The following is a 115,343-nucleotide window of genomic DNA, read 5'->3' on the forward strand; positions in this document are numbered from 1 at the left end:
GATGGGGAAGAACAGCCAGTAAAAATACAGGAAGAAAAAGAAGAGGTATCGGAAAAACAAAATCAAGATGTTCTGTTGAAACAAAAAAAGGGACAAGAAACATCGAAAAAAGAGGTTGTTTCAAAAGTACAAACTACTGTGAAAGAAACAAATGAAAAGATTGCACAAGAAAAAAGCGTAAAACAGGAAGAAAAACAACTTGTGGAAAAAATAGAAAAACCTCTGGAGAAGAAACAAAAACAAACAATTGAAACAGTAGAAACAGAAGAGCAAGAGGAAAAACCGAAAGTGAAATTATTTATTGTAGAAGCATTCACATCGTTATTTTCTAAATAAGTACTATTTTGGAATCCTTTCTCATATATAGAAATGAGGGGGGATTTGTTGTGAAAAAGACTTATTTTGCTACAAGCGCTGATGTTGAGAGATTACATTCTTTTTTCGGACAAGCTAATAAAAAAGATGATAAAATAAATGAGTTATACGAGCAATTTATGATATTGGAAGATGACGGAGAGATACAAGCTGTAATTGGTTATGAACAAAAAGGAGAAAATGCACTCATTCGTTCTTGTTTGTTCACACCCATTGTGGATAACAAGACTTTCTTATATTTTTTTGAAATGTTTTTGCAGTATATGAAAGAGAAAAGTATCGGGCAAGTATATTTACTCACAAATCATCCACAATCTGTGACGATCTTTCAGTTTTTCAACTTTATAACTGTGGAAAAACATAAAGTTCCAGAGGGTATTCAGCAGTTAGAACATTTTTGTGAAAATATAAAACAGCAGAATGTAATAATACTAAATTGTCAGCTATTCACAAAGTTATCCACTGATTAATCAGGTTTATCCACATTTTGTGGATAAACCTTGTTTGTCTTTTGGATAAATCTCATAGTAAACTAAATATAACAAGTATTTCATGGGAAAAAAGGACGTGGGAAAAAATGCATACAAATATGTGGACTGTGGATAATGTTGTGGAAATAAAAAAAGATTATCCACAATTACAAAAAGCGGCAAAATTACTAAGGGAAAATGAAGCGATTGCTTTTCCGACAGAGACGGTATACGGGCTAGGAGCAAATGCGATGAATGATGAAGCAATTGCGAAAATTTTTGAAGCGAAAGGCAGACCGAGTGATAATCCGCTGATTGTCCATATTGGTTCTAAATCGCAGTTAAAAGGAATTGTTAGAGAAATACCAGAGGTTGCAGAAGTCTTAATGAAGCACTTTTGGCCGGGACCATTAACAATTATTTTACCGAAAAAAGAGGGGATTTCTGAAAAGGTTACGGCTGGTTTAGATACAGTTGGAGTTAGAATGCCGGATCATCCAGTGGCGCTAGCTCTTATTGAAGAGGCGAATGTACCTGTTGCAGCACCCAGTGCCAATCGTTCTGGGCGTCCGAGTCCAACACTAGCATCTCACGTATATGAAGATTTAAATGGAAAGATTGCTGGTATTGTTGATGGTGGTGCGACTGGCGTTGGGGTTGAATCAACGGTAATTGATTGTACAAGTGAAGTACCGACGATTTTACGTCCAGGTGGGATTACGAAGGAACAGCTGGAAGAAGTGATCGGAACTGTTTCGTTAGATCCTGCGCTAAAAGATGAGAAAGAAAAACCGAAGGCACCAGGGATGAAATATACACATTATGCACCGAAAGCACCACTTAGTATTGTTGAAGGGTCTCGTGATTTTATTCAACAGCTTGTAGATCAGAAGAAAGACGAAGGGTATACGGTAGGTGTATTAACGACAGAAGAATATCAACATGAATATAAAGCGGATGTTGTATTGTCTTGCGGAGTGCGAAGTGATTTAGCAAGCGTTGCAACTAAATTATACGATGTACTGAGAACATTTGATGCCAGCAAAGTAGATGTGATTTTTAGCGAATCATTTCCGAATGAAGGAATTGGAAATGCGATCATGAACCGTTTAACGAAAGCGGCAGGGCATCATATTATTATTGAAGAGTAGGCGAGTTGAAAAATTAAAGCCTATTTTTTAGGGTGGAAGAGAGGATCCGCTCATGCATAGAAGCGGTCAGTGACTTTTTTGGCCCCATGCCGAGTGAAACCAGAAGGAGAGAACGAGTGTGGGTTACCTTTTGTTTTCATGGCCCTAATGTGAGTGTTGGATAATGAAAATGGGAGTAGGCGGTGAAGGTTTTAGTTTGTGTAAATACAAATTGAAAAACGAGGTATTCCATTTTTTAAGTTGGAAGAGAGGATCCGTTCATGCATAGAAGCGGTCAGTGATTTTTTTGGCCCCATGCCGAGTGAAACCAGAAGGAGAAAACGAGTGTGGGTTACCTTTTGTTTTCATGGCCCTAATGTGAATGTTGGATAATTGAAATGGATGTATCCTGTAAAAGCCCGATTAGTGGGGCTAATAATCAGTCGGGGATGAAGAAAACCCCCACTGATTAAAGTTTCATTTTATATAGAAAAATTTCGTAGATTCTATTTCTCCTCGGATGAGCATATTGTGAAGTAGCAAGTCCGAGGAGGGACATGGATGACGGTTGAACAACTAGTACCTTTGATTATAATGGCATTTGCCTTAGGGATGGATGCATTTTCTGTAAGCCTCGGCATGGGTATGGTAACGCTCAGAATGCGACAAATCATTTATATCGGTATGACAATAGGACTATTTCATATTGTTATGCCGTTTCTCGGTATGATACTAGGTCGTTTTTTATCAGAGAAATTTGGGCATATTGCGACTGTTGCTGGGGCTATTCTGTTAATTGGATTAGGATTTTATATTGTGTACTCTTCCATCTTAGAAAGCGAAGAAACTAGGTCTGCTCCGGTAGGAATTAGCTTATTGGTATTTGCATTTAGTGTAAGTATAGATAGCTTTTCAGTTGGGCTCAGCCTCGGGATTTACGGAGCACAAATGGTTGTAACAATATTGCTGTTTGGATTAGTCAGTATGATATTAGCGTGGGGTGGTTTACTTATTGGAAGACATGCAAAGCATATGCTCGGTACATATGGTGAAGTACTCGGTGGTATCATTCTTGTCGGGTTTGGACTCAGCCTGCTCTTTTCGATATAATCTTGTTATCATGTAAGGAAATGGAAGGCTGGAGAAATGATATATTCGGTTTTTAATGTTTTTTCTAAGATGGTTACGCCGGCTTATTGTTTGGAGAATTATTTTACAAATAGCGGTACTTGACTGGCTGAAGTTAATTCGAGAATGGTAACGGAAGACTCTTTCCTGTACAACCTTACTGTTTCTATCATTGCTTGTCGTACTAAAAACAACTCTAACTCTTATACATAGAAGGGATGGTACAAGTGACAAGAGTAAAACAAATTTTTGGTATTATTATTAGCTTTTTCGTATTTTGGTTTAGTATGCTCGGTGTACAAATGTTTGCTGAGTTTTTAGATATAAGTTCTTTAAAATTTATTGAGGGAAAAACAGAGGCGGCTCGTATGTTTTATTCACCGTATCCATTTTTTATCGTTTTTCTTATTACATTGCTCTCTTTATATTTCTTTGTTGTGAAACTTGGAAAGACGAAGAAGGAAAAGGCGCCTACGCTAGAAGAAAAGCGTGAGGAAATATAAAAAATCCCCCGCTTATAATGGCGGGGGATTTTTTGTTGTGGAATGAACGAGCCGCTTTCGCTTTTGAATATATCCAGCTCCAGCGGCAAGAATGGTCGGTGGCTTCGCATCTTCCTGCAAGGCAAAGAGCGCCTCTACGTCAGAAGCTCCATCCTCCTCCCATTCTGAACGAGCCGCTTCCGCTTTTAGTTGTATCTAGCTCTGCCTCCTAGGCCCTAGAGTCTAAGAACCTTCCCCACAAGAAGGTAAAAAGCACCTTCTGTGGGAAGCACCTTAGCCACCGGGCCTGAACAGTCGGCTCCGCTTTTAAATAGGCCTTACAAGCTCAAATTGTTCGCCTAATTTCGCGTAGTTGTGCCCTGCTAATCGGCTTACTGGTTTTAGTTCTTCTGCATGAATTCGTCCGTTTTCATATAAATGTTCTGCGACGTGGAACCGGACAACGCGGCCGATTAGTAGGTCACATGCTGGAGAGTCTTCTGTTCCACCTAGTGGAATGGCACGTTCTAATATGCACTCCATTCGAATATTCGCTTCTTTTACGCCTGGTACGGAGATGACATCACTTTCGATCGGGGTTAGTTTCGCTAATTCAATTTCACTTTGATTTGGAGGAAGGTTTGCGGCAGTTTCATTGATGGCCTCCACATAGGATTCATCGGAAATATGTACAACAAATTCACCTTTTTCAATGGCGTTTCGAGAAGTATCTTTTCTTTCTCCTCCTTTACGTTGTACGGAAACAGAAATGAGCGGCGGATTAGCAGCAACGATATTAAAATAGCTATATGGAGCCCCGTTTAAAACACCATCTTTTGTTACAGAAGTTACAAATGCTACAGGGCGCGGAATGATACTCCCTGTTAATAATTTGTAATTATCTTTTTCTGTTTGTTCATTTGGATTGATTGAAAGCATATTTGTAATCTCCCTTCCTCTATATGAATACTTCCTTGTTTGTTTACAAGATAATGGAGAGAAACTCCTGCTAAAAAAATATTTTTTTGACGCTTTTTGTAAATGAGAAAAAAGAATAGGAGTAGATTCCAGCTTGGAATCTACTCCTATCACTAATAAATATATAAATACATTTTGATTTTTCAACATATAAGTCGCGGCTATGAAGAATAAAAGATGATCTGCACTCATTTTCTCGCTTTGTTTTCACCTGGCATGGGGCAGGAAAAAGATCTGACCGCTGCTATGCATGGCCGGATGCTCTCTCCCACCTAAAAAAGTTTTTTTCAATTTGCACTTATATATCTTGGAATTGAGATAACTGATTAAAGTAAAACGTAAGCGCCAGGTCCAGTTAATGCAACACCAACTGCAATAGCGATTAAGATCATGTTATATTCAAACCCGTTTTGTGTTACCCAGTAGCCATTTTTTCCGTGTACAGTAAAGATTGCAACTAGCATTGTACCAACGATAAATAATGAGCCAACCCAAGTGAAGATACCTGCAGCGAATAAGAAACCACCTAATAGCTCAGTTGCGCCAGCCATAAATGCCATGAATACGCCAGGGCGTAAGCCGATTGATTCCATCCAGCCGCCTGTTCCTTTCAGGCCGTGACCACCAAACCAGCCAAATAATTTTTGAGTACCGTGACCCATGAATGTAATTCCGATAATAAGACGAATAAGAAGAAGACCGATGTTCATCATTTATAAAACCCCCAAAAAGTTATTTACTTACCTTATGTAAGTTATAATAAATGAGTTACTTACTTTAGTCAAGTAACTTTCTTGTGAAATTTGAAGAAAATTTTACAAATCAATAATAAAAAATAAATATGTAGTAAAGACCTTTAGACGAGTGGGAGAAAAAAAGAGAAAATACAAGTAAGAAGTTAATTCTCATTATTGTTATTCAGACAATCTGAATTGACTGGAATTTTGCAAAGCGATACAATAAGGGTCTATTGGTAATAACGTAATTCTTTTCGAAAGCGTTTTTACAATATAATATTTGAAGTATGAAGTCTTACATGTAGATTAGTTATTACTAGGGATTGCCCTATACATTTTCACCCTAATTATGAGGAGGATATCCTATGTTTAAAAAATTATTTGGCCTTGGCTCAAAAACAAATGCAGAAACAATCTTAGCTCCATTAACTGGAGAAGTGAAAAATATTGAAGAAGTACCAGATCCAGTATTCGCTGGTCGTATGATGGGTAACGGTGTTGCAATCGTTCCAACTGAAGGTGTAGTTGTATCACCAGTAGACGGTGAAATCGTACAATTATTCCATACAAAACACGCTGTTGGAATTAAAGCGAAAAACGGTACAGAAATTTTAATCCACATTGGTTTAGAAACTGTAAAAATGGGAGGCGAAGGTTTCGAAGCTCACGTATCTGAAGGACAAGCTGTGAAAGCTGGCGATAAATTAATTTCTTTCGATTTAGAATTAATTCGCGAAAAAGCAAAAAGTACAATTACTCCAATTGTTATTACAAATACAGATGCAGCTGAATCTATTAATACAACTGTAGGTGTTTCAGCTACAAAAGGTTCAACAGAAGTAATGAAAGTTACAATGAAATAATGATTTTTTGTAAGGAATCCATTTTATATGAAATGGATTCCTTATTTTATTTAGTCGTAAGTTTTTTTCGTGGGATGTTTTAGTGATGTATGATGTTATATTGAAGGTACTTGGGACTAGGGTTTTACATATATGTGGATAAGGCGTATTTCTCTTAGAAAAAATAAAAGGGAAATGCGCCTTTTGTATGTTCACATTTCTTTTGTTCCATTGTAATGTACGTTATGATGAATGTAAGACATTCACCATAAGGAGTGGATTTGGATGAAGCGAGTGTTGTTTGTTTGCACTGGAAATACATGTCGTAGCCCAATGGCAGAAGCGTTGCTTCGTCACTATGGAGAAGGGAAATTTGAGGCGAAGTCTGCGGGTGTTTTTGCCAGTTTTGGAAGTGATGCATCTTTACATGCAAAAGATGCATTAGCAGAAAAGGGGATTAAAGTAGAGCATGCTTCGCAGCAAATAACGGATGGATTACTTGAGTGGGCTGATATGGTACTCACGATGACGGAAAGCCATAAACAACTTGTGGTTGGATATCACCCGAGTGCTAGGGAGAAAGTGCATACATTCTATGAATTTGTAGAGGGTACAAGTAAAGATATTTCAGACCCGTTTGGCGGTTCTCTTTCCATTTATCAATCAACATTAGTAGAGATGGAAAAACTTGTACAAACTTTATTGGAAAAATATTCAGAGGGTTAATGTTTCGTGTATAATACGATATTGGAGATGATCTTGCTTGGAATGAGCAAGTGAGTATCAAACTTTTGCAATCATTCATCAGTGGGGATAAGTAATCCTACTTGATAGAAGTTTCACTAAAATTTTGGAGGGGTCAAAATGAAAGTAGTAGTAGCATCTGATCACGGTGGAATGAATATCCGCAAAGAAATCGTAAGTTTATTAGAAGAATTGAATATTGAATATGTTGATTTAGGATGTGAATGTGAAGCAGGTTCTGTTGATTATCCTGATTTTGCATTTCCAGCGGCAGAAATGGTTGCAAATGGTGAAGTAGACCGTGGTATTTTAATTTGTGGAACAGGCATTGGTATGTCAATTGCAGCAAATAAAGTACACGGTATTCGCTGTGCGTTAGTACATGATACATTTAGTGCAAGAGCAACAAGAGAACATAATGATACGAATATGTTAGCGATGGGTGAGCGTGTAATTGGTGCTGGTTTAGCGCGTGATATCGCAAAAATTTGGCTAACAACTGATTATGAAGGCGGACGTCACGAAAATCGCGTAGGGAAAATTAAAACATACGAAGCGAAGTAATCTTCTATTAGGACATACTATAATTTGTTGAACCAATCTGTGAAAGGAAGAGGCGTCATGACGGAAATAGTAAAAATGAAAGAGCAGCTACAAATATCGCTTTCTGATTTTCAAGAGCAAGCTTCTTTACAAAGCGGGCAAATTTTTGTAGTGGGCTGTAGCACGAGCGAGGTGCTCGGAGAGAGAATTGGGACATCAGGAACGATGGAAGTGGCGGAAGCGATTTTTTTTGAGCTAAAACAATTTCAAGAGCAAACTGGTATAGAGTTGGCATTCCAATGTTGTGAGCATTTAAATCGTGCTTTAGTAGTAGAGAGAGAAGTAGCAATGAAGTATCAATTTGAAATTGTAACTGTTACGCCTGTTAGATCAGCCGGTGGTGCATTAGCAACATATGCCTATCACAATCTAAAGGATCCTGTAGTCGTAGAATTTATAAAAGCAGATGCGGGCATGGATATCGGTGATACATTTATTGGTATGCATCTAAAACATGTTGCGGTTCCAATTCGTACACGTGTAAAAGAGATTGGAAGTGCACACGTAACGATGGCTAAAACACGTGCGAAACTTATTGGTGGGGCACGTGCTGTATATGCGGCAGTAGAAGAAACAGTTACTTGTAGCTAAAAATAAAGAAGAAACAGAAATACTGTATCCTTTATATAACATGTAAAGAGGTATGTAGTCTGACTTCGCAAAGGATAAAAGAAAAGACCGAACGCGGTCTTTTTTTCTTTTATGATATAGAAAGTCATGTTAGAATGTAGTTGAAAACATGAAGGTTCTAAAGAATTACAACTTGAATTTTCGTTTTTTCTCAACAAATAAGAAAAAACTATCGGGAATCAGTGTAATTCGTTCAGAAAAGGGGGATTTTGGTGGATCATTTAAAACGTCAAGATGAAAAGGTATTTGCTGCAATTGAAGCAGAACTAGGAAGACAACGTTCAAAAATTGAATTAATTGCTTCAGAAAACTTCGTAAGTGAAGCTGTAATGGAAGCACAAGGTTCTGTTTTAACAAACAAGTATGCAGAAGGATATCCTGGTAAACGTTACTATGGCGGTTGTGAGCATGTAGACGTAGCAGAGGATATTGCACGTGATCGCGCAAAAGAAATCTTTGGCGCAGAGCATGTGAACGTTCAACCACACTCTGGTGCACAAGCGAACATGGCTGTATACTTCACGATTTTAGAGCAAGGCGATACAGTACTTGGTATGAATTTATCCCACGGTGGTCACTTAACACACGGAAGCCCTGTTAACTTCAGTGGGGTACAATATAATTTCGTAGAATATGGCGTTGATGCTGAATCACACCGCATCAATTATGATGATGTGTTAGCGAAAGCAAAAGAACATAAGCCAAAATTAATCGTTGCAGGTGCAAGTGCGTACCCTCGTGTTATCGATTTCAAGAGATTTCGTGAAATCGCAGACGAAGTTGGTGCATACTTAATGGTGGATATGGCACATATCGCAGGTTTAGTTGCAGCAGGTTTACATCCAAACCCAGTACCACATGCACATTTCGTTACAACAACAACACATAAAACATTACGTGGCCCACGTGGCGGTATGATTTTATGTGAAGAAAAATTTGCAAAGCAAATTGATAAATCAATCTTCCCTGGTATTCAAGGTGGACCACTAATGCACGTAATTGCTGCAAAAGCTGTTGCATTTGGTGAGGCACTTCAAGAAGACTTTAAAACATATGCACAAAATATCATTAATAATGCACAGCGCTTAGCAGAAGGTCTTCAAAAAGAAGGACTTACACTTGTTTCTGGTGGAACAGACAACCATCTTATCTTAATCGATGTTCGTAACCTAGATATTACAGGTAAAGTTGCAGAGCATGTATTAGATGAAGTTGGTATTACTGTAAACAAGAACACAATCCCATTTGAAACAGCAAGCCCATTTGTAACAAGCGGCGTACGTATTGGTACAGCGGCGGTAACATCTCGTGGCTTCGGATTAGAAGAAATGGATGAAATTGCAGCAATTATTGCTCATACGTTAAAAAATCATGAGGATGAAGTTGCATTAGAAGAAGCACGTAAGCGTGTAGAAGCATTAACAGATAAGTTCCCAATGTATACAGATCTATAATAAATTAGATGAAGACTGCTGAAGCATATATTGTTTCAGCAGTCTTTTTATTTCTAAAAGTATTTTTTAATATATAGTTTTTTAGAATATTGTTTATTTAATATTTTAAAGGAAGAATTATTTCTATTGAAGAAGGAAACACTGAAAATATTGGTTCTTGGTCTGTTATTCATATAATGGATGATGATGGACAGTCTTATCAAATTATTATGTTGAAATCAGCCGGAGAAAATGTTTCTGGTGGAACAATAAATGTACAATTCTTTGTTGGTTCTCACGTAGAAAAGTTATAATTTTATATTTTAAAAACTAGAGAGAAAGCAGCCTAAGTAAAAAATGGCTGCTTTTTTTATAAAAAATAATAACAGTGGTTTATAAGGGCACATATCACTTCTTAAGTATGTATACAAATCATGAATAAATTTTGGATATATAATGAAGGATATGACTTCCATAATTGGTAAAGGTATTAGGTGGGTTCATAATGAAATTGAAACTTTTCCAAATTTGCCCTTGAATATTAGTAGCGTTTTCTTTACAATCGTAAATAGTGTAAAACGGCGTGTACGCACGCATGAATATCATCTGAAGGAGAGATTCACATGGGAAAACTGTATGTATTTGATCACCCGTTAATTCAACATAAGATTACATATATTCGCGATAAAAATACAGGCACAAAAGAATTTCGTGAATTAGTGGATGAAGTAGCAAGCTTAATGGCATTTGAAATTACACGCGATCTTCCACTTGAAGAAATCGAAATTGAAACACCTGTAAGCAAAGCGAAAACAAAAGTGATCGCTGGTAAAAAGCTTGGTCTAATTCCGATTTTACGTGCAGGTTTAGGGATGGTAGATGGAATTCTAAAATTAATTCCAGCAGCAAAAGTAGGACACGTTGGTTTATATCGTGACCCGAAAACATTGCAACCGGTAGAATACTATGTGAAACTTCCAACGGATGTAGAAGAACGTGACTTTATCGTACTTGATCCGATGCTAGCAACAGGTGGTTCGGCAGCTGAAGCAATTAACTCTCTGAAAAAACGCGGTGCGAAGCAAATTAAATTAATGTGTATCGTAGCTGCACCAGAAGGAGTAAAAGTAGTACAAGAAGAACATCCTGATGTTGATATTTATGTAGCGGCATTAGATGAGAAATTAAATGACCATGGTTATGTTGTTCCAGGTCTTGGCGATGCTGGTGACCGTTTATTTGGAACGAAGTAAGACAACAGACGAGAGGGAATTCCCCACTCGTCTTTTTTGTGTAAATATTGAGGGTAGGGGAGGAGTGTGGTATTTTTTGTATATGCAACATAACTTGCATATTTTTCACATATAATATAGAAGTCAAACGTCTAATAAGTCCTATATTATAGAAGAAAAACGTTATATCGTAAAAATATAATCGTGACAAACTTGTGAACTTTTTCTTCTATTATAAGGAGAAAACTTGAAGGAATCAGATATCTTTGACCAGTATTTAGAAGGGGAACGTTTTCATTTTTGGCAAGAAATTACTAATACTCAAATTTTTTGATTTTTTACGATTTCTCGTTGACAGTGCTAATACCCTATTGTATGCTAACTACGGGGATGGATGGTAGGGCTTTCAGTGACAAATTTGCATCTATTCCGTGACGAAAAAGTAAACTTTTTATTTTGTATAGAATTTATGCAAGAAAATGAGTTATTATTAACACATCGTGAATGAGGGTTACATATTGGAGGGATGAATCCTTGCAAAAAAACGATCGCAACCCGGTAAAAGCTTATGCTTTAATGTCAGGTATTCTTGCTCAGTTAGTTGGTTCGATTCTTGTTGGAATCTTTGGTGGGCAATGGATTGATAGTAAGGTTGGAACGTTTCCGTTGTTTCTTATTGTAGGCTTATTGCTTGGATTAGGAACAGGGATTTACGCAATGATTCGACTCATTCGACATTACTATTCGGGAGAGCAATGATGATAGACGTACATGGACTTGTCCAAAGACAAAAGAAATATATGTACTACTTGCTTGCGCTTCTTGTGCTAGGATGGGGATTTACCTCTTACAAGGATGTATTTCTTGGGCTGATTATCGGAACGATTTTCAGTTTTCTTAGTTTGCGCATCATTGCACGTAGAACAGACAAGCTATTAGATCGCGTTACAAATGGAGAAAACGTGAAATTTAAAGCAACGGCTGTAAGTACATATTCGAGATTTGCTACGATTGGGTTATTAATTTTATTTGCAGCGAAATATCAGCATTTAATTGCGATGTGGAGCTTAGGTGTGGGATTGCTGACAGGATATCTTGTCATGATCATAGATTATCTTTATTTAGAGTATAAGAGCAGGGAAGAGAGGTGAATTACTAGTGGAACACGGTAAATTAGTTGAATTTCTAGGTTTAACGTTCGATTTATCCTCAGTCATGATGGTTACTGTGGCAGCAGTTATTGTTTTCTTAATCGCTGTTATCGGGACTCGCAGCTTAGCTCTTCGTCCGACAGGAATGCAAAACTTCCTTGAATGGGTGTTAGACTTTGCGAAAGGGATTATTAACAGTACGATGGACTGGAAAACAGGTGGACGCTTCTTAACATTGGGCGTGACACTTATGATGTTTATTTTCGTATCAAACATGCTCGGTCTACCATTCATGTACTCAACAACTGAGGCTGGCGAACACATTGCATGGTGGAGATCACCAACGTCTGACCCAGCAGTTACATTAACATTAGCCGTGATGGTAGTTACCCTCACCCATTATTATGGAATTAAAATGAAGGGTACGAAAGAATACTTAAAAGGGTTTTTCCAACCTATGAAATTCTTGTTTCCTTTAAAGGTTATTGAGGAATTTGCGAACACATTAACGTTAGGTCTTCGTTTATTCGGTAACATTTATGCAGGTGAGATTTTATTAGGATTACTTGCTAAATTAGGCGGAAGTACAGTACTTGGAGCATTCGGTGCTATTGTACCAATGTTAGCATGGATGGGATTCAGTGTGTTCGTTGGTTCAATCCAAGCATTTATCTTTACAATGTTAACGATGGTTTATATGGCTCATAAAGTAAGTCATGACCATTAATATACTTTAATAAGTAAGTAAAAAAATCTATTTTTTTATAATACAAAGGAGGACAAATTAAATGAGTTTAGGTGTAATCGCAGCTGCAATTGCAATTGGTTTATCAGCATTAGGTGCAGGTATTGGTAACGGTCTTATCGTATCACGTACAATCGAAGGTGTTGCTCGTCAACCAGAATTAAAAGGCGCACTTCAAACAATTATGTTCATCGGGGTTGCATTAGTTGAGGCACTTCCAATCATCGGTGTAGTTATTGCATTCATCGTAATGAACAAATAAGGGAGACTCCCCTTACATAGATGGCGAAGAGTGTTTTTGGACTTTCTTCGCCATTGCTTTATGAACGAAATGGTTGTCTTTTTTTTTCATATAGTAAATTTAGATATCACGAAGGGAGTGAATCCTTGTGCCAACTTTAATTTTAGGAGCTGCCATTCCATTTGGAACGATTGCTTATACATTGTTAGTTTTCCTAATTTTATTAATCATGCTACGTAAATTTGCTTGGGGTCCTTTGATGGGAATTATGAAGGAACGTGAAGAGCATGTTGCTAGTGAAATCGACGCTGCAGAAAAGAACAACGTAGAGGCGAAAAAATTAGTGGAAGAACAACGTGAAATGTTAAAACAATCACGTGTTGAAGCACAAGAGTTAATCGAAAGAGCGAAAAAGCAAGCAGAAGATCAAAAAGATGTTATTGTTGCTGCTGCAAAAGAAGAAGCAGAATCTATTAAAGCATCTGCTGTACAAGAAATTCAACGCGAAAAAGAGCATGCGATTGCTGCTCTGCAAGAACAAGTTGCTTCTTTATCTGTTCAAATTGCTTCTAAAGTAATTGAGAAAGAATTAAAAGAAGAAGACCAAGTGAAGTTAATTCGCGAGTATATTAAAGAAGTAGGAGAAGCGCGATGAGCAATGAGATTGTAGCAAAACGTTATGCTGTCGCTCTTTTTCAAATTGCAAAAGAAAAACACGTATTAGAAATGTTTGAAGAGGAATTACGCCTTGTACAAAACGTTTTTGTAAAGAACGGAGAACTACATAGCTTTTTAACACAACCAAACATTTCAAAGGAACAGAAAAAAACGTTTCTTTCTAACGTGTTTGCTTCTGTTTCTGAATCAATTTTAAATACGCTATATATTTTAGTTGATAACAAACGTATTGAAATTCTACCTGAAATTGCAAATGAATATGTTGTTCTTGCTAATGAAGAACGCAACGTTGCTGATGCGACTGTATATTCAGTTCGTCCTCTATCAGAAGATGAAAAGCTTAGCATTGCAGAGTCATTTGCAAAGAGAACAGGAAAAGATGCAATTCGTATTAAAAATGTTGTAGATGAAGATTTACTAGGCGGCATTAAAGTACGCATTGGAAATCGCATTTATGATGGCAGTTTACAAGGAAAGTTAGCACGTATTCAGCGTGAACTTATGAAGAATAGATAGGGGTGAAGCACATGAGCATCAGAGCTGAAGAAATTAGCGCACTGATAAAGCAACAAATCGAGAACTATCAGTCTGAAATCGAAGTTAGTGATGTTGGTACAGTTATCCAAGTTGGTGATGGTATCGCACGTGCTCATGGTCTTGATAGCGTTATGGCTGGTGAACTTGTAGAGTTCTCTAACGGCGTTATGGGGCTAGCACAAAACTTAGAGGAAAACAACGTAGGTATCATTATTTTAGGACCTTACACAGAAATCCGTGAAGGTGACGAAGTTCGTCGTACTGGCCGCATCATGCAAGTACCAGTAGGGAAAGAACTAATCGGTCGTGTTGTAAACCCATTAGGTCAACCAGTAGATGGTTTAGGCCCAATTAATACAACAAACACTCGTCCAATCGAAAGTCCAGCACCAGGTGTAATGGATCGTAAATCTGTTCATGAACCACTTCAAACAGGTATTAAAGCGATCGATGCGCTTGTACCAATTGGCCGTGGTCAACGTGAGTTAATCATTGGTGACCGCCAAACTGGTAAAACAGCAGTTGCACTTGATACAATCTTGAATCAAAAAGATGAAGATATGATTTGTATCTACGTTGCAATTGGACAAAAAGAATCTACAGTACGTAACGTAGTAGAAACACTACGTAAGCATGGTGCATTAGAATACACAATCGTTGTAACAGCATCAGCTTCTCAACCAGCTCCATTATTATACTTAGCTGCTTACGCTGGTGTAACAATGGGTGAAGAGTTCATGTACAACGGAAAACACGTATTAGTAGTATATGATGACTTATCAAAACAAGCAGCTGCTTACCGTGAGCTGTCATTACTATTACGTCGTCCTCCAGGTCGTGAAGCATATCCAGGGGATGTATTCTACTTACATTCTCGTTTACTAGAACGTGCAGCAAAATTAAGCGATGCAAAAGGCGGCGGTTCTTTAACAGCTCTACCTTTCATCGAAACACAAGCAGGGGACGTATCAGCTTACATCCCAACAAACGTAATCTCTATCACAGATGGACAAATCTTCTTACAATCTGATTTATTCTTCTCTGGCGTACGTCCAGCAATCGATGCAGGTACTTCAGTATCTCGTGTTGGTGGATCTGCTCAGATTAAAGCGATGAGTAAAGTATCAGGTACACTTCGTCTTGACCTTGCATCTTATCGTGAGTTAGAAGCGTTCGCTCAGTTCGGTTCTGACCTTGATAAAGCAACACAAGCGAAATTAAACCGTGGTGCTCGCACAGTTGAAGTATTAAAACAAGGATTACACAAACCGTTACGAGTAGAGAAGCAAGTTATCATTCTTTACGCTCTAACACGTGGATTCCTAGATGATATCCCAGTAGCAGATATCACTCGTTTTGAAGAAGAATTCCATGCTTGGTTAGATTCAAATGCAGCTGAATTATTAAGCGAAATTCGCACAACAAAGAAACTTGCGGATGACGACAAATTTGCAGCAGCAATCAACGGATTCAAAAAAGTATTCGTAGCTTCTGAATAATAAAAAGCGGAGCCGATTGTTTAGCCCCGCCGGCTAAGGTTCTTTCCCACAGAAGGTGCTTTTCACCTTCTTGTGGGGAAGGTTCTTAGACGAAATGGGCTAGGAGGCAGAGCTAGATTATATAAAAAGGCAACTCTTACAGGAATTGCTGACGGTTATGTAGAGGAAAAGAGTAGGTGCACCTATTCTTTTCCTTCAATCATGAGCAAGAATATCTTGCAACGTAGATTAGGAAGATGAATCAAAAGGATTCTTACTAATCGTGCCAACTTCCGGAAAAAAGGTGGTGAAAACCTGTGGCATCTTTACGCGATATAAAAGCGAAAATTAACTCGACAAAGAAAACGAGTCAAATTACGAAAGCGATGGAGATGGTATCTGCATCGAAGTTAAGTCGTGCAGAGCAAAATGCTAAATCTTTCGTTCCGTATATGGAAAAGATTCAAGAAGTGGTAGCGAGCATTGCGCAAGGTAGCAAAGGGATCAATCATCCAATGCTAACAGCGCGTCCTGTAAAACGTACAGGATACATCGTTATTACATCTGATCGCGGACTAGCAGGTGGTTATAACAGTAACGTATTACGTACGGTAAGTAATGTAATTCGTGAACGTCATAATATGGATTCAAACCAATATTCAATTATTGTGCTTGGACGACTAGGACGTGATTATTTAAAACGTCGCGGCTTTAACATTATTGATGAAGTAGTTGGATTATCTGATCACCCATCATTTACAGATGTTAAAGACCTTGCTTCTCGAGCAATTGCGATGTTCGCAGATGGTGCTTATGATGAGTTGTATATTTACTACAACCATTTTGTAAGTAAAATTTCACAAGAAGTAACGGAAAATAAAATTTTACCGCTTACGGAAGTGACGTCGGACAAACCGACGACAGCTTATGAATTCGAACCTTCTGAAGAAGATATCTTAAAAGTATTATTGCCACAATACGCAGAAAGCTTAGTGTACGGTGCATTACTAGATGGTAAAGCAAGTGAACACGCAGCGCGTATGACAGCAATGAAAAGTGCTACAGACAACGCAATGGAAGTTATCGATTCACTTACACTTTCATTCAACCGTGCTCGTCAAGCAGCGATTACGCAAGAAATTACGGAAATCGTTGGTGGCGCAGCAGCGTTAGAATAGTAATAAAAGGCGGAAGCGGTTTGTTCAGAATGAGAGGGGGATGGAGCTTTTGACGTAGAGGCGTTTTGTGCCTCGCAGGAAAAAGCGAAGCCACCGATCCTTCTAGCCGCTGCAGCTAGAGTAATAAAAGGCGGAAGCGGCTCTTTCGGAAGAGTCGCTCAAGCTACACTAATAAAAAATGAAAGCCGACTCTCATAGAAAGTTGGCTAATTTAAAGAAAGCTAGGAGGGAACCCGATGAATAAAGGGCGCGTTACGCAAATCATGGGTCCGGTTGTAGACGTTAAGTTTGACGGCGGAAAGCTACCTGAAATCTACAATGCCCTTAGAATTAAACAAGACGCAGTTAACTTAACTTTAGAAGTTGCGCTTCACTTAGGTGATGATACAGTTCGTACAGTTGCGATGTCTTCCACAGACGGACTTGTTCGTGGTACAGAAGTAGAAGATACTGGTAAACCAATCTCTGTTCCGGTTGGTGATGCAACACTTGGTCGTGTATTTAACGTATTAGGTGATGCAATTGACTTAGATGGTGAAGTTGCAGCGGATGTACGCCGTGATCCAATTCACCGTCAAGCACCTGCATTCGAAGAGTTATCTACGAAAGTAGAAATTCTTGAAACTGGTATTAAAGTAGTAGACTTACTTGCACCATACATTAAAGGTGGTAAAATCGGTCTATTTGGTGGTGCCGGTGTAGGTAAAACAGTATTAATTCAGGAATTAATTAACAACATCGCACAAGAGCACGGTGGTATCTCTGTATTCGCTGGTGTAGGTGAGCGTACTCGTGAAGGTAACGACTTATACCATGAAATGAGCGATTCTGGCGTAATCAAGAAAACTGCGATGGTATTCGGACAAATGAACGAGCCACCTGGTGCACGTCAACGTGTTGCATTAACAGGTTTAACAATGGCTGAACATTTCCGTGATGAGCAAGGACAAGACGTACTATTGTTCATCGATAACATCTTCCGTTTCACGCAAGCGGGTTCTGAAGTATCTGCCCTTCTTGGTCGTATGCCATCTGCGGTAGGTTACCAGCCAACACTTGCAACAGAAATGGGTCAATTACAAGAGCGTATTACATCTACAAATAAAGGGTCTATCACGTCTATCCAAGCGGTATATGTACCAGCCGATGACTATACTGACCCAGCACCAGCTACAACGTTCGCTCACTTAGATGCAACAACAAACTTAGAGCGTCGTTTAACACAAATGGGTATTTACCCAGCGGTAGATCCATTAGCATCTACATCTCGTGCACTTTCTCCAGAAATCGTAGGAGAAGAGCATTATGAAGTAGCTCGTAAAGTACAGCAAACTCTTCAACGTTATAAAGAGCTTCAAGATATCATCGCTATCTTAGGTATGGATGAGATCTCTGAAGAAGATAAGTTAGTTGTACAACGTGCCCGTCGCATTCAGTTCTTCTTATCACAGAACTTCCACGTAGCAGAGCAATTTACAGGTCAAAAAGGTTCTTACGTACCTGTAAAAGAAACAGTTCGTGGTTTCAAAGAAATTCTAGAAGGAAAATATGATGACCTTCCAGAAGATGCATTCCGTCTTGTTGGTAGTATCGAAGAAGTTATTGAAAACGCGAAGAAAATGATGGCGTAAGGCCTTAGGAGGGACGAATTATGAAGACATTTCCAGTCAGTATTGTAACTCCTGATGGACCGGTTTACGAAAAAGAAGTAGAAATGGTAAGTGTAAAAGCAGAGAGCGGGGAAATGGGGATCTTACCAGGTCACATTCCAACTGTTGCACCGCTGAAAATTAGTGCGATTCGTTTGAAGAATGGCGGTCACACTGATTATATAGCAGTAAGCGGTGGCTTTATCGAAGTTCGTCCAGATAAAGTAACAGTATTAGCACCATCTGCTGAAGAAGCAAACCATATCGATATTCATCGTGCAAACGAATCGAAGCGCCGTGCTGAGCAACGTATGCAAGATAAACAAGTACATGTTGACTTCAAGCGTGCAGAACTGGCGCTGCAGCGTGCAGTAAACCGTTTGAACGTTTCCGATATGAAATAAGAAAATCCGTAAAGGTTCATTCCTTTACGGATTTTTTTGTTTTATAACTTATGGGTAACAACACTTTCTTTTTTTAGACATTGTTGATTCGTTGTATAATTATATAACGAAAAAATATTTCCAAAAATGGTATAATTATTCTGATTCTATCTAGGAAAAAGCTTTACAAGTTTGATTAGAAAAGGAGATGAGAAAGTGATTAGTGAAATGAAACGAGAAGCTTTACAATCATTAAGGGGAAAATGGGGGCTTGGCGTAGGTTCAACACTCTTATATGTTATTTTAAGTTATATTATATCAACAGTTGCAACTCTTATTGTCATTATTCCTTTTGTTCTTTTATTTATGTCACTTGGTAGTTCTATCGATTTATTTGAAGTGGAAACGGCGACAATCGGTTTTATTGTTACTTTCGTTATTTTGTATGGGCTTATAATGGTTATGAATCTTGGAACATATGGTATTACAGCGTATGGTTACACGAATGTGTTTTTAAATATTAGCAGGAGAAAAGGTGCTACAATAGATGCTTTATTTGAAGGTTTTCGTGGTTTTAGAAGAATGATGAATGCTGCAAAGGCGATGCTTTTAATCTTTTTATATTCTGGAATATGGATTCCCTTCGTGCTAATGATTATTGTTGGTTTGTTAGGAGATGAGACAGGGGGTGCTGGGGAAGGGTCAGCAATCGCATTTTTTGTTTTATTACTTGTTTCATTTATTGTCATTATTATTGCGTACTTTTCATATACGATGACTTATTATGTTATGATAGACAATCCGGAATATGGTGTTTTACAAGCGATGAAAGAAAGTAAAAAAATAATGAAAGGACATAAAATGGATTTATTCCTTTTATGGCTTAGTTTCATTGGTTGGGGAATATTAGCGATGATTCCTTTCGGGTTTGGGTTGCTTTGGCTCTGTCCATATATTAGTACAACGACTGCTCATTTTTATCAGTATGTATCAGAGAAAGCATAGCATCTTTATTTAGGAATTGGTTTTCTATGGTTAGCTCCATATTTTTACACGACATTTGCTGCGTTTTATAAGGAAATTTCAAAGAAATATTATAAAAAAGAAGATACTACTTTTTAAAAAACCGACTAGCATGAAATTAATCATTCATGCTAGTTTTTTTATGAGAATGAAATTAGTTACAATTGCTGTACACCAAGTAACATAGGGGGGGAAGTCATCCTCTAGTTACTTGGTTTTTCTTTTTCCCAATATATCGACATAGGAATTTGAAGTTTGTTATAATGAGAATAATAGTCTCATTATTTAGAAAAATTTAAAAATAATAAATAATGCAGGTTAGACATATTGTTTACTAAGTGAACTTGTTCTTAATTTAGGGGGGAGGGTTTCAGGGTGGCGAATGTATATGAAAATAGTTATATGATTGTTGGGATCTTTTTACTATTGGGCATATTACTACCGGTGGTGGCCCTTACATTAGGCAAGCTGCTGCGCCCACATAAACCAAGTGCAGCAAAGGCAACGACGTACGAAAGCGGAATTGAACCCTATCATGATGCAAATGTTCGTTTTCATGCTCGTTATTATATTTTTGCATTATTGTTTGTCATTTTTGATGTGGAAACTGTATTTTTATATCCGTGGGCTGTCGCATATGACAAGCTTGGTTTGTTCGCGCTTATTGAAATGTTGATCTTTGTCATTATGTTGCTCATTGGTTTGGCCTATGCTTGGAAAAAGAAGGTGTTACAATGGTTATAAATTTTGAAGATTTACATCCAGGGGAACGAGCGGAATTAGAGAGAAATATCTTTTTTACAACACTTGAACAGATAAAAGGATGGGCGCGTAGTAATTCTTTATGGCCGATGACATTTGGACTTGCATGCTGCGCGATTGAAATGATGGGAGTTGGCTCATCGCATTATGATCTAGACCGGTTTGGGTCATTTTTCCGGACATCGCCGAGGCAATCAGATGTCATGATTGTTTCAGGAACAGTAACAAAGAAAATGGCCCCAATTGTGCGTCGCTTATACGATCAAATGCCAGAACCGAAATGGGTTATTGCAATGGGTTCTTGTGCAACAGCTGGTGGCCCGTATGTGAACTCGTATGCTGTTGTGAAAGGGGTAGACCAAATCGTACCGGTAGATGTGTACATTCCAGGATGTCCCCCGAACCCAGCTGCTTTAATTTATGGGATTAATAAATTAAAAGAGAAGATTCGTTACGAAGCAAAGACTGGAAAGCAGGTGACGAATAGATGAGCGATCCGAATAAAGAGATAGAGGACATGAAAAAAGAGGCGGCAAGACATGCGAAAGAAGAAGCGCGGAAACGGCTTGCTGCAAGGCATGAGGCGGAAATGTCTAAGGATGAGGTACAAGGAGAAGAAAAAGAGAAAGCGCTACCAAAAGATGCGGAGATAAATATAGAGGAAGCAAAACGACTTGCCGCGGCAGCAGCAAAAGCAAAGGCGGCAGCGTTAGCGAAGCAGAAAGAAACAGAAGGCAAAGCGATATCGGAAGAGGAAAGGGCAAAAGCGGCAGCGCTAGCAAAGCAGAAAGGAGCAGAAGGCGAAGCGATATCGGAAGAGGAAAAAGCAAAAGCGGCAGCGTTAGCAAAACAGAAAGCGACAGAAGGCGGAGCGATATCGGAAGAGGAAAAAGCAAAAGCGAAGGCGAAAGCCGCGGCGGCAGCAAAGGCAAAAGCGGCAGCGCTAGCAAAACAGAAAGCGACAGAAGGCGGAGCGATATCGGAAGAGGAAAAAGCAAAAGCGAAGGCGAAAGCCGCGGCAGCAGCAAAGGCAAAAGCGGCAGCGTTAGCAAAACAGAAAGCGACAGAAGGCGGAGCGATATCGGAAGAGGAAAAAGCAAAAGCGAAGGCGAAAGCCGCGGCGGCAGCAAAGGCAAAAGCGGCAGCGCTAGCAAAGCAGAAAGGAGCAAAAGGCGGAGCGCCATCTAACGATGAAAAGGCAAAGGCAATTGCAGTGGCGAAAGCAAAGGCAGCAGCTGCTGCCAAGGCAAAAGGTGCTGCGGGTAAGAAGGAAGAAGAGCCGAAGCAGGAAGAACCATCACCGAATCAGCCATATTTAGATGCTTATGTAAAGATTATTAAGGAGAAGACAGGCGAACATTCATTAGTAGACTACTATATTAATAAACTTTCAAAAGATGTACCAACGCTTGTTGTTGAGCTGAAGAATTACTATGAAGTGATGGAATTATTAAAGTGTCATGAAGGACTTGCCTTTGATTATATGTCGGAGTTACATGCGACGGATTTCGTTACACATATGGAAGTGTATGTCCATTTGTTTTCATATGGAAAGCGTCAATCTGTAGCAGTGAAGGTGAAGGTAGATAGGGGGGCGCCGCGGGTAGCATCGATTGCGCCGCTATGGCACGGGGCGAACTGGCCAGAGCGAGAAGCGTATGATTTGCTTGGTGTTATCTTTGAAGGTCATCCCAATTTAACGCGTATTTTAATGCCGGATGATTGGGCGGGTTATCCGCTTCGAAAAGATTATGAGCCTTTGGATGTGGAGGTGTAGCAGTATGATCCGTACAGAAGAAATGCTTTTAAATGTAGGACCGCAGCACCCAAGTACGCACGGTGTATTTAGGCTTGTTATTAAAATTGATGGGGAAATTATTAAGGAGGCTACACCTGTCATTGGGTATTTACACCGTGGAACAGAGAAAATCGCAGAGAGCTTGCAGTATACACAAATTATTCCTTATACAGATCGAATGGACTATTTATCAGCGATGACGAATAACTATGTGATTTGTCACGCTGTTGAGACAATGATGGGCCTTGAAATTCCAGAGCGTGCAGAATATTTGCGAGTACTTGCAATGGAGCTTGGCCGCGTTGCGAGTCACCTCGTTTGGTGGGGAACAAACCTTCTTGATATTGGAGCGGTTAGTCCGTTTCTATATGCATTCCGGGAGAGGGAGATGATTATTAATCTCTTAAATGAACTCTGTGGTGCGCGGCTAACGTTTAATTACATGCGAGTGGGCGGTGTAAAATGGGATGCTCCAGATGGCTGGACCCGAAAGGTTCGCGAGTTTGTTCCATATATGAGGGAGCAATTGAAAGGCTATCACGACCTTGTGAGCGGAAACGAAATTTTCTTGAATCGTGTGAAGGGCGTTGGAATATATAGTGCGGAAGATGCGCTTTCTTATTCGCTTAGCGGGGCAAATTTACGCTGCACAGGTGTGAAGTGGGATCTTCGCAAGGATGAACCGTACTCTATTTATGATCGCTTTGATTTTGATATTCCGGTAGGAAACGTTGGGGATGCTTGGGATCGTTACGTTTGTCGGATGGAGGAGATTGAGGAGTCTCTCAAAATTATTGAGCAGGCAGCTGAGCAATTCCCATCAGAAGGGCCAGTGTTGGCGAAAGTGCCGAAAATTATTAAGGCACCAAAGGGCGAGGCATTTGTCCGGATCGAGTCACCGCGCGGAGAAATTGGCTGTTATATTGCTAGTGAAGGAAAGAAAGAGCCGTATCGCTTAAAGTTCCGCAGGCCCTCTTTCTACAACCTTCAAATTTTACCGAAGCTTTTGAAGGGCGAAAATATCGCGAACTTAATTACGATTTTAGGTGGCGTTGATATTGTGCTTGGGGAGGTTGATGGGTGATGATAGAGCGCCTCTTAGAGTCATCGGCAAGCTGGACAAATTTTTTCATCTTTTTTGGGTTAGCGGTGCTTCTTTTATTTGCTGTCCTTGGATTTGTTACATATGGGATTTTAGCAGAGCGAAAAGTGATGGGATTTATGCAAGGGCGGATTGGTCCGAACCAGGTCGGCGGCAGATTCGGTTTACTGCAAACAGTTGCTGACGTTTTAAAGCTTTTATTAAAAGAAGATAGCATTCCGAAAGCCGCAGATAAGCCGCTGTTTATATTGGCACCTGTTATTGCATTTGCACCAGCTTTTATGGTGCTTGCAGTCATTCCATTTACGGATAAATTTCAGTTTGCAGATATTGGAGTCGGGCTTCTTTACTATATCGCTGTATCAGGGATTACAACGATTGGTGTTGTGACCGGGGGATGGGCATCAAACAATAAATATTCACTTTTAGGCGGGATGCGTGCGGCGGCGCAAATGATTTCCTATGAAATTCCGCTTGTAATGAGCGTCATTGGTGTTGTCTTATTAGCTGGCAGTCTTAATTTAAATGAAATTGTAGCGGCGCAGGAGAAGGTTTGGTACATTTTCGCACAGCCAATCGGTTTTGTAATTTTCTTAATCGCAGCGGTTGCAGAGTTGAACCGGACGCCGTTTGACTTACCAGAGGCGGAATCGGAACTTGTTTCTGGATATCATACAGAGTATTCGGGGTTTCGCTGGGCATTCTTTATGCTTTCTGAATATGTATACTTCTTTGGAATGGCTTCGCTCATTACGGTGCTCTTCCTAGGAGGATGGAATCCAATTATGTTCCTTGGTTTTATTCCTGGAGCTGTATGGTTTGCCTTAAAGTTTAGCGCGGTGGTCTTTCTCTTAATTTGGTTCCGCGTTACGTTTCCACGTATCAGGGGCGATCAATTAATGGAGTTTGGCTGGAAGGTATTATTGCCAATCGCACTTGCGAACATTTTCTTAACGGCATTGATTAAGGAGTTGTTCTTCTAATCCATGAGGGGGGTGCCACTAAGATATGAAAGGACTATTTAAAGGATTAAAGTATACGCTTAGCAATTTAAGTAAGAAAAAAGTAACGTACGATTATCCCAATCAACCATTGCCACTACCAGATCGCTTTCGAGGGATTCAAAAATTTTATCCAGAAAAGTGTATTGTTTGTAACCAATGTGCCAACATCTGCCCAACTGACTGTATTCAACTAACAGGGAAGAAGCATCCGGATCCGGCGAAAAAAGGAAAAATCATTGATACGTACGATATTAACTTTGAAATTTGTATTCTGTGCGATTTATGTACAGAGGTTTGTCCAACAGAGGCAATCGTTATGACAAACAATTTTGAGCTAGCGGAGTATACGCGTGATGATTTGTTTAAAAATTTGCAGTGGCTAGATGAAAATGATGAGAACGTCAGAAAGGAGAATAAAGCATGAACGGCGAGTTGATAGCGTTTTTTTTACTATCCTTAACGGCGATTATCGGTGGTATTCTTATGCTGAACTTAACGAAAGTCATGCATATGATGCTCGCCCTTGTGTTTACGTTTCTTAGCATTGCGGGATTGTATTTTCTATTATCGGCAGAGTTTGTTGGAGTAGCGCAAATTTTAATTTATTCCGGGGCGATTACGATTATTATGATTTTCGGCATTATGTTAACGAAACATGACGCTGAAAATGAATCTAGTTTTAGTTTTCGTAAATGGCTCATCTTCTTCGCAGTAGTAGTGTTTGGCGGGGTGATGTATTTCGCTGTTAATAATATAGATTTTACAAATCGAAGTGTACAAGGAAGTGTACCACTTCATGAACAAAACACACTTCAAATTGGCACACTCTTATATTCGAAATATGTCATTCCATTTGAATTAACGTCGGTTATTTTACTTGTTGCACTTGTTGGGGCAATTGTACTTGCGAAGAAGGATGAGAAAGAGGGGGATTCCAATGAGTAGTGTTCCAGCTTCCGCCTACTTAGCTCTTGCCATTATTCTGTTTTGCATCGGTTTATTCGGGGCTTTAACAAAGCGGAATACGGTCATTGTTTTAGTTTGTATTGAACTGATGTTAAATGCGGCGAATTTAAACCTAGTCGCCTTTAGTAAATTAGGTTTTTTTCCGAACTTAACAGGACAAATCTTTTCACTGTTTACGATGTCTGTTGCCGCAGCTGAGGCAGCAGTTGGACTTGCAATATTAATTGCGTTATATCGTAAACATGCAACAGTTAACGTAGATGAAATGGATTCGCTTAAGGGTTAGCATTGTGACCGAAAAGGGGGAAGGAAACAATGATCGATTATGCATGGCTCATACCGCTTTTCCCACTTACCTCGTTTTTTTTGCTCGTTATGTTTGGGGGAAAATTGAGAGAAGGAAGCAGCTTACTTGGTATCTTTCTCACATTTCTTTCCTTTGTGGGTGCGGCGACTGTATTAATAGAACGGTTTTCATCAGAAACAGTAAAGCATCAGTGGTTATGGCTCCGAATTGGTGATGTGGATCTTTCGTTTGGTTTTGAGATTAACGCATTAAATGCTTTGATGCTTTTTATTGTGACACTCGTTAGCTTCCTTGTACATGTGTATTCAAAAGGGTATATGCATGGTGATGAGAGGTTGCCCGTATTTTATGCGTATTTAGGGCTCTTTACATTTGCGATGCTCGGGCTTGTTATCTCGACGAATTTACTACAGCTTTATATATTTTGGGAATTAGTTGGACTTGGCTCGTTTTTACTAATTGGTTTCTATTTCTTTAAAGAGGAAGCGAAGGCTGCTGCGAAAAAAGCATTTATTATGACGCGTATTGGAGATGTAGGCTTATTTATCGGGATGATTTTACTCTTCTGGCAGGCTGGTAGCTTTGAATATGAAGTAATCTTTAAAGCGATGAAAATGGGGGACATATCACCTACTATGATAACGCTCACGGCAATCTTGATCTTTATTGGTGCCATGGGGAAATCAGGTCAGTTTCCGCTTCATACGTGGCTACCAGATGCGATGGAAGGGCCAACGCCTGTATCTGCACTCATTCACGCGGCAACGATGGTTGCAGCAGGTGTGTACTTAGTGGCAACGATGTTTCCGCTATTCTCTGCAAGTCCTGCAGCGATGCAAACAGTCGCGGTCGTTGGCGCCTTTACTGCAATCTTTGCTGCGTCCATTGGCCTCGTACAAACGGATATAAAAAGAGTCCTCGCATATTCAACAGTGAGCCAGCTCGGCTATATGATGCTCGCGCTTGGCTCGGCAGGATACGTTGCTGGAGTCTTTCATTTAACGACACATGCTTTCTTTAAAGCATTGCTTTTCTTAGCGGCAGGAAGCGTCATTCATGCGGTGCATACGCAAAACATTAATGAAATGGGCGGATTGCAGAAGAAAATGAAAGTGACGGGGCTGCTCTTCTTAATCGGCACGCTAGCAATTAGTGGTGTCCCGCTCTTCTCAGGTTTTTTTAGTAAGGATGAAATTTTGGCGGCGACGTGGATGCACGGCAATTATGTTTTGTTTGTCCTTGCGGTTCTCGCAGCATTTTTAACGGCGTTTTACATGTTCCGGTTATACTTTCTCGTTTTTACAGGAGAGGCGAAGAAAGAAGAGGGTGTGCATGAATCTCCGCGCGTCATGACATTTCCGATGATTGTCCTTGGTATTCTTGCAGTTTTGGCAGGGTATATCAATACGCCTTGGTTTGGCACGTTTCTTGGGGACTGGCTTACAAAGAATGTCCCGTTCCAAGTAGAGCAAAGTCATGGTCCGGTGTGGATTATGATTGTTGCGACATTCGTTTCGTTCGCGGGCATTCTCGCGGCATATCTCATCTATGGGAAACGATCCATTTCTAGAGATCGGGATGGCGGAAAAGAGACAGTTCTATATAGCCTCCTTAAGGAAAAATATTATGTAGATGAAATGTATAGTGTGACTGTGCTCCCGCTCGTAAAAGGAATCGCTTATGTGCTTCACTTATGTGAGGTCTATATTGTGGAAGGAATCGCCCAGTTAATCAGAGGTATTGTGAGAGGAGCAAGCATTGTTGGTTCTAAACTTCAAAACGGAAACGTACAAGTATACGGAACCGCAGTGGCTGTTTCCGTGGCGACATTAGTTGTCATTCTGTTATATACGGGGGGGTATTGGCAATGAATGCATTATTATTATCATTCTTCATTTTCTCCCCGCTTCTAGGGATTCTTTTACTTATGTTAACACCGAAAACGGAAGTGCGTGCAGTGCGAGGTCTCGGTTTGTTCGGAACAATTCTTCCGCTTGGCATCGCGATTGTTCTGGCTAGTACATATGCTTCCGGAAAGAGCTTAACGATGTTTGCTGAAAAGGTGAAATGGATTCAATTCGGACATTTCCCGGGCGTAGATGAAAAGTTGTTTTCTATTTACTATGAGCTTGGTATCGATGGCTTTTCGCTTGTGATGATGATACTCACGGCGCTTTTAGCGACACTTGCGGCGATTACTGCCTTTTCCATTCAAAAAAATATAAAAGGTTTTTACATGCTTTTATTAACACTTGAAATTGGAATGCTCGGTGTCTTTGCAGCAGAAAATTTACTTCTATTCTTTGTCTTCTTTGAAATTACATTACCACCGATGTTTTTGCTTATTGGAAAGTGGGGGAAATTGAACAGTGAAAAAGCTGCCTATAGTTATTTGATTTATAACGGAATTGGATCGGCGATTCTACTCATTGTGTTTTCTATCCTCTTTGCAAAAACGGGTACAACAAATATTACAGAGTTAAAAGATATTTTGACTGGGGCGGACACGGCGCTCCTAGGCGATATTTCAAATGCATTGCAGCTCAACTTATTCATTGCTCTTATGATTGCCTTTGCCATTAAGCTGCCGGTATTTCCTTTGCATCGCTGGATGGTGAATGTGCATGTCGAGGCCCATCCTGCTGCGGTGATGCTCCATGCGGGTGTTCTGCTCAAGATTGGAGCATACGGCATCGTTCGCTTTGGGAAGGGGCTATTCCCGGAGCAGTTTCAAGACTTTGCGATGCTACTGGCGATTTTAGGGGTAATCAACTTGCTATACGGTGCTTTTCTAGCGATCATTCAAACAGATTTTCGAAAGGTACTCGCTTATTCCAGTATTTCGCATATGGGAATCGTTTTAATGGGACTTGGGGCACTGAATGCAGCCGGTATGAAGGGAGCACTATTTCAAGTCGTATCTCACGGTTTAATTGCAGCGCTACTATTTTGCTTGCTCGGCATGATTGAGGGGCGTTTTGGCACGTCTGACATTACGAAGCTTGGTGGCCTCGCAAAACAAGTTCCTGTGTTAAGTGGTTTCTTATTAGCAGGAAGCATGGCTTCGCTTGGCCTTCCGGGCATGTCTGGGTTTGTTAGTGAGTTTCTTGCATTCCTCGGGCTATTTCAAGGGAAGCCAATGCTCGCGGCGATCGGTGCGCTTGGCATCATTTTAACAGCGGTATATGTACTAAGGGCTACGCTTCAAGTGACATTTGGAAAGAAGGAATTAGCAGCGAGGCCGGATGTCCGCGGCTGGGAATACGTTCCGATTGTACTCTTGCTCACTTGTATTCTTGCAATTGGTGTTATGCCAGAACTGTTAGGAACGCCGCTGCAATACACAGTGAAAATATTGGGGGTGAGGTAGGATGGATATGAATACATTACTTAGCTTATCTTGGCATTTAATGGTACCGGAGTTCATCATTCTTGGAGCGGCCATCCTTCTCTCGCTTCTTGACTTATTTCTAAAGTTTGATCGTAAGTATTTAGGGCTTGGGGCGATTGGAGCGGCAGTGCTATCGCTAATCGCATTAATTACATTGTATGGTGAACCGGCTGGAGACATTTTAAGTGGTTCGTTTGTACTAGATGGATTTTCAAAAGGGTTTAAAACGTTACTATTAATTGCAGCCATCCTCGTTTTATGTATGGCGATGAGCGATGATAAAAAAGAGCCGATTCAAGATAAAGGGGAATACTATTATTTATTTTTAATGGCAGTTCTCGGGGCGATGTTTATGGCGTCTAGCGTCGACTTTATTACGCTCTTTATTGGCCTAGAATTGTTATCACTGTCTTCGTACATTTTAGTTGGGATTCGAAAGACAAATCGTGCTTCGAATGAAGCGGCGATGAAATATGTTATTAATGGCGGAATTGGGACGGCTATTACGCTCTTTGGAATGAGTTACTTATACGGCATTACGGGGGCTACTAATATTATTGGTATGCAGGAAGTTCTCATGCAAGGTGTGGATGGCAGCATCGGGCTTTTGTTATCGCTTGCTTTCTTGCTTCTGTTTGTTGGGCTGTCCTTTAAAATTGCGACGGTGCCGTTTCATATGTGGGCACCAGACGTATATGAAGGGGCCGTGACACCTGTTACAACTTTCCTCGGGACAATTTCTAAAATCGCCGGCTTTATTATGATGATAAGATTGTTCCTTATGGTATTCGGTGCTATACCTGTTCATGGAAGTGAGCAAACAGTATTTGCTAATATGAGCGTATATATTGCCGTGCTCGCTATTATTACAATGATCATTGGTAACGTCGTGGCACTCAAGCAATACAGCGTAAAGCGTCTATTCGCCTATTCTGGCATAGCGCACGCTGGATATTTACTCGTTCCGCTTGTAGCGTTATCACCATTTACAATGGATAGTATGTGGTTTTATATGTTGGCATACGTGTTAATGAATATAGGAGCTTTTGCAGTCATCCATGGATTAATCTTACAAAGCGGAAAGGGAAATTTAACAATTTTCTCTGGTTTACACAAACGCTCTCCGTTTGCCTCTGCAGCGATGACCATTTTCATTCTGTCTTTGGCAGGAATTCCAGGAACAGCTGGTTTTATCGGAAAGGTTAATATTTTCTTAAGTGCCTTCACTGCTAGTCCAGCCCATTACGTGCTGGCATCAGTCATGATGGGCACAACGGTTATCTCGTTTGTATATTATTTCCGTATTTTGCAGCAAATGTTCTTTCGAAAGAGTGATGAAGAAGAGCCGGTACACTTACCGATCAATTTGAAAGTCGTCATTAGTTTTTGTGCAATTGCAACTGTATTACTCGGGATTCTGCCGGCAATTGGCTACAATTTCTTTTATGAATATTTTCCATTGATGAAAGATTTCTTCTTCACAGGGAACGTGGTACAATAGTGAAAACAAAAAGTGTAGAGTCATCGCTCTACGCTTTTTATTGTGGAGCAATGAGAGGGGTAAAGTGAAACTTTCGTTAGCGTGAGACCTTATCCTTCACGAATGTGATGCTCGAACAAAGTGAACTCTAATAGGTAGTGCCCCTTCTTTCGGAGGGATACTTTATACTGCCTGTTTGGGCGGGAAAAAGTGTGGTTTCCATTTATATGGGATTGTTTTGTATCCTAGGTGATGGTAAGCCAAACAAAAGGAGTCGATTTTTTTGGCGCAACTTTTAGGGCAACAAGCACTGATTGCGATTGTTTCGCATTTATTGTTTATTACCATTACGTGGTGGGCCTTACAAGGTATCCATATCGAACGCCTGATGAAATCTGGAAAGGTATTGCAGACGAGGATTTTACTCATTCTTGTTACGATTGCCATTGGGACATCTGTCAGCAACTTTTTTCTTGATTATTTAGGGTATTCGAAGAGTTTAACGTATTTAGTCAAGTAAGTGTATAGAACCTCATATCTCCGTTAACAATGGGGATAGGAGGGGATGAAACTTGAAAAGCTTAAAAACAATTCTTATTGTTGTCGTAAGTATTGTCGTATTCTTGGTCGGGTATAAAGAGATAAAGCCCGTAAGTGACGAAGAGAAAATGGGGAGTATGATCGCAGCTCTTGAAAAAAATGGAGCAGAAGTAGAGCGGTGGTCATGGTTAGCACGGGAAACCAAAACCATTTCTAATATACATACGTTTCAAAAATTGTTAAATGAAGTGAAAGAAAAAGCGAATATTCAAAAATGGGAATTGGAAACATCTCATGATGGATATAAAGCAACAGCATACAAAAAATTTTCTTCTTATGAAGAACGAATAGTAGTAACTTGGAGTAAGGAAAATACTAAAGAAAACACTTTCATTATCTTTGAAGTAAGCGGGTCAAAATGGGACCCTGGAAACATTCGGGAAATGGATAAAATTTTTAGTACAAAACCTACAATTTACACTTGTGTTCAAGGTGTACTGAATGATAAGATTGAAGGTGTTTTGCAAAATAAAACCAATCAGGTTTTGAAAGATCTTTCAGCAAGAGCGATCGAGAAGATAGAAGAAAGAGCATTTGTGTCAGTCTCCGCATATAATAAAAAGTGGAATGACGCTCTTTCAACAAATAGAGAGAAAATCAATGTGCAAATAGCAATACGTTCTACAGACAACAAAGATACAATTGTGGTTGGCACACCGATCATAACTTCTGAGTATTGAATAGATATTGAAAAAAGGACACGGAGGGGAATAAATTGGAAAAAATCATCGTCCGTGGCGGAAAGCGGTTGAATGGCACAGTGCGTGTTGAGGGCGCAAAAAATGCTGTATTACCTATAATCGCTGCAGCCCTATTAGCAAGTGACGGAAAGAATGTACTATCTGAAGTACCAGTTTTGTCTGATGTATACACAATTAATGAGGTATTACGTCATTTAAATGCTGAAGTTGTATTTGAAAATAACCAAGTAACAATTGATGCTTCAAAGGAGTTAAATATTGAAGCACCATTTGAATATGTACGTAAAATGCGTGCGTCCGTTCAAGTAATGGGGCCACTATTAGCACGTAATGGTCGTGCTCGTATTGCACTTCCTGGTGGATGTGCAATTGGTTCACGTCCAATTGACCAACATTTAAAAGGCTTCGAAGCAATGGGAGCGAAAGTAAAAGTTGGTAATGGCTTTGTTGAAGCTTATGTAGATGGACAATTACAAGGCGCGAAAATTTACTTAGACTTCCCAAGTGTAGGTGCAACAGAAAACATTATGTCTGCTGCTACATTAGCAAAAGGGACAACAGTACTTGAAAACGCAGCAAAAGAACCAGAAATCGTTGACTTAGCTAACTTCTTAAATGCAATGGGAGCAAAAGTACGCGGAGCTGGAACTGGAACGATTCGTATCGAAGGCGTTGATAAATTATATGGTGCACACCATTCTATTATTCCTGACCGTATTGAAGCAGGAACGTTTATGGTTGCAGCAGCAATTACTGGTGGAGACATCTTAATTGAAAATGCTGTACCAGAACATTTACGTTCTATCACAGCGAAAATGGAAGAAATGGGTGTTAAGGTTATTGAGGAAAACGAAGGCGTACGTGTTATCGGCCCAAGTAAATTAAAAGCCGTTGATATTAAAACAATGCCTCATCCAGGTTTCCCAACAGACATGCAATCGCAAATGATGGCATTGTTATTACATGCGGATGGAACAAGCATGATTACAGAAACGGTATTTGAAAACCGCTTCATGCATGTGGAAGAATTCCGTCGTATGAATGCAGACATCAAAATTGAAGGTCGTTCTGTTATTATGAATGGACCTAACAACTTACAAGGTGCAGAAGTAGGAGCAACTGACTTACGTGCTGCAGCGGCATTAATTCTAGCTGGTTTAGTATCAGATGGTTACACACGTGTAACAGAATTAAAACACCTTGATCGTGGATATGTAAACTTCCATGAGAAACTAGCTGCATTAGGTGCAACAATTGAACGTGTAAATGAAAAAGTAGAAGAAGTGACGAAGCAACAAGTTTCTGACCTTCACGCTTAAGTTTGAGTAGTCTCTATGTCTTTTTGACATAGAGGCTATTTTTATTGGGCTATTATTGTTATAGTCAAAAAATTCCTTTTTTATGCCTATCCACCTGAAAAATTTAGAAAATTCTTTCCTTTGAGATTGCATCCTGTCATATCAGTACTTTATATTTTCCCTTTGCAGAAGTTCCTCCCGATATGTTCTAAAAGCTCGCCACGTTCCATAAGAATGAAATGAGTCTAATTTCATAGCGGGGGAAAAAGATGAAAATTTCAAAGCCACTTTTCATTACAATGGCGCTCTTAGTGGCGCTCGTCATTATTGTACCGACCGTACTTGTTATTCCGTTTACGAAAGCGAAAGTAAGTCAGCCGCCCGAACATCCTCCAGCCATGCAAAGTGTGCCAGCTCCTAAAAAGGTAAATACTGCTGTCCAAGTTACTGTGTATCGTAATGCACAAAAGAAGGTAGAAACGATGCCGATGGAAGAGTATGTTACAGGTGTAGTAGCTTCCGAGATGAATGCTAGCTTTGAAATGGAGGCATTAAAAGCACAGGCATTGGCAGCGAGAACATTTATTGTACAGCGTATGCTAGGCGGAAGTAAGAAAAACAATGCGGATGTGACAGATACGGTTAATGATCAAGTGTACAACAGTAAAGAAGAGCTAAAGAAGACATGGGGCAAAGATTATGAGAAAAATTTGAAGAAGATTGAAGAAGCTGTGTCTAAAACAGCCGGACAAGTTTTAACTTATGATGGTAGTCCCATTACGGCCTCCTTCTTCTCAACAAGTAACGGTTATACAGAAAATGCTGCAGACTACTGGGGGAGTGACTTACCATATTTAAAAAGCGTAGACAGTCCATGGGATCAAGCTTCTCCAAAATTTGCGAGTGAGCAAACTTTTACTGTAGATGATTTTCAAAAGCGTCTTGGCGTAAAGGTGCTTGCAAATGGGAAAGTCGGTAATATTAAAGACCGTACAGAAGGAAAACGGGTGAAGGATGTAGAGTTTCAAGGAAAGGTATTAACAGGGAAAGAAGTACGAACAAAACTTGGATTACGCTCCTCTGACTTTACATGGAAACAACAAGGAAAGAGCATTGTCGTCACAACGAAAGGTTTCGGCCATGGCGTGGGCATGAGCCAGTATGGTGCCAATGGAATGGCGAAAGAAGGAAAAGGATATACGGATATCGTTGCTCATTACTATAAAGGTATCGAAATTAAAACGCTAAACGAGTATGAAGGAAAGTTAATGGCGAAGAACTGATGCTTAAGGGTTACTGACAGTTGGGTGCTGCTCGTTTGAAAATATATCGGCGCTTTTTGGAATATATCGACCGTTCGACAAAACTTAGTGATTATTTGACAACAAAGGAGCTCATCCCAATGAGCTCCTTTTGTCATTATTTGTAGAAAACGAAAGAAATGTTAACGGCTTTTGTCTCGTTTTGTTGTGTTATAATACAGTTGTATGTGTATATATAAAATAATAACAGGGGGCATGAAATATGATGATGGATGTACCACTTCTTATTCCAGCAATGATGGAACGGGCGGAGAAATATTTTGCAAAAAAGGAAGTTGTTTCGCGCACTGCATCGCGTATTCAAACATTAACATACGGAGAGATTGCGAAGCGGACAAGACGGCTTGCTAGTGTACTAAATAAAATGGGGATTGATAGAGGAGACAAAGTTGGAACAATCGCTTGGAACCATCACCGCCATTTGGAAGCATATTTTGCAATTCCAGGAATTGGGGCGGTGTTACATACGATTAACTTACGGCTCTCCGCAGAGCATATTTCTTATATCATTAACCACGCCGAAGATAAAATCATTCTCGTTGATGAAGATATGGTTCCTGTATTAGAAAGTATTCAACACGAAATTCCTCATGTGAAAGCATTTATTATTATGACAGATGATCACGAATTACCTCACACAACACTATCACCAGCATATCATTACGAAAAACTACTCGAAGAAGGCGACGAAACATTCCCATTCATAACAGATTTAGATGAAAAAGAACCTGCGGGTATGTGTTACACTTCCGCAACGACAGGAAAACCGAAAGGCGTTGTGTACACGCACCGTAGTATTGCGCTCCACAGTTATACGCTCGGCCTTGTAGACGGCGGGAATCTATCAGAAGTAGACACTTGTATGCCTGTCGTTCCAATGTTCCATGTAAACGCATGGGGGCTTCCTTTTGCCGGTACATGGTTCGGCACAAAGCTCGTCTTACCAGGACCACACTTTACACCGGAAATTTTAGCGCAGCTTATTGAACGCGAGAAGGTGACAATTACTGCTGGTGTACCAACAATTTGGATTGGGTTACTGCAAGAGCTTGAAAAGTATCCGTATGATATTAGTAGTATTCGTACGATATGGTCAGGTGGATCAGCAGCGCCAGGAAGTATGATCCGCACATATGAGGAGAAATATGGAATTGCTTTTAGGCAAATATATGGAATGACAGAAACAAGCCCAGCTGTTGTAATTAACTGTCCAAAGTCATATCAGCGCGATTTACCGAAAGAAGAATATTATGAGTTACGCTCCCGCCAAGGTTACTTATTCCCAGGGCTTGAAATGAAGGTTATTGGTCAAGACGGGGAGATCAAATGGGATGGTGAAGAAATGGGAGAACTTTGCCTGCGCGGACCGTGGATTGCGGGTAGTTATTATAACGATGAACGTACAGCAGATTCCATGAAGGATGGCTGGTTACATACAGGAGATATTGTAACTGTTGATCCGGAAGGGTTTATGAAAATTGCTGACCGTACGAAAGATTTAATTAAAAGCGGCGGTGAATGGATTTCCTCCGTTGATTTAGAGAACGCTTTAATGGCACATGACAAAGTACTAGAGGCATCTGTCGTTGCCGTGCCGCATGAAAAATGGCAAGAACGCCCTGTGGCCTGCGTTGTCTTAAAAGAAGGACAAACAGTAGAACAAGAAGAGCTCTATGCATTACTAGAAGACCAGTTCCCAAAATGGTGGATGCCAGATGACATCTTATTTGTCGAGGAAATCCCAAAAACATCCGTCGGGAAATTTTTGAAAAGGGCGCTTCGTGATCAGCTGAAGAGTTATTTGGTGAAGCAGAAGTAATAGTTGTATGCTGCTCGTTTGAAGATATATCGACCATTCGATAAAATACATGATACAAATTAATCAAAAAGGAGCTGATTTAGCTCCTTTTTATTTTCGGAATAAATATCATAATTTTCCATTAACTGTTTGGTATAATAAGATAAAAAACTTACCTGGAGGAGAAAACATGGCGTTATTGGAGCTAAAACAATTGGGTAAGACGAACCAGTTGCAGGCGATTCAGCTTGAAATTGAAAAAGGGCAATGTGTTGTGCTGCAATGTAACAATCATACGGCGAAGGTTTTGCACCGCATTATAATTGGTGAAGAAGAGGCATCAACAGGAAGCGTTTTATTTGATGGGGAGCCGATTCGAAAGCAATTCTACTCACGCATTGGTTTTTGTTTTTTAAAAGATGAAGCGTATGATCGTTTGAAAGTGAAAGAATATTTCGCTTTTTTATTTGGATTGTATGGCTCGAATATTAGCATAAAGGAAGTTGTTCAGTATGTTGGTTTGCTCGATAAGATGAACGTCAAAATAGAGAAACTATCATTTTCTGAAAAACGTCGTCTTCATATTGGCCGGGTCATGATTCATAATCCGGATTTAATTATTTTCGAAGAGCCAGAACAAAATGTAGATATAGAAAGTACAATTATCATTCGAAAAGCGATTATGAAGATGAAAGAACAAGGGAAGGCCATCTTTATTACATCATCCTTTTTGTCGGATGCACTCTCTTTAACGGAAGATGTGTATATACTTCATCAAGATGGTGTTAAAAAAGTGGAAATTGAACAGGAAGAAGACGAAGAGATAGATTCAGAAAACGTCGTTCAAATGATTCCGCAAATGAAGCTCGAGAGAATTCCTGCAAAAGTAAATGATAAAATCATTTTGCTTGATCCGATGGAGATTCACTTTATTGAAACGCAAAATGGAACGACGCATATTCATGTTCGTGAGGGGGACTTTGTTTGTGCGTTAACATTAAGTGAATTAGAAGAGAGATTAAAAGGTTTCGGGTTCTTTAGGTGTCATCGTTCTTACCTTGTTAACTTGCAGCGTGTACGAGAAGTGATTACTTGGACTCGTAATAGCTTTAGCTTAATTTTAGATGATGAACGAAAAAGCTCCATTCCACTTTCGAAAGGAAGAATGGATGAATTAAAGGGCGTGATTGGACTATAAAAACGCTCCAGTGAGACAAAAATAGGATTCATTCACCGGTAAAAATACTCCTTTTACCGGTATTTTACTGCACGGCCTCTTTGTTTTTCATATGATTGAATCAAGAAAAGCGAATACAACAAGCGGAGGCGACAAACGAGTCGCTAAAGCCAATTTTATCTATAAAAGAAAAACAAAGGGGATGACAAAATGACATTGGCAATTGAAATGAAGGATGTAATGAAAACCTTTAATGAAAAAACAGCACTTCGTAATGTAAGTATTGAAGTAAAGCAAGGAGAAATCTTCGGGTTTCTAGGACCAAGTGGATCAGGGAAAACAACAACAGTGAAAATTTTAACTTCCCAATTGCTTCACAGTGTTGGAAAAGTGAAAGTACTAGGAAAAGATATTACAGGTCCAAACAGCATCGATTACAAACGAATTGGTATTTTAACAGATAACAGCGGTTTATATGAAAGACTTAGCATTTATGATAATTTACTATTATTTTGCGACTTATACGATTGTAAAAAAGAACGAATTGATGAAGTGTTGTCGCAAGTGAATTTATTAGAAGATAAAAAAACACCTGTCAAAAAATTATCAAAAGGGATGAAGCAGCGCGTTACGCTAGCACGAGCAATTCTGCATAAACCGGATATTCTCTTCTTAGATGAACCAACATCAGCACTTGATCCAGTCAACGTCCAAAACATTCATAACATCTTAAAGGACCTAAATAGAGAAGGAACAACAATTTTCTTAACGACGCACAATATGGATGAAGCAGAAACGCTTTGTGACCGCATTGCCTTCTTATGTGGCGGGGAAATTGTAGCGCTTGATACACCAGAGAACTTAAGGCTTAAATATGCGAAAGACAAAATTGAAGTTGTTTTAAAAGATAAGAAAAAAGAAACCGTACAAAAAGATGAATTAGGAGCAAAACGTATTTCAGAATGGATGAAAAAAGGAGAACTTTTATCAATTCATTCTTATGAGCCAACTTTAGGGGATATCTTTATTGAAGTAACTGGGAGGGGATTATAATGACATTTTCAATGAGGCGTGTATCGGCGATTTTACGGAAAGAGATGCAGGATTTGAAGAATAACGCACAAATATTATTAATGGCGATTTTACCACTTGGATTGGCGTTGTTTTATAAGCAAATGGGACAAGGGAAGGAGTTTATGGGGGGCTTTGTAATCGTCATGATATTATGTATGGTTACAACAATTTCACAGGCAACTCTTATTGCGGAAGAGAAGGAGAAACATACGTTACGAGTGCTTATGCTATCTCCTGCCTCTCCATTTGAAATCATTATTGGAAAAGCACTACCAATCATTGTTTTAACGTTTGCGATAAGTTTTCTTAATTTATTTATACTAGATGTTTTACAAGGGAATATGTTGTTCATGTTTCTGTTAATGCTATTAGGAACATTAGTGTTTATCATATTTGGGACAATTATTGCTCTTTTAGCTAAAAATTTAGTGCAAGTTTCTGTTATTGCATCACCGGTTGCAATGGTCTTGCTCATGACTCCAGTTTTAAGTAATGTTATAAAAAATGACATTTTGAAAAACATACTATCGTATTTACCGACTAATCATATTTTTGAAGCGTTCGTAAGTATTGTAGAGGGGAAAGACTTCTCTGCAATTGCCGCAGATCTAATCAATGTCTCTATTTGGTTAGTCATTTCAATTATTGTTTGCCTCTTCGTTTACAAAAAGAAACAACTAGACTAAAAAACTGAGTCAATCCGCTCAGTTTTTTCTTTTTTCTATCATTTCCTCGGAAATTTCGCAATCCCTATACATATTCTTACAGATTTTGTCGAAAAGTAATTAGTTATAGGTTGTATAGGATGAATGAATATTGTTCAAAATGATTGCTGAGGTGATGATAGAATGCGAGGAAGGAATAATAAAAAGTCGCAAAAGGTAGTTCATTTATTTCAAAAACGGTGGGTATTTCCGGCAATCTATATTGCATGTGCAGCGGTAATCTTGACGGTTGCTCTATGGTTCCAGGCAGCTAATCCAAAGAAAGCGCCTAATAAAGAGCAAAGTGCGCCGTATGGTCAAACGGAAAATCCAGCAGTACCAGCAACAAAGTCTTCAGAAGTTGTGAAAATGCCAGCTGCAAAGAATGTAGATGTTGTTGTGAAGAAGAAGTTTTATGAAGATGGAGCAGCAGAAGAGGAGCAAGAACAAGCACTTGTCTTTTATAACAACACATATTCTCCTAATAAAGGAATCGATGTTGCTGCGAAAAATGGAAAAGAATTCGATGTTACAGCTGCTTTAAGCGGTACAGTAACAAAAGCTGAAAAAGATTCGCTTCTCGGTTATGTTGTAACAGTGGATAACGGAAATGGTCTTGCAACATCTTATCAAAGCTTAGGCAGTGTAAAAGTAGAAAAAGGTGCAAAAGTTGCACAAGGTGAAGTATTAGGAAAATCCGGTCTAAGTGCAATGAATAAGGAAGCAGGCTCTCATGTACACTTTGAAGTTCGTAAAGATAATGTAGCTGTCAATCCAGAGCGTTACCTTAACAAACTTGCGACAGATGTAAAGGCAGAAGCAGGATCAGCAAAAGAAACAAATGGTTCAGCTGATGAAAAAGGTAAAAAAGAAGAGAAATCAACAAGCGGTTCAGCTGATGAAAAAGGTAAAAAAGAAGAGAAATCAACAAATGGCGCAGCTGACGAAAAAGGTAAAAAAGAAGAGAAATCAACAAATGGCGCAGCTGACGAAAAAGGTAAAAAAGAAGAGAAATCAACAAGCGGTTCAGCTGATGAAAAAGGGCAAAAAGAAGAGAAATCAACAAATGGCGCAGCTGATGAAAAAAGTAAAAAAGAAGAAAAATCAACAAACGGTTCTACGGAATCATCTAACGACTCTTCTTCTACACAAGAATAATAAAACGAAAAAATCAGCTCTCACTAGGGAGTTGATTTTTTTATTTTTATATAAAAATGATCCATTTCGAGAGGGAAATAGCAATAACAAGGAAATTTGACGGAATTCTCGAATATATATTAAGAAAAGGAGGGGATTACTCTGTCATTTGTATTTGTTCTGTCGATTGCCCTTATTTTGTTGTTTATTTTATTTACTTTATATTATTACATTGCCAGTAAGAAAGAAGTTCCCCACCATCAATTATTAGAAGAAGAATGTGATCGGGAAGAATGACGCCTTTGACAAGAGGCGTCATTCTTTGTTTTTGTATGGAAGTTCATCAAGTGAAAATTGTCATTGTTAACGTATTTCTCACACGAAATTGTAATTTTTTTAAACTTAGTCCGCAAAAATACCGAACTTATAGCATATATCAGTAGTGCAGGCAATACAATGATATAAACCAAAGCAAAGAGAGTGTTTGAGGTGAGAAATCGTGAATCATTTCATTATAAATTCCAGAATGTTTAACGCTTACAAACAGCACTCGAATTTACTTCTTAGTCATATGCAGCGAGTCTCATTTCACACTTCTCACATCCAATTTAGGGAGGCGAGTGGTGTGCACGATTACATCAAAGAGAGAACTATCAAGATTGGCAAGTATATCGTGGAGACAAGAAAGACAGTGCGTGTAATCGCAAAAGAGTTTGGGGTATCAAAGAGTACAGTTCATAAAGATTTGACAGAACGTTTACCAGAAATTAATCCAGAGCTCGCAAATGAAGTGAAAGAAATTCTTGATTATCATAAGTCGATTCGTCACCTAAGAGGCGGGGAAGCGACGAAGCAGAAGTACCGAAAAGAAGATACAGAAAAAATCGTGCGGCAATAATTCATTATACGGCAAACATTCCTTGATCATGACGGAACATTTTTCAGAAGAATTATCTTTTCAAATATTACGTTTCCGTTAAATTTATGATAAAATCAGAAATTAGGTGTAAAAGAATTCGGGTACAACCTGATTTTGAATATCAAGGAGGAAAAAACAGGAATGTTTGCGAGAGATATCGGAATTGACCTAGGCACGGCTAACGTATTAATTCATGTAAAGGGTAAAGGGATCGTTTTAAACGAACCGTCTGTTGTAGCAATTGATCGCAATACTGGAAAAGTATTAGCGGTAGGTGAAGAAGCAAGAAGTATGGTAGGACGTACACCTGGTAATATTGTAGCGATTCGTCCACTTAAAGATGGTGTAATTGCAGATTTCGAAATTACAGAAGCGATGTTAAAGCATTTCATCAACAAACTGGACGTGAAGAGCTTCTTTTCAAAACCTCGCATTTTAATTTGTTGTCCAACAAACATCACATCTGTAGAACAAAAAGCAATTCGTGAAGCTGCTGAACGCTCAGGTGGTAAAACAGTATTCTTAGAAGAAGAACCAAAAGTAGCTGCTGTTGGTGCCGGTATGGAAATCTTCCAACCGAGCGGAAATATGGTTGTTGATATCGGTGGAGGTACAACAGATATCGCCGTACTTTCAATGGGTGATATTGTTACCTCCTCCTCTATCAAAATGGCTGGCGACAAGTTCGATATGGAGATCTTAAACTATATTAAACGTAAGTATAAGCTATTAATCGGAGAACGTACATCAGAAGATATTAAAATTAAAGTCGGTACAGTATTCCCAGGTGCACGTAGTGAAGAACTTGAAATTCGCGGACGTGACATGGTAACGGGCTTACCACGTACAATTACAGTATGTTCAGAAGAGATTACAGAAGCATTAAAAGAAAATGCAGCTGTCATTGTACAAGCTGCAAAAGGTGTATTAGAGCGTACACCACCAGAACTATCTGCAGACATCATTGACCGCGGTGTAATCTTAACAGGCGGAGGCGCATTATTACATGGTATCGACATGCTTCTAGCAGAAGAATTAAAAGTACCAGTACTAATCGCTGAAAACCCAATGCACTGCGTTGCAGTTGGTACAGGCATTATGTTAGAGAACATTGATAAATTACCACGTCGTATGTTGAAATAGTCATATAAAGGGTAGTAAAAAGTGCGAAGGAAATAGGTTCCTTCGCGCTTTTTTTTTTTGTAAATAAAAGAAAGTAAGAGGTGGTTTGTAATACCAGACAAGAAAGTGCTTTCTTAGACAAGATATGACAATAGTTGTTAGGTTATTGTCATAGTTTGTAAATAAAAATTATGTTATAATCGTCTTTGTGAATTTCGTGTGAACTTGATGTAAAATCTATGTAAAATCTATGTAAATTTGTTTTATATTTACATAGGGGATTTGAGTTCTTCTTACCATTCATAGGTGTAGGGGAAGCTCTAATTTAAATATATTTCTCGACTAAATAATTATAAAATAAGAGCATTTCGCAGGGGGCGCGATTATGAAAAAGGTTATTACATATGGAACTTTCGATTTATTGCACTGGGGACATATTAACTTATTGAAGAGAGCGAAAGATTTAGGAGATTATTTAATTGTTGCTGTTTCTTCAGATGAATTTAACAAATTAAAAAATAAGAAATCTTATCATAGTTATGAGAATCGTAAAATGATTCTAGAAGCGGTTCGGTATGTGGATGAAGTAATTCCTGAACATAATTGGGAGCAGAAAGTAAAAGACGTACAAAGCCGTGATGTGGATGTTTTCGTAATGGGCGATGACTGGAAAGGTGAGTTTGATTTCTTAGAGGAGCATTGCGAAGTTGTATATTTACCACGTACAGCCGGGATTTCTACAACAAAAATAAAAAAGGAACTAGTACGAGTTGCTAGATAAGTGTACATGATTAGAGAATTGATGGTAGAAATCTACCTAATTTTATTTAGAATTTTACATAATATGATGCAAGTGTTTCCGATTAAAAAGAAAGTAACTTTTATTATGTCTTATGGTGAAAATTTATTTTTTATTTATGAGGAAATACAGCGTCAAGGTATAAATTACGAGGTGGTTTTTTTATACAAACCTACATGTAAATATGAGGTGGATAGCTACTCGAATGTGAAATCTTATAAATTTGAAACAAAGAACATACTTCACACTATTAAATCTATCTATCATTTATCCACTTCTCAATACGTCATTGTTGATAATTATTTTGGGTCATTAGCAAAAGTTAAATTTAAAAAAGGCGTAGAGTGTATTCAAATATGGCATGCAGCAGGTGCTTTTAAAAAATTCGGATTATTAGCTCCTTCTTTTAAAAAAAGAAGTTTACGAGCCCAAAACAGATTTATGAATGTTTATAAAAACTTCCATAAAATTGTTGTAGGATCAGAAGCGCTTTCTGACATTTATAAGAAAGCTTTTGCTCTATCTGATAATAATATATTAAAAACAGGTATTCCAAGAACGGATTTGTTTTTTGATGAACAGAGACAACAGAAAGTTAAAGATAATATTTTTATAGTAAATCCAAATCTAAAAGATAAAAAGGTTATTTTATATGCGCCAACCTTTAGAGATAAAGAGCTAGTAGATTTTGATTTACATCTAGATATCGATGAGATGTATAAGCAATTGAAAGATGAGTATATCCTTATAGTTAAGTTGCACCCAGCGATACGAAATACATGTAATTACGAAGAAAAGTATGAAGGGTTTTTATATGATTATTCCCTTTACCCAAATATAAATGATTTATTTTTAGTGACGGATATATTAGTTACTGATTATTCCTCTATACCATTTGAATTTTGCTTATTAAATAAACCGATAATCTTTTTTGCATATGATTTAAAACAATATATGAAAAAAAGAGGGATTATTGGTGACTATGTATCTGATGTTCCAGGCCCAGTCGTTTATACAACTGAAGAAGTGGTACGGGTGATAACAGATGGTAGGTTCAAAATAGATAGTATAAATAATTTTACTTTGAAATGGAATGAGTATTCGATAGGTGATTCAAGTAGGAACTTTGTAAATATGCTTTTTAAAGAGGAATAGTAAGGTAGTCATGCGTTCCTATAATAATGATGAGTTCGAAAGAAAGGCACAAGGTTTGTTTATAGGAAGTATGCTTTATAAATGAATTAAAGAGAGGTTTTAATATTGCAAATCAAGAAGAAGATCAACAGAATGAAAAATCGTATTAATTTTTTATCAGGTCCACTGAAAAAATATTCGAATGACCAAGGGTTTAAGAGAACTGTTAGGTATACGGATTTTTATGTGAAATTAGACTTGGATGAGAAAGTTATATTATATGAATCTTTCCATGGTAAAGGTATGACAGATAGTCCATACGCAATTTTTAAAAAAATTATCGATAATCCAGAGTATAAGGATTATACACATGTTTGGGCATTGAATGATGGAAATAATTTTTATGCTAAACGTTATGAAAATAAAAAAAATGTTAAGTTTGTTAAAGTTCATAGTGAAGAGTATTTGAAATATTTAACAACGGCGAAATATTTAATTAACAATACGACATTTCCACCTTATTTCCAGAAAAAAGAAGGGCAAATCTATGTGAATACATGGCATGGAACGCCTATTAAAACATTAGGGAAAGATATGAAGGGAGAAATAGGACAACATAAAAATATTCAAAGAAACTTTATGCATTGTGACTATATATTAAATCCTAATAAATTTACTGCAGATACTATTGTAAATTCACATGATTTAGAAGGACTATACAGTGGTTATGTTGTTGATGAAGGTTATCCTAGAATTGACCTTACTCTACAAGTAAGTCCAGAAGAAGTGAAGGGATATTTAAAAGAATTTGTAGAAATTGATGAAACGAAAAAAATAGTTTTATATGCACCGACCTGGAGAGGCGGAGTAAACCAGGTAAATAATATTAAGGATGAAATTAATAATATTGTCAAAAAAATGTATTCCCAAATACCTAGTGATTATCAACTTCTGTTAAAAGTCCATACATTGACATATAAATTTATTAAAGATGACGAAAGTTTACGAGAAATTTGTATACCAGATTGGGTAGATCCTAATGAGTTGATGTCAATAGTAGATGTTTTAGTGACAGATTATTCTAGTATATTCTTTGATTACATGGTAACAGAAAAACCGATCATTTTCTTAGCGTATGATAAGAAAGAGTATGAAGAACAACGAGGTTTATACGTTCAATTAGAAGATATGCCAGGTCCAATATGCCATACGGTAGACGAAGTTATTCATAGTATTGAAAATATTGATAGTGTAAAAAATGATTACAGTGTTAAATATCAAGAAACGTTGAAAAAATATTGCTATCATGACGATGGGAATGCTACAGAAAGAGCAATTGACATTATTTTCAGAGGAAAGCACACAGCTAATGTATATAAAGTTACAAATGAAAATAAGAAAAATATCCTGATGTATTGTGGCGGATTTTTGAATAATGGAATTACTACATCAGTCATAAACCTTTTAAATAATATTGATTACTCAAGATATAATGTGGCAGTTATTGATAAAGGGAAACATGATTCAATTTCAAGGGATAATTTTCTACAAATTAATCCAAATGTGAAAAAGTTTTATCGAGTAGGTAGTTTAAATACGACTTTAAAAGAGTCCTATCAAAATAATTATGTTATGAAAATGGGATTAAAGAATGAAAAAGCTCAGAAGGCGTTACCAAAGCAACTATATAAACGTGAAGTTTCAAGGTTATTTGGAAATGCAGAATTTGATATAGTCATTGATTTTAGTGGATATGTTCCATTTTGGACGCTGTTGTTTGCATTTGGAGATTTTAAAAAGAGAAGTATTTATCAACATAACGATATGTGGGCTGAATACTCTAAAAAAATTAATGGGAAATTTAAACATAAAGCTAATTTAAATATCATTTTTCCTCTCTACAAAGAGTTTGATAAGATAGTAGCTGTTGCAGAGCATACAAGAAACTTGAATAGGAAAAATTTAAAAGATTATATTACGCTAAAACAAGGTGTTTATGTCCATAATGCTATCGATCCTAATAAGGTACTTAAGCAGATTGAAGAAGGTGACATATATAAATTCGAAGGTAAAGAATATTTATTAAAAGAAAATATCCATGAGAACGGTAGACTTGAAATTAAAGGAATTGAAATGCCAAATAAAGAGGATATTAACTTTGTTAATATGGGAAGATTATCTCCTGAAAAGGACCAAAAAAAGCTAATACATGCTTTTTCAAAAGTCGCAGAGCTTTATGACAACGTTAAACTGTATATTATTGGAGATGGAGTTTTAAAAGAAGAGTTAGGGAATTTAGTGAGGGCAAAGAATTTAGAGGGTAAGGTGTTTTTTACTGGCCAAATGAGTAATCCATTCTTACTTATTAACCAATGTGATTGTTTTGTTCTCTCATCTAACCACGAGGGACAACCAATGGTATTGTTAGAGGCTTTAATACTGGGTAAACCAATTGTTGCTACTGATATTGCAGGATCAAGAAGTATTTTAGAAGATGGTTATGGGGAGTTAGTTGAAAATAATATAGCTGGTCTGGTAATTGGATTGCAGAAGTTTATATTAAACCAAACTTCTTTTAAAGAATTTGATTTTCAAAAGTATAATGAGCATGCTTTTGAAATGTTTTACGATGAAGTATGCGCTCTTGAAGAGAAATAGGATGTAATCAAAGTGAAAAATGTAATGGAATAATGAAGTGTGGAAGCTAAGTGATTTACAATATAAATCACTTAGCTTCTTACGTAAATAGTGATGTTTCTAACGTTTTTAAGGTGGTAAGAGGGGGATTGTTTTGAAAAAGATTACAGTCATAGGTGCAGGAAGCTGGGGAACAGCGTTATCTATGGTTCTTGCAGATAACGGGCATGAAGTAAGGATTTGGGGGAATAAGGCGGAACAAATCCATGAAATTAATGAAAAGCATACGAATGAAGCATATTTACCGGGGATTCAGCTTTCTGAAAAAATAAAAGGGTATGAATCCCTAGAGGAAGCAATAGATGGGATAGATACTGTATTATTAGTTGTCCCAACGAAAGCGATTCGTAATGTAATGCAACAATTAAAGAACGTCTTAAAACAACCAATAACCGTTATCCACGCGAGTAAAGGAATTGAACCGGGATCATTTAAACGTATCTCGGAAATGATTGAAGAAGAGATGCCGAAAGAGTTAATAGAAAGTGTTGTTGTTCTTTCAGGGCCAAGCCATGCAGAAGAGGTGAGTCTTCGTCATCCTACTACTGTAACTGCTGCGTCATATCATCTACAGGCTGCTGAAAAAACACAAAAGCTATTTATGAATACAAATTTCCGTGTTTATACAAATCGAGATGTGATTGGTGTTGAATTAGGTGGGGCACTAAAAAACATTATTGCCCTTGGTGCAGGAATTTCAGATGGTCTTGGTTACGGAGATAATGCGAAGGCAGCGTTAATTTCCAGGGGACTAACGGAAATTACACGATTAGGGTGTGAGATGGGAGCAAATCCGCTTACTTTTGCGGGATTAACAGGTGTCGGTGATTTAATTGTGACTTGTACAAGTGTTCATAGTCGCAATTGGCGAGCTGGAAATTTACTTGGTAAGGGTCATAATCTAGAAGAAGTATTAGAGAATATGGGCATGGTGGTAGAAGGTGTTCGTACAGCTGAGGCAGCATATCATTTAGCTGAAAAAATGAGTATTGAAATGCCGATTACGACTGCGATATATAATGTTTTATTTAATGGAAAAAATGCAAAAGAAGAAGTAGACGCATTAATGGGAAGAACGGGAAAAGGTGAGGTTTCGCGTTAATGTATCGTAAGTATGAAGCGACTGAATTAGAAGGTGTGTAAATAACATGGGATTTATAAGAAGAATAAAAAATCACCGTATTGTAAAAAAACTATGTAAGGCAGTATTTCTTTTCTGTAGTTGTTTGCCTCCCAAAAAGAAGTTAATTTTATTTGAGAGTTATTCCGGAAAACAATATAGTTGTAATCCACGAGCTATGTATGAATACATGTTACAAAATGACATGGACTTTCAAATGGTTTGGAGTGTAAATAAAAATTACACAGCGCAGTTTGACAAAGGAAATATCCCATATGTAAAAAAATTTTCAATTCGTTGGTTTATTTTATTGGCACGCGCGCAGTATTGGGTAACGAATAGTAGAATGCCGCTTTGGCTTCCTAAGCCAAGGCATACTATTTATATACAAACTTGGCACGGTACACCTCTTAAGAAATTAGCGGGTGATATGAAAGAAGTTCATATGCCAGGTACAACAACTGAAAAGTATAAGGACAGCTTTCATCGTGAAGCACAAAACTGGGATTATTTACTTTCCCCTAATGTATATTCGACTGAAATATTTAAGAGGGCTTTTCAATTTCAAAAAACTGTTGTTGAAGCAGGATATCCTCGTAACGATTTCTTATATGTAAATAATAATTCTAAGGCAATCGATACATTAAAGAAACAGAATGGATTACCTATAGATAAAAAAATTATTTTATATGCCCCAACGTGGCGAGACGATCAGTTTTATAGTAAAGGTCGATATAAATTAGATTTACAATTAGATTTAAATCTTTTGCAGAAACAATTAGGTTCAGACTATATTATTTTGTTACGTATGCATTACTTAGTTGCAGAACAGTTTGATTTAGAACCGTATAAAGGGTTTGTGTATGATTTCTCTAAGCATGTCGATATAAATGATCTGTATTTACTATCTGACTTGTTAATTACAGATTACTCTTCAGTCTTTTTTGACTATGCGAATTTGAAACGACCAATCATTTTCTACACGTATGATATTGACTCGTATCGTGATAAGTTAAGAGGTTTTTATTTTGACTTAGAGACAGAAGCTCCTGGTCCAGTTGTGATGAATACGGAAGAAGTGCTTGAGGAAATATTAAGATTCGAAACTCTAGGTTTAGGTGAATTTGCAGGGAAATATAATACCTTCTATAATAATTATTGTTATTTAGAAGATGGTTTTGCTTCTAAACGAGTAGTAGAGAAAATATTCTTCGGAGAGGCACAGTAAAGATGAACTCAATGATTATGGTATTAAAAGAACAGATAAATAGTCTGTATTTAATTAAACGTTTATCTATTTATCAAGTAAAAAGTACAAATAATAATAATTATTTAGGACTTGCGTGGGAAGTTTTGAATCCTCTCATACAGATGAGTATTTATTGGTTTGTATTCGGCTTTGGGATTCGGGGTGGTCAAGGAGTAAATGGAGTACCATTTGTTTATTGGTTATCTGCAGGGCTTGTTGTATGGTTTTTTGTACAACCAGCAATGCTACAAGCATCTAAGTCTATTTATACAAGGTTAAATATGATTTCGAAGATGAGTTTTCCAATGAGTGTTATCCCAAGCTTTGTAATTATGTCTAATCTGTATCAGCATTTGATACTTATTGGTATTGTGACAATTTTATTTTTAGTAACGGGTCAAGGTATTTCTATTCATTATATTCAGCTTGTTTATTATATGTTTGCTACCCTTATGTTAATATTTTCACTCTCCTTAATTACGTCAACGTTAGCAACAATTGTGAGAGATGTTCAAATGATTGTTCAATCAATTATGCGAATGTTGCTATACTTAACGCCTATATTATGGACACCTGAGAAATTACCATCGTTTCTTCAAAAAATTATGCAGTTAAATCCATTTTGCTATATTGTAGATGGATATCGGGCTTCCTTACTAGGAACAAGCTGGTTTTATCAAGATCTAAATTATGCATTATATTTTTGGTCGTTTGTCCTTGTTACGTTGTTAATTGGTGCAACGCTACATGTAAAATTTAGAAAGCACTTTGCAGATTATCTATGATGAGGGTTGTAAAAAATGAATGAATCAGTGAGGTTTCATAATGTAACAAAAAAATATAAAATGCATAGCAAAAACTCTGAGAAATTAAAGGATATTCTGTATCCTGGAGGATTTGGTGAAGACTTTTATGCATTAAGAAACTTAACATTTGAGGCTCAAAAAGGCGATGTTATTGGTATTGTTGGGGTAAATGGTTCTGGAAAATCTACAATGTCTAATTTGATTGCTGGAATTACACCGCCTACAATTGGAAGTATCGACATAAAAGGGAAAGTCGCACTTATTGCAATCGCAGCTGGTCTTAATAATCAATTGTCAGGTAGAGAAAACATTGAGCTTAAATGCTTAATGATGGGAATGAGTAAAGCACAAATTGAAAAGTTAACACCTGAAATTATTGATTTTGCTGATATAGGTAAGTTTATTGATATGCCAGTAAAAAAATATTCTAGCGGGATGAAATCGCGTTTAGGATTCGCGATTTCAGTTAGTATTAATCCAGATGTACTCGTAATTGATGAAGCTTTATCAGTAGGTGATCAAACATTTGCCGATAAATGCTTAAACCGTATGAATGAATTTAAAGAACAAGGAAAAACAATATTTTTTGTTAGCCATTCTTTAGGACAAGTGAAAAAATTCTGTACAAAGGCTCTATGGCTTGAATACGGTGAAATTAGAGACTATGGTCCTATTGAGGAAGTAATGCCGAAGTATGAAAGTTTCTTAAAAGAATATAAGGAAATGAGTAAAGAAGAGCAGCAAAACTTCAAAAAAGAAGCAATGGAGAAACAGGCAGGAAAAGGGTTGGCAGAGGTAAATATTGCTTCAAAAGAGGTTCCAAAAGAAGCTTCCAATTATGCACCTAGATTAAGTGGAGCGCATGTTCACAGTAAGAATAATCGAATCAAACGTAAGTATATTGCTGGCTTAATTGGTGTATTACTAATTACAACTATAAGTGGATTGGCTTATTGGCAAAGGGATAATATCCTTTCTCCTTTACACGCTAAAGAACAAAAGAAAGAACAATCTAGACATGCAAAAGTTGTTAAACAAGAGAAGAATCCATTAGCTGATTTAGATGTTCGGTATGTAAGTTCTGCTAAAGCTCGTGTGAGAAGTGTGCCAGCGTTAGAGGGACAAGCAATTGCTACTATGGTATTTGGAACACCTTTTGTGGTAAAGGATCAGAAAAAAGATGAAAAATCTGGGGTCAATTGGTTGAAGACTATTTATGATAATGGGGAAGAAGGATGGGTTAGTGAAGAGATAGTAAGCTCAATTCCATTTACTCAGGCATTATCTTATGAGGATGTTGTAAATAAAATAAAAAAATTAGAAGGTACTTCTCAAAATCTGGAACAAGCTCTTACTTTTCTAGGTAAGCGTAAAGAGGATGTAACTAGTATAATAGGTATTCCTCAAAATGAAGAAAAAATACCAGAAGGAGTACTAACAAAATATAAAGAAATTGATGTTTTATATAATAATCAATTGACTGTTAAACAGGTAAGTCTTAAGAACGTAAATATATTGAAGGCAACGTTGTTAGAACAATTGGGTGAAGCACAATTGAAAAACGAAGATAGTTCTTTATTAATTTATCGATCTGATAAGTTTGATTTTAAGTTTGCTTCTAATGGTTCAACAATTGAGCAAATATCCATCTCCGATCTGTTAAAATGAGGAAAATTATTGTTATAATAAGTGTGTTTGTTAATTGTTCAATCAAGTAAATATAAAAAAATTATATAATACTAGGAGGAATATCATTGAAAAAAGTAAGAAAAGCTATTATTCCAGCAGCTGGATTAGGGACTCGCTTCCTACCAGCAACAAAAGCAATGCCAAAAGAAATGTTACCAATTGTTGATAAACCAACAATTCAATATATCGTGGAAGAGGCAATTGCGTCTGGAATTGAAGATATTATTATCGTAACAGGAAAAGGAAAACGTGCGATTGAAGATCATTTCGATCATTCCTTTGAATTAGAGCAAAACTTATTATCAAAAGGAAAGTATGAAACTCTTGAAAAAGTACAAGAATCTTCAAAGATCAATATTCATTATATTCGCCAAAAAGAGCCTAAAGGTTTAGGACATGCTGTTTGGTGTGCTCGTAAATTTATTGGAAATGAGCCATTTGCGGTACTACTTGGTGATGATATTGTTCAAGCGGATACGCCGTGCTTACGCCAATTAATGAATCAATATGAGAATACACAATCATCGGTAATTGGTGTTCAAACTGTTCCAGAGAATGAAACGCATCGCTATGGTATTATTGATCCGTTAGAGCGAAAGGATCGCAGTTATCAAGTGAGTAAATTTGTTGAAAAACCTGCTAAAGGAACAGCACCATCTAATTTAGCGATTATGGGACGTTACGTGTTAACGCCAGAAATCTTTATGTTCTTAGAAAATCAACAAACAGGGGCAGGCGGAGAAATTCAGTTAACAGATGCGATTCAGCGTTTAAATGAAATTCAACGTGTATTTGCATATGATTTCGAAGGAAAACGCTATGATGTCGGAGAAAAGCTTGGATTCATTCAAACAACTGTTGAAATGGCGCTACAACATGAAGAGTTAAAGAAAGAGCTATTAGATTATATGAAAAAGTTAGTGGAAAGCGAAATGGTTTGTAACTAAGCCTTAACGATACAAAAAAGAACTTAAGTCTATTTCATTAGAAATAAGTTTTTTGTAGATTTCAGCCAATATGTTGGGGAAAAGTTAAGTCTATGTTAGTTTTGGAATGGGACTTTCTAATGTTATTTCTCTTTCATTAATCGTCAAAAGAGGATAATATTGTTTCATTTATTTATAAATGGTTATCGGCTACTTATAGTATGCTACTATTTTGCTTCATTTTTTAATAAGAGGACCTCAACCCTATAATTCAACAATTGTTTTTAAACTCTTTTATAAGCGGTTGTTGGACATATAGATACTGTCACAAGAATTTAATTGGATAATATGCATATGACTATACGATCTTTACTTCCTTGAAATAATTATTTATGAGATTATGTGTGAATTTATATGAAGATAATTGAATGGGATATTCTAGGTAGAGAGTGAATCGGACGTATAAATTTATATTGACGGGGGTATTATCAAGAACTAAAATGAATAATACATGAGTATATTATGATTAATGAAACGAAACGTTTGTTTTGTTAATCAAATCTATACTTGAAAAGTTCAATTTTCTTATCTTGCATTAAATTACATTGAATATATAAATGTTAATTTAAATTTAAATATACGTGTTAACGCTAGGATAAATATGTATAATTTTGATTGATTTCCCCTGACTATGAAAAGTAAATATACATAGGTATATAGTTAAAACCTTACAGAGTAAGGCTTTGTTTAAAAGACTGTGCAATGTTCTATGTGAAGGATACTAACACTAATTCCTTTGTAGTGTTACATGAAATAATGTAACACTATAAAGGAATTTTTGAGGATGTATTCATGCTTTAGGGTCAGTCATTGTAATAAAAACTAGGAGTGATTTTGTACATCTTTGAGCAAGTGGAAATGTGTATATTCGGATGGTGATTTGTAAATATATTCAGATGTGAATTAAATGATGTTGTTCAATATATATTTAACTTCATTTTTAATCAATTAAATAATAGTGGAGGGGAAGTATGGAGAAGGAAATAAATTTAAAAAGCTTGTTTAATGTTATAAAAAGAAGGTTTTGGATTATTGCAGTAATCACAATATTGGCCGGATTAGTTGGTGGGATATACAGTTTTTTTATGAAAACGCCTTTATATTCATCTTCCGCAAGGATCCTTATTCCGGCAAATCCTGAAGCAATGGGTACACTTAAAGTGATGATTAAAGAACCTGTTGTTTTAGAGAAAGTAGCTCAGCAACTAAATTTGAAAAAATCAGCAGGTGCATTAAGCGGACAGATAAGTGTTGGAAAGGTGGAAGAATCACAGATTGTCACTATAACAGCTATAGATACTAATCCAGTGCAGGCTGCCCAAATTGCTAATGTTACAGCAAATGTTTATAAAGAAGAAGCAAAATCTGTTATGAATTTCGGAAGTGTTCGTATCTTAACAGAAGCAAACGCCCAAGGAAACCCTTCGCCAATAAACTTAAATCATGCAGGTACGATAGAGCTGGCCATGGCTGCCGCATTTATATTGAGTATAGGAATCGTTTTCTTATTGGATTCTCTTGATGAAACAATTAAATCGGAACGTGATATTGAAAAGTTACTACCGATCCCTGTTTTAGGAAGTGTTTCCCAAATGAAAAAAAATAATATAGTAGATAAAAACAGTAAGAAAGAAAGTGTAATGGTAGGAGGAAAAACATTTGATTCTTAATAAAAAACAAAGTCGTCCTCTTGATAATAGTAATTTAATTGCGCATACAGCTCCGAATTCGAAGGTTGCTGAGGAATATCGAACAATTCGTACTAATCTTCAGTTTGTATCTGAAGCAGATAAAAAAAGAACTATAATAATTACTTCTCCTGGATATGGGGAAGGGAAAACCATTACTGTGGCAAATTTGGCGGTTTCTATGGCTCAGCAGGATGAAAGGGTCTTAGTCATTGATGCGGATTTAAGAACTTCAGAACTACATAAAATTTTTGGAATAGAAAATAGATCGGGATTAACAAATATCCTAGAGGGAAAAGCAACGCTAGAGAAGGCGGTAATTCAGACGGAAATCAAAAATGTACATGTTTTAACAAGTGGTTCTGAAGTTAACAATCCAGCTGAGCTGCTTAGCTTACCATCCATGCAAGATTTAATTAACAAAGTAATAGAACAATATGACGTCATTTTATTTGACTCTTCACCTCTTCTGGAAGTAACAGACACGAGTATACTAGCTAGTCAGTGTGATGGCGTATTGTTGGTATTAAGTTGCAATCAAACTGCTAGTGAAGCGGTAGTTGAAGCAGAAAAAGTGTTAGGTTTAAGCAACAGTAGGTTTCTAGGAGCTATTTTGAATAAAAAGGTATAAGAGATTTATTCAAATCAGTTATGCGGGCGATGCTCATGCAGTACTTTTTAGCTCATAGGGTAAGGAGGAAGGACATTCTTCGCTAGAGAATGAAAGGTTACCTAAAAAAAAGTATATGGTACGGTGATGTCTCCTTACCGCTATCAATGGAGGCACTCGATTATGCTGTGGGTTAAAACACCTTAGACGTTAGTCGTCAAGAGCGTGATGTGAGGGAGGGTTAAATGCCCGTATTTATTTGAAGTTTCTGTCTAGAAAGTCTTTTTGAAGGATCTTGTAGACAGGAACTTTGTATTAGTTAGTCATTTATTTCCTTCCTTAAATCTTTAGTTAGATATATAGATAAAAATATTAGTTGCAAAAAATTGAGAGAGGGGCCTATTATGACGTATCATCAAAGATTGTTTCTATTAATTTTAGTAGATTCCTTAATTGTATTAACCACGATTTTCTTTAGTCGCTTTTTAGTAAGTGCTGATTTCCACGTTATAACATTGCCTATTGTAGCAAGTGCGATGACCTTGCTTCTTAGCCATCATATTTTTTCTTTTATTTATAAGCTATATAAAAAAGCATGGGAGTATGCAAGTATAGGCGAACTACTCATTATTTTGAAAGCAGTTACGCTTTCTATTATCACAACAGCAGTAGTACAAAAAATATTACTCCATGATATTTATTTCCGTCTACTTGTTGTCACTTGGATGATCCATGTTTTATTGATCGGAGGATCACGTTTTTTATGGCGGATGTTCCGAGATGCTTATATCCAAAAGGGTGACAATAAAAAAAGAACGCTAATTATTGGTGCAGGTTCTGCAGGTACAATGGTTGTACGGCAGTTGTTGAATAATAATGAAACAGAATTACTACCAGTTGCTTTTATTGATGACAATATAAAGAAACACGGACTGGATATACTAGGAATACCAGTGGTCGGAGGAGTGAATCGCATTGAATCTACTGTTCAGAAATTGGGCATCGACAGTATCATAATAGCAATTCCTTCACTTAGTAAGAAAGAATTAAATATGATTTTCCAAGAGTGTTCTAAGACAAAAATGAAAACACAAATTCTTCCGATGTTAGAGGATTTAGTGACTGGAAAGGTTTCAGTAAATGAATTTCGTGATGTTCAGGTAGAAGATTTATTAGGGCGTGAGCCGGTTGAATTAGATATTGAAAGTATTTCCGATTTTATAACTAATAAAGTTATTTTAGTAACTGGTGCAGGTGGCTCAATTGGGTCTGAAATTTGTCGTCAAATCGCACATTTTAACCCAAAACAATTGATTTTATTAGGTCATGGTGAAAATAGTATCTATTCCATTGAAATGGAATTAAAAGAGCTATACGGTGACACCGATATTATCTTTACTACAGAAATTGCTGATGTACAGGATGATATGAAAATGATGTCAGTCATGAGTCAATATCATCCTCAAGTTGTTTATCATGCTGCTGCACATAAGCATGTACCCTTAATGGAACGTAATCCTGAAGAAGCGATAAAAAATAATTTGATCGGGACAACAAACGTAGCAACAGCAGCAAGTTGGCATGGAGTCGAGACGTTTGTAATGATTTCTACAGATAAAGCTGTGAATCCTACGAGTGTAATGGGAGCGACCAAAAGGCTTGCTGAAATGGTAATCCAGAACTTAGACAAAACAAGTAGTACGAAATTTGTGGCTGTACGATTTGGAAATGTATTAGGAAGCCGTGGTAGTGTTATACCACTGTTCAAAAAGCAAATTAAGCAAGGAGGACCAGTGACTGTCACTGATCCAAAAATGATTCGTTACTTTATGACAATTCCAGAAGCATCTAAACTTGTAATACAGGCCGGGGCATTAGCTAAAGGTGGGGAGATATTCATTTTGGATATGGGTGATCCTGTCAAAATAGTGGACCTTGCGAAAAACTTAATCACATTATCAGGCAATTCGTTAGATGAGATACAAATAAAGTTCACCGGAATGAGACCTGGAGAGAAGCTTTTTGAAGAATTGTTGAAAAAAGAAGAAGTGCATGAGCAACAAATCCATCCTAAAATTTACATAGGTAAAACATCAAATCTTTATATAAAAGAAATTGAAGAAATTATTCGAACATACCCTAATCTTGAGAAATTAGAATTGAGAGAACAGGTATTGACATTGGCAAATAACCGTATAGCTTCGCAAAATATAGTGTGAATGTCGATTTGAATACGTGCGTTTAGATACGTATTTTACTATTTAGAAAAATGAAGTATGTACAGGTTACAGACTGGTTAGACAGATTATAACGAGTGTAGGGTGATATATGTGGGAAATAAAGTATTGTTCTGTGCAACAGTAGATATTCATTTTAAAGCATTTCACTTGCCGTATATGAAATGGTTTAAAGAACAGGGATGGGAAGTTCATGTTGCTGCTGCCGGCAACATGGACCTTCCATACGTGGATAAGAAGTATGAACTTTCTATTCAAAGATCACCTTTGCAGCCCAAGAACATTAAGGCTTATAAAGAGTTGAAAGCTATCATTGATAAAAATGGATATAAAATTATTCATTGCCATACACCAATGGGGGGAGCCCTTACACGTTTGGCGGCAAGAAATGCTAGAAAATATGGAACAAAGGTTTTATATACTGCTCACGGATTCCACTTTTGTAAAGGTGCCCCGCTAATAAATTGGTTATTATATTATCCTATTGAAAAAGTAATGGCAAATTACACAGACTGCCTTATCACGATAAATCAAGAGGACTATGACCTGGCTGTTCAGCGGCGTTTCAAAGCAGCTGAAATTGAACAAGTACACGGAGTGGGAGTAGACACAGAATACTTTAAACCAGCTGATGAGATTCAAAAGCTTTGTCTGAGGAGTGAGATGGGATATAAGCCCACTGATTTCTTGATGTTCTATGCGGCTGAGTTTAATAAAAATAAAAATCAACAATTTTTGATTCGATCATTGGCTTTAATAAAGGATAGTGTCCCAAACGCAAGGCTTCTATTGGCCGGAAATGGTCCCTTACTAGAGGATTGTAAAGATTTGGCGAAACAAATTGGCGTATTTGAAATGGTGGACTTTCTTGGTTATCGGAATGATATCTCGAAAATTTTATCCGCCTGCGATATTGCGGTTGCATCGAGTCTCCGCGAAGGTCTGCCGGTTAATATTATGGAGGCCATGGCTTGTGGGTTACCGATAATTGCAAGTGAGAACAGAGGACATTTGGAACTTGTAGAAGATAAAGTAAATGGCTATATCATTTCCAATCAAGATGCTCAAATGTTTGGTTTAAGAGTACTCGAGATGAACAAATCAAAAGACTTACTTGTAAAGATGGGTATTGAAAGCAAACAGAAAATGCATAAATATTCGATTGTTCAAGTTGAATCTGAATTGAGTTCTATTTATGGGAAATACATTCTGGAGGAAACAGATGAAACCGAAAATCAGTATAATAGTTCCTGTCTATAATGTTGAAACTTTATTAGGAAGATGTTTAAACAGCCTAACGTCACAAACACTTGAAGATATCGAAATCATTATGGTAAACGATGGCTCAACAGATAAGAGTGCAGGTATACTTAATGAGTACGCAAAGAAAGATAAAAGAATTATAGTGATTGAAAAAGAAAACGGTGGTGTTTCTTCAGCAAGAAATGCAGGTATTCAAACCGCGAGCGGAGAATATATTGGGTTTGTTGATCCGGATGATTGGATAGACATGGAAATGTATGAAACCTTGTATAAGGAAGCAGTTCAAGGTAAGGCAGACGTTGTTATGTGTACATATACTCGTGAATTTGGAAGTCATTCAAAAGAGAAGAAATTTGATCTTCCTGAAAAAGTTTGTTATGAAGGCGAAGAAATTAAAGTAAACGTAATGAGACGTTTAATCGGTCCTATAGATGAAGAAATAGGAAACCCAGAATTCTTAGATGCTTGGGGAACCGTTTGGTCAAAGCTTTATCGTTCTGAGGTTATTAAAGAAAACGCGATTCAGTTTGTGGATTTAAGTTTTATTGGTACAAATGAGGACTCATTATTTAATATACAGACATTTTATTATGTTGATAAATTTGTTTTTTTAAATAAGCCTTTTTATCATTACTGGAAGACAAATGCAGCTTCGGTCACGTCTAATTACAAACCGGAATTGATGAATCAATGGTTTAACCTTTATGACATAATCGAGCAATTTTTAGAAGATAAGCAGCTATCAGGAAATTTTCGATTAGCTTTAAATAATCGTATTTGTCTTAATACGCTTGGACTTGGCTTAAATACAATGAGTAAAAGTAATCGCATATCTCCATTAACGAAATTTAACAGATTAAGTAAAATACTAAATGATAATCGGATAAGGCGTTCTTTTAAACAATTAGAGATGAATCACTTCCCTATTGTTTGGAAGGCGTTTTACTTTTGCGTAAAATATAGGTTTACCGCAGGGTATTATTTTATGTTAGTGGCAATAGATTCACTCAGAAAGATGATGAGATAGGAGTGGTACTCTTGAAACCTATTCGTATACTTCAAGTAGTTACCGTCATGAATCGCGGCGGGCTTGAAACTATGTTGATGAATTATTATCGAAGAATAGATCGTAGTAAGATTCAATTTGATTTTATGGTACATAGAACAGATAAGGGACATTATGATGATGAAATAATGAAGCTTGGCGGGAAGATTTATCGAATGCCACAGATACGACCTGGAAATTATCGCCGTTATTTTAAATTACTCAAAGAGTTCTTTGCTACTAATCCTGAATATAAAGTAGTACATTCCCATATCAATGAGAACAGTAGTTTTGTATTAAGAGCAGCGAAAAATGCAGGTGTTCCGTGTCGTATTGCGCATAGTCATTTAAGTGATTTAGGTATTGATATAAAACTTCCTTTTCGACTATATGCAAGGTTCACAATGAAAGACAATCCGACTGCATATTTTGCATGTTCGAAAAAAGCAGGAGAATGGTTGTTTGGAAAGAAACAGACAAATTCTAATGAAGTAACAGTTCTAAATAACGCAGTGAATGTTGAAGAATTTAAATATAATGAAAGTAAAAGAAATAAAGTAAGAGAAGAAATTGGGGCAAATGATAATACGTTAGTTATAGGGCATGTAGGAAGATTTAATAAGCAAAAGAATCATGAATTCTTAATAGATATTTTTCATGCTGTACATAAAAAGAACCCAGAATCCATACTGACTCTCATAGGAGAGGGTACCCTACGCCCAAGCATTGAAAAAAAGGTAGCTGACTTAGGTTTGTCTTCTAAGGTCAGATTTCTAGGAACTAGAACCGATATCCCGCAATTGATGCAAGGATTTGATATTTTTCTTTTTCCTTCGCTTTTTGAAGGCTTGCCAGTTGTACTAGTGGAAGCACAGGCTGCTGGTTTAAATTGTGTGGTGTCTGATGCAATTACTAGTGAATCTAACTTGACTGACCGAATGAAATTTATAAGCTTAAAGAGTTCAACGGAATTATGGGCAGATTCTATTCTTTCCTCATCATTAGAGCATGAGGATACAACGAATGTAATGCAAAATATGGGTTATGATACGGCTACTATGGCAAACTGGCTGACAGATTACTATTATGCACATGCCTATAAATAATAAAAAACTTGATGCAGGAGGGTTTGCAATGACACCACTCTTAACCGTTTTTACGCCTACATATAATCGTGCATATACCCTTCATTTATGTTACGAAAGTTTAAAAAGGCAAAAATGTAAAGATTTTATTTGGTTAATCATTGATGATGGATCTACTGATAACACAAAGGAACTTATTGATACGTGGATTGCAGAAGATGTCGTTCCCATTCGTTATCATTACCAAGAAAATCAAGGTATGCACGGAGCACACAATACCGCTTATGAATTAATTGATACAGAGTTAAATGTTTGTATAGACTCGGATGATTATATGGCTGAAGATGCTGTTGAAAAGATTGCTTCATTTTGGAAGACACATGGAAGTAAGAAGTTTGCTGGAATAGTCGGATTGGATGCGAAACAGAATGGAGAGATCATTGGAACTAAAATGCCATCTAATGTTAAATCTTCCACATTATCAGGCTTGTATGGTCTTCATGGGGTTAGAGGCGATAAGAAACTAGTTTATCGTTCGGAATTGACAAGAAATTCTTTGCCATATCCTATATTTTCAGGAGAAAAGTACTGTCCGCTCAGTTATAAGTATATTTTAATTGATCAACAATGTCCTTTACTCATTATGAACGAAGTCTTATGCCATGTGGAATATTTAGATGATGGTTCAAGCATGAACATGATTAAACAATATAAGAAAAATCCGCGTGGTTTTTTATTCTTCAGAAAGGTTGCTATGCAGTATGCTCCTTCTTTTAAGGAGAGATTTCGAGAATCCATACATTATGTATCTAGTAATCTGATGATTAGAAATTATGCTTTTCTTAAAGAATCACCATGTAAGGGTACTACTTTCCTGGCGATACCTTTCGGGATTCTTCTCTATCTTTATATACAGAATACAAGTAATAAAACCGTTTCGAAGCGCCATTAAGAAGCTGAAGATATACCGGTAATTGTTGTGTAAGCTTGTAATAATTGGCTAATGAATCTGTTAATATATTTATGTGTAAATATATCTATTTTCTTCAGTGCTTTTGCATGTCTAAGTTACTTGCTTGTTTGCTGCGTGGAAGGAGTTATGGAATGACTATATTATGGATAAACCTTTTTGTAGTTTACATTTTATCTTTTTTTTCAAGATATTCTGCAAAGAGCATGAGCAATGGGATCGTTCCGGTTCAACCAAATAAAATGCTTAGTTTCTTGGCAATGGCATCTCTTGTTATTGTATCGGGACTTAGAAACAATATTGGTGATACTTATTTTTACATGTATTCCTATGCCCACAATGAATTCAGTTGGAGCAATATTGATTTCTCAGGGGATTTTGGGTTTGATCTTTTACAGATGTTTCTGCAACACTTCTCAAAAGATCCGCAGATAATGGTATTTTTTGTCGCCTTAGTGACAAATGTATTAATTGTAATAACTCTTTATAAATACTCCCGGATGTTTGAATTAGCCTTATTTGTATATATTACAGGTGGAATGTATTTAGTTTCCATGAATGGAATCAGGCAGTTTTTAGCAGCATCTATTGTCTTTCTGGCCACAAAATATATTTTTAATGGAAATTGGAAAAAATATATTTTAATTGTACTTTTAGCAGCTATGATTCATAAGTCAGCGCTTGTTTTAATTCCAATTTACTTTTTGGTTAGGAGAAGGGCTTGGGCATGGGATACGTACGTATTGCTGTTCTTCTCGGTCATTATAGTAATTGGGTTTAACCAATTCTCATCAGCTTTGTTCTCGGCATTAGAATCAACTCAGTATGGACACTACAAGGACTTTGCAGAGGGAGGAGCAAACGTATTACGTGTTGCAGTTAGTGCTGTGCCAATAGTTCTTGCATATCTTGGAAGAGAAAAATTAAGAGAAGTCTTTCCGAAAAGTGATTACATTGTAAACATGTCTTTAATTGGTTTAGTGTTCATGATTATTTCAACGCAAAATTGGATATTTGCAAGATTCACCATTTATTTCAGTTTATATCAATTAATTTTAATTTCATGGATTGTTGTATTATTTTCTAAAAAGGATAGAAATTTCGTATATTACGGACTTTTATTGTGTTATCTCATTTATTATTTTTACGAGAGTGTAATAAGTTTAGGTATCATTTATACAAGTAAATATATATCTTTATAGATTTTTCAGTAACCCCTACTTTTAAGTATAAATTTAAGCATAACGGGGAGCGTGTATCAATTGGAGAACGTGAGGAAAATTCCATCAATCATACATTATTGTTGGTTTGGTGGTGGAGAGAAACCTGAGATCGTACAAAAATGTATAGATAGCTGGAAGAAGAACCTCCCAGAATATGAAATTATTGAGTGGAATGAAAATAATTTTGACATAGAATGTAACTTATATGTCAAAGAAGCTTATGATGCGAAAAAATTTGCATTTGTAAGTGATTATGTAAGAGTATATGTTCTTTATAAGTTTGGAGGTATTTATTTAGATACCGATGTAGAGGTATTCAAACCTTTTGATAATATGCTCCATCATGATTCATTTTGGGGATTTGAACAGGAAAATTACATAGCGACAAGTACTATAGGAGCTATGAAAGGAAATAAGCTGATCAAAATGTTTTTGGATTCATATGAAGGAAAAGGATTCATCAAAGAGGATGGAAAACATGATGATTTAACCAATGTGGCGGTTGTAACTAATATACTAAAAAATGCAGGATTGAAATTAAATGGAGAATATCAAGAAATAAGCGGTATGGGAGCTTTTTATCCACAAACTTATTTTTCTCCATATGATTATATCAATTGCAGAAAATTTATAACTGAAAATACATATGCAATGCATCATTTTTATAAAAGCTGGTTGCCTCCTAAAGTAAGAATCAAGGGTAATATAAAATTGATTTTAGCGAAAATAATAGGTGGAAATAATATTGCTAGGCTAAGAAAATATGTGATAGGAAAAGAAGCTTTTAAGGAGAATACACATGATTAAGATATTCAAGAAAATAGTTCAAACGATAGTTGCAGAAAGCCGTAATAGAGGACTGTACTTTACTATACTAATGAATATTTCACATGTAATTGGTGCATTAAGAGGTGCCTTCTATAAGGCAATATATTTTCGTAATATAAAGTGTTCAATCTTTTTTCTTCAAGCAAATAGCAAGATTGAGATTTTCAATAAGCGTTCAAAAGTCAATATTGGAAAGTTTGTATTTGTAAGAAAGAATGCCAGCATTAGACTGGATTTTGACGGAGTATTAGATATAGAAGAAAAAGTATTTATTAATGATAACTGTAATATCAACTGTGTAAATAGAATATCGATTGGAAGAAGTACAAAGATAGGGCCAAATGTGTGTATTAATGACCACGACCATAATTATAAAAACCCTGCAGATAGCCATCTGGTAAAAGGTGAGGTAAAGATAGGGAAGAATGTTTGGATTGGTTCTAATGTAGTTATATTGAAGGATACTGTTATAGGCGATAATACCGTAATAGCCGCCGGAAGTGTTGTAAAAGGGCATATTCCTTCTAATACGTTATTTGTGAATAAAAGAGAGAATATGTGTATTGATCGCACTAGTTTAAGCAGCTAATAAAAAGTTTATTCCATATGAATTCATATACTGCGATTGCTTTCATTTACTTACATCAAAACAAAACAAAACATGAACGTGAGGAAGCGTATGAAAAAAAATGTTTTAATCTCTATCTATGATATGGAAATTGGTGGAATAGAAAGAAGCTTAATTAATATGCTGGAAAGCTTCGACTATGATACATACAACATAGATTTATTGATATTTAATCATACCGGAGAGTTCTTAAATTTAGTACCTAATAAAGTTAACTTACTACCACAAATAGGTGGATATACCGTCTTTAGGAAGTCAATTGTGCAATGTATACGTGAAGGATATTTTGGGGCAGGAATCACAAGAATAATAAGTAAGTATATGGCAGGGAGAATATCAAAAAAAAGACAGTTAAAGGAAGGTTCGGGATATATTCAGATGCAGCTTGTGTCAAAGTATGCAGCATATTTTTTGCCTAAACAGAAAAAAAAGTATGACTTTGCGATTAGTTACGCATGGCCACATGATCCTTTAGCTGATACTGTAAGTGCTGATAAGAAGATAGCTTGGATTCACACAGATTATAGCACACTAGAAATTGATAATAAAATTGATTTTGCTATGTGGAATAAGTTTGATTACATAGCATCTATATCAGATGAATGCACAAGAGCATTTTTGACTGTATATCCATCGCTAAAAGATAAAATTTTACAAATAGAAAATATTACTTCACCCAAATTTATTCAGAAGATGGCTGAAGATACTGTAAGTTTTAATAAACAAAGTAACAGTGCTTTTAATATTTTATCGGTTGGAAGGTTGTCATATGCGAAAGGGTTTGATGTTGCTATAAAAGCCCTTAAAGCATTACATAATAAGGGGTTAAACAATATAAAATGGTATGTCATAGGATACGGATCGGATGAATCTAACCTTAAGGAATTGATAAAGGAACAACAGTTAGAAGACAGTTTTATACTATTAGGCAAACAAACCAACCCATATCCGTATATGAAGTTATGTGATTTATACGTTCAGCCGTCCAGATATGAGGGAAAGGCAGTTACGGTTACGGAAGCTAAAATCCTTGAAAAGCCTATATTGATAACTAATTATCCTACTGCAGCCAGCCAATTGGATGATGGAATTGAGGGCATTATATGTGATTCAAGTGTAGAGGGGTTAGTCGAAGGCATCGAAAGTTTCTATAGAGATGATGAACTAAGGAAAACATTAATCAATAATTTGCGATATAGAGATTACAGTAATAACGCTGAGTTGAATAAGCTATATAAAGTTATCCCGCATTAACGGGTAGTAAGACCTCCACCTCAAAGTTCGGCGAAAACAAAGGAGTTAGGTGGGGGATCAACTGCCCGTAAAAGCCCGATTCGTTCAACTAATAATTAGTGGGGGATGAAGAAAACCCCCACTAATTAAAGTTTTACTTTATAGGCGCCTAAACAATCAATACATCAAGTATAGGAGACAACAATAAAGGTGTATTTATGATGATAGCGTAAGAGATTTCTCGTAAAGGTGTGATTTAGGCATGAGCCAAAAAGTAAGTGTAATAATACCAGTTTATAATGCAGGGAAATATATCACTCGGTGCATAGAGTCACTTTTAAATCAGACACTCCAAGAGTGTGAGTTTATATTTATTAATGATGGATCGATAGACGATAGCAGAGAAATCATTGAGGGATATAAACAAGTAGATGACAGAATAATACTTATAAATCAAGTGAATCAAGGTGTAAGTATTGCAAGAAATAAGGGCTTATATTTAGCCGCTGGAGAATATGTGGGATTTGTTGATGCTGATGATTGTATAGAAAAGGATATGTATGAAACACTATATAACTCAGTAAAACAAAGTAATTGTGATGTAGTTATATCAAATTTTAAGGGCGAGGCGGAAGGGCATAAGGTAATTACAACATATCCATTTCCTATAGATATTGTTCTTGAAAAAGATTATATAGAGCAAGAAGTATTACCTTATTTCCTTAAGGCAGATAATTTAAATACTGTTGTAAATAAGATCTATAGAAATAATTTAATTAAAGAAAATAACGTTAAATTCCCAAGCGGAATTGCATTGGGAGAAGATGGAATGTTTAACGTTGAATTCTTTAGTGTTGCAACTCGTATGAAATATGTAGATTATGTAGGTTACCATTACAAGGAGGTAGCTGGTAGTGCTACCAGAAACATATCCGAAAAAGATTATTTTCAGAGGGCTGTAGAAGTATATACTATGGAATTACCCCAAATATATACTGATAAAATTGATAGAGTAAGAATAAGTAAATTAAGGTCAATAAAGTTTATTAATAGTGTAATGTCCTATATACATGTTTATTTTACACCATCTAAAGATGTAAGTTTCAATAAGCGGTATAAATACGTAAAAAGTATGATACGAAATAAACATGTGAGAGAGGCACTACCTATATATTATAGTGAAATTTATAACAAGCTAGGAAGATATGAGCGGTTAATAATAAATTTAATAAAGAGACAATCAACTGTTGGGCTGTATTGCGTTACAGCTTACAGTAGATTCAGAAATAAATAATAGTGAGGGAGTTTAAGTATGAAAATTATGATGTTTGCCCATGGTGGAAGTCTTAATAGGGGATGTGAGGCTATTGTTCGTTCCTCTACTAATATCATAAAAGAAAAGGTAGATGAAACAAAGATATATTTGGTATCAAGTAAGCCTGAAACAGATAAGATTATAACAAAGTTAGATGGAATATATGATGGTTCTACTAAGAATATAGCGAAGTACTCATACGATTGGTGGATGGCTTTACTTAAAGTAAAATTGTTTAATGATGAATCTTATGCAATAGCTAAAATGGAAGATAATATAATTAAACATATAAAGAATATGGATGTATGTTTATCTATAGGTGGAGATAATTATTGTTACGGGGAACAGCCTGCATTGTATGAAATAAATAAAAAAGTAAAAGCAGCAGGAAAGAAGTTAGTGTTATGGGGATGTTCCATAGGTGAAGAGGATATGTCTGAGAGAAAGTTAGGAGACTTAAAACAGTTTGATTTAATATTAGCTCGTGAAACTCTTACCTATAATATGTTGAAAAACAAGGGACTTAATAACGTTAAATTGTGTGCAGATCCTGCATTTACCATGGAGAAAGAAGAGCTGGAATTACCTAAAGGATGGCAAGAGGGCAATACAATAGGTCTTAATTTTAGTCCACTTGTATGGAATAGAAACAAGGATTCACAAGTTGCAGTAAGAGATTTAATTAACCATATACTAGATACTACAGATTCAACAATTGCTCTCACACCGCATGTTATGCAGGATGGGAATAACGATTATGAAGTTCTGTATACATATTATGAGGAATTTAAAAATACAGGTAGGGTAATTATATTACCAAACAATTTAAATGCAATACAATATAAAGGGTATATAGCTAGGATGCGATTCTTTATAGGAGCTAGAACACATGCCACGATAGCGGCTTACTCAAATTGTGTTCCAACTATGGTATTGGGATACAGTATAAAATCGAAGGGAATAGCTAAAGACTTATTTGGGGAAGAGAAATTAGTCTTAAATATAGAAGAAATATCTAATAGTAATAAATTAAAAGCTAAATTCGATGAGATGGTAAGAGAAGAAGATCAATTGAAGAGCAAACTAGAGCAAACTATGCCTAATATTAAAAAAATGTCATATAAAGCGGTAGAATACTTACAAGAATTAGCTAAGTAAATCGAGGTATATTATGAAAAAAAAATTATTATTTGTTATGCCTAGTCTATCTGCTGGTGGTGGAGAAAAGAGTCTAGTAAACTTATTATCTCAAATAGATTATCAGTTATATAATGTAGATTTATTTTTGTTTAACCATGAAGGTATATTTATGGAATTTGTACCAAAAGATGTACAAATTTTACCTATACCAGAAACATATAAGACGTTTACTTTACCTCTGTTTAAATCGGTCAAAACGTTTTTATTAAAAGGAGAAATATCACTAGCCTATAATAGATGTATGTTCACCATAAAGAATAGAGCAGGAAAAAATACATCGATAAAGGAACAATACAGCTGGAAATATATCGCTAAGTCTTTAAATGAAATTGAGAAACAGTATGATGCTACTATAGGGTTTTTAGAAAAAACCGCTACATATTTTTGTGTAGATAAGGTGAAAGCACATAAGAAAATAGGATGGGTACATATTGACTATAATAAATTAGGGATGGATTCGAACTTTGATGCTTTGTACTTCAGAAAGCTAAACAATATAGTTACAGTATCGGAAGAGTGTGCCAATATCCTAAAAAACAGATTTCCTAATCAAAAAGATGAGATAAGCGTTATTTATAATATTGTATCACCGACAATGATACATAAAATGGCTAACCAGGAAAATAAGGATGTTTATACTAAGAAAGATAATGAAATTATTATACTTTCAGTAGGTAGGCTGCACTACCAAAAAGGCTTTGAAATGGCTATAGAATCCTGTAAGAAACTAATAGATAAAGGGTATAAAGTAAAGTGGAATATTATAGGCGAGGGCGAGGAAAGAGAACAACTGACTAATTTGATAAAAGCAAATAAATTAGAAAACAATTTCAAATTGTTAGGATTAAAATCTAATCCTTATCCGTATATAAAACAAGCAGATATTTATGCACAGACATCTAAATTTGAAGGGAAATCTATAGCAATTGATGAGGCGAAAATATTGAATAAGCCTATACTTGTTACTGATTTTAGTACCGCGAAAGATCAAATTGACAATGAAATAAATGGATTAATTGTAGATATGAAGCCGGAGGCTATTGCAAAAGGAATTGAGAGGCTTATAAAAGATACAGAATTAAGAAAAAAATTAGCAAATAACCTTTCGAAAGAGAAATTAGGAACGGAAGAAGAAATATATAAGTTATATGAAATTCTATAATGGGTGAGGTTCATGAAAAAAAACATATTATTTATAATGAATAATTTAAATTGTGGTGGGGCTGAAAAAGCCCTAATTTCTTTATTGGGCGTTATAGATTATTCTAAATACAAAGTGGATTTATTTTTATTTAAGCATGAAGGAATATTTATAAATAAGTTACCAAAAGAAGTCACTCTATTACCTGAACCAATAAAGTATAAATATTTTGATATGCCTATAAAAAAGTCTTTGACAGAATTAATGAAAATAGGAGATTTTAAAACGACATTTTCTAGAGGAGTATTAGGGTATCTGGCTAAGACAGAAACGAATGGAGCTATAATCGAACAAAAAATATGGAAATACATGTCGAAATCAATAGATGAAATTAATAAGGAATATGATGTAGCGATAGGATTTCAAGAAAAAAACCCTATATATTTCTGTGTAGACAAGGTAAACGCGAAAAAAAAGATTGGATGGATACACACGGATTATAATAAATTGGGGATTGATTATAGTAAAGAAAAATTTTATTTTGGTAAACTAGATCATATAGTGACTGTATCAGAAGAGTTAGTTAATATTTTAAGGGATAATTTCCCTGAATATAGAAAGAAAATTGGATGTATACACAATATAGTTTCTTCAAGAATGATAAGGAAAATGTCATTAGAGAAAGTTGATTTTAAAGAAGAGAACGATAGAAGTATATCATTAATTTCGGTAGGAAGATTGGCTAAAGAAAAGGGATTAGATATCTCTTTAGAAGCATTTAATATACTCGTAAAAAAAGGGTACGATCTTAAATGGTATTTGATTGGAGAAGGCAACGTAAGAGAAGAACTTGAAAGACGTATAAGGGAAGAAAAACTAGAAAAAAGAGTAATTTTATTAGGTATAAAAGAAAATCCATATCCATACATAAAGCAAGCAGATATATATATACAGACATCCAGATATGAAGGGAAATCTATTTCTATAGATGAGGCAAAAATACTGGCAAAACCAATATTAATTACTAATTTTGAGACAGCTAATAATCATATAAGAAATAATATCAATGGAGTAATTGCAGAGATGAACCCTATGTCAGTGGCAAATCATCTTGAGTTATTAATAAAAGAAGAAAAATTAAGAAGTAAGTTTATCGATAATCTCAAGAAAGAAGAATTAGGGACAGAGGATGAAGTGAATCATTTGTATAATTTAATAAACAGTTAAGTGTAGCGTTTAAAAATAAGTTAAATAATGAAATACATTCACTGGAGGCAATTATGTTTGATCGGATAAAAAAATCTTTAATGGTAAGATTAGGAATGGTATCTCTTGAGGATTTAACGGTAGAAGCGTGTTTGCAAAGAGGTATGAAGGTAGGAAAAAATTGTAGTGGATTAGCTGGAAGTACAATTGACTATGCTCATTGTTGGCTAATAGAAATAGGTGATAATGTTACATTTGCACCTCAAGTCTATCTCCTTGCACATGACGCCAGTACGAAACGGTATTTAGATTATACAAAAATAGCGAAAGTAAAAATAGAAGACCATGCATTTATAGGGGCAAGGGCTTTAATTATGCCGGGGGTTACAATAGGGAAAAATGCTATTGTGGCCGCGGGAAGTGTAGTAACAAAATCGGTTCCGGAAGGGTGCATAGTTGGAGGAAATCCTGCGAAAATTATTGGGAAAACAAAAGATTATATCAATAAGCACAAATTAAATCTAAAGACAGCAAATCGTTATGATAAAAACTGGACAATAGGTGAGAATATCACACCAGATATGTGTACTAAAATGTCAGAAGAATTAGGTAGTACTGTTGGATATGTTAAATGAGTATTTAAATTATTTTCACGTTGAAAGGGCAATATAAAGATGATATTTCAAATTTTGAGCTATATTGTAATTTTTATTATTTTAATGGTTATTACCATAGACTTAGTACCTGTAATAAAAGATTGGGTACTGAGAATTCATATGGGGAGATATGAAGATAAACCCATATGGAATGAGACTATAACTAAAAAAGGGTCTAAGTGGTTACTAAACACACCAAAAATAAAAGTAACAGACAATACAAGATTAGTTGTAATAGATATGTTGAAAGGGAATTATACGAAAAGCACGATACAACATTGGCAAGAAGCATCATTAGTATTAGGCTTATCTGAGTATTTAAAACATAATGATGATAAGGAAATGAAATCTGAGATTGAAAAATTTTTGAATTCGAAATTTGATAGTAATGGTCAATGGTTAGAAAAACCTAAGCATATAGACGGAGCTATACTTGCTTACGCTATTATGAAGTTGGAATATATTGATATAAACAAATACAAAAAAGCATTAGATTATACATGGGAAATGATTAAGGATCATATAGGTGAGGACGGCACAGTAGAATATAGGAAGTTTATGAAAAGCTACAGATATGTAGATACTATAGGGTTTATATGCCCCTTTTTAGTTTGTTACGGTACTAAATTTAACAAAGATGATTGTATAGATTTAGCAGTGAAACAAATTAAAGAGTATGAGCAATATGGAATGTTAGACAAACATTCACTACCATGTCATGTTTACAAGATTGAGAATAAAGTTCCTCTTGGATTATACGGATGGGGAAGAGGACTTGGTTGGTTTGCTATAGGTCTTATAGATGCATGGAATGAATTGCCACAAGATAGTAAATATAAATTTGCTTTCGAAGAAAGTGTTAAAAGATTCGCGGAAGCTGCAATGAGCTTTCAACAAGATAATGGTAGTTGGAATTGGACTGTAACTAGAAATGAGAGTAGGTCTGACTCTTCCGCTACAGCTACGCTAGGCTGGTTTATGTTAAATGCCTCAAAGATAGATAAGGTATCAAAAGAATGCCTAGATAGCACAGAAAAGGCTATGAGTTATTTAATGAAAGTTACGAGGAAAGATGGGGCAGTTGACTTTTCTCAAGGCGATACAAAAGACATAGGGGTGTATTCCACACTGTTCAATATATTGCCGTTTACTCAAGGGTTCTGCATTAGATTAATCAATTCATATTTAAGTAGGAACTAAACCTTCATCTCCTTTACTCATATTTGTATGAGGCAACTTTATTGATAAAGAAAATAAATGATTTGAAAATTCGAACCGTTTATTTTTGGGGAAATGAGAAAGGTGGGAATCATATGTTAAACTCTTTAACGTCATTTAGGTTTATTGCTGCGCTAATGGTTTTCTTATTTCATATGGGTGTGTTTAGCCAATATCAATTAGGTTCAGCGGGCGTTCAATTCTTTTTTGTTTTATCGGGCTTTATTTTAGCTTATAACTATCATTCTAAATTTACAGAGCTAAATAAACACAGTATCAAAAAATTCTATAAAGCAAGATTTTCTAAAGTATATCCAGTTCATGTATTAACCTTTCTTCTTTCTGCACCATTAGTTATTTTATACTTTCACCCTAATAGTTTATATTTTATAAAACTTGCTTTTATGTCAATCATTAATTTGCTATTGATACAAAGCTTCGTACCTAGTCAGGGTACTTATTTCAATTTTAACGGCGTTTCGTGGACATTATCGGTTGAAGCTTTCTTTTATGTTATGTTTCCTTTTCTGCTATGGGCATTTATGAAACTTAAAGTTAAAAAGAACATCATTACATCCATATTGGTATTCTTGGTAGTATGGATAATTTTATTTCTATTGAATAAAAACTTGGATGAAGATAATCCATTTTTTATTTGGATACTACATATTTTTCCGGTTACTAGATTGTTCGAATTTTCAACGGGTATACTTTTGGGATTGATTTATATTGAAAAATCCGATAAAGCAAACTTTAACAAAAACATATTTACTGTTTTAGAACTACTATGTTTACTTTTATCCATTGCCTTATTATCGTATTCGATAAAATTAGATGTAGGAATTGTTCGTGGTGTTTATTTTGTCCCACTATGGTGCTTGTTAATTTTCACCTTTTCATTTCAATGCGGTATATTTTCAAAATTATTATCACAAAGGCTATTTGTTTACTTAGGTGAAATTAGTTTCTCATTTTATATGATTCACCAAATAGTGATACGATACTTGGACTTCTTGAAGTTAGAAAATACATATAGTTTTGTGGTTTGTTTAATAGTTTCTTTATTGTTAAGTGCAGTAATTTATCAATTTTATGAAGAGCCGTTACGTAAGAAAATTCGTTTTGGTTTTCAAAAAAAACATCAAAAGATACAAGTGCCTTTACCAAAAGAATTCCTTAAATAAGAGATTTTTATAAAAGATTATTGTTAAATGTAGTCCTAGAAAACAAACATTTTCTTCTTCATAGCTCGAAAAAATTAATATCTAAAGATAACAAGTAGAATAAAGTGTAATAGATTTAGTACGTAAACGAGAGGGAGTATAAATGGATTTTCTTTTTGTGATATTAAAAGATATATTTTCATTTGTAGAAGTTAAGCCTTGAAATAGGCAAATAATTAACTGAAATGATTACTGTGAATAGATGGAAAGAAAAAGTTAGGATAAAAATGAGGGGATTAAATGAGAATAACAGTATTCACTCCAACATACAACAGGAGTTATATCATAGAGAAATTATATAGATCGTTACAAGAACAAACATATACGGATTTTGAATGGCTAGTTATTGATGATGGGTCAAATGATAATACAGAGGAATTATTCAAGATGTGGAAACTAGAAAAAAACCCATTTCCCATACGGTATTATAAAGTCAAAAACGGAGGGAAACATAGAGCGATTAACAGGGCTGTCGATTTGGCTGAAGGTGAAATGTTCTTTATAGTGGACTCTGATGACAATCTTACAGAAGATGCTTTAGAAAGTATAGTAAGTTGGGAAAATAGCCTAGAAGATAAAAAGCTATTTTGTGGTGTTTCGGGTAATAAAGGGGGGAGTGTTGAGGACCTCGTAGGGACAACATTTGAAGGTAAATATATTGATGCAACTTCACTTGAACGGAATACATATAATATAACGGGAGATAAGGCTGAGGTTTTTTATACCGATATATTAAGGAAATACAAGTTTCGTGAGTTTGAAGGGGAAAAATTTATGACAGAGGCTACAGTATGGAATAAAATGGCTTATGAAGGTTATAAAATAAGATGGTTTAATAAAACAATATATATATGTAATTATTTAGAGGATGGTTTAACTCAAAATATGAAGGAGATATTCGCCGGAAGTCCTAAAGGTACAGCATATTATATGAAGCAGCAAATTGAATTTTATAAGTGTGGTCCAAAGGGTAGATTATCCTATTATAATTTATATTACGATTTTGTTAAGTCTAATTTAAATGTAAAGAAGGCTGCAGAATACTTAGGTATTCAACCGGTTACTTTAATGGCGGCTATCTTTTTAGCTAAATGTAAAAAAATTATATCAAGAAGGTCTTAAAATGAGGATAAAAAACTCCATAATTAATATATCTGCTGGGATCGGAAACCAAATCATTGTTACATCTTTAAGCTTCATTTCACGAACTGTATTTATCAATAGTTTAGGTATTGAATATCTAGGTATAAATGGATTCCTTACTAATATATTATCCATGCTTTCTTTAGCTGAGGCAGGGATAGGTGCTAGTATAATGTATAGTCTTTATAAGCCGGTTGCAGAGAACGATCAAGAAAAGATTAACGTACTTATGAGATTGTATCGGAAAGCATATATGGTAATCGCCTTAATTGTCTTGTTACTTGGATTGTCCTTGATGCCATTTCTTGGTTATTTCATTAAAGATTCGAATGTCGAAAATATCCATTGGATCTATCTTATTTTTCTATTCAATACAGTGGTACCTTATTTGTACATGCATAAGAATTCATTCTTAAGTGTTTCGCAAAAGGGTTATATTGTAACAGGAATATATTCTATATCTTCAATTGCATCTGCTTGTCTCAAGATTGGAATACTTCATTTTACAAAAAATTATATTCTATACTTAGTTATTGATAGTGTGATAACAGTCGCTACTAGCATTGTTTTGGCAATTATAGTCAACAGGATGTATCCATTTTTAAAAGAGAAAGTTTCGGGTGTATTAGATGCTGAAACTAAAGAGAAAATTGTTAAGAATGTGAAAGCAATTGTACTACAAAACATAGGGAATTATTTAGTATTGGGTACTGATAACATTATTATATCTTCATTTATCAGTGTGGCGGCAGTCGGGTTATATTCTAATTATAATATGTTAATAGATATTTGTAGAAACTTTACTTATCAAATCTTTAATAATACATATCATAGTGTAGGGAATTTAGTAGCGGAGGAAAGCGTAGAGAAAGTTTATAGTGTGTATAAAGTCTATATGCTTTTAAATTTTTGGCTATACTCATTCTTCTCTATACTTTTATGCATTACAATAGAACCTTTTATCACTTTATGGATTGGAACAGAGTATCTTATGAGCAAAAGTGTGTTGCTTGTATTAATAATTATTTTTTATGAAAGGGGCATGAGGAATTCCATAACGACTGTAAAAACTACAGCGGGTGTTTTTCATGAGGATAGATATGCGCCTTTGGTTCAAGCTGCTGTTAATTTAGTAATTTCTATTGTATTAGTTAAGTATATGGGAATAATAGGTGTCTTTATTGGTACACTTGTAAGTGTGCTTGTTGTTCCTTTCTGGATTACTCCTTATTTAGTATACAAAAATGTATTTAATAGGTCTGTAATGGATTATTTCTTGAAATACTCCTACTACGCAGCGATAGGTATAGGAACGTATTTTATTACAAGTTTTTTGAGCAATTTCACGTTATCAGGCAATTTCTTGGAATTATTGTTAAAGGGAATGATTTGTATCATAGTTCCTAATGTGATTTATATATTGATTTTTCATAAAACAACAGAGTTTAAATATTTATTTGGGATTATTAGAGGGATTTCACAAAAGTTATTAAAAAAATTCAATTTAAACAAGAAAATTTCTTATTAATTTTAACTAAGCTATTGTTAAATTCTATTACCATACGTTTTAGAGAAAGCCCTGTGAACTATAGACTATGGAATGAAGCCTTTCTTAGTTCATACTGACTGGTTAGGGAGAAGGTGATGACTACGGCCAAATATGTATTCAATGATGTATCTATTGGCACAAGTACAAATGCTAGATTAATAGATAATACTATCATTAACTGAATGTAGAAATAATAAACCGCTATCTTTGTATAAAAATATAGCGGTTTTATTATGGGCTTAGGCGTCCGATACTTTAGGAAACGAAGGATTGTATCTATAACATGCTGAGTGAAAAAATTTATAGAAGAATATACACTGCAAATGACTTTCATGTTATGTATATGAAACTAAGGGTAGGATTAAATTGGGGAGAATTACTAAAAAACAATTAGAAGATTAGAATCCTGCTCTGTGGGGAACTCTCCAAAAAATTTTCGATTGGAGTATAATTATTTATGAAAAGATTTTTTGATTTATTCGTTTCTTTATCATTATTGGTGTTACTGTTAGTTCCTATTAGTATAGTAGCCGTATTAGTTAGATGTAAGTTAGGTTCCCCCATCATATTTAAGCAGCAACGCCCGGGATTACATGGTGCGTCTTTTTCTCTTTACAAGTTTAGATCTATGACTGATGAGAAAGATAGCAACGGCAATCTGTTGCCTGATGATGTAAGGCTTACTAAGTTTGGGGGATTTCTTAGAAAGTGTAGTTTGGATGAGTTGCCACAGTTATTCAATGTTATAAAAGGAGATTTAAGTTTAGTAGGTCCCAGACCACTATTAATGGAATATTTAGAGTTATATACAGAAGAACAATCTAGGCGGCATATGGTAAGACCAGGAATTACAGGATGGGCTCAAGTGAATGGAAGAAATGCAATTTCATGGGAAGAGAAATTTGATTTTGATGTGTGGTATGTCGATAATAGGACTTTTTGGCTTGATATGAAAATTTTGTTGTTAACGGCAAAGAAAGTATTTAAGTCAGAAGGAATCAATCAGGTTGGGCATGTAACTGTGGAAAAATTTAATGGTACAAAGAATTCTTGAGGAGGTGAGATGGATGCGAATAATTATGATTGGGGCAGGTGGCCATAGTAAAGTAATCCGAGATATTATCCTATCATATGGAAATTATGAAATCATTGCGCAATTAGATGATGTGTATAAAGAGTTAAAAGTTGAGGATGGCATTTATTTTGGACCTATTTCTGCAGCTGTAAAGTTAATGGATGAGCATGTAGATACAAAGTTCGTGATAGCTATAGGGAATAACAGAACAAGAAAGATAATTATGGAGCAGTTAGAGATTCCCAGTCATCGCTATGCAACGCTTATACATAAACAATCTATTGTTAGTTTAAGTGCAAAGATTGGAGCTGGTACGGTTGTGATGCCCGGTGCAATTATTAATGCAGATGTTGAGATTGGGAATCACGTTATTGTCAATACAGGCGCTATTGTTGAACATGACAATAAGGTAAAAGATTTTGCGCATATTTCTCCTAATGCTGTATTGACTGGATCTGTTATTGTAGGGACAGGGGTACATGTAGGAGCAGGAGCTAATGTGATTCAAAATCTCACAATTGGAGATTGGTCTATTATCGGTGCGGGAGCAACAGTCATATGTGATATTGTAGCGAATTGTACAGCAGTGGGTATTCCGGCTAGGGTAATAAAAAAAGAATTATAGGAGAGTGTTTAAAGTGACATATTCGCAGGAAAAAACAAGAATCTATCTCTCCGCTCCACATATGAGCGGTAATGAACAAAAATATATAGGGGAAGCATTTGATATGAATTGGATTGCTCCACTTGGTCCAAATGTAGATGCGTTTGAAAGTGAACTTTCATCCCATGTTGGAGTTCTTGATGCGGCTGCAGTTAGTTCAGGAACCTCTGCTATCCATTTGGCACTTCGCTTATTGGATGTAAGAGATGGAGATACAGTGTTTTGTTCAAGTCTTACCTTTGTAGCGAGCGCAAATCCAATTTTATATTTAGGGGCTACACCAGTATTTATTGATTCAGAGCCTGAAACATGGAATATGTCACCGCAGGCTTTAGAATGTGCATTACGTGATGCAAAAGAGAAAGGGGTACTTCCGAAAGCAGTAATTGTTGTGAATCTATATGGACAAAGCGCTAAAATGGATGAGATTCTTTCGTTATGTAATACATATAATGTTCCAGTAGTGGAGGATGCAGCGGAATCACTTGGTTCTTCCTACAAAGGTAAAGCGAGTGGAACATTCGGAAAATTCGGTGTTTATTCATTCAATGGAAATAAAATCATTACAACCTCGGGCGGAGGTATGCTTGTTTCGAATGATGTCGAAGCATTGAGAAAAGCAAGATTTTTAGCTACTCAAGCAAGAGATCCGGCTCCACACTACCAACATAGTGAGGTTGGATATAATTATCGTATGAGTAATATTTTAGCGGGTGTAGGTAGAGCGCAGCTGCAGGTCTTACAAGAGAGAGTACATGCAAGAAGACGAATATTCGATAGATATTATCAAGAATTATCTCACATCCCAGGTATACAGTTTATGCCTGAGTTAGAGGATACTTATTCAAACCGATGGCTTACAGTTCTTACTGTAGATGAAGAAAAAACAGGAGTATCGATTCAGACATTACTGAAACAACTGGAAAATGAAAACATTGAGGCGCGTCCTGTTTGGAAACCTCTTCATATGCAACCGCTATTTGAGGGAATAACTTATTATTCTCATAGTGAACGTGAAGATATTGCTAGAAAACTATTTGAAACCGGTCTATGTCTTCCATCTGGATCAGGTATGACAGAAAAAGATCAGACAAGAGTTATTACATGTATTAAGAATATATTGACGGTAAGCGCTGGCATGTAAAGATAAAAAATAGAAAGAGCTTTAATTAAGAAAGGCATTAATGAACTAGGAGGATTTAATATCTCATTCAGTGCCGTTTTTGTGAAATTTCATTTTACGGAAAAAAATTTTTTTTGAATGAAAATCACAGCAATCCCTATAAAGAGTGAAATAGTAAGCGTACATAATCTTGTGGTAAATGCGAATTATATTTTTTGCTAGCATTATTAGTGGTAAACGCATATTATATCACCCCCTTTGTAAAAATGGTATACATATAAAAAGGTTATTCTCCTGTTTCGATTAAAGAAGCAGGAGAATAAAGTAATAGAGAACATAACACGTGAAAAATCAACTTTAATTAGTAGGTTAATAATAAATTATATAAAATATCATAGCACAGAAATTTTTAAAATATAAAAAGATGAAAATTCTCCTGTGTATTTGTAAGATATAATGTTTATCCTGCTATTTGTGAACATTAAGAAGATGGATGGAATGCTCGTAAAAGCTCGATTGATGAGATCAATATTCAGTAGGTATGTAGAACCTCCTACTGATTAAAGTTTTACTGTATTATTTGTTCTTACAGTTGCTAAAAAAGATACATAAATATTCATTTTTTTGAGTATATAGATGCTTGACAATACAATAGTGAAATGGTAATCTGATTTTATATTCTTTATAAAGAATATAAACGTTTTATTGGTATATTAAATTCAAGAATTTTTATTCATATAAAATTCAGATGGTAATATTTTGATTCGAATTAAGAAAATCAAACCTTTGTTCTTTTTTTGAGAAAATTAAAATGCAAGGGTTTACAATAGGATAGGTAACCTGGAAGCTTGAACACTTCAACTGAAAATAGATTTAAGGCTATAAAATCGGGCTTTAAAATTTGTTATGCGTAAACGAGGTAGTTTGAGGAAAGGTTTTTCTGGTATATTAATAACATTTTTTTGATATATCTGGTAATTGGCTTATCCATCGGGTTTTCCCTTAATTGTCTCGTAGTGGGAGGAAAAAAATGAGTGCAATAACCGGAATTTATCATTTAAATGGAGAACCGATACCACCTGAACATAGGATTGGAATCATGAAGGATTTATCTCGTTATCCAGGTGACAATACCGATATATGGCACAAGGAAAATATTTTTTTGGGCTCCCATGCAAAATGGATAACATCTGAATCTATTAATGAACAATTACCTTACTATGATTATGAAACACAATTGGTTATAACTGCTGATGCTATTATTGATAATCGCAATGAATTATTCGATAGATTGCAAGTAGAAAAGGTACATAGAAGAGAGATGCCTGATAGTAAGTTGATTTTACTCGCTTATCAAAAGTGGGGAGAGCATGTACCAAAGTATCTAATTGGTGATTTTGCTTTTATGATTTGGGATGAGAGAAAGCAATTACTTTTTGGTGCACGTGATTTTTCAGGAAGTCGGACTTTTTACTTTTACCGCAATCAAAATCAATTTGCTTTTTGTACTAGCATACAACCGCTGTTTTCTTTACCGTACGTCGGGAAGGAATTGAATGAGCAATGGTTAGCTGAATATTTAGCAATACCTAATATGCTTGATACAATAGATGCATTTTCAACAGTGCATAAAAATATAGAGCAAGTCCCCCCTTCTCATACTATCTCCGTAGTTAAGGGAAGAGTTAGTATTGCGAAATACGACACACTATTTGTAGAGGAGCAGTTGCAACTCAAATCAAATGAAGATTATGAAGAGGCGTTCAGGGACGTATTTGAAAGTGCAGTAACATCAAGGTTACGTACTCATCGTAATGTTGGTTCTCATTTAAGTGGGGGATTAGATTCAGGTGCTGTTGCTAGCTTTGCTGCGAGAGCCCTGCAAAAAGAGAACAAAAAATTATATACATTCAGCTCAGTACCTGCAGAAGGGTTTACTGATTGGACTCGTGGTCATACGATTGCTGATGAAAAGCCATTTATTCAAACTACAGTACAACATGTAGGGAATATTGAAGGGAATTATTTGAATTTTCCGGGAGAAAATTCTTTCTCAGAAATTGATGATTGGCTTGAGATTATGGAGATGCCATATAAATTTTTCGAAAATTCCGTCTGGGTGAAAGGAATTTATGAAAAAGCCCAACAACAAGGGATTGGGGTGCTCTTAAATGGAGCGAGAGGAAATTTCACAATCTCTTGGGGGCCAGCTTTAGATTATTATGCGATTTTACTTAAAAACTTCAACTGGTTGCAACTTTATCGTGAAATTGATTTGTATGGTAAGAACGTTGGGGTCAAAAAATCGAGAATACTGAAAGTTGTAGGGAAGAAAGCATTTCCATCGATAAACAACATGTTTTCCTCGGAACAGCAATACGAACTGCCAACGCTAGTTAATTCAGAACTTGCAAAACGTACTGATGTATTTAGAAAGCTTGAAGAACATGGTGTGAAAGTAACAGGGGCTTCTATCCCAAATATATATGAAATAAGGCAGAAACATTTTGAACAGCTAAACTTGTGGAATACAACGGGTACAAGTGGAACAAAGCTCTCCTTGCGCTATGGTTTACAAGGGCATGATCCAACGAATGACTTACGGGTAATTCGATTCTGTTTATCGTTACCACTCGAACAATTTGTTCAAAATGGCCTAAATCGTGCACTTGTCCGGAGGTCCACAAAAGGATTTCTTCCTGACAAAGTAAGATTAAATCAACGTGTGCGGGGAATACAGGCAGCTGATGTGGTTCATCGCATGATTCCTTCATGGAAAATGTTTATCGAGGAACTTCAGCAGCTTAGTAAAGACCCAGTGGCCTCTAACTTTTTTAATATAGAGATTATTAAGAGTGCGATTTTGAAAATTCAAGGAGAACCACAAGTAGAATACGTGTTTGATCCGGATTTTAGAATTTTAATGCGTAGTCTTATTGTCTATCGATTTATCAAAAAATATATTTGAAAGGGGGTGAAATTATGAAACAAGAATGGCAATCACCAGTATTAGAAGTGCTTGATATCAACATGACAATGGCTGGACCTGGAAAGAGACTTGTTGACCAAGTTTTTGAAGATGAGGATGAGCAAGGCGCACTTCACCACAGCTAATGCACTAATATTTAAATGAGATTTATATGCTTTACAGCCCTTATATAGTTTAATTACGGTATAAGGGTTTTTTTTAATCAATTTTTCAACTATTTGGAGTGAGAAAGATGATACATACTGTAAAGAAAGAGATTTACAAAGCCTTCGGATTAGCCCTATTAAGTGAGATTCCCCTGCCGGAATTGCCTCAAGTAAGTAATTACGAAAATGAAGTAGACGTAAAAATAGAAACTGCAGATTTGTCCCAATTATGGGGAGAGTTATCTTCTCCGAAGTCAGTATTTGTAGTTGAAGAAGAATTAATTATGTTTCAAATCCCCGAAACTGCTACGTTTTGTATTCAAAATGGAGAAAAAATTATTGTTTCACCTATGGAAGGGTCCGATCAAGATAAGATTCGGCTTTATATTCTTGGGACTTGTATGGGGGCATTGTTGATGCAGAGAAAAATACTCCCTCTGCATGGAAGTGCAATAGCCATCAATGGAAAGGCGTATGCTTTTGTAGGAAGATCGGGAGCTGGAAAATCAACTCTTGCATCAGCCCTTTTAAGCAAAGGCTATCAGCTTTTAAGCGATGATGTAATTGCTGTGTCTCTTTCTGAGGATAATACTCCTTTTGTTACACCATCTTACCCGCAACAAAAGTTATGGAAAGAGAGTCTTGATCAGTTCGGAATGGAGACAGCGCATTATCAACCATTATTTGAAAGGGAAACTAAATATGCGGTCCCTGTTACAGCTAACTTTTTCGAGGAACCATTACCATTGGCAGGTGTATTCGAATTAGTGAAAGTAGAAAACGGGGATGTTGAACTTCAGCAGATTGAAGGACTAGAGAGACTACGTACATTGCTGCGTCATACATATAGGAATTCATTAATCCCACGATTGGGGATGATGGAATGGCATTTTATGCATTCTACAAGTATCGTAAACAAAATAGATATGTTTCAATTGAGACGTCCTATTTCAAAGTTTACGGCACATGATTTAGTATCCAAAATTCTAGAGTCTTTAAAAGAGGAGGAAAAATAATGAGTAGTAAACAAACAATTTCATTACACAGTTTTGTTGTACAAGGTCAGGAAAATGTAGTGAGCGATATGGATGGGGAGAAAGTGATGATGAGCATCCATAATGGGAAATACTATAACTTAGGAGGTATAGGTGGTGAAATTTGGAGTTTAATTAATGAATTAATATCTGTCAATCAAGTGATTGATATATTATTGTCTCGATATATGATTGAAGAGGCAGAATGTAAGGAACAAGTACTCTCTTTCTTAAATCATTTGTATGCAGAAGGGTTAATCTCGGTTGATGAAAAACTTTGATCTTTAATTGAACGTTCCAGATTTAATAGATTAGGAGTAGGATCGATGAATATCATAAATAAAGCCAAAGCTTTCTTGTCGTTCGATATGGGAACAAAATTATTACTTATAGAAGCTTTCTTTTATTTAGGCTGGGCTCGTATTCTTAAAAGTATACCGTTTTCTAAAGCTGCTCCTATATTAGGAATTCATATGGCAGAAACGTCTTTAAGCCATGATGAATCGGAAAAGATTACGTTAAGGAAAATTTCTCAAGCAGTGCATATGATGAGCCGTTATACATTTTGGGAAAGCCAGTGTCTCGTTAAAGCTATCGCTGCAATGAAAATGTTGGAGAAGCGACAGATTGAAAGCACCCTTTACTTAGGGACCGCGAAAGATGAGACAGGAAATATGATTGCCCATGCGTGGTTACGTAGCGGGCCCTTTTATATTACTGGCGTAGAAGAAATGAAGAGGTTTACTGTTGTTGGTAAATTTGCAAAAAGGATAGGGTAAAAAAATCTTGAAGGAGAATGAGATGTATACCGGTTGTAATCTTGATTTGAGTCATTTACCTAAAGAACTAAAATTGTTACTTGAAATTATAAAGAAAGAAGATAAAGAGATACAAGAAATCCCGGGAGACTGGTTCATAAATATTGATTGGAACAAATTTTTGAAACTGGCGCTGCATCATCGTATGTACGCGTTCATTTATCCAAAAATGAAATCTATTGATAAACAGTTAGTTCCATCAAATGTTATGCAAGTATTAAGTACATATTTTAAAAGGAATACATTCCATATGCTTCATTTAAGTGGGGAAATGGGAAAGGTAAGTAAATTATTTGCTGAAAACCAACTTCGACTTCTATTTTTGAAGGGCCCTATTCTTGGCGCAGACCTATATGGAGATGTTTCCCTTCGAACATCAGGGGATCTGGATGCCCTTGTTCCTATAGATGATCTTGGAAAAGTGAACGAATTACTTGTAAAGAATGGTTATGTCAAAGAGGATGATTTTCCGACGGTTATGAATGAATGGAAGTGGAGACGCCACCATACAACTTACATGCATCCGATAAGTAAGGTGAAATTGGAGATTCATTGGCGACTACACCCAGGACCGGGAAAGGAACCACGCTTCGATGAGTTATGGGGGCGAAAGAGGACGAGTCCTGTTACAAATTATCCTGTCTATTTTTTAGGTAGAGAGGATTTGTTTATGTTTCTTGTGACTCATGGGACTAGGCATGGTTGGTCCAGGCTTCGATGGTTAACAGATATTGACCGTATGGTAAGGCAAGAAATAGATTGGAAAGAACTTACTGTTCTGTTGAAAAGATATGGATGTAAGCAGCTGGTAGGTCAGGCGCTTATTTTATCTTCTGAGCTTTTAGATACTCTTATAATAGAAGAAGAGGCAAAAGTATTAATGTCAGGGAGAAGGGTAACGCAATTAGCACAGCTTGCTATATATTACTTGGAAAATATGATTAACTTGCATACAGATCCCGTTCCAGAAGAAGTTTCAAAATATCATGAGCGATATTTATATTTGTTAAAGACAAGCTCTCAAAAGCTACTGTTTCATCTTAGTTGGTTGTATCCTTATCCTCAGGATGTGGAAACTTTACCACTGCCAAAACAACTGCATGTTTTATATTTCCCTTTGCGGCCGATTTTATGGATTTGGAGGGAAATGAGGTACCGTAAGGAGAAGTGAAAATGAGAAATATTTTATATTTTACAAAGCGGTTATACTCTTTTACTGGAAACATTCTCATTGTTAATCTCATGGGAATGGTATTGGTCAGTCTTGTAGAAGGAATCGGCATTTTATTATTAATTCCTATGATAAGTATTAGCGGTATTGCGAAGATGAATGAACAGGCAAGCCCTCTTTCAGGGGTTCTTGGATTCCTAGGTGAGTTTCCAACTAATTTAGGATTACCACTTGTATTAGGAATATATATTATATTGGTCGTGGGACAAGCGCTTTTGCAAAGGAATATAACAGTTCGTAATGCGAAAATCCAGATACGTTTTATTAATCATTTGAGATTGGAAATTTATCGTGGATTGTTGCAGGCCAACTGGAGTTTTTTTGTGAAAAAGAGAAAATCAGATCTTATCAATTCTTTGACAACGGAATTAGGGCGCGTTAGCGCAGGCACTAATTTATTTTTACAGTTGCTCACTTCTTTAATGTTTACATTTATACAGATTGGTTTTGCTTTTTGGTTAGCGACAGATATAACAATTTTTGTACTATGTTGCGCTGTGGTACTTGCCTTTCTTTCACGAAGATTTATTAAAAAATCAAAAAGATTAGGTGGTCGAACCTCAGAGAATTCAAAAGCGTATCTTGCAGGTATAACTGATCATTTTAATGGAATTAAGGATATTAAGAGTAATACACTAGAACGATCTCGTTATATGTGGTTACGTAATTGGGTGGAAGATGTGGAACGTGAACAGTTTGCATATATTAAGGTGAGAAATAATTCTCAACTCTTTTATAAAATTGCATCAGCTGTTTTCATTGCTAGTCTTATCTTTCTATCTGTTAAGCTGTTTCAGACGAAAACTGAGCAATTATTATTAATTATTCTTATATTTTCTCGTTTGTGGCCACGATTTGCAGGTATACAATCAAACATGGAACAAATTGCAGCGAATCTTCCCGCTTTTAAAGATTTGCTGCAATTACAGGAAGAGTGTAAGAAAAGTATAGAATTGCAAGATATAGAGCAGGATTATAATGGTATAAATCCTATTCAGGTAGAACAATCTATTGAGTGTCAGAATATCTCTTTCCGCTACAATAAAGAAAATGCTGTGTATTCGCTCAAAGATATTAATTTGCGCATCCCTGCAAATTGTATGACAGCTATCTCGGGGCGTTCCGGTGCTGGAAAAAGTACATTAATTGATATCGTAATGGGACTTATGCAGCCGGAGAGCGGTCAATTATTAATAGATAACAAGCCTTTAACAAGTAAGAGCCTATTATCATTGAGGAAATCCATTAGCTATGTTCCTCAAGATCCATTTTTATTTAATGCCAGTATAAGAGACAATTTGAGAATGGTTGAGCCAAATGCAAGTGAGGAACAACTTTGGGAAGCGTTGAAATTTTCTGCTTCCGCTGATTTTGTTAGCAGGCTCTCGCAAGGATTGGATACAATGATTGGCGATAGGGGAGTCAAGCTTTCAGGAGGAGAACGACAACGTCTTGTTCTGGCTAGAGCGATACTTCGAAAGCCTTCTATTTTAGTACTGGATGAGGCAACAAGTGCTCTAGATGCTGAAAATGAAGCGAAAATACAAGAGGCGCTGGAAAGACTAAAAGGAAGTATGACAATTATTGTCATTGCACATAGACTATCTACTATAAGTAAAGCTGATCAGGTTATTGTAATGGATCAAGGACAAATTATTCAACATGGTAGTTTCACACAACTGGCGAAAGATGAAAGTGGTTTGTTTAGTAGCCTACTTGGACAACAGGCCAAAGTAAACATTTAAATATGGCTTGTTATAATTGTTTTTTATAAATTTAAGGAATACATTGCCTTTATTTCTTTCGGCCGGTAACACAATTCGATTATTTATGGTTTGGGGGATAATTGGTATTTGTGTACTGGTCTTTTTATGGAAATATGAGCTTAATTTAATTGTGTGACCAGTAAAAAAATTAGAAATACTTTTTGTGACTTATTAATATACCATCTATATACATATATAAATATCCGTGTTATAATTTAACTTGGAACCTGATTTTATTTATACCATATAACAACAAGCAGCGAGACCCCTCGTCTTTAGGACTAGGGGTCTTTTCTATTTTTGTATATAAAGGTTTATTAGTGTAGTTGTGATAATATTTTATAGGATTTTTATTAAAGGCTAATCCGCAAAGATTTATTTTTTTATAAAGCATAGTGTTCTGGATTGCGAATCTTAATTTCTAGATATACTATTTAAGATAATATAAGAAAAATGAAGAAATTTGTAGAAATTTGTAGAAAATTAAGGCTATGATGGTAAAAAACAGTAAATATTAAATTTTTCTTTCTTATTTTTGTCCTTTATAATGAGCTATGAATACGACACATGAGGCAAATAATGTATATTGCCTTTCCCTAACTTTGATATACACCTTTTTTCCAACCTCCGTGTTAATTGCTATTATTTTGTTATACCGATTAGCGAAGGGAAAAGGGTGTATCTTTTTTGTATGAATAGTCCTAATAGATATTTTGGGTAGAAAGCATTTCTTGTTTTTCGTGACAAAAACAATAGAGAATGGGATAATAAGGACAGTGTGTTGGTGGTATGACCAATTTGGTATATAAGGAGAGAATGATATGCTAGATATTCAACAGATTAAAGAAATTATTCCACATCGTTATCCATTTCTACTAGTCGATCAAATTCTAGAAGTAGAAGAAGGAAAGCGTGCGGTTGGGATTAAAAATGTAACGGCAAATGAGGAATACTTTAATGGACACTTTCCAGATTATCCTGTGATGCCAGGTGTTCTAATTGTAGAAGCATTAGCGCAGGTGGGTGCTGTTGCGGTATTAAAAAAAGAGGAGAATCGTGGACGCCTCGCATTCTTCGCTGGTATTGATAACTGCCGCTTCAAGCGTCAAGTACGTCCGGGTGACCAACTTCGTTTAGAAGTGGAAATGACACGTGTACGTGGACCAATTGGTAAAGGAAAAGCAGTCGCAACTGTAAACGGTGAAATTGCTTGTGAAGCTGAGGTTACATTCGCGCTTGGTGATAAGAAAGAATAAAGATATGATAAGTTGGGAGGTGAATGAAAATAAACTTTTCATTCACCTCCTTTTTAATAAAAGAAAAGTAAGAGAATTTGTTGATAGGTAGGTTCTCTTTATTTAAACAAACGTTTGATTAAAAAACATAAGGGATTTTCGGGAAAACTTTCTCAACTTAGCGTCTAAAAACGCTGTTGAAAAATAGAATAAAAATTTATAATGGAAAGTTTTTTTAACGGGTTATTATAAATATACAGGTGAATTTATAATATATTCACTAATAATACTAACTATATTTACATGTTATCAATATATGGTAAAGGTAAACCCATACCCGACAAAGGATATCTAAATTTGTCAAATTTATCACTATAATATTTGTCAATTTATTAAATGAATTTCTCAACCATTATTGCTATACTAATGTGAGTTATGTAATATATTAAATAGTTGTCTAGGACCAAACATGATTAGGACTAGATACTAGATTCTTATTGTCAGCCGCAAATCTGACATTTTATTTATTTATAAAGGAATTTATGACAAATTATTGAAGGCTGGAGGAAGGCATGGAAGAAACAATAAGTTTGAAAGAACTATTTACTATTTTAAGAAAACGTTTAGTTATGATCATCGCAATTACGACTGGGGCAGCTCTTGCAAGCGCAATCGTAAGTTTCTACTTTATAACGCCGATTTACCAAACTTCAACGCAAATTCTTGTTAACCAAAAGAAACAAGAGGGTGTTTTCCAACCTGGGGAAGTACAAACAAGTCTTCAATTAACAAATACATATAAAGTTATTGTGAAAAGCCCAGTTATTTTAGATCAAGTGAAAGAAAAGTTGAAACTGAATATGTCAACTGGAGCATTAAATAACAAAATTAACGTAGCTAATGAGAAAGATTCGCAAGTTATTGCGGTTACAGTACAAGACAAAGATGCAAAATTAGCTCGTGATATCGCAAATACAACAGCGGAAGTATTCAAAAGTAAAATTGCAAAAATTATGAGTGTAGATAATGTAACAATCCTATCAAAAGCAGAAGTGGCGGAAGGGCAATCTCCAATTAGGCCTAATAAGATGTTAAATGTAGCTATTGCATTTGTCGTTGGCTTAATGGCTTCTGTCGGACTTACATTCTTACTAGAATATTTAGATAACACATTCAAAAAAGAAGAAGATATCGAAAAATTTCTAGGTCTACCAGTTCTTGGAGTGATTTCTCATATAGAAGATAATGTGAAAAGCAGCAGTCGGTCAAGGGCAAAGAGAGTAGGAGGGCATACAATTGGTTCTTAAGAAAAAAGCATCACGCGCACGTCGTCAGCTTATTGCATATGAACAACCGAAATCATCTATTTCGGAACAATATCGAAATGTACGAACAAATATTGAATTTGCATCCGTTGATAAAAAAATTCGTTCTCTTATCGTTACATCCGCTAATTCAAGTGAAGGAAAGACAACCACAGCTGCTAACATTGCAATAGTCTTTGCACAGCAAGGTAAAAAAGTATTACTCATTGATGCGGATTTACGTAAGCCTGCATTACATCAAATGTTACAAGTTGAGAATGTTTTTGGCTTAACAAGTGTATTAACACGTAGTAAAACACTTGAGACATGTGTGGAAAATACAAACATTAGAAATTTAAACTTCCTGCCATGCGGGCCAATCCCACCAAACCCAGCGGAATTGTTGGGGTCGAACTCGATGAAAGATTTACTTTCAGGAGCATATGGCATGTATGATCTCGTTATCTTTGATACATCTCCGATTTTACCAGTTACTGATGCGCAAGTCATGGCAAATCAATGTGATGCTTCTGTACTAGTTGTCCGAAGTGGCGTAACAGAAAAGGATACGGCGATTAAAGCAAAACAAGCACTTGATGGCGCAAAGGGTATATTACTTGGCGTTATTCTAAATGATAAAGAACAAACAGGATCTGAGTATTATTATTACAGTTCTAACTAAATAGATGAGAGGAAAGAGGAGACATCTTCTTTTCCTCTTATATTCACAATGTGAAGAGTAAATGAAGAATAGATAGAGAAGGGGTGTAAGGGAATGATTGATTTACATTGTCACATTTTGCCTAGTATCGATGATGGGGCACAATCAATCGAAGATAGTATCGCGATGGCAAAGGCAGCATGTAAAGAAGGTATTCATACAATCGTTGCCACTCCGCATCATCAAAATGGTGTTTATATTAATCCAGCAGAAGGCATTCTTCATCAGGTAAAGCAGTTAAATGATAGATTGAAAGAAGAAGACATTAATTTAACCATTTTACCTGGTCAAGAAATCAGGTTATATGGAGAATTGTTAGAAGACTACGAATTGGGTAAAATTGTTACATTGAATCGTACGGATAAATACATATTAATTGAATTCCCAGCAAATCATGTCCCGCGCTATGCAGAAAAAATGTTATATGAACTGCGTATAAAAGGAATCACGCCGATCATTGTACATCCAGAGCGAAATACGGAAATCATCGAACGCCCCGGGGTATTGTATAAGTTCGTAAATCAAGGCGCACTCACGCAAATTACTGCGGGGAGTGTAACAGGAAAGTTCGGAAAGAAAATCAAGAAATTTTCGTTACAACTCATTGAACACCATTTAGCACATGTCATATCATCAGATGCCCATAACACAACAACGCGCTCATTTCACTTACAAGCAGCATATGAGGTAATAGAGAAGTCATTTGGGAGCTCTACACTTTATTGTTTCAAAGAAAATACATATTCACTAATAAGTGGGAAGGTAATTTACCCAGAAGAACCAGAACAGGTGCGACGTAAGAAAATACTGGGTCTCTTTTAAGTATAAACATTTGGTGATGCCTCCTAACCAATATCAATGGAGACACTCGGCTATGCTGTGGGTAGAGTAAGCTTTACCTTAGACGCGCTTGTTGTCAAAAGCATGGTGTGAGGTCGGGTTAGATGCCCGTTATTATTATAAAATTGTGAGAAGTTCTAACCATATCTTTTAGGGGTGTAGAAGATATGGTTGGAACTTTTATTATTTCTATATATGAATATATGGAAAAGCAGGGAGCTATACAAGTTGAAACAAGTAAAAAAAGCCATCATTCCAGCGGCTGGGGACAAGATTTTTACCAGCGACAAAAGCAATGCCGAAAGAAATGTTGCCAATCGTTGATAAACCGACGATTCAATACATTGTTGAAGAAGCAATTACATCTGGAATTGAAGACATCATTATCGTAACAGGGAAAGGAAAGCGTGCAATTGAAGATCACTTTGATCACTCCTTTGAACTGGAACAAAACTTATATGAATGAACTTGTACAGAAAGAACTTTTAAACGTATAGATTGTATATAACTGAAAAATAGGCTGTTTTTAAATATAGGGCATGGTTTATAAAATGTTAGGTGTGGGAAGGACTCTTATTTTAAAGTTATATAAAAGAAAGGAAAATGTGTCTTGAGTTATCAAAAGAGGCTCTCATTATTAGTATTATTAGATTCATTCATTGTTTTAACATCGGTATACTTGAGTTATTGGTTTATTCATCCTAATGCATTAGACAATATTCCAACTGCACTTATTATTAGTTCAATTACGTTACTTTGTAGTCATCATGTGTTTGCTGCAATTTACAAGTTGTACAAAAAAGCTTGGGAGTATGCAAGTATAGGAGAGTTAGAAAATATTTTCAAAGCCGTTACATTTTCTATTATCGTGACTGCAATCGTTGAGCAAGTTATTAATCACGATATTTATTTCCGCATCTTAGTAATCGCATGGATGTTCCATATGCTACTTATTGGTGGTTCACGATTTATATGGCGTATTTTCCGTGATACATACATTTCAAAGAAAACAGATAAAGCTCGTACATTAATTGTAGGAGCGGGTTCAGCAGGAGCGATGATTGTACGTCAGCTTCAAAAAAGTCATGAGACACATTTAGAAGCGGTAGCATTTGTTGATGATGATCTAAGGAAACAAAGGTTAGAAATATACAATATCCCTGTTGTAGGAACAAGAGAAGACATTCAACGGGTTGTTGATCGTTATCAAATTGAACATATTATTATTGCTATTCCTTCCCTTAGTCGTAAAGAAGTGAATGGAATTTTTGAAGCCTGTACAAAAACGAAGGCAAAGACACAAATTGTACCAATGCTAGAAGATATTCTGGATGGGAAAGTTTCTGTTAATGAGTTTCGTGATGTACAAGTAGAAGATTTATTAGGACGTGAGCCTGTGAAATTAGATGATGCAGGTATTGGCGAAAAGATTACAGGAAAAACAATCTTAGTAACTGGCGCTGGAGGATCAATTGGTTCCGAGCTGTGTCGCCAAGTCATGAAATTTAAACCAGGTAAAATTGTATTACTTGGTCACGGTGAGAACAGCATTTATACAATTGAAATGGAATTGCGTTCACTATATAAAGATTCCATCGAAATTACAACAGAAATTGCAGATGTGCAAGACCGTAATAAAATGTTTGAAGTGATGAAGAAGCATAACCCATACATTGTGTATCATGCAGCGGCACATAAACATGTTCCACTTATGGAAAGGAACCCAGAGGAAGCTGTAAAAAATAATATTATTGGTACGAAAAATGTTGCGGAAGCATCGGCTACTTTTGGTATAAACACATTTGTTATGGTTTCCACTGATAAAGCTGTTAACCCGACAAGTGTAATGGGCGCAACGAAACGCATTGCTGAAATGATTGTACAGCATATGGATACTGTTAGTAATACTCGTTTTGTAGCTGTTCGTTTTGGTAATGTACTGGGAAGTCGTGGTAGTGTTATTCCTTTATTTAAGAAACAAATTCAAAAGGGTGGACCGGTTACTGTTACACATCCTGATATGATTCGTTATTTTATGACAATTCCAGAGGCTTCACGTTTGGTTATTCAAGCTGGATCTTTAGCTAAAGGTGGGGAGATTTTCGTTCTTGATATGGGAGAACCTGTTAAAATTGTTGATTTAGCTAAAAATCTTATTAAACTATCTGGTTATCAGGTCGAGGATATTGGAATTAAGTTTTCTGGGATACGCCCTGGGGAAAAACTTTTTGAAGAATTATTAAAGGATGATGAAGTGCATAAAGAGCAAATTTATCCCAAGATATACATTGGTAAATCTAATCATGAATTAAGTGCCGAATTACCGTATTTAGTACAATATATTTCTAATTTAGAAGGGAATCATTTAAGAGATTTCTTATTAGATTTAACTAATAATCGTCAAAAAGTAATAGATAAAATGAGTATTTAACAGCACTTGGTGGAAAAAAATATGATATTTATTAAAAAATTATTATCTTTGTGTTTAAGTTAGGTGAGAGGATACCTTGTATGATTACAAATTTAAAGCAAAAAGCATTTAGTGGAGCTAAATGGACTACAACATCAGCACTAATTGTTTCTAGTTTACAAATAATTCAATTGGTTATAATATCTAGAATACTTCCGCCTGAATCATTAGGATTAATGACTACTATTATGGTAGTTGTAGGGTTTGCTCAATTATATTCGGATATGGGAATTACTAACGCTATAATTTATAAAGAGAATTTAACTAAAAAACAATTATCGAGTCTTTATTGGTTTAATATAATGTTAGGGTTATTATTAACTTTAGTTATTATTGGATTTACTCCAGTTATAGCATATTTTTATCATGAACCAAGATTAAGCATTTTATTATGCTTAATAGCAGTAATATTTTTGATTAATCCAATAGGCCAACAATCTATGGTTTTACATCAAAAAGAGCTTAAATTTGATATTCTAGCAAAGATAGAAATAATAGCGGCTATATCAGGTTTTTTATTAACCATAACTCTTGCTTATATAGGCTATGATGTCTACTCATTAGTTATTGGTCAAATATTTATTAACTTTATGAAAATGTGTGGATATGTTTTTATTAGTAAAAATGTATCGAAGCCTATGATGTACTTTAGATTTAGTGAAGTGAAATCTTTCGTAAGTTTTGGCTTATATCAATTAGGTGAAAGAACAATTCATTACATCAATTCTAATCTAGATTATATAATTATTGGAAGTCTACTTGGTTCAAAAGCTCTAGGTTATTATACTATTGCTTTCAATCTTATAATATTACCTATTTCAAAGATTAATCCCATAGTGACAAGAGTGGCATTTCCTATATTTTCTAAGATGCAAAATGATATATCTTTGCTAAAAAAATCATACTTTAAAATCATTCGGATTTTGAGTTGTATAAATTTCCCTTATTTTTTTGGTTTATTTATATCTGCTCCGATTTTAGTTCCTGTTATTTTTGGAGAGAAATGGATGCCTAGTGTATTACTTATTCAAATACTCTCTTTTGTTGGAATAACAAGAGCTATTGTCAATCCAATTGGGGCATTAGTAATGGCCAGGGGAAGAGTAGATTTAGGATTTAAGTGGCACTTTTTTATGCTGTTTTCTCAAGTGCCCTTAATTATCACTGGAGCATATTTTGGTGGAATAACGGGAGTAGCTATAGGATATTGTTGCCATCAAGTGGTATACATAATTACAAATTACACATTTGTGATTCGAACATTAGTGGGTTCTTGTTTGAAAGAGTTTTTAGAAAGTTTTATGAGTTCTATAAAAGCTTCATTAGTTATGATGGGAACTGTATTGGTGATACTGAATTTTATAAAGCAGTTAGATATGACAATTCAGCTAGTTTTAGTGGTTTCGTTGGGAGCCGTGTTTTACATAACGGCTTCTTTGGTATTTCAACGACAACTAATTATAGAATTAAAAGAATTATTTTTAAGGAAAAGGATAAAAAACGTTAGTTAAGAGGTAAATTATACATGCTCACAACATTAGTTTTTTTAGTATTTTTTTATCTTATAGGCACAATCTTAACCTTAAGATTAGGACGTAAAGAGGTTAAGTTATTTCATATTATCTTTATTTTTAATGTCTTAATAAGTATTTTAATGTACTACATATATATAGATAGATATGGAGTACCTTATTATATTGGTGGAAGTGATGATTTAGTTTACGAACAACAAGCAGCATATGCGTATGAAAGTTTAGGTGTTTTTGATTATTCTAGTCTTAAAGAAATTTTTTGGACGTCTAACTCGTTAGGATACACATACTTGGTAAGTATATTCTTTCGAATTGCATCTTTTTTTGATGGATACCATACATTAGTTCCTCGTTTTTTTAATAGTTTATTGCTGGCTTTTATTTCTGTATTTGTATATAAAATAAGTATGAATTATATGGAGTTGAAACAAAGGTTTGCTTTTCTAGCAGCAGTAATAGTAGGATGCTCACCCATAATGAGTTTTAATGCTGCGCATGTTTTTAGAGATATTGTAGTTACTTTCATAATGGTACTTGTAATATACCTTGCATTAGGTTTTTATAAATTTAATTTATGGGAAAAATCTATGGCTATTTGTGGAATGTTTATATTATTTGTAATACTTTATGAAATTCGTTATATGTCGGCTTACTTTTTAGTGATTCAGATAATATTTACAATGTGGGCAGCATACCGTAATTCGAAAAATAAACCATTAAAATTAAAAAATATAATGAGTATTTCTATAATTGTTTTGTTATTTATACTCATTTTTAATACTTCTTTAGTTAATACAATATTTAATTACTATGAAATTTATGCTGATTATAGAACGGAGAGAACTGATGGTTTAGCTCAATACGTTTTTAATGCTCCTTTATATGTGGGTTTTTTTCTAAGAGTTGTATATTTATCTATTACTCCTTTTCCTATTTTTTCATCTGAATTGGAGCGGAATTTTTTAAGTATAGGTACTATTGTGCAATTATTTTTGATGCCTTATGTATTAATTGGAATTAGGAAGTCTTTTTCAAATAGTAATGTAGCAACAATTATGTTTAGCTTTATTGTAGTTTATATTTCTGTAAGCATGTTATCTTTTACAATTAGACATATATGTTTATTCTATCCATTTATGATTTTGTTAGCTTTTTATGGGTATCAGAATGCAAATTTATATTTTAAACATAAGAAAATGCCATTGGCGATAGTTTATTTTATGATTTTAATTGGTATAACAATGTACAGTATTTTGAAATTTTATTGATATTTAAGGGGCTAAAGGGACATGAAGATTTTATTTATAGCAAATCACTTTCCGCCTATAAACAATTCTGCGAGTATTAGAATATTAAATTATGTTAATCATTTGCAGGTGATGGGGAATGAAGTGATGGTACTCACACCAGATTATCCTAAAGATTTTATAAATTATGATGAAGAGCTTTTATATAAAATAAATACAAACATTAAAGTAATTAGAGTAGATATGGGATCAATATATAAAAGAATTTATCCTAAGAAGAGTAGGCAGATTGGTAATGATTCTCCTGTGAAGGCTAGCAAAAAAAATATTTTAAAATCATCTATAAAAAGGAATTTAGCTATTCCAGATTCTTATATTGAATGGAAAAACAATGCCTCCAAGATAGGAGATAAACTAATAAAAAAAAATAAAGTAGATATCATTATTTCAACGCATGAAACCCCTTCTTGTCATTTAGCTGGCTTGAAATTAAAAAAAAATAACCCAGAGGTGAAATGGATAACATATTGGAGTGATCCTTGGACATTTGAATATTATAGATCCAGAGAAAGTTTATTAAAACGTAATGTTGAAAAGTGGTTGGAACGTAATGTTGTTAAAAAGAGTGATAAATTTCTATTTACTACTGAGGAAACAAGGGATTTATATATAAGTAGCTATAGTATACCTAAAAGTAGAACTGCTATTGTTTATAGGGGATTTGAAGAATATTCACGAGAAAACTCAAAGAAATTCATAGGTTTATTAAAAAAGGATAAAATTAATTTAGTGCATACTGGTGAAATATATACTGAGTTGAGAGATACTAGGCCTTTAATTGAAGCATTGAAAGCCTTAGAAGAGGAAGAGAAGGATATTTTTGATCAAATTAATATAGTTTTGGTAGGAGGAGTTGATAATTTAAAGATTAAAAAAGAATTAAAAGATATAAAATGTGTATCTCTTCTATCACGAGTTCCTTATGAAGAAGCGCAAGATTATATGCATAATAGTGATGGATTATTATTGTGGGGCAATAAATATGGTTGTCAGATCCCTGGAAAAGTCTACGAGTATTTCGGAGTTAAATCACCTATTTTAACCATATTGGCTAATAATCAAGATCCAGTTGGTAAATTAATGAAGGACGTCGATAAGGGACCCATTATTTATAATAATGTGCAAGAAATTAAAGAAATGATAAAAGAATTCGTTAAAAATAAAGATAAAAAAGAATATTGGTATGAAATCATTCCTAAGTATAAATGGGAAAATGTAGCTAAAGATTTGTTTTCTAAGATTTCAGATTAAATAATGGAGGAGAATGCATATGAATCAAGCTAAGAAGGTATGTATAGTTTCTCCTATACACGATTATAAGGATATAAGGGTATACCAAAAACAAGCAAAAACTATAGAAAATAGTGGTTATGAGGTTAGTTTGCTTGCTAGAAAAGATTATGATGAGAAAATAGGTAATATACAAATCTTCGCAATTCCAAAATCAAAAAACTTTTTAAGTAGAATTATCTTGCAACCTAAATTACTTTGTAAAATACTTAAGACAAGGTCTAAAATAGTTCATTTGCATAATCCTGACACGATATTATTAGGATTTTTGTTGAAAATGTTTAATAAAAAAGTTATTTATGATACTCACGAAGATTTTTCAAAAAGAATATTAATTCGGGAATGGATTCCCTATTCTTATAGGAAACTTATTGCTAAAGTAGTTACAGGTTTAGAGTTAATGGCATCAAGGTGTTTTGATGGATTTATTGTTACACAAGAAGGTTTACTTGCCAAATATAAAAATGCATTGTTAATTGAGAATGCGCCAATTCATCAGGGTGAACTAATAACGAGAGCTTATGAATTAAGTAAGCTAATCTCAAAGAGTAACTATATAAGGGTGGTTTACGTTGGTGGAATCAGTGAGCAACGGGGTTTGAGACAGATAGTACAAGCTTTAGAAAAAATAAATAAGACTTATAGTTGCAGATTATGGCTAATTGGTCCAGATTCAAAAGAAATAAATGAGCTTCAGAAATTGAATGGTTGGAAATATGTAGACTATTTAGGAAAGCTTCCTCAAGAGAAAGCTTTTTCATATGTAATAAAATCAGATATAGGTTTATGTACAATATTAGATGTTGTTGATCATGCTGAGACAAGCCCCAATAAGATTTTCGAGTATATGACTTTAGGTATCCCATTTATTGCAAGTGACTTCCCGAAATGGGAAAAAAAAATAGGGTGTAGTAATGCGGGATATTTTGTAGATCCACAAAATATAAACAAGATTGCAGATCTGATATTGAAGATTGGTTCGGATGAAAATTTGAAAAGTTATTTATCTAATAATGGAAAGAAATATATTTATGAAAAATTTAATTGGGAAAGAGAATCGGAAAAACTTATAGAGTATTATAAAAAAATAAATTAGTAGGAGCATAAAAATTATGAGGGTTTTATTACTTCATCAGTATTTTTTAGGAAAAGATGACCCAGGTGGTTCTAGATTTAATCAATTTGTTAAGTATTGGGAAGAGCAAGGACATGAGATTACAGTTGTGGCTGGGACTGTACATTACACTACGGGTAAAAAAGAAGAGAAGTATAAAGGAAAATGGATTGTAGCAGAGGAGTATTCCCCGAATGTAAAAGTACTAAGAACATATGTATCTGAAGCTTATAATAAGTCATTTTTTGGAAGGCTATGGGGGTACTTTTCGTTTACAGTTTCTTCATTAACAGCTATTCTTTTCAGGGTGAAAAGTCATGATATTGTAATTGTAACTTCTCCGCCGTTATTTGTTGGGGTTACTGGCATTTTTACAAAATGGTTTAAAAGAATACCGATGATATTTGAAGTTCGAGATTTATGGCCAGAATCGGCTATTGATACTGGGGTTTTAAAGAGTAAGCCATTAATAAAAATGGCTTTTTTTGTTGAAAAAATGTCTTATAAGTTTGCGAATAAAATCAACGTTTTAACTCCTGCGTTTCGTAATGTATTAATTGAGAAGAAACATATTTCTCCAGATAAAATAACTTTTATCCCAAATGGGGCAGATTTAGATATTTTCGAACCAGGTGAAAAAGATAACTGGGTTCGTGAAAAATACAGTTTGCAAAATAAGTTTGTCGTTACTTATATGGGGGCACATGGGCTAGCGAATAATTTAGATAGTCTTTTAAATCTTGCGAAGGCATGCGAAGAATATGAAGATATAGCTTTTCTATTAGTTGGAGATGGGATGGAAAAAGCACGACTGAAAAAAAGAGTTAAGAGTGAAAGGCTACAAAATGTTATATTTATTGACTCACAACCAAAGGCAGTTATTCCTGATTTTTGTAATGCTTCAGATATTTGTACTGCAGTTTTGAAAAAGGTAGATACATTTAAAACAGTATATCCTAATAAAGTGTTTGATTATATGTCATGTGCAAAACCGATTTTACTTGGAATTGATGGAGCTGCTAGAGAATTAGTAGAGGAAAGTGGATGTGGAGTTTATGTTGATCCTGAAGATATTATCCAGTTTAAAGAGAAAATATTAGAATTCTATCATAATAGAGAACGATTAGATGAAATGGGTCTTAAAGGTTATAAATATGTGCAAAGGAAATTTAGTCGAAAAGCTTTAGCACATAAATACATTCAAGAAATTGAAAGTATAATCAAATAGGAGGAAATAGCAATGAGTAAAAATTTATGCGTAGTAGGACTAGGCTATATTGGATTACCCACATCAGCAATGTTTGCAAAAGCTGGTTATACTGTAACAGGTGTAGATGTAAACCCAATTGCGATAGAAATGATTAATCAAGGGGAAATCCACATTGAGGAAGTTGGTTTGGGAGAATTAGTTAAAGAAATGGTTGGGAAGGGAAGATTAAAAGCTAGTCTTCAACCAACTCATGCAGATGCATATATCATTGCGGTACCAACACCGCATAATGCAGATCATACTGCAAACTTAGATTATGTAATTGGGGCTACAAAATCTATTGTACCCTTTGTAAAACCAGGAAATGTAGTTATTGTTGAATCTACAATTCCTCCGAGAACAATTGATGATGTAGTGGCGCCAATTTTCAAAGAACATGGATGGATTGTAGGAGAAGATATTTATCTAGCCCATTGTCCAGAACGAGTGTTACCAGGACGTATATTAATTGAGTTAGTTGAAAATACACGAATTGTTGGGGGAATCAATGATATTTCTACTAGCAAGGCTGCAGAGTTATATCGTAGCTTCGTTACAGGACAGATATTAGAGACTACTGCTGTTACAGCTGAAATGTCTAAGTTAATGGAGAATACGTATCGTGATGTTAATATTGCACTTGCAAATGAATTGGTCAAAATTTCTCAAGAGTTAAATGTTAATGCATTAGATGTAATTCGTTTAGCTAATCATCATCCGCGTGTGAATCTACACCTACCAGGACCAGGTGTTGGAGGCCATTGTTTAGCAGTCGATCCTTATTTCATCATCGAAAAGGCACCAGAACAATCCGTACTAATCTCAAACTCTAGAGAAATAAACAATTCTATGCCGATATTTATTACAGATCAAATAGAAAAAATGGTTCCAAGTAATGGGAAGGTTGCTGTTCTAGGCATTACTTATAAAGGAAATATTGATGATGTTCGAGAAAGTCCTGCGATGACAATTGTAGATTTATTAACAGCTAAAGGATATGAAGTAGCGGTACATGATCCACATGTCCATCAACAACAAGTAGTATTTAATCTATATGACTTTGAAGAAGCGATTATAGATGCAGATTGTGTACTTGTTTTAACAGATCATAATGAATTTAAGCATCTAAATGAGACCAGTATTTTAGAACATGCAAAAAAAACTGTTATCCTGGATACACGTAATTGTGTGAAATGTAAAAACTCAGAAATAATGTATATTAATTTTAATAATTTATATGAAATTAAAGGTTTAGAAAGTGTCAAGAAGCAATTAGTAAATAATTAAAGGCGTGTGATGGATATTATGAAAAGGGCTTTCGATGCTCTTACAGCAGTTTTAACTCTGATGTTGTTGTCTTTTATAATTTTAATTGTCGCCCTTCTTGTAAGGTTCAAACTAGGTAGTCCTATTATTTTCAAACAACAACGTCCAGGCTTACATGGAAAACCCTTCTATGTATACAAGTTTCGTACAATGACAGATGCAAAAGATGAAGAGGGTAATTTCTTACCAGATAATGTTCGTTTAACATCATTTGGTAAATTACTTAGAAAGTTAAGTCTGGATGAATTACCACAGCTTATTAATGTAATAAAAGGAGATATTAGTTTAGTAGGACCTCGTCCATTATTAATTGATGAAAAGGTAACAGGTGTTACGTATTTAGATGTGATTGAAGCTTTAGCGGCACAAAATATTGAAGCGCGTCCAGTTTGGAAGCCGCTTCATAGATAGCCTGTCTTCGCAGGTTCTAAATAGTATACTCATGGTGATACAGATAGTATTTCTGATAAGCTGTTTAGTCAAGGTTTATGTTTACCTTCTGGTTCAAGTATGACAGTGGAAAATCAAGAAAGAGTTATCGCTACTGTTAAAGAGGTATTAGCAAAGCAAGTTGTAACGAAATAAATTATAAAAAAGTGCATTCATTTTTTATATCTAGTAAAAAGATATACACACAATTAGGTTGGAAACCAATGTATTCAATTGATGGAGCTATTCATTCAGCTTGGAAATGACATAGTAATCATCCGAACGGTTATGGGAATCAACTATTTCTATATCAGAAAATGTTTAGTCTTTAGACCTTGTGTAAGAGGTTCATCTTGAGAAATTGTAATTAGGTTGTCCTACATAGGATTGCTTATGATATATTTAAATTAATAAATTGTTATAAAAAGGAGAAATAGCCATGAATTTCAAAGGCGTCATGAAAAAGGCTCATTAGTCGCTGCACTTGCTCTCGGTTTAACAGCATTCGCTACACCGGCTGCACATGCAGCAAGTGTAATGAGCTTAAAAACTGAGCAAAAAGTAGAAATGCTTCGCTTATTCTTGGATAGTGCGAAACTTGCACATTTACAAGTAGCACTTGTTTATGAAATAACAGATTTCAAAATTACGGGAGCGAATGATGAGACGATTATCGTTCCAACTGATTATGAGACATTAACATTAACGACATGTTATCCGTTTGAGTATATTGGTGATGCTCCGGATCGCTTTATTGTGTATACGAAGCTTGTGTCTAAGCCGGATTTAGAGAAATAGTCATAGTCAAAAGGAAGCCCAATTTCCTTTTATACAATTGGGCTTGTTGATAAGCAAGAAGAAGAGAATATATGGATAAGGTTTTTAGAATTGATTCTGCTGAGAGTTCATAAAACCAGAAAAAATCGGAGGGGGTTTTTCATCATGGCAATACTCGTAACGGGTGGAGCAGGATATATTGGTAGTCATACATGTGTGGAATTATTAAATAGCGGTTATGATATTATAGTAGTTGATAACCTTTCTAATAGTTCAGTAGAATCGTTGAATCGAGTGAAAGAAATAACAGGGAAACAGTTTAAATTTTATGAAGAAAATCTTCTAAATCGTGATGCAATCGATGTGATTTTTAAAGAAAATACAATTGAAGCAGTCATTCATTTTGCTGGCTTAAAAGCAGTTGGAGAATCAGTAGCAATTCCGCTTACTTATTATCATAACAACATTACAAGTACATTAATATTATGCGATGTTATGCAGAAGCATAATGTAAAGAAAATGATTTTTAGTTCATCAGCAACGGTATATGGTCTTCCTGAAACATCACCAATTACAGAAGAATTTCCTTTAAATGCAACAAACCCATACGGTCAAACAAAGTTGATGATTGAACAAATGATGCGTGATGTAGTTGTAGCTGATTCTGAGTGGAGTGTTGTATTACTTCGTTATTTCAATCCATTTGGTGCACATGAAAGTGGGCGTATTGGGGAAGATCCAAATGGAATTCCGAACAACTTAATGCCATATGTAACGCAAGTAGCAGTTGGTAAGTTAAAAGAATTAAGTGTATTTGGAAACGATTATCCGACAAAAGATGGTACAGGTGTCCGTGATTATATTCATGTTGTTGATCTTGCGAATGGACATGTGAAGGCTCTTGAAAAAGTATTACATACAACAGGTGTAGATACATATAACCTTGGTACAGGTACTGGATATAGCGTGCTAGAAATGGTACAAGCATTCGAGAAAGTTTCAGGAAAGTCCGTTCCATATAAAATTACAGAGCGTCGTCCTGGAGATGTTGCTGTATGTTTTGCAGATGCATCTAAAGCAAAACGTGAATTAGGATGGGAAGCAAAGCGCGGGCTTGAAGAAATGTGCGCGGACTCATGGAAATGGCAGTCGAATAATAAGAATGGCTACCAAGAAACAGAATGTATGAAGTGAATATGATCTTGTAAATGCTTTCTTTATGATTTGCTAGACATATCATCAATTTTTTTGAAACAATAATGTAAAAACCTCGTCTTATTCTATACTAGATAAGACGAGGTTTTTTGGTGTATAGGTAAGATATCTAATGAGAAAAGTATATATGTATGAAATTATAGAATAATTTGGATATAGAAACTAATCCCATGTATAATGGGTGTGGTACTTTATTCCTTAAAAACCTATAAAGCTGATTCGAGAAAGAAGGTTACATAATGAAAAAAATTCTATTTTGGATACTGGGTATTATCGGCGTTCTTGTCATTGCAGGAGGCGGTTATGCGTATTATCTGTACTCATCCGTTTCGGGGACAATAGATAAAGTGTATACACCGCTTGAACGAGATCATTCTGAGAAACGTTCTACTGATGTGAAGTTAGGAAGTAAACAACCTGTTTCTATTTTATTATTAGGTGCAGATGAGCGCGGGGCAGATAAAGGGCGTTCGGATTCGATTATGTTATTAACATTAAATCCGAAGCAAAGTTCGATGGAAATTGTAAGTATTCCTCGTGATACATATACGGAGATTGTTGGGAAAGGGAAGAAAGATAAAATCAATCATGCATATGCATTTGGCGGAATTGATATGTCTGTGAAGACAGTTGAAAATTTTTTAGATATTCCAATTGATTATTATATTGAAGTAAATATGGAAGGTTTCCGTGATATTGTTGACGCTGTTGGCGGAATTGATGTGAATAATGACTTAGCCTTTACGCTTGAAGGCATGTCATTTGAGAAAGGAAATATTCATTTAAATGGCGAGCAGGCGCTGAAGTATACGCGTATGCGTAAGGAAGATCCGCGCGGTGATTTCGGTCGTCAAATGCGTCAGCGTCAAGTGCTAGAAGCGGTTATTAGTAAAGGCGCGAACATATCATCTATTACAAAACTTGGCACGATGTTAGGTGCTGTTGAGAAAAATGTAAAAACAAATTTAAGTCAAGATCAAATGTGGGATCTTCAAAGCAATTATAAATCTGCGATGAATAAAAAAGAGGAAATTCAAATTCCTGGTGACGGTCATAAGCAGAATGGTGTTTGGTACTATTTCGTTCCTGATAAAGATCGTCAAGATTTGTCTAATAAATTAAAAGCTCATTTAGAGTTAACAAAATAGTAGTTGAGTATAAGGAATAAGCTTAATGATCCTGTAATGGGACATTAGGCTTTTTTGATGTCTCATATATAAGCTGCTAAGAACAGCAAAAGGTGACCTGCTTACTGGTTTTCTCTCTCTGTTTTTCCTTGGCATGGGGCAGGAAAAGGGTCTGACCGCTTCTATGCATGGCTGGATGCTCTCTCCCACCTGAAAAGAAGGGGTTTATGTCGGTTTTTCAATTTGTATTTATACAGTAAATAATAGGCGCTACGTATCCTTTATGTTAAAGGATACGTAGCGCCTTATTTTTGTCCAAATCTTATACGTGTTGCTTCGTCACTTTTAAATTTTGCATATGAGCTTGTTGTTTACTTTCTTCTGGTATTTGCATGTAGTTTCCATACATTCCTGATAAGTAGCGATCTGCATCATTTGGAACAGGGAACATGTGTCCATCGAAAATTCCTTCTTTTAACGGGAAGATTTCACTAAGCTCGAAGTTATGCCATCTGTAATAGCCTGTCTCCATTCCGTACGTTACAGCGTTTGTTTTTTTAAGGCCTTTTACATATAGTTTAAAGAATTTCGATTTGTTTAGAATTCTTCTTGCTACATCTGCAGGGCCGTTTATTTTCGAAGGATAATTGATTGCGGCAAGTTTTCGTACAATTTTTTCTAACGGCGTTGCCGATTCTGAAACGTAGTCAAATGGGAAAATATCAATGGATATTCCTTTTCGGTGTGTACCATCGCTTTCTTGCCATTCAAAATCATCTAGATAGAGAATTTTCGTCCAGTTATGTTTGCCGTGTGTATTTACTTTTTCTGTTTCTAGTTTATATGGCTTTGGTAAATGGTTTGGAATAATGCGCAAAAATTTCTCGTAATCTTCTCTTAGCATAGCAAGATCTGCATCATCATCCCAAGGGATAAATCCTTTATGTCTAACAGAACCTAATAGGGTTCCATCTGTGATCCAAAATTTAATATCATGTTCTTTACAGATTTTATGAAGCGTTATGAGCATATCCAGCATCACTTTTTGAGCTTGCTCCAAAGGTGTTAGTTGTAGTGCATTCAAAATAAGTTCCTCCAATTGTTCTAATCAATAGAATAAATATTCACGTTTCCTATTGTATTGAAAAATATTACACTCATAAGTTTAAGTATACATCAGTTATAAATTGGCACGCAACTACAGTTTCTTTGTGTGTAACTGTGTTTTAGATTTTGTTTTTTCTTAATATATATTCATATAAGATGCTATTTACAAAGCACACATTAAATTTACAAAATATTTACGTTTATGCCCATAGGTGATATTATAATTACACGTTCAAAAAATGAACGGATGAAATCGGGTGATGGAGGGGAGCTCTATGCAACAAGTATTAAATATATTAGAGGTTATCAATCAAAATCCACAGATGAACCAAAAAAAGATTGCAGAGCAGTGCAATATATCTGTTGGTAAAGTGAATTATATTATGAATGATTTAACTAAGAATCAATACATCTATAGCAAAAAGTCAGGAAAGTACATGAATTATTATTTGTACCAGAAAGGCTTTGAATACATGCGTCAGGAGTTAGCGGCTTACCAAGGGAAGAAGCTTAGAGTTCATCGCAAAGAGGGCAAGAAGGTTACGCAAGCTGTTGTTCTTGCGGCTGGTAAGCGTCAGGAGTTTGGGAAACCATCTGGTTTGTTAACGGTTGGGGAAAAACTTCTGTTAGATCGCAGTTTAGAAATCCTTAAAAATAATGGCATTGAAAAAATTGTGGTGGTTGTTGGCTATAAGAAGGAACAGTTTGAAGGCTGGACAGGTCGTCATAATGTGCACTTTGTGGAAAATCCGAAATATAAGTGGACAGGATCAATGGCGTCGCTAGCAGAGGTTCAGGAGCTGATTACAGATGATTTCTTATTAATTGAAGATGATATTTTAATCGAAGAGAAGGCGCTTGTGCAAGTGTTACATCATCCAGAACCGGACTGTGTACTTATTACAAATGAGAGTGGATCTGGTGATGAAGCGTTTGTTGAGATTCAAGATGGCTATCTGTATAAAATTTCAAAAGACATTCATCAGTTAAATCGCATTGATGGTGAGATGGTTGGGATTTCTAAAATCTCGTATGAAGTGTTCATGAACATGTTAGCAACATTCCGTCATAATCAAAATCCATATGTGAACTATGAATATTTACTTCTTGATGCTGCAAGGTTGTACGATGTCGGCTATGCAAAGTTACCAGATGTTGTATGGGCAGAGATTGATACACCGAAGCAATATGAAGTTGTGAAAAATAAAATCTATCCTCGCTTAGTGAAAAAAGAAGCAGAGTTTAAAGAACGACAAATTAAAAAATATGTTTCTGAAGCACTTTCTATTTCAAAAGATGAAATTACAGATATTCAGCCATTTGGTGGTATGACGAATACGAATTTCAAAGTAAGTGTTGGAAAATCCGAATATGTGCTGCGTATTCCAGGAAGCGGTACACAAGATATGATTAGTCGCCGTGATGAAATGGTAACTTCTAATTTAGCAAGCCAATTAGGAATTGATGCGGAACTTTTATATTTTAATGAAGAAACTGGTGTGAAATTAGCAGAGTTAATTCCAAACGCAGAAACATTAAATCCGAAAACGGCAAAACGCAGTGATAATATGAAGTTAACAGCGAATATATTAAAACAATTACACAGTTCAAATGCCGAAATGAATAATACTTTCAATGTGTTTGAAAAAATAGAGCATTATGAAGGGTTATTAAATAAAGTAAACGGCTCTAACTTTGATGATTATGCAGAAGTGAAGAACAAGGTAATGCGGTTAAAGGATATGTATGAGGCAATGGATGTTACGTTAACAGCTTGTCATAATGATACGGTTCCTGAAAACTTTGTTAAGAGCGGAGAAGACAAAATATACTTAATCGATTGGGAATATGGCGGTATGAACGATCCGATGTGGGATATTGCAGCACATAGTTTAGAGTGCGACTTTTCTTCAGAAGAGGAGGAGTTATTCTTATCCTACTATTTTAATGAGGAAGTAGAAGAGTCTTACCAGAGAAGAATATTGATGAATAAGATTTTCCAAGATTTCTTATGGAGTATTTGGACGAAGATTAAAGAAGCAACAGGCAGTGATTTTGGGACATATGGAATGGATCGCTATAATCGTGCGAAGAAAAACTTACAGCTCTTCTTAGAGTTGTAGTGGGGGATATAACGATGAGAAAAGTGCAAAGTAAAGGCATATTTTATGGGATATTTTCTGGTTTTGCTTGGGCTGTAGATACGGTATTGATTGGAATTATCTTATCTTCACAACTTATGCTAGCAACAGACCAAGTTGTGTTTCTTGCTCCTCTAGTTAGTACGTTTTTACACGACTTTATGTCCACACTATGGATGATGATCTATATGGCGATAAAGGGTCAACTCAAAACGGCCCTTTCTAAGCTGAAAACGAGAAGTGGACGGTTTGTCATGTTAGGAGCACTTATGGGTGGACCGATTGGTATGACGTTTTATGTATTAGCTGTAAAGTATATCGGGGCTTCTTATACAGCAGCAATTTCAGCTGTATATCCAGCGGTAGGTGCATTTTTTGCATTTGTATTTTTGAAAGACCGCCTTCGTTCATGGAATTGGCTTGGACTTATCATTAGTATTGCATTTATTATCGTACTTGGATTTACAGGCGATGGATTTGCAACTGAAAACTATATGTTAGGATTTATTTTTGTCCTTATTTGTATCGTTGGCTGGGGCTTAGAATGTGTTATCTGTGCGTACGGTATGAAAGATGAAGAAGTATCTCCGGAAGAGGCACTTCAAATTCGTCAGCTTGTTTCAGCAGTCACATATGGACTTGTTATTTTACCTTCAGTTGGAGGGCATTTCTTAACAAAAGAAGTTGTGATGAGCAGCGAGATTATTTTAATCATTGTGGTTGCATTAGTTGGAACAGCTTCCTATGTGTTCTACTATAAGGCAATTCATGAAATTGGGCCGACAAAAGCGATGGCGCTTAACATTACGTATTCTGCATGGGCGGTTGTCATTTCTATATTAGCATTAGGATCACCGTTTTCATGGAAGTTAATTATTTGTTGTATTGCGATCCTTGTAGGAGCTATATTAACAGTTGCAGATATATCTGAATTTACAAAAGCGAAAAAATATAGAGGTGAAGTAACATGAGAGCGATTTTATTAGCGGCGGGTATGGGAACTCGTTTACGTCCATTAACGTTAACGACTCCAAAATCATTAGTAGAGGTAAATGGCAAGCCGATGCTAGAGCGTCAAATTGAATATTTACAGGAAATTGGTGTAGAAGAAATTATTGTCGTAACAGGCTATTTAGCAGAGAAATTCGATTATCTTGTTGAGAAGTATAATGTGAAGCTTGTGCACAATGACAAATATAATGTGTACAACAACATTTATACGATGTATTTAGTTCGTGAATATTTACAAGATGCATATGTAATGGATGCGGATGTTTATTTACACCGTAATATTTTTATAGAGAACCCAGAGTCATCCCTATACTTTAGTGCGAAGAAAGAAGATTTCCGTAATGAATGGATCATTAAGCATGACGAACATCGTAAAGTATATGATATTGAAATTGGTGATGGTAACGATGACTACATCTTATGTGGTATTTCATACTGGTCAAAAGAAGATGGCATCCATATTGTGAAGAAACTAGAAGAAGTAGTAAATCAGGAAGATTTCAGTGAACTGTACTGGGATAATATTGTAAAAGATAACATTCAAGAATTAAATGTTCATTTGTACAAAATTGGTAGCAATGATAGTTTTGAAATTGATTCTGCCCTGGACTTGAAGAAAGTAGAAGAAAAACTAGCTGTTTTAGCGAAATAATCATTGTTGATGGTTTTATGAAATAATTGGAATTTAACTTGCCCTATAAAATAAAAGAAGATAAGCTTATTTTATAGGTTAAAAAGTACTATAAAGTGAAACTTCCATCATTTGGGCGCTTTATCCCCCAAATGATGGAAGGCTCTTATCGATCAGACAGTGCTCCTCTACCTATCTTCTTTGATGTAGAGGTTTTTCTGTCCGCGGATAGCAGGATAAAATAATTCATTAAAAGTTGGGTGTGGAAAACATGGGTTCTATTTTAGTGTGCGGCGGAGCTGGTTATATTGGCTCTCATGCTGTAAAAAAATTAGTTAATGAAGGACAATCTGTAATTGTAGTTGATAATTTACAAACAGGTCATGAAGATGCTATTGCAGAAGGCGTGAAATTTTATAAAGGTGATCTTCGCGATAAAAGTTTCTTAAGAGACGTTTTTAAGCAAGAAACAATTGACGCAGTTATGCATTTTGCAGCGGATTCTTTAGTTGGTGTAAGTATGGAAAAACCGCTTCAATACTATAATAACAACGTATACGGTGCGCTATGCTTACTAGAAGTGATGGATGAGTTTAAAATTGATAAATTTATCTTCTCATCAACTGCCGCAACATATGGAGATGTAGATGTTGAGTTGATTTCAGAAGAAACACCAACAAATCCTACGAACACATATGGAGAAACAAAATTAGCGATTGAAAAAATGTTGCATTGGTATAGCCAAGCTTCTCATTTGAAATATAAGATCTTCAGATACTTTAATGTAGCTGGTGCAACGCCAAGCGGTATTATTGGTGAAGATCATCGTCCGGAGACGCATTTAATTCCCCTTGTACTGCAAGTGGCTTTAGGACAACGTGAGAAAATCATGATGTTTGGTGATGATTACAATACACCAGATGGTACATGTATTCGTGACTATATCCATGTTGATGATTTAGTAGCGGCTCATTTCCTTGGACTGAAAGATTTACAAAATGGCGGAGACAGTGACTTTTATAACTTAGGAAACGGTAACGGATTTAGTGTAAAAGAAATTGTTGAAGCGGTTCGCGAAGTAACAAATCATGAAATCCCAGCAGAAGTTGCGCCAAGAAGAGCTGGAGACCCAGCGCGCCTTGTTGCATCGTCTCAAAAAGCAAAAGAAAAATTAGGCTGGAGCCCGCAATATACAGATGTGAAAACAATCATTGAACATGCGTGGAATTGGCATCAAAGCAAGCCACATGGATATACGAAGTAAGAGTGATTTATAAAAGAGGGTGTATTGTCGTTCAACATATGTTCGATAGTGCACTCTTTTTTAGTATAGGATATTTGCTATACTAAAATGTACTGCGAAAGGAGGGGAACCATGAAAATACTTGTAGTCGATGATGAGTCGAGCATTCGGAATTTAATTCGGATGCAGCTAGAGATGGAAGGATATGAAGTGCTTACGGCCGCTGATGGAAAAGAGGCGCTGCAAAGGTGGGATGAAGAGCCGAATGTATTGATTTTAGATGTAATGCTTCCGGATACGGATGGTTATGAGCTGCTTCGGTTGTTCAGGGAGAAGGACCGAGATATTCCAGTACTCATGTTAACAGCGAAGAGTCAGATGAATGATAAGTTGCTTGGTCTTCAGCTTGGGGCTGATGATTATGTGACGAAGCCATTCAATTATGCAGAGTTGATTCTTCGGGTGAAGAATATGGCACGGCGTGTAATGAAGCACGGGGTACCTAAGGATGATAAGGTCATTCGGGCCGGTGAGTTGGTCATTTATCCGAAGGAACGGAAAGTGCATGTGAATGGAGAAGAAATTGATTTAACGTACCGTGAGTTTAATTTATGCCAGTTGTTTGCTTCTAATAAGCAGCGTGTGTTTATGCGCGATGAGCTATTAGAGAAAGTATGGGGCTTTGAGTATAGCGGAAATACGAGAGCAGTTGATATTATGGTGCAGCGCCTTCGGAAGAAGCTTGGAGCAAGCGGAGAACATATTAAGACGATTTATGGCGTTGGTTATAAGTTGGATTGTTAAAAGGTGGTAAGATGTCGTTAAAACGAAATATGGTATTTGGGATTGCCGGATTGTTAATTCCGATTTTGTGTCTACTTTATACAGTGACGTATATTGCACTAGAGAAAAATATGTACCATAGTGCAGCGGACTCTTTGGAGAAGTTAAGTGTAGAGGCGCAAATTTACACGATGAATTACTTAGAGAAGGAAGCGGAAGTAGAGACTCTTGGGCAGAGTTCAATGCTGATTGCTTCTTATTTAGGGAAGAGGATGGATGTCCGGGTACAAATGATCGGGAAGAATGGAGATGTCGTTGCGGATACGCAAAAAGGGGCGTTGCTTCATAAGAATATAGACATAGATCGGTCGTTACAGGGAAAGAAGGCTTACGTTTTTGCAAATGGTGATCCAGCGCCATTGTTATTATTTTCGAGCCCTGTATACCGCGGGAATGAAGTAATCGGAGCAATTCGCTTTATTCATGAGTTGAAAGATGAGAAAGAGGTCTTAATGAATGTGAGCTGGACGTTTCTTGTTACATCCCTTTGTTTAGTGGCTGGTGGTATTTTCTTTGCGATTCGTTTAGCAAAGTCTCTTCACAGGCCGATTGATCAGCTAAGACAAATGGCGAAGCGACTTGCAAATGGAGATTATCAAAGTAAGATTGAGTTAAATGAGTATGTAGAAATTGCACAGCTTTCGGCGTCCTTTAATGCGATGGCCGATGGGATTGAACTGCATATCTCGCAGCTTAAGGAAGAGAAAGAGAAACAGAAGGATTTCTTAGATAGGATTACACATGAGTTAAAAACACCGCTTACCGCGATTATCGGTTATGTAGATTTAATTCCGAAATTGCAATCGAAGCAAGATATACAGGAAAGTCTTCATTATGTTTCTGTGGAAAGTCAGCGGTTATTATCACTTGTTGAGGAGTTACTGCAATCTTCAAAGTACGGGACAAGTACGTTTGAAGTTTCACCAACAATTGTAAATATAAAGGAGCTAGCAGAAGAAGCGATTTCGATTGTGAAACCTCGCTTGCAGCAATTTGAAATTGAAGTTGTAAATGAGTTAACAGAGGCACATGTGGTCGCCGATTTTGATAAGACGAAGCAGATTTTCTTGAATGTGTTCGATAATACGATTAAATATAGCGATGCCTCACAAGTACGTATGAATGTCGTTGTAAATGAGCATGAGGCAAAAGTTTTTATTTATGATGATGGAATTGGTATGGATGAAGGTATATTAGCTGAATGGAATCGTTCTCCAAAAGGGAAGGTACTCTCTTCTAGCTATGGGAATGGGTATGGTTTGTACATTTGCCAAGAGATTATGAATAAGCAGGGCGGAAGCATGCGAATAGAGAGTAGTGAAGAAGTGGGCACGATGGTGACGCTCGCATTTTTGTTACCGAGACGTTTGGAATATATAAAAAATTTGAAAGCGGTTGAATGATACATTTATGAAACAATTATGCGGTATTTTCGAAACAACGTTTTTTTATCTTGGAGGTAGGCAGAAATGAAAAGGCTATCATTTCAAATCCTTTTGTTTGTCTTTTGCACGATTGCTTCTCTTGTGTTGTTTTATTTTCTAGAGAAGCAGTTATATAACCGTGTTACAACATTGGATGACAAACAAGCTGTTTTAGAAAGAGCGAATGAATCCCTTCCTACTGAAGTGCGAGTAAAGCATGAGAAGTGGGGAGAGCTAGTTGTAACGGATGAAGTTCGTCTACATGCGATTGTTTCATTTTTTGACCGGATTCGAATGGAGCAGACAGGGGTGAAGATCCATGAACAAGTATTTACTGGAGAAGTAACGTACTTGAATGGACATAAGCGTACTTTTGCAGTAGGTGACTTGTTCCAGTATGAGGAAAACGTATACGGAAAGAATGGTACGGATCCAATGATTTCCGCATTCCAAACGTATTTGTTAAGCCTGTATTATACACCAGAGTCTATTGGCAACTTCTTTGCATCAGCAAAGGGAGTTATCGTGCGGCAAGGTGATATAGTGCATTCTACTGATCTTACGCGATTACTTGATTCGATTCGGCAAGCAAAGCAAATTACAGACTACGGAGAAATTCAGCAGCTACTGCAATCACAGAAGGATCCAATCGCTTATATGACTGCTTATCAAAACGGGAAGCAGGTAAAGAATGAACGTGAGGATGTTCTGACGATTTCTGTATATCCTTCTTACTTTGTTGTGCAATATCTTGGTGATAATAACGGGAACGTGATGTATATGAAAGGCTCCCTAGCAAATCTATTTGTAAAGGAGAATGTTTCATGAGAAAGATAGCCTTTTTCTTTTTTTTGCTAGTGATAGGAGGAGCGATGTCTAGTTGCTCTCGAGATACACCCTCTATTAAATATAGTAAAAATGGTCTTCCGATTTTGAAGGATCGCCATCTTGTTGCGTATGTAGCGGCTCGTGAAGAAGTTGGTGAAGCGCTGCTTTCATCATTTTGTAAACCGCGCGGATGTACATATGAATTTATTCGTCTTTCTACAGAAGAGCTGCTTAGAAGAGTGGAAGAAGAGGCGGGAAATCCGAAGGCGGATATTATTATTGGTGGTACACTAGATGCACATCAAACGATGAAGCGAAAAGATCTATCTATTCCTGTTACAAGTCAACATACGAATAGTCTTTCGAAAGCCGTTAAAGATAAGGATGGTTTTTGGTATGGCTATGAAGTCGAGCAGCTTGCCATTGCGATTAATAAAGAGCGATGGAATGAGGAAATAGCACCGCTAGGACTTTCATATCCAACGGAGTGGAAAGACTTATTACATCCAGCGTATGCCGGAAAGATTGTCATGCCTGATCCGAATGTTTCAGGAACAGCTTATACGTTGTTCCAATCACTTATTGATACATTTGGCGAAGAAGAGGCGAAGGGGTATGTAAGGAGCCTTGCCAAGCAAGTTGCAGAGGTAACGGTGAATGGTTATATGCCTGCTGAGTATGTGGCAAGCGGTGAATATATGATTGGTATTAACTTCATGGGAGACCAACGGATGCTTCAAAAACAAGGCTTTCCGATTTTGAGTAAAGTGCCTGAGCAAACAGGGTTATCTGTCAATGCGATTTCGAAACTGAAACATGCACCGAGTGGTATTATAGCGGATTTATTTATTGATTATTGTTTATCAGAAGAAGCGGGGCATAT

The 115,343-nt window shown here is 35.9% G+C and carries 108 protein-coding genes and 4 pseudogenes (2 of these 112 only partly in view); 109 read left to right on the plus strand and 3 right to left on the minus strand.

What is annotated here, in order from left to right:
* The 5 genes from spoIIR to MHH45_RS17285 form a co-directional block, all read left to right on the plus strand.
* Window positions 1–336, plus strand: partial view of a stage II sporulation protein R gene (gene spoIIR, locus MHH45_RS17265; RefSeq protein WP_088093739.1) — the end only. The gene continues 540 nt to the left of window position 1, outside the view; only the last 336 of its 876 coding nucleotides appear in the window; its start codon lies off the left edge, out of view; it ends in the stop codon at window positions 334–336.
* Window positions 337–386: 50 nt separating this feature from the next.
* Window positions 387–845, plus strand: coding sequence for a mechanosensitive ion channel protein (locus MHH45_RS17270; protein WP_088093740.1), 459 nt, complete (start codon window positions 387–389; stop codon window positions 843–845).
* Window positions 846–952: 107 nt separating this feature from the next.
* A complete protein-coding gene (locus MHH45_RS17275) occupies window positions 953–1,996 on the plus strand; it encodes an L-threonylcarbamoyladenylate synthase (RefSeq protein ID WP_016112693.1) in 1,044 nt (347 codons plus the stop codon).
* A gap of 540 nt (window positions 1,997–2,536) precedes the next feature.
* A complete protein-coding gene (locus MHH45_RS17280; protein WP_016112692.1) occupies window positions 2,537–3,085 on the plus strand; it encodes a manganese efflux pump MntP in 549 nt (182 codons plus the stop codon).
* 245 nt (window positions 3,086–3,330) lie between these two features.
* Window positions 3,331–3,606 (plus strand): DUF3935 domain-containing protein, encoded by a 276-nt coding sequence (locus MHH45_RS17285; protein WP_016112691.1) that lies wholly within the window; start codon window positions 3,331–3,333, stop codon window positions 3,604–3,606.
* A 306-nt stretch (window positions 3,607–3,912) separates the two neighbouring features.
* Here the strand turns inward: MHH45_RS17285 and MHH45_RS17290 are convergent, their stop codons facing one another.
* Together MHH45_RS17290 and MHH45_RS17295 are read right to left on the minus strand one after the other, a co-directional pair.
* The gene (locus MHH45_RS17290) at window positions 3,913–4,524 is read right to left on the minus strand and encodes a flavin reductase family protein (protein WP_000949053.1); all 612 of its coding nucleotides are present in this window, start codon (window positions 4,522–4,524) and stop codon (window positions 3,913–3,915) included.
* A 365-nt stretch (window positions 4,525–4,889) separates the two neighbouring features.
* Window positions 4,890–5,276, minus strand: a complete 387-nt coding sequence (locus tag MHH45_RS17295) for a DoxX family protein (protein WP_016112690.1) — start codon at window positions 5,274–5,276, stop codon at window positions 4,890–4,892.
* A gap of 389 nt (window positions 5,277–5,665) precedes the next feature.
* Here MHH45_RS17295 and MHH45_RS17300 point away from each other — a divergent pair, with 389 nt between their 5' ends.
* The 96 genes and pseudogenes from MHH45_RS17300 to tagU all read left to right on the plus strand — a co-directional run bounded on the left by MHH45_RS17300 (window position 5,666) and on the right by tagU (window position 105,253).
* A complete protein-coding gene (locus MHH45_RS17300; protein WP_016112689.1) occupies window positions 5,666–6,163 on the plus strand; it encodes a PTS sugar transporter subunit IIA in 498 nt (165 codons plus the stop codon).
* A gap of 264 nt (window positions 6,164–6,427) precedes the next feature.
* Window positions 6,428–6,868: a low molecular weight protein arginine phosphatase gene (locus tag MHH45_RS17305; RefSeq protein ID WP_016112688.1), complete on the plus strand. Its 441-nt coding sequence runs from the start codon at window positions 6,428–6,430 to the stop codon at window positions 6,866–6,868.
* A 138-nt stretch (window positions 6,869–7,006) separates the two neighbouring features.
* Complete coding sequence (gene rpiB / locus MHH45_RS17310) at window positions 7,007–7,450, plus strand: ribose 5-phosphate isomerase B (RefSeq protein ID WP_003202270.1); 444 nt, start codon at window positions 7,007–7,009, stop codon at window positions 7,448–7,450.
* 57 nt (window positions 7,451–7,507) lie between these two features.
* Window positions 7,508–8,080: a TIGR01440 family protein gene (locus MHH45_RS17315; protein WP_016112687.1), complete on the plus strand. Its 573-nt coding sequence runs from the start codon at window positions 7,508–7,510 to the stop codon at window positions 8,078–8,080.
* Window positions 8,081–8,331: 251 nt separating this feature from the next.
* Entirely contained in the window at window positions 8,332–9,573 is a 1,242-nt protein-coding gene (glyA, locus tag MHH45_RS17320) for a serine hydroxymethyltransferase (RefSeq protein ID WP_016112686.1), read from the plus strand.
* A gap of 602 nt (window positions 9,574–10,175) precedes the next feature.
* Window positions 10,176–10,805 (plus strand): uracil phosphoribosyltransferase, encoded by a 630-nt coding sequence (upp, locus tag MHH45_RS17325; RefSeq protein WP_003202275.1) that lies wholly within the window; start codon window positions 10,176–10,178, stop codon window positions 10,803–10,805.
* Between the two features lie 373 nt (window positions 10,806–11,178).
* A complete protein-coding gene (locus tag MHH45_RS17330; protein ID WP_003202277.1) occupies window positions 11,179–11,292 on the plus strand; it encodes a DUF4024 domain-containing protein in 114 nt (37 codons plus the stop codon).
* A gap of 26 nt (window positions 11,293–11,318) precedes the next feature.
* Entirely contained in the window at window positions 11,319–11,543 is a 225-nt protein-coding gene (locus MHH45_RS17335; protein WP_016112685.1) for an AtpZ/AtpI family protein, read from the plus strand.
* Complete coding sequence (locus tag MHH45_RS17340; protein ID WP_016112684.1) at window positions 11,543–11,935, plus strand: ATP synthase subunit I; 393 nt, start codon at window positions 11,543–11,545, stop codon at window positions 11,933–11,935. The genes MHH45_RS17335 and MHH45_RS17340 overlap by 1 nt, the downstream gene beginning before the upstream one ends.
* Window positions 11,936–11,942: 7 nt before the next feature.
* Window positions 11,943–12,662: a F0F1 ATP synthase subunit A gene (atpB, locus tag MHH45_RS17345; protein ID WP_016112683.1), complete on the plus strand. Its 720-nt coding sequence runs from the start codon at window positions 11,943–11,945 to the stop codon at window positions 12,660–12,662.
* A 61-nt stretch (window positions 12,663–12,723) separates the two neighbouring features.
* Window positions 12,724–12,942: a F0F1 ATP synthase subunit C gene (gene atpE, locus MHH45_RS17350; protein ID WP_000052064.1), complete on the plus strand. Its 219-nt coding sequence runs from the start codon at window positions 12,724–12,726 to the stop codon at window positions 12,940–12,942.
* Window positions 12,943–13,069: 127 nt separating this feature from the next.
* Window positions 13,070–13,576 (plus strand): F0F1 ATP synthase subunit B, encoded by a 507-nt coding sequence (gene atpF / locus MHH45_RS17355; protein WP_016112682.1) that lies wholly within the window; start codon window positions 13,070–13,072, stop codon window positions 13,574–13,576.
* Entirely contained in the window at window positions 13,573–14,115 is a 543-nt protein-coding gene (locus MHH45_RS17360) for a F0F1 ATP synthase subunit delta (protein ID WP_016112681.1), read from the plus strand. Before atpF ends, MHH45_RS17360 begins: the two co-directional genes overlap by 4 nt.
* An 11-nt stretch (window positions 14,116–14,126) precedes the next feature.
* On the plus strand, window positions 14,127–15,635 hold the full coding sequence (atpA, locus tag MHH45_RS17365; RefSeq protein WP_016112680.1) for a F0F1 ATP synthase subunit alpha: 1,509 nt from the start codon (window positions 14,127–14,129) through the stop codon (window positions 15,633–15,635).
* A 296-nt stretch (window positions 15,636–15,931) separates the two neighbouring features.
* Entirely contained in the window at window positions 15,932–16,792 is an 861-nt protein-coding gene (atpG, locus tag MHH45_RS17370; protein ID WP_003202288.1) for a F0F1 ATP synthase subunit gamma, read from the plus strand.
* Between the two features lie 236 nt (window positions 16,793–17,028).
* A complete protein-coding gene (gene atpD / locus MHH45_RS17375; protein WP_016112679.1) occupies window positions 17,029–18,423 on the plus strand; it encodes a F0F1 ATP synthase subunit beta in 1,395 nt (464 codons plus the stop codon).
* A 20-nt stretch (window positions 18,424–18,443) separates the two neighbouring features.
* Window positions 18,444–18,845 (plus strand): F0F1 ATP synthase subunit epsilon, encoded by a 402-nt coding sequence (gene atpC / locus MHH45_RS17380; protein WP_016112678.1) that lies wholly within the window; start codon window positions 18,444–18,446, stop codon window positions 18,843–18,845.
* A gap of 195 nt (window positions 18,846–19,040) precedes the next feature.
* Window positions 19,041–19,829, plus strand: coding sequence for a DUF975 family protein (locus MHH45_RS17385; protein ID WP_016112677.1), 789 nt, complete (start codon window positions 19,041–19,043; stop codon window positions 19,827–19,829).
* Between the two features lie 3 nt (window positions 19,830–19,832).
* A pseudogene (locus MHH45_RS28100) lies at window positions 19,833–19,946 on the plus strand (DUF975 family protein); the annotation flags it as partial.
* A gap of 276 nt (window positions 19,947–20,222) precedes the next feature.
* The gene (locus MHH45_RS17390) at window positions 20,223–20,591 is read left to right on the plus strand and encodes an NADH-quinone oxidoreductase subunit A (RefSeq protein ID WP_003202297.1); all 369 of its coding nucleotides are present in this window, start codon (window positions 20,223–20,225) and stop codon (window positions 20,589–20,591) included.
* Window positions 20,582–21,100 (plus strand): NADH-quinone oxidoreductase subunit NuoB, encoded by a 519-nt coding sequence (gene nuoB / locus MHH45_RS17395; protein ID WP_018764931.1) that lies wholly within the window; start codon window positions 20,582–20,584, stop codon window positions 21,098–21,100. The genes MHH45_RS17390 and nuoB overlap by 10 nt, the downstream gene beginning before the upstream one ends.
* Entirely contained in the window at window positions 21,097–22,386 is a 1,290-nt protein-coding gene (locus MHH45_RS17400) for an NADH-quinone oxidoreductase subunit C (protein ID WP_340862626.1), read from the plus strand. The genes nuoB and MHH45_RS17400 overlap by 4 nt, the downstream gene beginning before the upstream one ends.
* Window positions 22,387–22,390: 4 nt before the next feature.
* On the plus strand, window positions 22,391–23,491 hold the full coding sequence (gene nuoD / locus MHH45_RS17405) for an NADH-quinone oxidoreductase subunit NuoD (RefSeq protein ID WP_016112673.1): 1,101 nt from the start codon (window positions 22,391–22,393) through the stop codon (window positions 23,489–23,491).
* A complete protein-coding gene (gene nuoH, locus MHH45_RS17410) occupies window positions 23,491–24,492 on the plus strand; it encodes an NADH-quinone oxidoreductase subunit NuoH (protein WP_016112672.1) in 1,002 nt (333 codons plus the stop codon). The genes nuoD and nuoH overlap by 1 nt, the downstream gene beginning before the upstream one ends.
* Before the next feature lie 25 nt (window positions 24,493–24,517).
* On the plus strand, window positions 24,518–24,937 hold the full coding sequence (gene nuoI, locus MHH45_RS17415) for an NADH-quinone oxidoreductase subunit NuoI (protein WP_003202066.1): 420 nt from the start codon (window positions 24,518–24,520) through the stop codon (window positions 24,935–24,937).
* Window positions 24,934–25,458: an NADH-quinone oxidoreductase subunit J gene (locus MHH45_RS17420; protein ID WP_016112671.1), complete on the plus strand. Its 525-nt coding sequence runs from the start codon at window positions 24,934–24,936 to the stop codon at window positions 25,456–25,458. The genes nuoI and MHH45_RS17420 overlap by 4 nt, the downstream gene beginning before the upstream one ends.
* Window positions 25,451–25,765, plus strand: coding sequence for an NADH-quinone oxidoreductase subunit NuoK (gene nuoK / locus MHH45_RS17425; RefSeq protein ID WP_016112670.1), 315 nt, complete (start codon window positions 25,451–25,453; stop codon window positions 25,763–25,765). Before MHH45_RS17420 ends, nuoK begins: the two co-directional genes overlap by 8 nt.
* A 29-nt stretch (window positions 25,766–25,794) precedes the next feature.
* Window positions 25,795–27,657 (plus strand): NADH-quinone oxidoreductase subunit L, encoded by a 1,863-nt coding sequence (nuoL, locus tag MHH45_RS17430; RefSeq protein WP_016112669.1) that lies wholly within the window; start codon window positions 25,795–25,797, stop codon window positions 27,655–27,657.
* Window positions 27,654–29,156 carry an NADH-quinone oxidoreductase subunit M gene (locus MHH45_RS17435; RefSeq protein WP_016112668.1) on the plus strand — a complete coding sequence of 501 codons (1,503 nt, stop codon included), beginning with the start codon at window positions 27,654–27,656 and terminating at the stop codon, window positions 29,154–29,156. Before nuoL ends, MHH45_RS17435 begins: the two co-directional genes overlap by 4 nt.
* A 7-nt stretch (window positions 29,157–29,163) precedes the next feature.
* Window positions 29,164–30,678: an NADH-quinone oxidoreductase subunit NuoN gene (gene nuoN / locus MHH45_RS17440; RefSeq protein ID WP_016112667.1), complete on the plus strand. Its 1,515-nt coding sequence runs from the start codon at window positions 29,164–29,166 to the stop codon at window positions 30,676–30,678.
* A 262-nt stretch (window positions 30,679–30,940) separates the two neighbouring features.
* Window positions 30,941–31,177 (plus strand): DUF1146 family protein, encoded by a 237-nt coding sequence (locus MHH45_RS17445; protein WP_003202077.1) that lies wholly within the window; start codon window positions 30,941–30,943, stop codon window positions 31,175–31,177.
* 52 nt (window positions 31,178–31,229) lie between these two features.
* Window positions 31,230–31,937 carry a YwmB family TATA-box binding protein gene (locus MHH45_RS17450; protein ID WP_016112666.1) on the plus strand — a complete coding sequence of 236 codons (708 nt, stop codon included), beginning with the start codon at window positions 31,230–31,232 and terminating at the stop codon, window positions 31,935–31,937.
* A gap of 35 nt (window positions 31,938–31,972) precedes the next feature.
* Window positions 31,973–33,277: a UDP-N-acetylglucosamine 1-carboxyvinyltransferase gene (murA, locus tag MHH45_RS17455; protein ID WP_016112665.1), complete on the plus strand. Its 1,305-nt coding sequence runs from the start codon at window positions 31,973–31,975 to the stop codon at window positions 33,275–33,277.
* A 248-nt stretch (window positions 33,278–33,525) separates the two neighbouring features.
* Window positions 33,526–34,539, plus strand: coding sequence for a stage II sporulation protein D (gene spoIID, locus MHH45_RS17460; RefSeq protein WP_006096642.1), 1,014 nt, complete (start codon window positions 33,526–33,528; stop codon window positions 34,537–34,539).
* 241 nt (window positions 34,540–34,780) lie between these two features.
* Window positions 34,781–36,397 (plus strand): long-chain fatty acid--CoA ligase, encoded by a 1,617-nt coding sequence (locus MHH45_RS17465; protein ID WP_016112663.1) that lies wholly within the window; start codon window positions 34,781–34,783, stop codon window positions 36,395–36,397.
* A gap of 169 nt (window positions 36,398–36,566) precedes the next feature.
* Window positions 36,567–37,574, plus strand: a complete 1,008-nt coding sequence (locus MHH45_RS17470; protein WP_016112662.1) for a LytTR family transcriptional regulator DNA-binding domain-containing protein — start codon at window positions 36,567–36,569, stop codon at window positions 37,572–37,574.
* Between the two features lie 189 nt (window positions 37,575–37,763).
* Entirely contained in the window at window positions 37,764–38,606 is an 843-nt protein-coding gene (locus MHH45_RS17475) for an ABC transporter ATP-binding protein (RefSeq protein ID WP_016112661.1), read from the plus strand.
* Entirely contained in the window at window positions 38,606–39,313 is a 708-nt protein-coding gene (locus tag MHH45_RS17480) for an ABC transporter permease (RefSeq protein WP_016112660.1), read from the plus strand. The genes MHH45_RS17475 and MHH45_RS17480 overlap by 1 nt, the downstream gene beginning before the upstream one ends.
* Window positions 39,314–39,475: 162 nt before the next feature.
* Entirely contained in the window at window positions 39,476–40,489 is a 1,014-nt protein-coding gene (locus tag MHH45_RS17485) for a peptidoglycan DD-metalloendopeptidase family protein (protein ID WP_340862635.1), read from the plus strand.
* Window positions 40,490–40,630: 141 nt separating this feature from the next.
* A complete protein-coding gene (locus MHH45_RS17490) occupies window positions 40,631–40,765 on the plus strand; it encodes an ABC transporter ATP-binding protein (protein WP_077294197.1) in 135 nt (44 codons plus the stop codon).
* A 328-nt stretch (window positions 40,766–41,093) separates the two neighbouring features.
* Window positions 41,094–41,366, plus strand: coding sequence for a sporulation transcriptional regulator SpoIIID (gene spoIIID, locus MHH45_RS17495; protein WP_016112657.1), 273 nt, complete (start codon window positions 41,094–41,096; stop codon window positions 41,364–41,366).
* Window positions 41,367–41,528: 162 nt separating this feature from the next.
* Window positions 41,529–42,530 (plus strand): rod shape-determining protein, encoded by a 1,002-nt coding sequence (locus tag MHH45_RS17500; protein WP_016112656.1) that lies wholly within the window; start codon window positions 41,529–41,531, stop codon window positions 42,528–42,530.
* A 364-nt stretch (window positions 42,531–42,894) separates the two neighbouring features.
* Entirely contained in the window at window positions 42,895–43,290 is a 396-nt protein-coding gene (tagD, locus tag MHH45_RS17505) for a glycerol-3-phosphate cytidylyltransferase (RefSeq protein ID WP_003202099.1), read from the plus strand.
* Window positions 43,291–43,296: 6 nt separating this feature from the next.
* On the plus strand, window positions 43,297–44,463 hold the full coding sequence (locus tag MHH45_RS17510) for a CDP-glycerol glycerophosphotransferase family protein (protein ID WP_140385959.1): 1,167 nt from the start codon (window positions 43,297–43,299) through the stop codon (window positions 44,461–44,463).
* A 132-nt stretch (window positions 44,464–44,595) separates the two neighbouring features.
* Window positions 44,596–47,100, plus strand: a complete 2,505-nt coding sequence (locus tag MHH45_RS17515; protein WP_080119020.1) for a glycosyltransferase — start codon at window positions 44,596–44,598, stop codon at window positions 47,098–47,100.
* A 133-nt stretch (window positions 47,101–47,233) separates the two neighbouring features.
* Window positions 47,234–48,241, plus strand: coding sequence for an NAD(P)H-dependent glycerol-3-phosphate dehydrogenase (locus tag MHH45_RS17520; RefSeq protein WP_016112653.1), 1,008 nt, complete (start codon window positions 47,234–47,236; stop codon window positions 48,239–48,241).
* Between the two features lie 46 nt (window positions 48,242–48,287).
* Entirely contained in the window at window positions 48,288–49,487 is a 1,200-nt protein-coding gene (locus MHH45_RS17525; RefSeq protein WP_016132442.1) for a CDP-glycerol glycerophosphotransferase family protein, read from the plus strand.
* Window positions 49,488–49,489: 2 nt separating this feature from the next.
* Window positions 49,490–50,293: an ABC transporter permease gene (locus tag MHH45_RS17530; protein WP_016112651.1), complete on the plus strand. Its 804-nt coding sequence runs from the start codon at window positions 49,490–49,492 to the stop codon at window positions 50,291–50,293.
* A gap of 15 nt (window positions 50,294–50,308) precedes the next feature.
* The gene (gene tagH / locus MHH45_RS17535; RefSeq protein WP_016112650.1) at window positions 50,309–51,982 is read left to right on the plus strand and encodes a teichoic acids export ABC transporter ATP-binding subunit TagH; all 1,674 of its coding nucleotides are present in this window, start codon (window positions 50,309–50,311) and stop codon (window positions 51,980–51,982) included.
* An 86-nt stretch (window positions 51,983–52,068) separates the two neighbouring features.
* Window positions 52,069–52,950 (plus strand): UTP--glucose-1-phosphate uridylyltransferase GalU, encoded by an 882-nt coding sequence (gene galU / locus MHH45_RS17540; protein ID WP_016112649.1) that lies wholly within the window; start codon window positions 52,069–52,071, stop codon window positions 52,948–52,950.
* Between the two features lie 1,010 nt (window positions 52,951–53,960).
* Window positions 53,961–54,659: a YveK family protein gene (locus MHH45_RS17545; protein ID WP_016112648.1), complete on the plus strand. Its 699-nt coding sequence runs from the start codon at window positions 53,961–53,963 to the stop codon at window positions 54,657–54,659.
* Window positions 54,649–55,308 (plus strand): CpsD/CapB family tyrosine-protein kinase, encoded by a 660-nt coding sequence (locus tag MHH45_RS17550; protein ID WP_088093743.1) that lies wholly within the window; start codon window positions 54,649–54,651, stop codon window positions 55,306–55,308. The genes MHH45_RS17545 and MHH45_RS17550 overlap by 11 nt, the downstream gene beginning before the upstream one ends.
* Window positions 55,309–55,691: 383 nt before the next feature.
* On the plus strand, window positions 55,692–57,506 hold the full coding sequence (locus MHH45_RS17555; RefSeq protein ID WP_016131149.1) for a polysaccharide biosynthesis protein: 1,815 nt from the start codon (window positions 55,692–55,694) through the stop codon (window positions 57,504–57,506).
* 111 nt (window positions 57,507–57,617) lie between these two features.
* Entirely contained in the window at window positions 57,618–58,784 is a 1,167-nt protein-coding gene (locus MHH45_RS17560; protein ID WP_016112645.1) for a glycosyltransferase family 4 protein, read from the plus strand.
* Complete coding sequence (locus tag MHH45_RS17565) at window positions 58,747–59,814, plus strand: glycosyltransferase (protein ID WP_077294188.1); 1,068 nt, start codon at window positions 58,747–58,749, stop codon at window positions 59,812–59,814. The genes MHH45_RS17560 and MHH45_RS17565 overlap by 38 nt, the downstream gene beginning before the upstream one ends.
* 11 nt (window positions 59,815–59,825) lie before the next feature.
* Window positions 59,826–60,938: a glycosyltransferase family 1 protein gene (locus tag MHH45_RS17570; protein ID WP_016112643.1), complete on the plus strand. Its 1,113-nt coding sequence runs from the start codon at window positions 59,826–59,828 to the stop codon at window positions 60,936–60,938.
* 28 nt (window positions 60,939–60,966) lie between these two features.
* On the plus strand, window positions 60,967–61,869 hold the full coding sequence (locus tag MHH45_RS17575; protein ID WP_016112642.1) for a glycosyltransferase family 2 protein: 903 nt from the start codon (window positions 60,967–60,969) through the stop codon (window positions 61,867–61,869).
* A 152-nt stretch (window positions 61,870–62,021) separates the two neighbouring features.
* Entirely contained in the window at window positions 62,022–63,089 is a 1,068-nt protein-coding gene (locus MHH45_RS17580; protein ID WP_077294185.1) for an EpsG family protein, read from the plus strand.
* Between the two features lie 60 nt (window positions 63,090–63,149).
* Window positions 63,150–63,917, plus strand: coding sequence for a glycosyltransferase family 32 protein (locus tag MHH45_RS17585; RefSeq protein WP_016131144.1), 768 nt, complete (start codon window positions 63,150–63,152; stop codon window positions 63,915–63,917).
* On the plus strand, window positions 63,910–64,527 hold the full coding sequence (locus MHH45_RS17590) for an acyltransferase (protein ID WP_016112639.1): 618 nt from the start codon (window positions 63,910–63,912) through the stop codon (window positions 64,525–64,527). The genes MHH45_RS17585 and MHH45_RS17590 overlap by 8 nt, the downstream gene beginning before the upstream one ends.
* 90 nt (window positions 64,528–64,617) lie before the next feature.
* Entirely contained in the window at window positions 64,618–65,820 is a 1,203-nt protein-coding gene (locus MHH45_RS17595; RefSeq protein ID WP_077294179.1) for a glycosyltransferase, read from the plus strand.
* A gap of 241 nt (window positions 65,821–66,061) precedes the next feature.
* Complete coding sequence (locus tag MHH45_RS17600; protein WP_077294176.1) at window positions 66,062–67,093, plus strand: glycosyltransferase; 1,032 nt, start codon at window positions 66,062–66,064, stop codon at window positions 67,091–67,093.
* A gap of 18 nt (window positions 67,094–67,111) precedes the next feature.
* A complete protein-coding gene (locus MHH45_RS17605; protein WP_016131140.1) occupies window positions 67,112–68,272 on the plus strand; it encodes a polysaccharide pyruvyl transferase family protein in 1,161 nt (386 codons plus the stop codon).
* 13 nt (window positions 68,273–68,285) lie between these two features.
* Window positions 68,286–69,476 (plus strand): glycosyltransferase, encoded by a 1,191-nt coding sequence (locus tag MHH45_RS17610; protein ID WP_088093744.1) that lies wholly within the window; start codon window positions 68,286–68,288, stop codon window positions 69,474–69,476.
* A 12-nt stretch (window positions 69,477–69,488) separates the two neighbouring features.
* Entirely contained in the window at window positions 69,489–70,682 is a 1,194-nt protein-coding gene (locus tag MHH45_RS17615; RefSeq protein WP_088093745.1) for a glycosyltransferase, read from the plus strand.
* A 53-nt stretch (window positions 70,683–70,735) separates the two neighbouring features.
* Complete coding sequence (locus tag MHH45_RS17620) at window positions 70,736–71,296, plus strand: acyltransferase (protein WP_016112634.1); 561 nt, start codon at window positions 70,736–70,738, stop codon at window positions 71,294–71,296.
* 39 nt (window positions 71,297–71,335) lie between these two features.
* Window positions 71,336–72,517, plus strand: coding sequence for a glycoside hydrolase family 88 protein (locus tag MHH45_RS17625; protein ID WP_016112633.1), 1,182 nt, complete (start codon window positions 71,336–71,338; stop codon window positions 72,515–72,517).
* Between the two features lie 113 nt (window positions 72,518–72,630).
* On the plus strand, window positions 72,631–73,719 hold the full coding sequence (locus tag MHH45_RS17630; protein WP_088093746.1) for an acyltransferase family protein: 1,089 nt from the start codon (window positions 72,631–72,633) through the stop codon (window positions 73,717–73,719).
* Window positions 73,720–73,998: 279 nt separating this feature from the next.
* The gene (locus MHH45_RS17635; protein WP_016112631.1) at window positions 73,999–74,880 is read left to right on the plus strand and encodes a glycosyltransferase family 2 protein; all 882 of its coding nucleotides are present in this window, start codon (window positions 73,999–74,001) and stop codon (window positions 74,878–74,880) included.
* A 1-nt stretch (window position 74,881) separates the two neighbouring features.
* Window positions 74,882–76,429: a lipopolysaccharide biosynthesis protein gene (locus MHH45_RS17640; protein WP_016112630.1), complete on the plus strand. Its 1,548-nt coding sequence runs from the start codon at window positions 74,882–74,884 to the stop codon at window positions 76,427–76,429.
* Window positions 76,430–76,907: 478 nt separating this feature from the next.
* Window positions 76,908–77,504 carry a sugar transferase gene (locus MHH45_RS17645; RefSeq protein WP_016112629.1) on the plus strand — a complete coding sequence of 199 codons (597 nt, stop codon included), beginning with the start codon at window positions 76,908–76,910 and terminating at the stop codon, window positions 77,502–77,504.
* A gap of 13 nt (window positions 77,505–77,517) precedes the next feature.
* Window positions 77,518–78,150 carry an acetyltransferase gene (locus MHH45_RS17650; protein WP_088093747.1) on the plus strand — a complete coding sequence of 211 codons (633 nt, stop codon included), beginning with the start codon at window positions 77,518–77,520 and terminating at the stop codon, window positions 78,148–78,150.
* Between the two features lie 13 nt (window positions 78,151–78,163).
* Entirely contained in the window at window positions 78,164–79,333 is a 1,170-nt protein-coding gene (locus MHH45_RS17655) for a DegT/DnrJ/EryC1/StrS family aminotransferase (RefSeq protein WP_016112627.1), read from the plus strand.
* Between the two features lie 1,009 nt (window positions 79,334–80,342).
* The gene (locus MHH45_RS17660; protein WP_016112626.1) at window positions 80,343–82,280 is read left to right on the plus strand and encodes a lasso peptide isopeptide bond-forming cyclase; all 1,938 of its coding nucleotides are present in this window, start codon (window positions 80,343–80,345) and stop codon (window positions 82,278–82,280) included.
* A gap of 14 nt (window positions 82,281–82,294) precedes the next feature.
* Window positions 82,295–82,426, plus strand: a complete 132-nt coding sequence (locus MHH45_RS17665) for a paeninodin family lasso peptide (RefSeq protein ID WP_000808480.1) — start codon at window positions 82,295–82,297, stop codon at window positions 82,424–82,426.
* A 107-nt stretch (window positions 82,427–82,533) separates the two neighbouring features.
* Window positions 82,534–83,463, plus strand: coding sequence for an aldolase (locus tag MHH45_RS17670; RefSeq protein WP_088093748.1), 930 nt, complete (start codon window positions 82,534–82,536; stop codon window positions 83,461–83,463).
* Window positions 83,463–83,762, plus strand: coding sequence for a lasso peptide biosynthesis PqqD family chaperone (locus MHH45_RS17675; RefSeq protein WP_000095761.1), 300 nt, complete (start codon window positions 83,463–83,465; stop codon window positions 83,760–83,762). The genes MHH45_RS17670 and MHH45_RS17675 overlap by 1 nt, the downstream gene beginning before the upstream one ends.
* Window positions 83,763–83,807: 45 nt before the next feature.
* Entirely contained in the window at window positions 83,808–84,260 is a 453-nt protein-coding gene (locus tag MHH45_RS17680; RefSeq protein WP_088093749.1) for a lasso peptide biosynthesis B2 protein, read from the plus strand.
* Window positions 84,261–84,282: 22 nt separating this feature from the next.
* Entirely contained in the window at window positions 84,283–85,470 is a 1,188-nt protein-coding gene (locus tag MHH45_RS17685) for a nucleotidyltransferase domain-containing protein (protein ID WP_016132427.1), read from the plus strand.
* 2 nt (window positions 85,471–85,472) lie between these two features.
* Window positions 85,473–87,275, plus strand: a complete 1,803-nt coding sequence (locus tag MHH45_RS17690) for an ABC transporter ATP-binding protein (RefSeq protein WP_016112622.1) — start codon at window positions 85,473–85,475, stop codon at window positions 87,273–87,275.
* A gap of 842 nt (window positions 87,276–88,117) precedes the next feature.
* Window positions 88,118–88,552 (plus strand): 3-hydroxyacyl-ACP dehydratase FabZ, encoded by a 435-nt coding sequence (gene fabZ / locus MHH45_RS17695; RefSeq protein ID WP_003202177.1) that lies wholly within the window; start codon window positions 88,118–88,120, stop codon window positions 88,550–88,552.
* Between the two features lie 551 nt (window positions 88,553–89,103).
* Window positions 89,104–89,838, plus strand: a complete 735-nt coding sequence (locus tag MHH45_RS17700) for a YveK family protein (protein ID WP_088093750.1) — start codon at window positions 89,104–89,106, stop codon at window positions 89,836–89,838.
* On the plus strand, window positions 89,828–90,517 hold the full coding sequence (locus tag MHH45_RS17705) for a CpsD/CapB family tyrosine-protein kinase (RefSeq protein ID WP_016131125.1): 690 nt from the start codon (window positions 89,828–89,830) through the stop codon (window positions 90,515–90,517). Before MHH45_RS17700 ends, MHH45_RS17705 begins: the two co-directional genes overlap by 11 nt.
* A gap of 93 nt (window positions 90,518–90,610) precedes the next feature.
* Window positions 90,611–91,378: a tyrosine-protein phosphatase gene (locus MHH45_RS17710; RefSeq protein ID WP_088093751.1), complete on the plus strand. Its 768-nt coding sequence runs from the start codon at window positions 90,611–90,613 to the stop codon at window positions 91,376–91,378.
* Between the two features lie 246 nt (window positions 91,379–91,624).
* Window positions 91,625–91,859: pseudogene (locus MHH45_RS17715) on the plus strand (sugar phosphate nucleotidyltransferase); the annotation flags it as partial.
* Window positions 91,860–92,006: 147 nt separating this feature from the next.
* On the plus strand, window positions 92,007–93,827 hold the full coding sequence (locus MHH45_RS17720) for a polysaccharide biosynthesis protein (protein ID WP_088093752.1): 1,821 nt from the start codon (window positions 92,007–92,009) through the stop codon (window positions 93,825–93,827).
* 80 nt (window positions 93,828–93,907) lie between these two features.
* A complete protein-coding gene (locus MHH45_RS17725; RefSeq protein WP_088093753.1) occupies window positions 93,908–95,377 on the plus strand; it encodes an MOP flippase family protein in 1,470 nt (489 codons plus the stop codon).
* Between the two features lie 14 nt (window positions 95,378–95,391).
* Complete coding sequence (locus MHH45_RS17730) at window positions 95,392–96,666, plus strand: hypothetical protein (protein ID WP_088093754.1); 1,275 nt, start codon at window positions 95,392–95,394, stop codon at window positions 96,664–96,666.
* Window positions 96,667–96,687: 21 nt separating this feature from the next.
* Window positions 96,688–97,956 carry a glycosyltransferase gene (locus tag MHH45_RS17735; protein ID WP_016131119.1) on the plus strand — a complete coding sequence of 423 codons (1,269 nt, stop codon included), beginning with the start codon at window positions 96,688–96,690 and terminating at the stop codon, window positions 97,954–97,956.
* 19 nt (window positions 97,957–97,975) lie between these two features.
* Window positions 97,976–99,091 carry a glycosyltransferase gene (locus MHH45_RS17740; protein WP_249922696.1) on the plus strand — a complete coding sequence of 372 codons (1,116 nt, stop codon included), beginning with the start codon at window positions 97,976–97,978 and terminating at the stop codon, window positions 99,089–99,091.
* A gap of 16 nt (window positions 99,092–99,107) precedes the next feature.
* On the plus strand, window positions 99,108–100,337 hold the full coding sequence (locus MHH45_RS17745) for a glycosyltransferase family 4 protein (RefSeq protein ID WP_018764982.1): 1,230 nt from the start codon (window positions 99,108–99,110) through the stop codon (window positions 100,335–100,337).
* A gap of 12 nt (window positions 100,338–100,349) precedes the next feature.
* Window positions 100,350–101,645, plus strand: a complete 1,296-nt coding sequence (locus tag MHH45_RS17750) for a nucleotide sugar dehydrogenase (RefSeq protein ID WP_088093756.1) — start codon at window positions 100,350–100,352, stop codon at window positions 101,643–101,645.
* An 18-nt stretch (window positions 101,646–101,663) separates the two neighbouring features.
* Window positions 101,664–101,997, plus strand: a pseudogene (locus MHH45_RS17755) (sugar transferase); the annotation flags it as partial.
* 734 nt (window positions 101,998–102,731) lie between these two features.
* A pseudogene (locus tag MHH45_RS17760) lies at window positions 102,732–102,911 on the plus strand (sortase domain-containing protein); the annotation flags it as partial.
* 144 nt (window positions 102,912–103,055) lie between these two features.
* On the plus strand, window positions 103,056–104,084 hold the full coding sequence (galE, locus tag MHH45_RS17765) for a UDP-glucose 4-epimerase GalE (RefSeq protein ID WP_088093757.1): 1,029 nt from the start codon (window positions 103,056–103,058) through the stop codon (window positions 104,082–104,084).
* Window positions 104,085–104,344: 260 nt separating this feature from the next.
* Complete coding sequence (gene tagU / locus MHH45_RS17770) at window positions 104,345–105,253, plus strand: polyisoprenyl-teichoic acid--peptidoglycan teichoic acid transferase TagU (RefSeq protein ID WP_016112609.1); 909 nt, start codon at window positions 104,345–104,347, stop codon at window positions 105,251–105,253.
* Window positions 105,254–105,554: 301 nt separating this feature from the next.
* Here tagU and MHH45_RS17775 read toward each other — a convergent pair whose 3' ends face one another.
* On the minus strand, window positions 105,555–106,316 hold the full coding sequence (locus tag MHH45_RS17775) for a LicD family protein (RefSeq protein WP_016132419.1): 762 nt from the start codon (window positions 106,314–106,316) through the stop codon (window positions 105,555–105,557).
* A gap of 298 nt (window positions 106,317–106,614) precedes the next feature.
* Here MHH45_RS17775 and MHH45_RS17780 point away from each other — a divergent pair, with 298 nt between their 5' ends.
* From MHH45_RS17780 to MHH45_RS17815, 8 genes are all read left to right on the plus strand, one after another.
* Window positions 106,615–108,462, plus strand: a complete 1,848-nt coding sequence (locus MHH45_RS17780; protein WP_088093758.1) for an NTP transferase domain-containing protein — start codon at window positions 106,615–106,617, stop codon at window positions 108,460–108,462.
* Window positions 108,463–108,476: 14 nt separating this feature from the next.
* On the plus strand, window positions 108,477–109,451 hold the full coding sequence (locus MHH45_RS17785; RefSeq protein ID WP_088093759.1) for a DMT family transporter: 975 nt from the start codon (window positions 108,477–108,479) through the stop codon (window positions 109,449–109,451).
* On the plus strand, window positions 109,448–110,143 hold the full coding sequence (locus MHH45_RS17790) for an NTP transferase domain-containing protein (protein WP_088093760.1): 696 nt from the start codon (window positions 109,448–109,450) through the stop codon (window positions 110,141–110,143). Before MHH45_RS17785 ends, MHH45_RS17790 begins: the two co-directional genes overlap by 4 nt.
* A 250-nt stretch (window positions 110,144–110,393) precedes the next feature.
* The gene (galE, locus tag MHH45_RS17795) at window positions 110,394–111,386 is read left to right on the plus strand and encodes a UDP-glucose 4-epimerase GalE (protein WP_016112604.1); all 993 of its coding nucleotides are present in this window, start codon (window positions 110,394–110,396) and stop codon (window positions 111,384–111,386) included.
* Window positions 111,387–111,497: 111 nt separating this feature from the next.
* The gene (locus tag MHH45_RS17800) at window positions 111,498–112,169 is read left to right on the plus strand and encodes a response regulator transcription factor (protein ID WP_003202224.1); all 672 of its coding nucleotides are present in this window, start codon (window positions 111,498–111,500) and stop codon (window positions 112,167–112,169) included.
* An 11-nt stretch (window positions 112,170–112,180) separates the two neighbouring features.
* A complete protein-coding gene (locus tag MHH45_RS17805) occupies window positions 112,181–113,611 on the plus strand; it encodes a sensor histidine kinase (RefSeq protein WP_016112603.1) in 1,431 nt (476 codons plus the stop codon).
* 66 nt (window positions 113,612–113,677) lie between these two features.
* Window positions 113,678–114,460, plus strand: coding sequence for a DUF3919 family protein (locus MHH45_RS17810; protein WP_088093761.1), 783 nt, complete (start codon window positions 113,678–113,680; stop codon window positions 114,458–114,460).
* On the plus strand, window positions 114,457–115,343 hold the 5' portion of the coding sequence (locus tag MHH45_RS17815; protein WP_016112601.1) for an ABC transporter substrate-binding protein. It continues 148 nt past the right edge of the window; only the first 887 of its 1,035 coding nucleotides appear in the window; it begins with the start codon at window positions 114,457–114,459; the stop codon falls past the right edge of the window. The genes MHH45_RS17810 and MHH45_RS17815 overlap by 4 nt, the downstream gene beginning before the upstream one ends.

Origin of the sequence: Bacillus sp. FSL K6-0042 (assembly GCF_038006685.1) — a bacterium.
GTDB lineage: Bacteria > Bacillota > Bacilli > Bacillales > Bacillaceae_G > Bacillus_A > Bacillus_A pseudomycoides.

Coding starts and splice junctions, on each gene's coding strand:
- MHH45_RS17275 (WP_016112693.1), top strand. CDS start 953: ATGCATACAAATATGTGGACTGTGGATAATGTTGTGGAAATAAAAAAA.
- MHH45_RS17280 (WP_016112692.1), top strand. CDS start 2,537: ATGACGGTTGAACAACTAGTACCTTTGATTATAATGGCATTTGCCTTA.
- MHH45_RS17290 (WP_000949053.1), bottom strand. CDS start 4,524: ATGCTTTCAATCAATCCAAATGAACAAACAGAAAAAGATAATTACAAA.
- MHH45_RS17295 (WP_016112690.1), bottom strand. CDS start 5,276: ATGATGAACATCGGTCTTCTTCTTATTCGTCTTATTATCGGAATTACA.
- MHH45_RS17300 (WP_016112689.1), top strand. CDS start 5,666: ATGTTTAAAAAATTATTTGGCCTTGGCTCAAAAACAAATGCAGAAACA.
- MHH45_RS17305 (WP_016112688.1), top strand. CDS start 6,428: ATGAAGCGAGTGTTGTTTGTTTGCACTGGAAATACATGTCGTAGCCCA.
- rpiB (WP_003202270.1), top strand. CDS start 7,007: ATGAAAGTAGTAGTAGCATCTGATCACGGTGGAATGAATATCCGCAAA.
- MHH45_RS17315 (WP_016112687.1), top strand. CDS start 7,508: ATGACGGAAATAGTAAAAATGAAAGAGCAGCTACAAATATCGCTTTCT.
- upp (WP_003202275.1), top strand. CDS start 10,176: ATGGGAAAACTGTATGTATTTGATCACCCGTTAATTCAACATAAGATT.
- MHH45_RS17330 (WP_003202277.1), top strand. CDS start 11,179: ATGGTAGGGCTTTCAGTGACAAATTTGCATCTATTCCGTGACGAAAAA.
- MHH45_RS17340 (WP_016112684.1), top strand. CDS start 11,543: ATGATAGACGTACATGGACTTGTCCAAAGACAAAAGAAATATATGTAC.
- atpE (WP_000052064.1), top strand. CDS start 12,724: ATGAGTTTAGGTGTAATCGCAGCTGCAATTGCAATTGGTTTATCAGCA.
- MHH45_RS17360 (WP_016112681.1), top strand. CDS start 13,573: ATGAGCAATGAGATTGTAGCAAAACGTTATGCTGTCGCTCTTTTTCAA.
- atpA (WP_016112680.1), top strand. CDS start 14,127: ATGAGCATCAGAGCTGAAGAAATTAGCGCACTGATAAAGCAACAAATC.
- atpD (WP_016112679.1), top strand. CDS start 17,029: ATGAATAAAGGGCGCGTTACGCAAATCATGGGTCCGGTTGTAGACGTT.
- atpC (WP_016112678.1), top strand. CDS start 18,444: ATGAAGACATTTCCAGTCAGTATTGTAACTCCTGATGGACCGGTTTAC.
- nuoB (WP_018764931.1), top strand. CDS start 20,582: ATGGTTATAAATTTTGAAGATTTACATCCAGGGGAACGAGCGGAATTA.
- MHH45_RS17400 (WP_340862626.1), top strand. CDS start 21,097: ATGAGCGATCCGAATAAAGAGATAGAGGACATGAAAAAAGAGGCGGCA.
- nuoD (WP_016112673.1), top strand. CDS start 22,391: ATGATCCGTACAGAAGAAATGCTTTTAAATGTAGGACCGCAGCACCCA.
- nuoH (WP_016112672.1), top strand. CDS start 23,491: ATGATAGAGCGCCTCTTAGAGTCATCGGCAAGCTGGACAAATTTTTTC.
- nuoI (WP_003202066.1), top strand. CDS start 24,518: ATGAAAGGACTATTTAAAGGATTAAAGTATACGCTTAGCAATTTAAGT.
- MHH45_RS17420 (WP_016112671.1), top strand. CDS start 24,934: ATGAACGGCGAGTTGATAGCGTTTTTTTTACTATCCTTAACGGCGATT.
- nuoK (WP_016112670.1), top strand. CDS start 25,451: ATGAGTAGTGTTCCAGCTTCCGCCTACTTAGCTCTTGCCATTATTCTG.
- nuoL (WP_016112669.1), top strand. CDS start 25,795: ATGATCGATTATGCATGGCTCATACCGCTTTTCCCACTTACCTCGTTT.
- MHH45_RS17435 (WP_016112668.1), top strand. CDS start 27,654: ATGAATGCATTATTATTATCATTCTTCATTTTCTCCCCGCTTCTAGGG.
- nuoN (WP_016112667.1), top strand. CDS start 29,164: ATGAATACATTACTTAGCTTATCTTGGCATTTAATGGTACCGGAGTTC.
- spoIID (WP_006096642.1), top strand. CDS start 33,526: ATGAAAATTTCAAAGCCACTTTTCATTACAATGGCGCTCTTAGTGGCG.
- MHH45_RS17465 (WP_016112663.1), top strand. CDS start 34,781: ATGATGATGGATGTACCACTTCTTATTCCAGCAATGATGGAACGGGCG.
- MHH45_RS17470 (WP_016112662.1), top strand. CDS start 36,567: ATGGCGTTATTGGAGCTAAAACAATTGGGTAAGACGAACCAGTTGCAG.
- MHH45_RS17475 (WP_016112661.1), top strand. CDS start 37,764: ATGACATTGGCAATTGAAATGAAGGATGTAATGAAAACCTTTAATGAA.
- MHH45_RS17480 (WP_016112660.1), top strand. CDS start 38,606: ATGACATTTTCAATGAGGCGTGTATCGGCGATTTTACGGAAAGAGATG.
- MHH45_RS17485 (WP_340862635.1), top strand. CDS start 39,476: ATGCGAGGAAGGAATAATAAAAAGTCGCAAAAGGTAGTTCATTTATTT.
- MHH45_RS17500 (WP_016112656.1), top strand. CDS start 41,529: ATGTTTGCGAGAGATATCGGAATTGACCTAGGCACGGCTAACGTATTA.
- tagD (WP_003202099.1), top strand. CDS start 42,895: ATGAAAAAGGTTATTACATATGGAACTTTCGATTTATTGCACTGGGGA.
- MHH45_RS17510 (WP_140385959.1), top strand. CDS start 43,297: ATGATTAGAGAATTGATGGTAGAAATCTACCTAATTTTATTTAGAATT.
- MHH45_RS17515 (WP_080119020.1), top strand. CDS start 44,596: ATGAAAAATCGTATTAATTTTTTATCAGGTCCACTGAAAAAATATTCG.
- MHH45_RS17525 (WP_016132442.1), top strand. CDS start 48,288: ATGGGATTTATAAGAAGAATAAAAAATCACCGTATTGTAAAAAAACTA.
- MHH45_RS17530 (WP_016112651.1), top strand. CDS start 49,490: ATGAACTCAATGATTATGGTATTAAAAGAACAGATAAATAGTCTGTAT.
- tagH (WP_016112650.1), top strand. CDS start 50,309: ATGAATGAATCAGTGAGGTTTCATAATGTAACAAAAAAATATAAAATG.
- MHH45_RS17545 (WP_016112648.1), top strand. CDS start 53,961: ATGGAGAAGGAAATAAATTTAAAAAGCTTGTTTAATGTTATAAAAAGA.
- MHH45_RS17555 (WP_016131149.1), top strand. CDS start 55,692: ATGACGTATCATCAAAGATTGTTTCTATTAATTTTAGTAGATTCCTTA.
- MHH45_RS17565 (WP_077294188.1), top strand. CDS start 58,747: ATGAAACCGAAAATCAGTATAATAGTTCCTGTCTATAATGTTGAAACT.
- MHH45_RS17575 (WP_016112642.1), top strand. CDS start 60,967: ATGACACCACTCTTAACCGTTTTTACGCCTACATATAATCGTGCATAT.
- MHH45_RS17580 (WP_077294185.1), top strand. CDS start 62,022: ATGACTATATTATGGATAAACCTTTTTGTAGTTTACATTTTATCTTTT.
- MHH45_RS17590 (WP_016112639.1), top strand. CDS start 63,910: ATGATTAAGATATTCAAGAAAATAGTTCAAACGATAGTTGCAGAAAGC.
- MHH45_RS17595 (WP_077294179.1), top strand. CDS start 64,618: ATGAAAAAAAATGTTTTAATCTCTATCTATGATATGGAAATTGGTGGA.
- MHH45_RS17600 (WP_077294176.1), top strand. CDS start 66,062: ATGAGCCAAAAAGTAAGTGTAATAATACCAGTTTATAATGCAGGGAAA.
- MHH45_RS17605 (WP_016131140.1), top strand. CDS start 67,112: ATGAAAATTATGATGTTTGCCCATGGTGGAAGTCTTAATAGGGGATGT.
- MHH45_RS17610 (WP_088093744.1), top strand. CDS start 68,286: ATGAAAAAAAAATTATTATTTGTTATGCCTAGTCTATCTGCTGGTGGT.
- MHH45_RS17615 (WP_088093745.1), top strand. CDS start 69,489: ATGAAAAAAAACATATTATTTATAATGAATAATTTAAATTGTGGTGGG.
- MHH45_RS17620 (WP_016112634.1), top strand. CDS start 70,736: ATGTTTGATCGGATAAAAAAATCTTTAATGGTAAGATTAGGAATGGTA.
- MHH45_RS17625 (WP_016112633.1), top strand. CDS start 71,336: ATGATATTTCAAATTTTGAGCTATATTGTAATTTTTATTATTTTAATG.
- MHH45_RS17630 (WP_088093746.1), top strand. CDS start 72,631: ATGTTAAACTCTTTAACGTCATTTAGGTTTATTGCTGCGCTAATGGTT.
- MHH45_RS17635 (WP_016112631.1), top strand. CDS start 73,999: ATGAGAATAACAGTATTCACTCCAACATACAACAGGAGTTATATCATA.
- MHH45_RS17640 (WP_016112630.1), top strand. CDS start 74,882: ATGAGGATAAAAAACTCCATAATTAATATATCTGCTGGGATCGGAAAC.
- MHH45_RS17645 (WP_016112629.1), top strand. CDS start 76,908: ATGAAAAGATTTTTTGATTTATTCGTTTCTTTATCATTATTGGTGTTA.
- MHH45_RS17650 (WP_088093747.1), top strand. CDS start 77,518: ATGCGAATAATTATGATTGGGGCAGGTGGCCATAGTAAAGTAATCCGA.
- MHH45_RS17660 (WP_016112626.1), top strand. CDS start 80,343: ATGAGTGCAATAACCGGAATTTATCATTTAAATGGAGAACCGATACCA.
- MHH45_RS17665 (WP_000808480.1), top strand. CDS start 82,295: ATGAAACAAGAATGGCAATCACCAGTATTAGAAGTGCTTGATATCAAC.
- MHH45_RS17670 (WP_088093748.1), top strand. CDS start 82,534: ATGATACATACTGTAAAGAAAGAGATTTACAAAGCCTTCGGATTAGCC.
- MHH45_RS17675 (WP_000095761.1), top strand. CDS start 83,463: ATGAGTAGTAAACAAACAATTTCATTACACAGTTTTGTTGTACAAGGT.
- MHH45_RS17680 (WP_088093749.1), top strand. CDS start 83,808: ATGAATATCATAAATAAAGCCAAAGCTTTCTTGTCGTTCGATATGGGA.
- MHH45_RS17685 (WP_016132427.1), top strand. CDS start 84,283: ATGTATACCGGTTGTAATCTTGATTTGAGTCATTTACCTAAAGAACTA.
- MHH45_RS17690 (WP_016112622.1), top strand. CDS start 85,473: ATGAGAAATATTTTATATTTTACAAAGCGGTTATACTCTTTTACTGGA.
- fabZ (WP_003202177.1), top strand. CDS start 88,118: ATGCTAGATATTCAACAGATTAAAGAAATTATTCCACATCGTTATCCA.
- MHH45_RS17700 (WP_088093750.1), top strand. CDS start 89,104: ATGGAAGAAACAATAAGTTTGAAAGAACTATTTACTATTTTAAGAAAA.
- MHH45_RS17710 (WP_088093751.1), top strand. CDS start 90,611: ATGATTGATTTACATTGTCACATTTTGCCTAGTATCGATGATGGGGCA.
- MHH45_RS17725 (WP_088093753.1), top strand. CDS start 93,908: ATGATTACAAATTTAAAGCAAAAAGCATTTAGTGGAGCTAAATGGACT.
- MHH45_RS17730 (WP_088093754.1), top strand. CDS start 95,392: ATGCTCACAACATTAGTTTTTTTAGTATTTTTTTATCTTATAGGCACA.
- MHH45_RS17735 (WP_016131119.1), top strand. CDS start 96,688: ATGAAGATTTTATTTATAGCAAATCACTTTCCGCCTATAAACAATTCT.
- MHH45_RS17740 (WP_249922696.1), top strand. CDS start 97,976: ATGAATCAAGCTAAGAAGGTATGTATAGTTTCTCCTATACACGATTAT.
- MHH45_RS17745 (WP_018764982.1), top strand. CDS start 99,108: ATGAGGGTTTTATTACTTCATCAGTATTTTTTAGGAAAAGATGACCCA.
- MHH45_RS17750 (WP_088093756.1), top strand. CDS start 100,350: ATGAGTAAAAATTTATGCGTAGTAGGACTAGGCTATATTGGATTACCC.
- galE (WP_088093757.1), top strand. CDS start 103,056: ATGGCAATACTCGTAACGGGTGGAGCAGGATATATTGGTAGTCATACA.
- tagU (WP_016112609.1), top strand. CDS start 104,345: ATGAAAAAAATTCTATTTTGGATACTGGGTATTATCGGCGTTCTTGTC.
- MHH45_RS17780 (WP_088093758.1), top strand. CDS start 106,615: ATGCAACAAGTATTAAATATATTAGAGGTTATCAATCAAAATCCACAG.
- MHH45_RS17785 (WP_088093759.1), top strand. CDS start 108,477: ATGAGAAAAGTGCAAAGTAAAGGCATATTTTATGGGATATTTTCTGGT.
- MHH45_RS17790 (WP_088093760.1), top strand. CDS start 109,448: ATGAGAGCGATTTTATTAGCGGCGGGTATGGGAACTCGTTTACGTCCA.
- galE (WP_016112604.1), top strand. CDS start 110,394: ATGGGTTCTATTTTAGTGTGCGGCGGAGCTGGTTATATTGGCTCTCAT.
- MHH45_RS17800 (WP_003202224.1), top strand. CDS start 111,498: ATGAAAATACTTGTAGTCGATGATGAGTCGAGCATTCGGAATTTAATT.
- MHH45_RS17805 (WP_016112603.1), top strand. CDS start 112,181: ATGTCGTTAAAACGAAATATGGTATTTGGGATTGCCGGATTGTTAATT.
- MHH45_RS17810 (WP_088093761.1), top strand. CDS start 113,678: ATGAAAAGGCTATCATTTCAAATCCTTTTGTTTGTCTTTTGCACGATT.